The organism is Pigmentiphaga sp. CHJ604 (assembly GCF_036972535.1).
Classification (GTDB): Bacteria; Pseudomonadota; Gammaproteobacteria; order Burkholderiales; family Burkholderiaceae_B; genus Pigmentiphaga; species Pigmentiphaga daeguensis.
The window spans coordinates 4,222,228-4,336,301 of record NZ_CP136998.1; the positions used below are offsets into that span (position 1 = coordinate 4,222,228).

Consider the following 114,074-nt stretch of genomic DNA (forward strand, 5'->3'; position numbering starts at 1 on the left):
CCCACCCCCGCATGCACCAGCGCGCCTTCGTGCTGCGCCCCCTGTCGGACATCGATCCGGACATGGCGCTGCCCCAGGGGCGGGTGGAGGAACTGCTGCGGGCCTGCGCGGACCAGGCGGTCCTGCCGCTGGACTAAGGCCTGCTCACGCCAAAAGAAGGCTCGCACAGGCCGGGAATGGACCCTAGGCGGTCTTGCCCCGCGTATTGCCTTGTTACGCGGCGGCGAGTGCCTCGCGCTATCCTGGAGGCTCGGGCAACCAACCGCCTACCGCCATGAACACGACCCCGCTCTTCCCCCTCGGCCGGGCGCTGTATCCCGAGGGCGTCCTGCACTTGCGCATCTTCGAGATCCGCTACCTGGACATGATCAAGCAGTGCATCGCCGATCAGTCCTCGTTCGGCGTCGTGCCGCTCCTGGCCGGCCACGAGGTCCGCACGCCGGAAGGCAGGGAAGTCCTGGCCGACTTCGGCACCATGGCGAGGATAGAACAGTGGAACGCACCCATGCCGGGCCTGCTGCAACTGCGCTGCGTGGGGACGACGCGCTTTCGCCTGGTGGCGAGCGAACAGCGCAAGTACGGTCTCTGGGTCGGGCAGGTCGAGCCGCTGGCCGACGACCCCGTGGTCCCCATCCCGGCTGCCCTGCAGCCCGCGGCCAATACGCTGGGCCGCCTGATAGCCGAACTCCAGCAGCAGCGCGCGGCCGGCCCCGGCCTTCCCATCGAGCCGCCCTTCCGGCTGGACGAATGCGGATGGGTCGCGAACCGCTGGGCGGAAATGCTGCCGCTGCTGCCGCCGCAACAGCGCCACCTGCTGGCCGACGATGACCCGGAAAGCCGCCTGGACCAGATCCAGGACATCCTGAAGCGGCGCAAGCTCCTGGCCGAATGAGATGAGATTCCCGGGCGGGAGCCCGGCGATGTGCGGCGTGGGCCTGATCGGCGTCGCCTACCGGCGCGACACCATGCTGTCTACCGCCAGCAAGGCCCTGATCCAGGAGATCCGCCACCTGACGGACAACCTGCTGCAGCAGGAAATCACGACCGACATGCGAACAGGGGCCGCCATTGCTCCAGCTTCTGCTCGAAGCTATACATCGCGGCCGCCGGCGACGAAGAAGCCAGCCGGAACACGCGGTAGCCGTAGTCGGCCAGATGATGGCCCAGCTTCCAGGACAGGCCGCCGTTGAAGCCGATGCGTTCGAGCAGCGGCGCATGTTCCTTCAGGTAGGCCGCAAGCGGATTGACCTCGGCCTCGGTCACGGCGGCATCCAGGCTGCCCTGGCGCCGGCAACTGGCGACGACGTCCCAGATGCCCACGCGGTGCCGGATGGCAACGCGCAGTCGTTCCTCGTAGGGCATCAGGTGCAGTGCCTCGACCTCCAGGCAGGCGCCCAGCAGGCGCCAGAACTGGTTGCGCGGATGGGCGTAGTACTGGCCCACGTTCAGCGACGCCACGCCCGGGAAACTGCCCAGCAGCAGCACCGTGGCGTCGGACGCCAGCACCGGCGGAAAGCCGCTGAGCTGGGGCTGCGCCGCGGCGCTCACAACCGCCCCAGCTCCGGCGCCAGCGAACGCGCCCATTTGCGCGCCGGCAGGCCGTAGCGGTTCTCGACCTCCTCGGCGCGCGCCAGCAGCGCCTGCGCGTCGATCCGCAAGGCCGGGCCGGCCAGGGCGATCGCCACCCGGTTGCCTTCCTCGATTTCGGGCAGGACCGCCACGCGCCCCTCGAACGCCTCGTCCAGATTGCGGCGGTTATGTTCGTAGCTGTCGTGCGCGCCGAACAGGTTGACGGTCACGACACCCGCCTGGCTGGCGTTGGCGCTGACCACCCGCCGGCAGCCGCGATAGAACTCGACGGAATCGCGCACCGGGCCGCGCGCGGCATGGTCGTACAAATCCACCATCAAGGCGCGGCAACTGCCGCGATTGGCTATGTCCTCCACCCACGCGCCCGCGTCATCATGGGTGACCATGAATCGCTCGTTGTCGGCGGGCAGGCGGAAATAGGCGCGGCAGGCGGCGGTCACGCTGGGGTTCCATTCCACGACGCGCACCAGGCTGTCGGTGTGCTTCAGGCAGAAGCGCGTCAGGGATCCCGCGCCCAGCCCCAGCGTACCGATGGCCTGCTCGCCGCCGGCCTGCGGCGGATCGAGGAACAGCAGCCACGCCATCATCTGGCGCGTGTACTCCAGCTCCAGCGAAAAAGGGCTGCGTATCCGCATCGCGCCCTGGATCCAGGGGCTACCGAAATGCAGGTAGCGAACGCCCTGCTCTTCCGAGAACGTCGGCTCGTCGAGCTCGCTGGGGCCGGCGGCGCGCCGCCGGTCCGGCCCGGGCCGTTGCGCCTTGCGGCTCAAGAGGACTGGCTCAGCAACAGGCTGTTCATGCTGCGCACGAACGCGGCCGGATCCTCCAGCGGCGCGCCCTCGGCCAATAGGGCCTGGTCCAGCAGCAAGCGGGCCCACTGGCCGAAGTCGGCATCGCCGGCCTGCCGCACGCGCGCAATCAGCGGATGGCCCGGGTTGATCTCCAGGATGGGGCGCGACTCGGGCGCGGCCTGTCCGGCCGCCTTGAGCAGGCGCTGCAAGTGCTGGCTCATGTCCTGCTGGTCCACCACCACGCAGGCGGGGGAATCGACCAGGCGGAAGGTCACGCGCACGTCCTTGACCGCCTCGCCCAGCGCCTCCTTCAGCCGCTCGACCACCGGCTTGAGCTCTTCCGAGACTTCTTCCTGCTGCCTCTTCTCTTCCTCGTCTGCCAGCGCGCCCAGGTCCAGGCCGCCCTTGGCGATGGAGGCCAGCGGCTTGCCGTCGAACTCGTTGACGAAGGACAGCATCCATTCATCGACGCGGTCCGTGAGCAATAGGACCTCGATGCCCTTCTTGCGGAAAATTTCCAGGTGCGGGCTGCTGCTGGCCGCGGCGAAGGTCTCGGCCGTGACGTAGTAGATCTTGTCCTGGCCTTCCTTCATGCGGGCCACGTAGTCGGCCAGCGACACCGTCTGCGCGGGGGTGCCGTCCTGGGTGGAAGCAAAGCGCAGCAGCTTCAGGATGCGCTCCAGGTTGGTCGCGTCCTCGCCCACGCCTTCCTTGAGCACCTGGCCGAACTCGGTCCAGAAGGTCGCGTAATCGTCCTTGCGGTTCTCGGCCAGGTCCTCGAGCAGGCTCAGCACGCGCTTGGCGCTGCCTTCGCGGATGGCGCGCACGTCACGGCTTTCCTGCAGGATCTCGCGCGAGACGTTCAGCGGCAGGTCGGCCGAATCGATGACCCCGCGCACGAAGCGCAGGTAGGCCGGCAACAGCTGTTCCGCGTCGTCCATGATGAAGACACGCTTCACATACAGCTTGACCCCGTGCTTCCTGTTGCGGTCCCACATGTCGAACGGCGCGCGCCGCGGCACGTACAACAGCTGCGTATACTCGCTGCGGCCCTCGACCCGGTTGTGGCTCCACGCCAGCGGCGCCTCGAAGTCATGCGCCACGTGCTTGTAGAACTCGGTGTACTGCTCGTCGGTGACCTCGGACTTGCTGCGCGTCCACAGCGCGCTGGCCTGGTTGACGGTCTCTTCCTCGTCGCGGGTGACCTGCTCGGATTTCTCGGCGTCCCATTCCTCTTTCTTCATCAGGATGGGCACGGAGATGTGGTCCGAATAGCGGCGCAGGATCTCGCGCAGCTTCCACGACGACAGGAAGTCGTCCTCGCCCTCGCGCAGCGTCAGGATGATGTCCGTGCCCCGCCCGGCCTTCTCGGCCGCCGAGATCGTGAACTCGCCGTCGCCGGCCGACTCCCAGCGTATCGCCTGGTCCGCCGGCTGGCCCGCGCGGCGGCTGACGACGGTGACTTTCTGCGCGACGATGAACGACGAATAAAAGCCCACGCCGAACTGGCCGATCAGTTGCGCATCCTTCTGCTTGTCGCCGGTCAGCTGCTGGAAGAACTCCCGCGTGCCCGAGCGGGCGATGGTGCCCAGGTTGGCAATGGCCTCGTCCCGCGTCATGCCTATGCCGTTGTCGGAAATCGTGATGGTCCGCGCGGCCTTGTCGAAGCCCACGCGGATGGCCATCTCGCCCTCGCCTTCCAGCAGTTCCGGCCGGTCGATGGCCTCGAAACGCAGCTTGTCGCAGGCGTCGGACGCATTGGAGACCAGTTCGCGCAGGAAGATTTCCTTGTTGCTGTACAGCGAGTGGATCATCAGGTGCAGCAACTGCTTGACTTCGGTCTGGAAGCCCAGGGTTTCGGAGGTGTTGGTCTGACTCATGGCAATAACAAGGCCCATCCCGGCGCGCACGGTTCAGGCGAGCCAGGCATGGCGGTTGACGAAAGGAAGTTGTCCGGTTGGAGCAAAAAGCTCACGCGGCGTAGATAGGGCCGCGCGCACCTTTTTCAAGCATAACAGCCCCCACCCGCATCGCCCCCCGGGTCCCGGCGCCGGGCCGCCCCAAGGCGGGTCCCGGCCCCCTTTGGGGGGCTGCCGCGTAGCGGCTGGGGGCCCACCATTCTGGGCGCGCGTCAGCGCGTAGGGGAGGGTCCTAATCTGCTGGTGATAGGTACGCCCGCCAGCAGGAACTCCATCTGGTCGGCCAGGATGCGGCGATTGCGCAGGATCATGCCTTCCCAGCGGTTGGGCCGGTACGGCAGGTAGAGCAGCGGCATGCCGGCCTGCTCGGGGGTGCGGTTGCCCTTGCGCTGGTTGCACGAGCGGCAGGCCGTGACCACGTTTTCCCAGGTATTGGCGCCGCCGCGCGACTCGGGGCGGACGTGCTCGATGGTCAGTTCGGACTCGGGGAAACAGCCGCCGCAATAGGCGCAGACGTGCATGTCGCGCGAGAACAGGCGTTCACGGCTGATGCTGATGGAGGCGGAACGGTCGCCGCGGAACTCGCGGCCGCGCACGGCGATGATGCTGGCGGTGCTGACGGTGGACACCTGCCCGGTCAGCCGGTTCGTGCCCCCGCGGTAGGTGACGGTGGTGTCCCCCAGTTCCCATGCCACCCTTCCCGCCACGTGCAGGCAGATGGCTTTTTCGATATCCACCCAGTGCACCGGCGTGCCGGCGACATCGAGCGCGAGAACCAGATGAGCCACAGTTTTCTCCTGAATGGATTGCCTATCGCTATCTTTCACTGGTTTTTTATACAGCGCCTCAATGACCAAATCAAGACAAATGCCGATTCCGCACAACATTCCCCTGCCCACCAAGACAAACAACCCAGGCCCAGGATGCGGTGGATCCGGCTCCGCCGGTCCACCCGCATCGCCTCCTTAAGGGGGTGCCCGAAGGGCGTAGGGGGTGGGCTTCCCTTGCGCGCGTAAGCGCGTAGGGGGGGGTCAATCAGTCGGAGCGCGGATCAGCCAGCGGCCATCGCGCCAGACCCGGCTCTCGCCGTGGTGCATCACGAAGAACTCGTCGGGGGCGACGCCCGCGTAGCGGCGTGCCCGCGCCAGGTCCCGGGGAGGCTGGTCCAGCGCCTCGTCGGTCAGCTCGAACGTGCCCCAGTGGATGGCGACGGAAGCCCTGGCACCCAGGTCGCGATGCGCCTGCACGGCCTCGGTGGGATTCATGTGATGGCCGCGCATGAACCAGCGCGGCGCATAGGCGCCTATCGGCAGCGCCGCCAGGTCGAAAGGCCCCATGCGTTCGCCTATGGCGGCGATGTCCTTGGAATAGCCGAAGTCGCCGCCGAACAGGAAGTTGAACGCGGGCTCGCGCGTCCGGACCGCCCAGGCGCCCCACAACGAAACGTTCCGGTCGAAGGGCGTGCGGGCGCTCCAGTGCTGCACGGGCAGCAGCGTCAGGATGGCATCGCCCACCACCGTCTGGCCCCACCAGTCCAGCGGCCGCAAGTCGGTGGCCTCGGGCACGTTCTGGCGGAACCAGACGTCCACGCCCAGGGGCACCATGAAGACGGGCGGACCGCCGGGCTGCGCCGCCAGCGCCTTGACCGAGGCGAAATCCAGGTGGTCGTAGTGGTTGTGCGAGATCACCACGGCATCGATGTGCGGCAGGTCGGCCAGCGCGACGCCGGGTGGCTGGTGGCGCTTGGGCCCCATGAACCCGAAGGGCGAGGCGCGTTCGGAGAACACCGGATCGGTCAACAGGTTGAAGCGGCCCAGCTGCACCAGCAGCGTGGAATGCCCGACCCAGCTGACCCGCACGTCCGGCGAGGCCTCCTTCAGCCAGGCGGTGTCCGCCACGACCGGCGACAGGGACTCCGTCGGAGGCGGCGGCAGGCCCTGCGCCCACCGGTCGAACTGCCAGCGCCAGAAGTCCAGCGTGCCCGGCTGGGCATACGAATACAGGTTGCGGAATCCATGCGGCGTATGGTGCGGCTGGGCGGCATCGTAGTACGGGTTGACGGGGGAGCACCCCGCCACCGCGCAGGTCGCCAGGACCGCCGCCAGCCCCCGCCGCATCATGGCCTTACAGCACCGGCGACAGCACGGGCTGCTTGGGCTTGGCGTCCAGCAGCCGGCCCTTGCGGGCCCGCTTGCCGACGTAGACCGCCAGTCCGCCGCCGGACAGGATCTCTTCATGCGGCTTGTTGCGGTAGATGCCCGTGATCCGCAGCCCCGCCGGCCCGACCGGCACCACCTGGGCCAGGGTGTCCTTGGGATCGATGTCCATCAGCGCCGTGCCGCGACCGCCCGAGGACAGCGCCTTGACCTCGGCCAGGCCGAACACCAGGAAACGGCCCTTGTCGGTCAGCAGCGCGAGCGAATCGGCGCCGTCGAACACCGGCACGGGCCGCAGCGGGCTGTCGCCCTCGTCCAGCGTCATGAATTGCTTGCCGCCACGCTGGCGCGTGGCCATGTCGCCCAGGCGGGTGACGAAGCCGACGCCGCGCTCGGTGGCCAGCAGCCACCGGCTTTCGGGGGCCGCCGCGATCATGTGCAGGATGCGGGATCCGGCTTCCAGGTCGATCAGCGTGGTCACCGGCACGCCATCGCCGCGCGCCGACGGCAGCGCGCTGACGGCCACCGAATAGACGCGACCGTTGCTGCCCAGCGCGATCAGCGTATCGGTGGTCCGGCATTCGAACGCGCCGTACAGCGCATCGCCCGCCTTGAACGTGAACAGGCTGGCATCGTGGCCGTGGCCCTGGCGGGCCCGCAGCCACCCCTTCTGCGACACGATGACGGTGACCGGCTCGTCGATGACCTTGGCCTCGACGGTGGCGCGCTCGGCCGCTTCGATCAGCGTGCGGCGATCATCGCCGTACTGTTTGGCGTCGGCTTCGATTTCCTTGACGATCAGCCGCTTGAGCGAATTCGGATTGGCCAGCAGTTCCTCGAGCTTGCCCTGCTCGTCCTTCAGGTCCTTCAGTTCCTGCTCGATCTTGAAGCCTTCCAGGCGCGCCAGCTGCCGCAGGCGCATCTCCAGGATGTCCTCGGCCTGGCGCTCGGACAGCTTGAAGGCCTGCATCAGCGCGGGCTTGGGTTCGTCCGACTCGCGGATGACCTTGATCACCGCGTCCACGTTCAAGTAGACCACCATGCGGCCTTCCAGCACATGGATGCGGTCCAGCACCTTGTCCAGGCGATGGCGCGAACGCCGCGTGACGGTCTGGGTGCGGAAGACGAGCCACTCGTCCAGGATCTCGCGCATGGACTTCTGGCGCGGCCGCCCGTCGTTGCCCACCGCCACCAGGTTGATGGGCGCGCTGCTTTCCATGGACGTATGGGCCAGCAGCGTGTTGACGAACTCGTCGCGGTCCACGCGCGAGGTCTTGGGCTCGAATACCAGCCGCACGGCCGCGTCCTTGCCCGACTCGTCGCGCACCGCGTCGAGCAGGCTCAGCAAGGCCGCCTTGGTCTGCTGTTGTTCGTTCGAGAGGCTTTTCTTGCCCGCCTTCACCTTGGGATTGGTGAGTTCCTCGATCTCTTCCAGCACCTTCTGGCCGGAGGTCGACGGCGGCAGTTCGGTGACCACCAGTTGCCACTGGCCGCGCGCCATTTCCTCGAACTTCCAGCGCGCGCGCACCTTGATCGAGCCGCGGCCCGTGCCGAGTATCTGGGCGATCTCGGACCGCGGCGTGATGATCTGGCCGCCGCCGGGATAATCGGGTCCGGGCAGCAGGCCGTAGAGCTCGTCGTCGGCGATCCTGGGATTCTTCAGCAGCGCCACCGCGGCCTGCGCCACTTCGCGCAGGTTGTGCGGCGGGATCTCGGTGGCCATGCCCACCGCGATGCCCGAGGCGCCGTTCAGCAGCACCACGGGCAGGCGCGCCGGCAGTTGCCTGGGCTCCTGGTACGAGCCGTCGTAGTTGGGAATGAAGTCGACCGTGCCTTCGTCCAGCTCGTCCAGCAGCAGCCGGGCGATGGGCGTGAGCCGCGCCTCGGTGTAGCGCATGGCCGCGGCGCCGTCGCCGTCGCGCGAGCCGAAGTTGCCCTGTCCGTCGATGAGCGGATAGCGCAGCGAGAACGACTGCGCCATGCGCACCAGCGCATCATAGGCCGCCTGGTCGCCGTGGGGATGGTACTTGCCCAGCACGTCGCCCACCACGCGGGCCGACTTCACGGGCTTGGCGTTCGCGCCCAGCCCCATGGCCTGCATGGCATACAGGATGCGCCGCTGCACCGGCTTCTGGCCGTCGCTGACGTCCGGCAGCGCCCTGCCCTTGACCACCGATACCGCGTAATCCAGATAAGCCTGTTCCGCATAGCGCGCCAGCGTGATCGCAGCGTCGCCGCCCGGCCGCTCGAACAGGCCGGGTTGTTGTTCGTCCGTCATCAAATATCCACCTCGGCGAGGTCGCCTTTCTCTTCCAGCCACGAGCGCCGCTGCGCGGCCTCACCCTTGCCCATCAGCATGTCGAACATGCGCGTGGTCTCGTCCGCGCCGAGTTCGCCGTAGGTGACCGGCAGCAGGCGGCGGGTGTCGGGGTTCATCGTGGTTTCCCAAAGCTGCTCGGGGCTCATTTCGCCCAGGCCCTTGAAACGGCTGATGCTCCAGGACCCTTCGCGCACGCCTTCCTTGCGCAGCTTGTCCTCGACCGCGGTCAGCTCGCCCTGGTCCAGGCAATAGAGCTTGCGCGGCGGGCGCTTGCCCTGGGCCGGCACATCCACGCGGAACAGCGGCGGGCGCGCCACGTACACGTTCCCGGCCTCGACCAGCTTGGGGAAATGCCGCAGGAACAGCGTCAATAGCAGCACCTGGATGTGCGATCCGTCCACGTCCGCGTCGGACAGGATGCAGACGCGCCCGTAGCGCAGCCCGGACAGGTCGGGATCGTCGCCCGCGCCATGGGGATCGACGCCGATCGCCACCGCGATGTCGTGGATCTCGTTGTTGGCGAACAGGCGGTCGCGCTCGACCTCCCAGGCGTTGAGCACCTTGCCGCGCAGCGGCAGGATGGCCTGGAATTCCTTGTCGCGCCCCATCTTGGCCGAACCGCCCGCCGAGTCGCCCTCGACCAGGAAGACCTCGGTGCGGGAGGCGTCGCTGCTTTCGCAATCGGTCAGCTTGCCGGGCAGCACGGCCACGCCCGAGCTCTTGCGCTTCTCGACCTTCTGCGTGGCCCGCACGCGCGACTGCGCCTGGCGGATGACCAGCTCGGCCAGCTTCTTGCCGTATTCGACGTGGGAGTTCAGCCACAGCTCCAGCGCCGGCTTCGAGAACCCGCCCACCAGGCGCACCGCGTCGCGGCTGTTCAGTCGTTCCTTGATCTGGCCCTGGAACTGCGGGTCGAGCACCTTGGCCGACAGCACGAAGCTGGCGCGCGCGAACACGTCCTCGGGCAGCAGCTTGACGCCCTTGGGACTGAGGTTGTGCAGTTCGACGAAACCCTTGACCGCGTTGAACAGGCCGTCGCGCAGCCCGGCCTCGTGCGTGCCGCCGGCCGGCGTCGGGATCAGGTTGACGTAGGACTCGCGCACGACGTTGCCGTCCTCGGTCCAGGCCACCACCCACTGCGCGCCCTCGCCCTCGGCGAAGTTCTCGTTGTCGCCGCCGGCGTACTGCTCGCCTTCGAACAAGGGAATGAGCAGTTCGGCGCCGGCCAGCGCCTCGGTCAGGTAGCCGCGCAGGCCCTGCTCGTACAGCCAGGTCTGGGTCTCGCCGGTTTTCTCGACCCGCAGCGTGACCTTCACGCCGGGCAGCAGCACGGCCTTGCTGCGCAACAGGCGCGACAGCTCGCCCATGGGGATCGTGCCGCTGTCGAAATACTTGGGGTCCGGCCAGCAGCGCACGCGCGTGCCGCTCTTCTTGCGGGCGGGATCGGACACCTGCGCCAGTTCCTCGACCACGTCGCCGTGCTGGAACACCAGCCGGTGGGCCGCGCCGTCGCGCCAGACCGTGACTTCCATGCGCGACGACAGCGCGTTGGTGACCGAGACGCCGACGCCGTGCAGGCCGCCGGAGAACGAATAGGCGCCGCCGCCCTGCTTGTCGAACTTGCCGCCGGCGTGCAGGCGGGTGAAGACCAGTTCGACGACCGGCGCGTTTTCCTCGGGGTGCAGGCCGACGGGAATGCCGCGGCCCTCGTCCTCGACGGTCACGCTGCCGTCGGCGTGCAGGGTGACCTGCAGATGTTTGCCGTAGCCGGCAAGCGCCTCGTCGGCGCCGTTGTCGATCACCTCCTGCACGATGTGCAGGGGGTTTTCGGTTCGGGTGTACATGCCCGGGCGCTGCTTGACGGGCTCCAGCCCCTTCAGCACCCGGATGGAAGCTTCGTTGTAGCGAGTGGCCAAGTTATCCCCAGCGACTGTGGAAAATGAAGGGTATTTTACGGACGGAGGGCCTGGCCATGCGGGCCGGCGTGGCACGCCCATTTTTTGGGCACCCCTGCCTTGCCCGGCGGGTGGCGGTCACAGGCCGCACAGGGCCATGAGCCCTTCCCATCCGACGACGAGTTGCGGGCGCAAATAGCCCAGGAAGGCTACCGCAAGCACGGTGCCAAGCAAAGCATAGGCAAGGACCGCCCGCCAGGCGCGCCCGCGCCTCCCGGATTGCCCCTGCCGGTTGCGATCGGCCATGGACCTGCCTCCTGTTCCCGGCCGTGTTCATGCCGGCACCAATGCGCGCTCGCGCACGGGCATACACAGCGCCGCCGCGACCAGACCGAGCGCGACCGAAATCCACCAGACCGCATCGTAGCTGCCGGTGGCGACGTACAGCTTGCCGCCTAGCCAGACACCGACGAAGCTGCCGATCTGGTGGCCGAAGAATACGATACCGGTCAGGGTCGACGCATAGCGCATGCCGTAGATATGTCCTACCAGCGCGGTGGTCAACGGCACGGTCCCCAGCCAGACCAGCCCGATCAAGGCCGAGAACGCATACAGCACCGCCGGCGTCAGCGGCAGCAGGATCAGCAGCATGATCGCCGCCGAGCGCGTCGCGTACAGCAGCGCCAGCAGGTGCTTCTTGCTGTGGCGGCCGCCCATCCGGCCGGCCCAGTACGAGCCGAACACGTTGAACAGGCCGATGAGCGCGATGGCCAGCGCGCCGTCCGAGGCCTTCAGGCCGCCGTCCACCACGAAGGCCGGCAGATGCAGCGTGATGAAGGCCGTGTGGAAGCCGCAGACCGCGTAACTCCAGAACAGGAAGTGGTAGGAACCGTGCCCCATGGCCTGGCGTACCGCCGCGCCCAGCGACTGCGCGCCGGCGACATGCGCCGGCTTGCCCGTCAGCCGCGTGGCCAGCGGCAGCGCCAGCAGCATCAGCGCCGACAGCGCCCACAGCGCGCCGGTCCAGTCGAAATGATCGATCAGCAATTGCCCGGCGGGCACGACCACGAACTGCCCCATGGAGCCGCCCGCGCTGGCGATGCCCATCGCGGTGCTGCGGCCCTCGGGCGGCACGGCGCGCGCCACCACCGGCAGCAGCACGGCGAATGTCGTGCCGGCCTGCCCCAGTCCGACCAGCACGCCGGCGCACAGGTACAGCATGGCCTCGGACCCGGCGTAGCGCGTGCCGACCAGGCCCAGCGCGCACAACAGCGCCGATGCGACGATGGTCCGGCCCGACCCCCACTTGTCGGCCACCGATCCCATCAGGATGGCCGAGACGCCCCACACCAGGTTCTGGATGGCGAAGGCGAGCGAGAACACGTCGCGCCCCCAGCCGTGGACCAGCCCCATGGGCTGCATGAACAGGCCGAAGGTCGCGCGCACGCCCATCGCGAACAACAGCACGAGCGACGCGCAGACGACGATGCTTCCTGAGCGGGACGAGGGAGTCGGTGACGAAAGAGGCTGCGGCGGCATGAAGGACTGGATGATGGAAAATCGCGGCGCCGGTGCGTGCGCGACCGGCCACGGCCTGCGCATTGTAGTCGCACCGCTCCCGCTACGCCGGCTCGCGGCCCGGCGCCTGGTCCAGCAGGCGCTCGACGATGGCCAGGATCTGCCCCGCGGCGTCGCCGATGTGGCGCTCCAGCACCGATCGGGCCTCGTCGGCCCGGCGCTCGCGGCACAGCGAGACCAGGGCCAGGTGCTCCTGGTGGGCCTGCTGCCGGATCGGGGCGTTGACCACCTGGAAGCGGAAATAGCGCTCGGACTTCTCGTGCAGGCCGCGCACGATGGCCAGGGCGGCCGGCCGCTGGGCCGCCCGGTACAGGCCTTCGTGCAATTGCCAGTTCAACTGGCCCCACTGATCGGGCCCCGCCGTGTCCATGCGCGCCACGCATTGTTCGGCCCGCGCCAGTTCCTCTTCCGATATCCGCGCGGCCGCCTCGTGGATCAGCCAGGGCTCCAGGCGCAGGCGAATGTCGAACAATTCCTCGACCTCGGCGCGCGACAGCATGGAGACGAAGGCCCCCCGGTGGGGAATGGCGTCCACCAGGCCCTCGGCGCTGAGCTGGCGGATGGCTTCGCGGACCGGAATCCGGCTCACGCCCAATTCGTCGGCCAGCAATTCCTGGCGCAGCGGCGAGCCGGGAGGGATCGCCCCCGACAGGATGCGGTCGCGCAGCGCCTCGGCCACCAGTTCGGACGTGGTCCGGCGCACGAGCCGGTTGCCGGAGGACGGCCGGGCGGGAGGGGAAGACGGGGGCAGGTCGTTTCTGGGCATGGCGAAGGCAGAGATGACGGGGTCCAGGTAAACCCCGACAGACGCGCCACGGACACGGGGGTTTAAATAGAAGTATATTGGATCCACTATCCAACAGCCACCGGTCATCTACCGTTGGCTGATGACGGCCTTCATGGCCGTTTTTCGTAGACTTTCAAATTGGATCCAATATAAAGTAGTCAATATCCTCGAAAGATTCCAAGGAGTGTCCGCATGACCATCCGATGGCAAGGCGTGTTTCCCGCCGTCACGACCAAGCTCAAGCCCGACTATTCACTGGATGCCGACGCCATCCGCGCCGGCCTGGAACGCCTCATCGCCCGCGGCGTGAACGGCGTGCTGATGATGGGCATGGTGGGCGAGAACGCGCAGTTGTCGCCCCGGGAAAAGCAGGAAGTGCTGCGCATCGCGCTGGATACGGTGAAGGGGCGCGTGCCGGTGCTCTCCGGCGTGGCCGAGACCAGCACCGAGCGGGCCGCCGCCTTCGCCCGCGACGCCCACGCGCTGGGCGTGGACGGCCTGATGGTGTTCCCCGGCCTGACCTACAAGTCGGATGCCGACGAGACCGTGGCCTTCTACCGGACGGTGGCGCAGGCCTCGCCCCTGCCCATCCTGCTCTACAACAATCCCCGCGGCTACGGCGTGGATCTCACGCCCGACGTGGTGGCCCGCCTGCTGGAAGAGCCCACCATCGTCGCGCTCAAGGAAGAGTCCTACGACACCACGCGCGTCACCGATCTCATCACCCGCTTCGGCGATCGCCTGGCCGTGGTCTGCGGCGTCGACGACCTGGTGGTCGAAAGCGCCGCGCTGGGCGTCCGGTGCTGGGTGTCGGGCATGGCCAACGCGGTGCCGCGCGAATCCGTGGACCTGCTCGCGCTGGCCGCGGCGGGGGACTTCGACAAGGCCCGCCAGCTGTATCACGTGCTGACGCCGCTCTATCACCTGGATACCGTGGTCAAGCTGGTGCAGCACATCAAGCTGGCCGAGCACCTGATCGACGGCACAGCGGAAACCGTCAAGCCGCCCCGGCTCCCGTTGTCGGGCGCCGAACGGGAACGCACCATCGCCATCGTCCGCGAGACCCAGGCCGGCCTGCGCCGGCTGGGATACGACTACTGACTCCCCCGCCCCCAAGGCGCCTGGCGCCACCGGGGGCTTTCCCACAGCAGAAGGACCGCACCATGAACCTCGCCCGCCTGCTTTGCGCCTCGCTTGCCAGCCTGTCCATGCTGGCTTCGTCCTGGGCCGCCGGCTATCCGACCAAGCCCGTGGAGCTCGTCGTCGCCTACCAACCCGGCGGCGGCAGCGACAACACCGCCCGTGCCATCGCCGACGCGGTGCGCCCCATCTTTCCGCAGTCCGTCTACGTGGTCAACAAGCCCGGCGCCAGCGGCTCTATCGGCTGGTCCTACGTGGCCACCGGCCCGGCCGACGGGTACCGCCTGGTCCTCATGACGCCGGAGATGCTGGTCGTGCCGCTGATGGGCATAGGCAAGACCAGCGTGGACGAATTCCAGCCCATCGCCCGCTTCACCGACGATCCGTCGTCGATCACGGTACGCGCCGACGCGCCGTGGCACACCATCCAGGAGTTCCTGGCCTATGCCAAGGCCAACCCCGGCCGCGTCGCGATCTCGAACGCCGGCAACGGCACGGTGCCGCACATGGCGGCCGCGGCGCTGGGAGAATCGGTGGACATCGCGTTCACGCACGTCCCCTACCAGGGATCGGCGCCGGCCATCATGGGCCTGCTGTCGGGCGACGTGCAGGCCACCACGGTGGCCTACGCGGAACTGCGCCAGCATGTGGAAACCGGCAAGCTGCGCACGCTAGCGGTGATGTCGGAGAAGCGGATCGAGACGCTGAGCCAGGTTCCGACCTTCAAGGAACTGGGCCACGACCTGCTGTTCAGCGTGTGGCGCGGCGTGGGGGTCCCCAAGGGCACCCCCGCCGAGGCGGTGGAGAAATGGCGCGCGGCGGCCCGGACCCTGTCGCAGTCGACCGAGTTCCAGACCACCATGCGCAAGCAGAACCTGACGCCGGCCTACGCCGACCTGTCCGAGTTCTCGTCCGACGTGGCCAGGCAGGGCCAGGCCTTCAAGACCCTGGTGCCCAAGCTCAACCTCAAGCAGTAATGCGCGAAGGGCGGCCCGAAGAACATCCGGGCCGCCCGCGGGCCATCAGTCGATGATGATGTTGGCCTTCTGGATGACCGGCCGCCAGAGCTGGATCTGGTCCTTGATGTACTGGCCGAATTCCTCGGGCGTGTTGTACATCGGCTCCAGCCCTTCCTTGCGGAACTGCTCCAGGGTTTCCGGATTCTTCAGCACCGCCACGATCTCCTTGTTCAAGCGATCCACGATGGGCTTGGGCGTGCCCGCGATGGTCAGGAGGCCATACCACTGGCTGGCCTCGAAACCTTCGAGGCCCTTGGTCTCGCTGATGGTCGGCACGTCGGGCAATTGCGGCAGGCGCTTGGCGGTGGCCACGGCGATGGGGCGCAGGCGGCCGGCCTGGAAGAACGGCGCAAGCGGCGGATAGCCGGTCAGCACCAGCGAAGTCACGCCGCCGACCAGGTCGTTCAGCGCGGGCGCCGTTCCCTTGTAGGGCACGTGCTGGATCTGGATGTTGGCCTTGAGCTTGAAGTATTCGGTGGCCAGGTGGGCCGCGCTGCCGTTGCCGCCCGAGGCGTAGTCGTAGCCGTTGGGCTTGGCGCGCACGGCCTTGATCAGTTCGTCCACCGTGCGCACGTCCAGCTTGGCCGGGTTGACCGCCAGCACGTTGGGCACGCCGGCCACCAGCGAGATCGGGGCGAAATCCTTCACCGGATCGTAGGGCAGGCGGCGATACAGCGTGGCATTGGCGCCGAAGGTGCCGATGGCGCCCATGATCAGGGTGTAGCCATCGGCCGGCTGCGACTTGGCGTACTGCGTGCCCACGATGCCGCCCGCGCCGGGCTTGTTCTCGACCACGATGGGCTGGCCGAGCGCCGCGCCCAGCTGCTTGCTCATGACGCGCGCGATGATGTCGGTGCTGCCGCCCGGCGTGAACGGGACGACCAGGGTGATGGGCCGGGACGGATAGTTGTCGGCCGCATGCAGCGGAGCGGCGAAAGCGGCGCAGACGATGGCCGAGGTGACGACTTGCTTGAACATGACGATGGGTCTCCTGTGTGTATTGATATATGGGCGGCGAGCCCGCCGCCCCGTGGCTCAGGGACGGGCGCCCCGGGCCTCGATGCGCCGCTGGCGCGCGATCAGCCTTCGGGCCCGTTCGATGACCGGAATGTCGATCATCCTGCCGTCCAGCTGGAACGACGCGCGGCCTTCGGCCTGCGCCTGCTCCGCCGCCTCGATGACGCGCGCGGCATGCGCGACGTCCTCGGGCCGCGGCCCGTACTCCTCGTTGACGATGGCGACCTGCCCCGGATGCACGCAGCTCGCGCCGTCGAAACCGAACTGGCGCGAGCGCCTGACCATGGCGCGGAACCGGTCCCAGTCGGAAAAATCGGCCACGGTGCCGATATAGCCCAGCGGCATGACGCCGGCGGCGCGCGCCGCCAGGATCATTCGCTGCTTGGGCATCAGCAGCGCCTCGTCGGTGGGCTCGAAGCCGCCGTTCAGGGCGAAGTCCTCGCCCCCTATGTTGATGGCCGCCACGCGCGGCGAGGCGCGGGCGATGTCGGTCATCTCCTCGAACGCCTCGGGCGTCTCGATCATGACCAGGAAACGGGTGTGTCCCATGGCCAGGCCACGGTCCGCCTCCAGCTCGGTCACCAGTTCGTCCAGCAGCCGCACGTGCGACGGGCCGTCCACCTTGGTGATGGCGATCCCGTCCACGTCCGCGCCCACGCTGGCCTCGACGTCGCGCACGCACAGGCCGAGCGGGCGGTTCACCCGCACCAGCACGTCGGCCCCGCCGCGCCGCACCTGCGCGGCGGCGGCCGCGACCGCTTCGCGCGCCACGGCTTTCTCGGAAGCCGGCACGCTGTCCTCGAGGTCGAGCATGATGGCATCCGCGCCGCGGGTGTGCGCCTTCTCGATGAAGCGCGGCACGTTCGCCGGCACATACAGCAGCGATCGCCAGACCGGCAGCTCGCGCTGCCTGGCTTGTTCGGCCATGCTCGTCATCGTGCCTCCTCCCGCGTGGCGGCGTGATCGACCGTGGCGCCGCTGGCCACCATGGCCTGGATGTCCTCCTCGCCCAGGCCGGCGTCGCGCAACAGTTCGATGCTGTGCTCGCCGATGTGCGGCGCGGGCCACTTGAGAGCCGGCTCGTAGGTCGAGAAACGGACCGGATTGCGCAGGTTGGTGATCGTGCCTTCGGTGGGATGCTCGACCTTCTGGAACAGCCCCGTGTCGGCCAGGTGCGGATCGTCCAGCACCGAATCCAGCGTGTGCAGCGGCATCGCGGGAATGTCGGCGGCCTCCAGGATCTCCAGCCATTCGGCCGTGGTCCGCGTCGCGAACACCTCGTTGCGGATGCGGAACATCTCGCCGATGTTCTCGAAACGGGCGCGTTTCTCGGCAAAGCGCGGATCGGTCCGCAACTCGGGGCGGCCCATCGCCTCGAACATCGCGAAGACTTGCGCGTCGGTATTGGCGGTCACGCAGATATAGCCGTCGGCGGTGCGGACCGGCCGCGAATTGGGGTCCAGCAGGCGCGAGTCGCCGGTGGCGCCCAGCGGCGGATCGAAGGTCTTCAGGAACATGTGCTCGGCCAGCACGAAGGCGGTCATGCTCTCGAACATGGGCACCTCGACCACTTGCGGGCCGCCGTGCCGCAACCGCTGCACCACCGCCATCAGGATGCTGTTGGCCACCATCACCCCCACGGTACGATCGGCGATGACCATGGGCACGAAACGCGGCTGGCCGTCGCCGCCGTTGTTGATGGCAGCCAGGCCCGAGGCGCCCTGGATGATGGAATCGTAGGCGGGCTTGTCGCGGTAGCGACCTTCCTGGCCGAAGCCCACCACGCTGCAATAGATCAGGTCGGGCTTGAGCCGGATCAGGTCCTCGGCCGACAGGCCCAGGCGCGCCGCCGCCGACGGCCGCATGTTGTGCACCACCACGTCGGCCGACGCGATCAGCTTCTTCAGGGCATCGAGCGCGCCGGGTTTCTTCAGGTCCAGCGCCAGGCTCTTCTTGTTGCGGTTCAGGTGCAGGTATTTCGCCGCCATGCCGGGCGTGGGAGAACGCCCGCCTATCCAGCGCGCCAGATCGCCCGAGGGATGCTCGATCTTGATGACCTCGGCGCCGAAGTCCGCCAGGAACTGCGTCGCGTAGGGCCCCACCACCACCTGCGTCAGGTCGACGATGCGCAGGCCTTCCAGCGGCGCGCGGCCCGCCTGCTGCGATACGGATGCCGTCATGCCGACTCCTTCGTGGCCGAGCCTTGCAGCGTGGTCTTGCCCGCTTCGGTCACGACGCGGAACTCGATCGCGCCGGGCGCTTCGCCCGCGCGGCTCTCGACGCGGAAGGGCACGCCCTCGAACAGCGGCGAGGTATTGCGGGTGGTCAGGCTCGACAGGCGCGCGCCGCCCCAGGCCTCGTGCAGGTGCTCGGCGGCGCACAGCGCCCCCAGGCCGCCGTTGACCACCAGGCCGGGATAGCCTTCGACCTGGGTGGCATAGGGCTGGTCGTAGTGGATGCGGTGGCCGTTGAAGCACAGCGCGCTGTAGCGGAAGATCATCACGGCATCGGCCACGATGGTGTCGGACCGGTGCAGGGCCTCGAAGGCGGGCGCGGCGGCAGCCTTGGCCGCGCCGCCGTCCTTGGCCAGGGTGCTGTCGCGGTAGACCACGTCCTGCTCCTCGACCACCACGGTGCCGGCGGCATTGCTGACGACGTGGCGCACGGTAACGAACACCAGCGGTCCGGAACTGCCCTGCTTGGGGGTGATCGAGGCGATGGTGGACACCCGCTCGAGTTCGTCGCCGATGCGGATGGGCGCGACGAACTGGATGCGCTTGCCGGCGAACATGCGCTTGGGCAGCGGCACGGGCGGCAGGAAGTCGCCCAGCGCCGGATGGCCGTCGCGGCCGAGCTGGGAGCGCGGCACGACGCGCGGGAAGAGCACGCTATACCACATCTGCGGGAATTCGGCGCCCCGGGCGAACGCGGCGCCGCGCGAGGACTCGATGGTGGCCGACAGGCGTTCGGCCAGTTGGGGGGTGACGACGTCGGCGTTCGTCTCGCTGCGGCCCACCCAGGCTTGCAACGCGTCGAGTGCCGCGGGCATGGTGTCGGAGGTCACGATGGTGTCTCGCTGGAGTTCTGTAGTACGGCGCCCATCGTAGACCCACCCCTCGTTTCCGAGAAATGATAAATTGCGGATGTCTATTCCATTTTGGAAACGTACTCCTGGAATACCCCATGAAACTCCAGCAAGTGCGCGCCTTCTGCGCCGTCATCGACCATGACATGAGCGTGTCGCGGGCGGCGCGGGCCCTGCACACCACCCAGTCGGCGGTCAGCAAGCAGATCGGCCAGTTGGAGGACAGCCTGGGCGTGGCGCTGCTGATTCGCGCCAAGAGCCGCATCCTGGGGCTGACCGACGTGGGCCGGCAGGTGCTGCAATGCATGCGCGGCATCCTGGCGGCGACCGAGGATATCTCGCTGATCGTGGCCGACCACCGGCGCGAGGCCGGCGGCCGGCTGGCCATCGCCACCACGCACACGCACGCCCGCTACGCGCTGCAGGACATCGTGCCGGGCTTCACCCGGCGCCACCCGGGCGTGGGCCTGCACCTGGTCCAGGCCACGCCGTCCGAGATCGCCGACCTGGTGGCCACCGGCGAAGTCGACCTGGGCCTGTCCACCGCGCCGCAGATCCTGCCGCCTTCGCTGGCCACCATCCCCTGCTACCAGCTCAAGCACGTGCTGATCGGTGAGCGCGGCCATCCCGTGTTCGAGACGTCGCCCTTGACACTGGAGGCCATTGCCCGCCACCCGCTCATCACCTACAGCGAACAGCACGCCATCGGCCGGCGGGTGAACGAAGCCTTCGCCGCCGCCGGCCTGTCGCCCAAGATCGCCATGCGCGGCACCGACGTGGAGATCATGAAAAGCTATGCGGCCACCGGCGTGGGCCTGGCCGTCATCCCGCTGATCGCCTATTCCCGCACGCGCGACCGCAAGCTCGACGCGCGCCCGGTGGACCACCTGTTCCCGACCAGCATCGTCTACGCGCTGGCCCGGCGCGGCGCGTACTGGCCGCGCCACCTGTACGAGTTCGTCGGCAAGCTGGCGCCGGACCTGACGCCCGCCGCGATCGAAGAGGCGTTGCTGAGCACCGAGCCGCCGGCCTGATGCGCATTCCGCATGCAAAAGCGGAAAAATGAAAATGGTTTTTGGAAACGGTTGTTTTCGCGTGGCGGCGATCCTAGAGTGATTTCCGACGGCGGCCATCCCGGGCCGCCCCCCCGGATATCGCCCACGCCATGCGCCGCCGCACCCAGCCGCCCGCCAACGTCACCGCCCTGGAACGCGGATTCGCCGTACTCGACTGCTTCGCGCGCGCCGCGGGCCCGCTGGGCAACGGCGACATCGCCGAAGCCACCGGCATACCCCGCCCCACCGCCTATCGCCTGATCTCCACGCTGGTCGCGCTGGGCCAGCTGCGGCCCTGTCCGGACTCCGACAAGTACGAACTGGCCGCCGGCGTGGTGCGCCTGGCGCAATCCTTCCTCGGCGCGATCGACGCCCGCCGCCTGGTGCGGCCGCACCTCGTGGCGCTGGCCGAGGCATGCGGCGCCTCGGCTTTCCTGGGCCTGCGCGACGGCACCGACATCCTGGTGGTCGAGGCGGCCCGCGCGCGATCGGCCGTGGCCTTCCTGGGCGCCGACGTCGGCACCCGCATGTCGCTGGCCAGTTCGGCGCTGGGACGGGCCTGGCTATCGGGCGTGGATGCGCTGACCTGCGCCACCGTCGGCGCCGATACGCTGGCCGCCGGCAGCACCGTGACCGCCTCGCGCCTGGACGCGGCGCTGCGCAAGGCGCGCCGGCTGGGCTACGCGGCCTCGCAGGGCGAATGGCACGCACAGATCAATGCCGTGGCCACGCCGGTGCGCGCGCCCAGCGGCGAGGTCTTCGCCATCAATTGCGGCGGCCCCTCGTTCCTGATCACGCCCGACAAGCTGCACGACCTCGTCATTCCCCGGCTGCTGCGCGCGGCGGCCGACTTCGCCGACGAAATCGGCGGCATTTCCGGCCCCGCGCTGACCGCGGCCGTGCCGCCCGTTCCCCGCAAACGGATGGCCGCCTCGTCGGCGTAGGGCCATCCGCCCCCCACGACCAGAAAACAGAAGGAGACACCCATGCCCGACTTTCCTCCCCGCCCGGGGCGGCGCACCGCGCTTGCCGCGCTGCTCGCCGCGGCGGCCGCGCCCCGCCTCTCGGCCGCCCAGGACGAGAACTGGCCCAATCGCCCCGTCAAGCTCATCGTGCCCTTCGCGCCCGGCGGGCCGACCGACACGATCGCCCGCATGCTGGCCGAGAAGATGCAGGCCGCCTGGCAGCAACCCGTCGTGGTCGACTACAAGCCGGGCGGCGGCACCATCACCGGCACCAATACGGTCGCCAAGGCGCCGGCCGACGGCTACACGCTGGGCATGGCCATCAGCGCGCTGATGATCAATCCCAGCATGCAGCCCTCGCTGCCCTACGACACGCGCAAGGACCTGGCCGCCGTCTCGCAGGTCGCGCTGACGCACTTCGGCCTGTTCGCGCACCCCTCGCTGCCGGTCGACACCGTGCCCGAACTGATCGCCTATGCCAGGAAGAACCCGGGCAAGCTCAGCTACGCCACGCCGGGCGTGGGCACGGGCACGCACCTGGCCGGCGAACTGCTGGCCCACATGGCGGGCATCGAGCTGGTGCACGTGCCTTACAAGGGCAGCAGCCCGGCGCAGCAGGACGTGGTGGGCGGACGCGTGCCGCTGCTGTTCGACGTGATGTTCTCGGCCATGCCCTACGTCGAGGACAAGCGGCTCAAGCTGATCGCGCTCGCCAGTCCCAAGCGGGCCGCGAGCCATCCCGACATTCCGCTGATCGCCGAGACCGTGCCGGGCTTCTCGGCGATGAGCACGATCGGCATCGTCGAGCCCGCGGGCGTCCCCGCCGCGCTGCGGCGGCGCGTCGGCGCGGACATCGGACGCATCGTGAAGGCACCGGACCTGGCGGCGCGCATGCAGCAGCTGGGCATGGAGCCGGTGGGCTCGACCCCCGAGCAATACGCCGCGCTGATCGACGCCGAAATCGACAAATGGGCCAAGGTGGTCAAGACCGCCGGCATCAAGATCGAATAGATTCCCCACAAGGAGAAATCCATACCATGGCACTTACGCTCACGCCCCTGACGCCCGGCTTCGTCGCCGAAGCCTCGGGACTGGACCTCGCCCGGCCGCTGGATGCGGCCGCCGTCCGCGCCATCGAAAAAGCGATGGACGACTACGCCGTGCTGGTGTTCCGCGACCAGCCGCTGGACCAGGACCAGCAGATCCGCTTCGCCAAGAGCTTCGGTCCGCTGGACCTGGGGCTGCGCAAGGTCAAGGGCGGCGCCCACCGCTTCGACCACGCGGAACTGGCGGACATCTCGAACGTCACCGTCGACGGCTCGGTCGCCGGCCGCGAACACGCCAAGATCGTCGGCAACATCGCCAACCAGCTCTGGCACAGCGACAGCTCGTTCCAGCGCCCGCGGGCCAAGTATTCGATGCTGTCGGCGGTGGTCGTGCCGCAGGACGGCGGCCAGACGGAATTCGCCGACCTGCGCGCCGCCTACGACCATCTGCCGGAGGCCATGAAGGCCGCCATCGGCGACCTCCAGGCCGTGCACTACGCCCTGCACTCGCGCTTCCTGCTGGGCGACACCGACTATACCGAGGCCCAGCGCAATGCCCTGCCTCCGGTGCGCTGGCCGCTGGTGCAGACCGATCCGCGCTCCGGCCGCAAGATCCTGTTCGTGGGCATCCACGCCTGCGAAGTCGTGGGCATGACCGTGGCCGAGGGCCGCATGCTGCTGCTCGACCTGCTCGAACACGCGACCCAGCGCGAGTTCGTCTACCGCCACGCGTGGCGCGTGGGCGACCTGGTCATGTGGGACAACACCGCCACCCTGCATCGCGGCCGGCGCTTCGACTTCGCGCAGCGGCGCGAGCTGCGGCGCGCGACCACCGAGGAAGTGCAGTTGTCGGCCGAGGCGCGCGCGGCGGCCTGACCCTGCCGCTACTTGCCGTGCTCGGCCGCGATCGGCCGGGTCTCGCCGGTCTCCACCAGGCTGCGGGTGGCGTCCGGCGAGCCGTAGATCCACAGGATCTTCATCGGCCGCGTCGCCGACAGGTTGCGGAAGCGGTGCGGCACGCCCGGCGGAATGTAGGTCGCGTCGTGCGCCTTGAGCGGGTGGGACTCGCCGTCGATGTCGAGCACGGCCTCGCCCTCGATCAGCACGACGCTTTCCTCGCAGTTGTGGAAATGAAAGGGAATCTGCGCGCCGGCCTCGAATTCGGTGTAGCCGGTCAGGAAACCCTGGGCGCCGACCTGGCGCCCGACCAGCGGCGTGGTGCGCGCGCCGCCGCCGCGGTCGTGGACGGGCAGTTCGGCGGCCTTGAGCAGGACGGCCCGGGATGGCGTGACGTTCATCGTGGGTTCCTCGGCCTCAGTTGGACTGGATGTTGCCGTCGCGGATCAGTTGCTGGTACAGGTCGAAGTTGCCGCGCGTGGCGGCGCCGAATTCGTCGGGGCCGATGCCGCGCAGGGTCATGCCCAGCGGCGCCAACTGCGCCTTCACGTCGGACGCGGCCAGGGCCTTCACCACGCTCTGGTGCAGGCGGTCGACGATGGGCCGGGGCGTCCCGTGCGGCGCGACGATCGTGGCCCACGAGTCGAAGAAGAACCCGGGCAGGCCGGAGGTGTCCACCGTCGGCACCCCGGGGAACTGCGCCAGCGGCTCCTTCGTGGATACCGCCAGCAGCTTCACCTTGCCGCCCTGGATCAACCCCGCCACCGTTCCCAGCCCCTGGAATCCCGCCTGCACTTCCTTGCCCGCCACCGCCACGGCGCCGGGCGTCGCGCCCTTGTAGGGCACGTGCACGATGTCCAGGCCGGCCTTGCGGGCGAACAGCGCCATCGCGATGTGCTGCGGACTGCCGTTGCCGCCCGAGCTGTAGTTGATGCGGCCGGGGTTGGCGCGCGCATCGGCGATGAAATCGGCCGCGGTCTTGTAGGGGGAGTCGGCCGGCACCACCAGCCCCCACTCGACCGTCGCCACCAGCGACACCGGATCGAAGTCCTTCAGGGGATGCCACGGCATGCTGGGATAGATGTGCGGGATCATGGTGAGGATGCTGTCGTTGAAGCCGCCCAGCGTGTAGCCGTCCGGCGCGGCCTTGGCCACCTTGTCCGCGCCGATCAGCCCGGACGAGCCGGGAATGTTCTCGACCACGAAGGGCTGGCCCAGGTCCTCGGACATCTTCTGGACCACGATCCGGACCGCCTTGTCCACCGCGGAGCCCGCGGCCAGCGGGATCACCATGCGGACGGGCTTGGCGGGATAGGCGTCGGCTGCCCGCGCGGGGGTGCCCGCGCAGACCAGCAGCGCCATGCCCACGCTTGCGATGATGGACTTCATGTCTGTCTCCTCCCCCGTCTGTGCGGGTGGTGTCTGGGAACGAATCTGCGGTCAGCTGGCCAGGAGCGGAATCTCCAGTTCCCTGGCCAGCTGGTCCAGCTCGGCCGCCACGCCGCGGGAAACGGGAATGCCCGTTTCCCGGTAGTGCCGGCGGCGCACGTGGCTCTGTTCGCCGGGCATCCAGATGCGCTCGGTGCCGGGCATGCGGGCGCTGCCGCGCAGGTCTCCCACCAGCCGGTCGACCGCCTCCTTGAAGCCCTGCACCGGGCCGAAGGCGGCCAGGTTCAGGACCAGCATGGCCTGGCCGGTATTGGTCGGCGTGACGTGGTCCTTGTTGAAATCGACGACGTCCCGCCCCATCGCGGCACCGTTCAGCGTGCCGGCCAGCAGGCCAACCATCAGGGCCAGGCCATAGCCCTTGTGGCCGCCTATGGGCATCAGGAAACCCTCGTCCGATCGAGCGGGGTCGAGCAGCGGCCGGCCCTGGCGGTCGATCATCCAACCTTCGGGCATCATTTCGCCGCGCTTGGCCTTGGCCTTGACCTTGCCGTAGGCGGCGACCGTGGTCGCCATGTCCAGCACCACCGGCGGCTCGTCGCCCGCCGGCACGCCGACGGAAATGGGGTTGGTGGACAGCAGCATGTCGGTGCCGCCCCAGGGCGGCAGGTGATTGGCGTTGCCCACCGCGAAATAGATGCCGACCATGTCGTGCCGCAGCGGCATGGCCGAGTACAGCGAGGCCGGGCCGGCATGGTTGCTGCGGCGCGTGCCCACCCAGGCCGCACCCTGGGTCCTGGCCTTGTCGATGGCGATTGCGGTCGCGCGCGACACCACCAGGTGTCCCATGCCGTTGTCGCCGTCCACGACGGCCATGCCCGGCATGTCGGCCACCACCCGGATGTCGGGCCGCACGTTGATGCCGCCCGACCGGATCCGCCTGACGTATTGGGGCAGGCGGATGACGCCGTGGCCGTCCGAGCCCTGCAGGTCGGCCTGGGCCATCAGGCCCGCCACGGTGGCGGCATCGCCCTCGGGCAGCCCCGCCCGCCGCAGCGCCGCGGCAATGAATCGCTCCAGTTGTTCCAGGGAAACCTATATCGAATTGCTATCTACACCCATGTCCGTCCATGCCGCAGCGCGTTGACGGCCAATGCTAGAGAGCGCCAGGGCGGAAATCCAATACAGAATTCGCTCCGGGCCATATCATCCTGATATGGTTTATCGGGGGCAGCCATGAATCTGCGCACCTTGCGGTACTTCGTCGCCATCGTCGACGCCGGCAGCCTGAGCGCGGCCGCGCAGGCCATCTCCATCGCCCAGCCCGCGCTCAGCCGCCAACTGCGCGAGCTGGAACGGGAAATGGGCCAGCCCCTGCTGATACGAGGCGCGCGCGGCGTGCGGCTGACGGCCGCGGGGCTGACGCTGTACGAGTCCGCGCAGCGCATGCTGGCCGAGGCGGCCCGGCTGCGCCGGCAGATGACGCAGCGCCCGGCCAGCGCCGCCACCACGGTCACCATCGGCATCTCGCCCACCCTGGCCGCGGTGCTGGTGCCGGGCCTGTTCGAACAATCGCGGCGGGGCCTGGACGGCATCCGCATCAAGGTGCGCGAGGCCTTCACGCCCTCGCTGCTGGAATGGGTGGAACGTGGAATGGTGGACATGGCCGTGGTCACCAACCCCAGTCCGGGCGGTGCGCTGGCCCTGCAGCCGCTGCTGGGCGAACCCTTCGCGCTGGTCGCCAACGTCGCGCTGGGCCTGGGCCCCGTCATCCCGGCCACGCAGTTGCATCGCATGCCGCTGCTGATGACCTCCTTGCACCGCGACATCGTGGACAGGCAATTGATGCCGCTGGGCGTGGACCTGCGATTGGAGGCCGAGATCGACTCGGTCGACGCCATCCGGGAACTCGTCTGCCGGGGCCGCTGGGCCACCATCATGCCGATCTCGGTGTTCAAGGACCTGGTTGCCGCGGGCCGGGTGACCGGCTCGGAAATCACCGGCGTGCAACTGAACCGCATGCTGGTGCTGGCGCGCCGCATCGAGCGGGACAGCCCGGCGGCCTACGACGCGGTGCAGGACCTGCTGCACGCGGAATTCGCGCGGCTCAATCGCGCCAATGTATTCGGCATATCGAACCTGGGCGGGCCATTCGCTGGCGAACGGGATGCCATGCGGGCAGGAGAGTGACGGGGAAAGGGCGCAGGAACGACGAGGGGCGGCGGGTGGCGTCCCCACCAGGAATCGAACCTGGATCTGATTCTTAGGAGGAACCTGTTCTATCCATTGAACTACAGGGACGCAAGCCCGCTACTGTAACAGCAGAAAGGCCCCCGGGACAAGAATCGCCTTGCGGTGCAAGCCATGTGAGAATGCGGTCAACGGACCGGGCGAGAACGCGCCGACACCACATCCAGCGAGGTGCCCATGGACCTGTTCCGCGTCAAGAGCATAGACAGCATGCTGGCGCAGCGCGAGACGGCGGGCTTGCGCAAAAGCCTGTCCACCTTCGACCTCGTCATGCTGGGCGTGGGCGCGGTCGTCGGCTCGGGCATCTTCATCCTGACCGGCACCGGCAGCCTGATCGCCGGCCCCGCGCTGTCGCTGTCCTTCGTCCTGGCCGCCATCGCCTGCTTTTTCTCGGCGCTGTCCTATGCCGAATTCTCGTCATCGCTGCCCGTATCGGGCTCGGTCTACACCTATGTCTACGCCACGCTGGGTGAACTGCCCGCCTGGCTGATCGGCTGGATCCTGATCCTGGAGTTCGGCCTGGCGGCCTCGGCCGTCGCCGCTGGCTGGTCCGGCTACCTGCAATCGCTGATCGCCGGCTTCGGCCTGCACCTGCCCGAGGCGCTGCGCGCCGCGCCGGGCGCGGTGGCCGGCAGCGCGTCGCTGTTCAACCTGCCGGCCTTCCTCGTCCTGGCCGCCATCACCGCCCTGCTCTCGCTCGGCGTGCGCCAATCCAAGCGCGTCAACAACGCGATGGTGGTGATCAAGATCCTGGTGGTGGTGCTGTTCATCGCCGCCGGCGCCACCCACGTGCGAACCGAGAACTGGACGCCCTTCATGCCCTACGGCATGAGCGGCGTCTATGCCGGCGCCGCGCTGATGTTCTATGCGTTCATCGGCTTCGACGCGGTCGCGTCCTCGGCCGAGGAAGTCAGGAATCCGCAGCGGTCGCTACCCCTCGGCATCCTGGGCTCGCTGCTGATCTGCACCGTGCTGTACGTGCTCGTGACCCTGGTCATGACCGGTATCGTGCCTTACCAGGACTTCACCGCCAATTCCGACCACCCGGTCTCGCTGGCCTTGCAGCGCACCGGGCAACTGGGCCTGGCCGGCGTGGTCGACCTGGGCGCGATCCTGGGCATGACGACGGTCATCCTCGTCATGAGCTACGGCCTGACGCGCATCCTCTACGCCATGGCGCGCGACGGCCTGCTGCCACGGCGGCTGGCCAGCCTGCATCCGCGCCATGCGACGCCCTTCACGTTGACGTGGACCGTCGGACTGGCCTTCGCGCTGATCGCCGGGCTCATCCCCCTGGCGGTGCTGGCCGAGCTGATCAACATCGGCACGCTGACCGCCTTCGCGCTGATCTCGCTGGCGGTCATCGTCCTGCGCAGGACCCATCCGGAACTGCGCCGCGGCTTCCGCTGCCCCGGCGTCCCCTACGTCCCGCTCGCGGCCGTCGTCTGCTGCGTCTTCCTGATCGCGCACCTGGACCGGATCACCTGGCTGGCCTTCTGCGTATGGCTGCTGGCGGGCCTCGCGGTGTATTTCCTGTATTCGCGCCGCAAGGCCGTGCTGGCCGGCGAACCGGTCACGCCGCCTGGACGCTGATCGCCGGCACCTCGAAGGCTTCCACCCGCGGCGCCTCGCCTTCCCACTTGCGGATCTCCACCAGCGCCGACAGCGCGCTGGGCGCCTGCGCCAGGCGCGAGGTACCCGCGTCCAGGGTCAGCACGTTGGGATTGCCATGCCGCTCCAGCGCCGCATCCAGGGGATCGAACCACGCGCCGGTGGACATGATGGCCACGCCGCGCATCACGTCGTCCTGCACGGAGGCCGCCGCGATGCAGGCGCCGCGGTCGTTGTAGACCTTGACGAGGTCGCCGTCCCGGATCCCGCGCGCCGCCGCGTCCTCGGCCGCCATCCGCACGCGCTCGCGCCCGTGCAGCTTGTTGGCGGTGGACACGATGCCGGCGTCCAGCTGCGAGTGCAGCTTGTCGCCCGGCTGCGATGTGACCAGGTGCAGCGGAAAGCGCGCGGCCAGGTCCGCGCCCAGCCATTCGGCCGGCGGCACCCAGGCCGGATGGGGCGGGCAGTCGTCGTAGCCGAAGCCGGCGATGCGCTCGGAATAGATTTCTATGCGGCCCGACGGCGTCTTGAGCGGATGGGCGGCGGGATCGCGGCGGAACTCCTCGAACAGCACGAACTCGCGCGTCGGCTCGGGCAGTTCCAGGTGTCCCGCGCGCCAGAAGTCCTCGAAACCGGGCGCCTCGAATCCCGCCTCGCGCCACCCCGCGGCCATGCCGTCATAGATGTGGCGTATCCACTGGAACTCGTCGCGGCCGCCGGTGAAGGCCTGCTCGTAGCCGCCCATGGCGGCCAGCTCGCGATAGATGTCGAAGTCGTTGCGGCTTTGCGCATGCGGCGCCAGCGCCTGATGCATGGCCAGCACGAAGCGGTCGCGCGAGGAACCGCCGATGTCGTTGCGCTCGAGCGTGGTGGTGGCCGGCAGCACGATGTCGGCGCGGCGCGCGGTGGGCGTCCACCAGCTGTCGTGCACGACGATGGTCTGGGGCTTGCTCCAGGCGCGCACCAGGCGGTTCAGGTCCTGGTGGTGATGGAAGGGATTACCGCCCGCCCAGTAGATCATCTGGATGTCGGGGTAGACGTCCTTGCGGCCGTTGAACTCGAAAGGCTCGCCGGGCTGCAGCAGCATGTCGGCGATGCGCGCCACGGGAATCGAGCGGCCGATGGGGTTCGCTCCCGAGGACATCTCGGGCGAGGCCGCGGCCGGCCGCGGATTGCCCACGCCGTTCATGGAACCGTGGCCGAACGCGAAGCCGCCGCCGGGCAGGCCGATCTGCCCCAGCGCCGCCGCCAGCGCGATCGCCGCCCAATAGGGTTGCTCGCCGCGGTGCGCCCGCTGCAGCGACCAGGTGCAGGTCAGCATGGTGCGCGTGTCGGCCGCGCGCCGCGCCAGGGCGCGTATGTCGGCCGCCGGCACGCCGCACAGCTCCTGCGCCCACTCGGGACTCTTGGCCTGGCCGTCGGCCCTGCCCAGCACGTAGTCGGCGAAGCGGTCGAAGCCGGCGCAATGGGTCTGCACGAAATCGGCGGCGTGCCGGCCCTCGGCCAACAGCACGTGCACCATGGCCAGCATCAGGGCGGCATCCGTGTTGGGCCGGATGGGGATCCAGCGCGCATCGATGCCTTCCGGCACGTCCGCCCGGGTGGGGCTGACGACCACGAATTCGACGCCCGCTTCCCTGGCGCGCGCCAGCCAGCGCGGCGTGGAATGCTCGCCGGCGCCGCCCGAGGTGATCTGGGTATTGCGCAGCGGTATCCCGCCGAAGGCCACGAGCAGCCGCGTGTGCGCGGCCACGCTGTTCCAGTCGGTGACCCGCCCGGTGACCGGCGAATAGGTGCCGATGATGTGCGGCAGCAGGAATTGCGCCGCGCCCCAGCTGTAGTTGCCGGCCTGGTTGACGCAGCCACCGCCCGCGTTCAGGAAACGGTGGGTCTGCGTGCGCGCATGGTGCAGGCGGCCGGCCGAGGACCAGCCGTACGATCCGCCGAAGATCGACGCATCGCCATGCGTGGTCCGGATGCGCGCCAGTTCGTCGGCCACGAGCTTCAGGGCTACGTCCCATTCCACTTCCACGAACCGGTCGCCGCCACGCGCGCTGCGATCGGCGCGTTCGCGGTCGCGCAGCCATCCCTCGCGCACGGCGGGGCGGGCGATGCGCAGGGGCGAGTGGACCATGCCGGGCATGGACCGCAGGATGGGCGACGGGGCCGGATCGAGCGCGAACGGCTCGCAGGCCTGCAGGCGACCGTCGGCGACGACGGCGGTGAAGGCGCCCCAGTGGGACAGGGACGGAAAGCGTTTGACATCTACGGCCATGGCGGTCTCGGCAGGATCAAGCGTAGTCCAACGGCAGCGCCGTCGTGTATTTCAGTTCTTCCATCGCGAAACTCGAGCTGACGTCGAAGAGTTCCACGACCTGTATGAGTTTCTTGTACACCATATCGAAGCCCTGGATGTCCGGAACCACGACCTTGAGCAGGTAATCGATCTCGCCGCTCATCCGGTAGAACTCGACCACCTCGGGCATGTCGCGCACCCCGGCGGCGAATTTCTGCAGCCATTGCAGGTCGTGGTGGTTGGTCTTGACGGCCACGAACACGGTCACTCCCACGCCCAGCTTGCGGTTGTCGAGCAGGCACACCTGCTTGCGGATCACACCCTCCTGCGTCAGACGCTGGATGCGTTTCCAGCACGCGGTGGGGGACAGGCTGACCCGCTCGGCGATCTCGTTGACCGAGAGCGTGGCGTCTTCCTGGAGGATAGAAAGAATATTGCTGTCTTTTTTATCCATGGGGAATCAATCACTATTCTAGAGATTGGAGGATAAATAATTTTCCCATTTTTTGACAAACCGGTGTCAATAAGGAAAAAAATTTAATCCCCTTCCCCCCTACACTTTCTCCATGCCCGACCGTATCGCGGATGGGGTTCGGCGCCGCCGGCGCCGTCTGTGCATTCGAGGACAAACGCAGCAATGAAAGAGAAGACCAGGCTGGTTACCGCCGGCAGGCATCCCGAGCGTTTCGCCGGGCTCGTGAATACCCCGATCTTCCGCGGATCGACCATTCTTCACGGGTCGATGGCCGAATGGGAGGAAAAGAAGAAGCGGCGCGCCGCCGACGAGCCGGGCGCCACCACCTATGGCCGCTTCGGCACGCCCACCCACCACGCGCTGGAAGAAGCCATCGCCGAACTGGAAGGCGGCCACCGTTCGCAGGTGTTCCCGTCGGGGCTGGCGGCCTGCGCCACCGCGCTGACCGCCCTGCTGGCCGCCGGCGACCACGTGCTGCTGACCGACAGCGCCTATTCCCCCACGCGCACCTTCCTGACCCGCGTGCTGGGCCGTTTCGGCGTGGAAGTGACCATCTACGACCCGACCTCGGGCGGCGGCATCGAAGCCAGCATGCGGCCCAACACCCGCGTGGTCTACGTCGAGTCGCCCGGATCCGAGACCTTCGAGATCCAGGACATCCCCGCCATCGCGGCCGTGGCCCATCGCCACGGCGCCAAGGTGGTCATGGACAACACCTGGGGCACGCCGCTGTTCTTCAAGCCCTTCCAGCACGGCGTGGACGTCTCCATCCAGGCCGCGACCAAGTACATCGTCGGCCACTCCGACGCCATGCTGGGCATCGTCACCTGCACCGAGGAAACCTGGCCGCTGATCAAGCGCACCACCCAGGACCTGGGCCAGACCGCCGGCCCCGACGACGTCTATCTCGCGCTGCGCGGCCTGCGCACCATGAACGTGCGCCTGCAGCAGCACTGGAAGTCGGGCGTCGAGGTGGCTTCGTGGCTGGAGACCCGGCCCGAGGTGGAAAAGGTGCTGCACCCCGCGCTGCCCAGCCATCCCGGCCACGCGCTGTGGAAACGCGACTTCCTGGGCGCCGCCGGACTGTTCGCGGTGGTGCTCAAGCCCGCATCGCCGGCCGCGGTGGAAGCCTTCATCGACAGCCTGCAGTTGTTCGGCATCGGCGTATCGTGGGGCGGCTACGAAAGCCTGGTCATCCCCTTCAACCCGTCGGGCGACCGCGTCACCGCCAAGTGGCCGTACACCGGCCAGGCGCTGCGGCTGCACGTCGGGCTGGAGGACCCGGCCGACCTGATCGCCGACCTCGAAGGCGGCTTCGCCGCGCTGGCCGAAATCGATTCGGCCCCCGTCGCGCGCCGGGCCTGACCGAGAAACCCAGGTCTCGCGCGGGGAACGAAGGTTTCCCCGCGGAGTATCATGTAACAGTTATTCAATCGGTGGAATCGCCATGGCTAAGATGAAAATCGAAGGGTCGTTCGTCGCCCTGATCACTCCTTTCAATCAAGACGGCAGCGTCGATTTCGAAGGCTTCCGCACCCTGCTCAAGTTCCATGAGGACAACGGCACCTCCGCCGTGCTGATCATGGGCTCGACGGGCGAAGTCTCGATGCTGTCGCAGCAGGAGCGCCAGCAGATCATCGCCGAGACCGCCAAGATGAAGAACGGCAAGATGAAGTTCTTCTATGGCTGCACCGGCAACAACACCGACACCACCATCGACTACCTGCGCTTCGCCCACGCCAACGGCGCGGACGGCGCCATCCTGGCCGCGCCGGCCTACATCTGCGGTCCCGAGTCCGACATCGAGGATTACTTCCTGGAAGTGGCCGACGCCACCGACCTGCCGCTGGGCATCTACAACAACCCGCCGCGCGTGAAGACCGACCTGCACTGGGACAACCTGCTGCGCATCTTCAAGCATCCCAACTACGTCGTGCACAAGGAATCGACCACCCGCGTGGGCCAGGTCGCCCAAGTGCTGCGCGCCCGCCCCGACGTGGCCGTGATGTGCTGCGACTCGCCCAACCTGGGCCTGGTCGTCCCGACCATGAGCCTGGGCGGCCACGGCACCGCCAACATGACCGGCAACATCGCCCCGGCCGAGATCGCGACGATCTCCAAGCCCTGGAAGACGCCGGAAGTGTCCGAGAGCTTCCGCGACATGTACCTGCACATGCTGCCCATGCTGCACTTCTCGTATTCGGCCATCAATCCGGTGGCGATCAAGTCGCTGATGAAGGCCGTGGGCCTGCCCGCCGGCGACCTGCGCAAGCCGCTCAAGGGCCTGGCCCCCGAGGCGCTGCAGAAGGGCCTGCGCGTGGTGCGCGAGTTGGAGCTCGACAAGAAGTACGGCTGGAGCTCGCCCGAGCTGAAGTCGGCCTGACGGACGGACGCGACTCATGGACCTCGGCATCCAAGGCAGGAGCGCGCTGGTATTCGGCGGCAGCCGCGGCATGGGGCGCGCCTGCGCGCACCAGTTGTCGCAAGAGGGCGTGCTCGTGACCATCGCGGCGCGCACCCAGGCCACGCTCGAGAAGGCGGCGGCGGAGATCACCGCGCAGACCGGCACGCCGGTACGCTACGTGGTCGCCAACATCACCACCGAAGCGGGACGCGACGCGGCGCTGGCCGCCTGCCCCGCTCCGGACATCCTGGTCAACAATGCCGACGGTCCCGAGCCCGGCGATTTCCGCAAGTGGACGCTGGACGACTGGCACCAGGCGCTGGACTCGATGATGCTGGGTCCGATCGAGATGATCCGCCGCACGGTGGATGGCATGGTCGAACGCAAGTTCGGCCGCATCGTCAACATCGTGTCGCGCAGCGTGAAGACGCCGCAGATCGAGCTGGGCCTGTCCAACGGTGCGCGCTCGGGCCTGGTGGGCTTCGTGGCGGGACTGGCGCGCCAGACCGTGCGCCACAACGTCACGATCAACAACCTGCTGCCGGGCGTGTTCGCCACCGACGCCCAGCGCCGCCACATCGAGGGCATGCTGGAGGACACCGGCAAGACCTTCGACCAGTTGTGGGAAGAACGCGGCAGCAACAACCCCGCCGGCCGCTATGGGCGCGCCGAGGAACTGGGTGCGCTGTGCGCCTTCGTGTGCTCGGCGCACACGGGCTACATCACCGGCCAAAGCCTCCTGATCGATGGCGGCGGCTACCCGGGCACGTTCTGACGGGCACCTGGACAGCGATCCGGGAACAAGAAGGAAAACAGGAGAACAACAAGGCGTCCGCGCCGTCCCGCTTGCGGAACGGCCCAGGATGCGCGGGCTCCGGCCCACCCCTTCGGGGGACGGCTGGCGCATTTTCTAATAACCGAAAAATATATAGAAAACGGAGACAATTCTGTTTTTCGAATATGGGGAAATCATGAACCGCACGACCCGCCGCTCTTTCCTGCACACCTCCCTGGCCGTCGCCGGCCTGGCCGGTGCCGCAGCCCTGGCCAGCCCTGCCCATGCGCAGGGCGATTATCCGTCCCGTCCGATCACCATCGTCGTCCCGCACGCCCCTGGCGGCGCGGTCGACAACACGGCGCGCCTGTTCGCCGACAAGCTCAGGGACGAGCTCAAGCAGTCGATCGTGGTCGAGAACCGCGCCGGCGCGTCGGGCATGATCGGCGCCGCCTATGTCGCGCGCGCGGAACCGGACGGCTACACGCTGTACTTCAATGCCTCGATCCACGCCATCAATCCGCTGCTGTACAAGAAGAACATCAAGTTCGACGCGGTCAAGGACTTCGCCCCCGTCAGCATGCTGGCCCAGGGCGCGCTGATCTTCAGCGTCCATCCCTCGGTCCCGGCCCACAACGTGCAGGAGTTCGTCTCCGTCCTGAAGGCCAATCCCACCAAGTACACCTTCGTGACCAGCGGCTTCGGCTCGGCCGGCCACCTCGGCGCCGCGCAGTTCCTGCACGAGGCCCACCTGACGGGCGACATCCCCATCGTGCTGTACAAGGGCGCCGCCCCGGCGCTGCAGGATCTGGTGGGCGGCCAGGTGTCGGCCATGATGGATCCCATGCTGTCGTCGCTGCCGCACGTGAAGGCCGGCAAGCTGCGCGCCCTGGCCGTGACCGGCCGCGAACGCAGCCCGCTGCTGCCCGACGTGCCCACCATGCGCGAATCCGGCTTCAAGGACTTCGAGTTCTACTCCTGGTATGGCCTGTGGGCGCCCGCCAAGGTGCCGGCCCCCATCCTGAAGAAGCTGGACGCCGCCACGGCCAAGATCATGGCGTCGCCCGACATGAAGGAACGCCTGTCGTCGCTGGGCTTCGAATCGGCCTACAAGAATTCGGCCGACTTCGCCAAGTACATCGACTCGGAGATGGCGCGCTACCAGAAGATCATCGACGCGGCCAAGATCACGGTCGAATAAGCGGCAAGGTTCATGAAAGTACTCGTGCTGGGCGCCGGCGTGGTCGGCGTCGCGACCGCCTACTACCTGTGGAAGGACGGTCACGAAGTCACCGTGGTCGAGCGCCAGCCCGGCCCCGGCCGGGAAACGAGCTACGGCAACGCGGGCGGATTGTGTCCCAGCTTCGCCGGCCCCTGGGCCGCGCCGGGCATGATCTCCAAGGTGCTGAAGCTGTCGGTCCAGCGCGATTCCCCCATCCGGTTCTCGCCGCTGCCCGAGCCCCGCAAGGTGGCCTGGGTGCTGCAATGGATGCGCAATTGCAATGCCGAGCGCTTCCGCGTCAACAAGCTGCGCATGCAGCGCGTGGCGCACTACAGCCTGCAATGCCTGCGCGAGATCGCCAGCGGCGAGGACCTGCCCTCGTTCGACTTCCACGAGGGCGGCACGCTGCAGATCTTCCGCACGCCCGCCGAGCTCGACCTGGGCCGCCTGTCGGCCAAGGCGCTGGAGGAATACGGCGTGCCCTGGCGCATCCTGGATGCCGCCGACATCAGCGCCCTCGAACCGGCCATGGCGCATAGCCGCGCCACGGTGGCGGGCGCGCTGCACATGCCGGCCGATGCCTCGGGCGACAGCTACAAGTTCTCGCAAGGGCTGGCCGCCTTCCTGCAGCAGCGCGGCGTGGATTTCCGCTACGGCGTGCGCATCGACGCGCTGGAGCGCGAGGGCGACGCCATCGGCGCCGTCCGCACGTCGCAGGGCCCGCTGCGCGCCGATGCCTACGTCGTCGCGCTGGGCAGCCATGCGCCGTTCCTGGTGCAGCCGCTGGGCCTGAACCTGCCGGTCTATCCGCTCAAGGGCTACTCCATCACCGTGCCCGTGTCCGACCCCGACGCGGTCCCGCGCATGGCGGTCATGGATGAGCACAACAAGATCATGATCTCGCGCCTGGGCAACCGCATACGCGCCGCCGGCATGGCCGAGCTGACCGGTTACGGGCTGGGACTGAACCCCGCGCGCAAGAAGCTGCTGGTCGACGTCGTGGGCGAATTGTTCCCGCGGGGACTGGACTGGGACCAGGTGGAGTTCTGGGCCGGCCTGCGGCCCATGACGCCGGACGGCCCGCCCATCCTGGGCCGCACGCGCTGGAGCAACCTGTTCCTGAACAGCGGCCATGGCTCGAACGGATGGACGCAATCCTGCGGCACCTCCCGCATCGTGGCGGACATCGTGGCCGGCCGGCAACCCGCCATCGACCTGGACGGACTGACGGCGGAACGTTTCCACGCCTAGAACCTAGGGCCGCTTACGTCTTTTACCTCGCGTAGGACACTTGGACGCCCGCTTGTTGCATGCTATGGCCCGGCTCGTAGCGGAAGAAGCAGCATGGCGAACGGACTTTATCGACTTGCCGAAGGCCACCCCTATCCCCTGGGGGCGACATGGGACGGACGGGGCACCAATTTCGCGCTGTTCTCGGCCCATGCCACCAAGGTGGAGCTGTGCCTGTTCGACGCGCACGGCCATGAGACCGAACGGATCGAGCTGCCCGAGTTCACCGACGAGATCTGGCACGGCTACCTGCACGGCCTGCAGCCGGGCACGCTGTACGGCTACCGGGTGCATGGTCCCTATGTCCCCGACGAGGGGCATCGCTTCAATCCCAACAAGCTGCTGCTGGACCCCTACGCCAAGGCCCACGCGGGCCAGTTGAAGTGGTCGCCGGAGGTGTTCGGCTACCGCGTGGGCGATCCGGACGCGGACCTGTCCTTCGACGAACGCGACAGCGCGCCCTTCGTCCCCAAGTGCATCGTGGTCGACTCGACGTCGGGAAGCCGCCCCGAACGGCTGCGCGTGCCCTGGGACATGACCGTCCTGTACGAGATGCATGCGGCGGGCTACACCCGGCTGCACCCGGCCGTGCCGCCCGAACTGCGCGGGACCCTGGCCGGGCTGCAGCATCCCGAAGTCATCTCCTACCTGCGCGGCCTGGGCGTGACGTCGGCGGAACTGCTGCCGGTGCATACCTTCGTCAACGACAACCACCTCCTCGAAAAAGGACTGACCAACTACTGGGGCTACAACACCCTGGGCTTCTTCGCGCCCGACCCGCGCTATTTCGCCGGCGAGGCCGTGCAGGAATTCAAGGGCATGGTGGACCGCTTCCACGATGCCGGCCTGGAAGTCATCCTGGACGTGGTCTACAACCATACGGCCGAAGGCAATGAAATGGGGCCGACGCTGTCCTTCAAGGGCATCGACAACGCCTCGTACTACCGCCTCCTGCCCGACCAGGCCCGCTACTACATCAATGACACGGGCACCGGCAACACCTTGAACCTGAGCCATCCGCGCACGCTGCAAATGGTGACGGACAGCCTGCGCTACTGGGTCGCGGAGATGAAGGTGGACGGCTTCCGCTTCGACCTGGCCACCATACTGGGGCGCGAGACCCATGGCTTCGACGAAGGCGGCGGCTTTCTCGACAGTTGCCGCCAGGATCCGATCCTCTCCAGCGTCAAGCTCATCGCCGAACCCTGGGATTGCGGCCCGGGCGGCTATCAGGTCGGCGGCTTCCCGCCCGGCTGGGCCGAATGGAACGACCGCTTCCGCGACACCGTGCGCGGCTTCTGGAAGGGCGATGCCGGCACGGCCGCCGACTTCGCCACCCGGATCACCGCGTCGGGCGACCGGTTCAACCGCCGCGGACGCAAGCCCTGGGCCAGCGTGAACTTCATCACCGCGCACGACGGATTCACGCTGAACGACCTGGTGTCCTACAACGACAAACACAACGAAGCCAACGGCGAGGACAACCGCGACGGACATTCGGACAACCGATCGTGGAACTGCGGCGCCGAAGGCCCGACCGACGACCCCGACATCCGCGCGCTGCGCGAACGCCAAAAGCGCAACATGCTGGCGACCCTGCTGCTGTCGCAGGGCACGCCCATGATCCTGGCCGGCGACGAGTTCGGCCGCACCCAGCGGGGCAACAACAACGCCTATTGCCAGGACAACGAGATCAGCTGGGTGGATTGGGAAGGGGTGGACGACGACGGCCGCGCGTTGCAGGAGTTCGTGCGCAAGCTCCTGTACCTGCGCCGGCGCCTGCCGGTCCTGCGGCGCAACCGTTTCCTGACGGGAGAGTACAACGAAGCCCTGGACGTCACCGACGTACAGTGGCTCTCGCCCGCCGCGACGCCGCTGACCGGCGAACAATGGGCCGACGAATCCATGCGCTGCTTCGGCATGCTGATCGACGGCCGCGCCCAGGCCTCGGGCATCAAGCGCCCGGCCTCGGATGCGACGCTGCTGCTGGTCTTCAACGCCCATCACGACACGGTCAACTTCACGCTGCCGGACGTCCCCGGCCCCGATGCCTGGACCTGCCTGCTGGACACCAACATGCCGGTGCGCGAAGACCTGCCGGTATTCAACGCAGGGGACGTCTACCAGGTCACCGCGCACTCCCTGCTGCTATTCGCGCTCGAGGCCAAGGGCGCCTCGGCACGCGTGCTGGCCAACATCGAGACCCGCCTGACCGACGCGCCGGAATAGACCAAATTGGTTCTTGCATAGCCGCGCCGATTCCCAGCCCCGGGGGAAGCCGGTACAATCCGGCGCGGCTGCCACAAGTAACCCTTTATTTCAATTGATACCAAGCTCCAATGTCGGCTGACCGAGCAAGCGCCCAGGCAGGCGACGCCGGAGCCGCTGCCCCCGCCCAAGTCCGCCTTCCCGTCCGTGGACGGGGCCTGATATACGGATGCTCCGCGCTGGCCCTGCTGGCCTGCGCGGTCACCGGCGGCCTGCAATGGCCCATCGCCCTGCCGTTGATCTCCACGCTGGTCGCCGGCGTCATCGTGCTACCCCTGCGCGAATCGACGCTGCTGTCGGCGGCCTCGGTGGTCTTCACCTCGCTGCTGGATTTCTGGAACTGGATGATCGGTCCGCTGCCGCTGGTCTGGCGTCTGCCCGACGTCCCGGTCGCGCCGCTGTTCGCCGTGACCACGCTGCTGTCCGTCGCCGTGGTTCACCTCTGCCTGTCGGCATCGCAGGCGGCGGGCCAGCGGCTGGCTGCGCGAGCGGCCCTCGACCGCCCCGCGCGGCCGGCCACACACATGGAGCCGCTGCTGGACCGCCTGCCGCACGCCATGGCGATCGCCGGCGCCGACGGCGCGCTGGCCTATGCCAACGGCCCCTACCTGGCCCTGATCGACAAGCCCGCCGACGTCGCGCTGGGGCGCACCATGCGCGAGCTGTGGCCGCGCCGCGCGGCCTCGCTGTGCGCGCCCCACCTGGAACAGGCCGCCCAGGGCAAGGCCGCGAGTTTCCGGCTGCCCTTCACCACGCCCGACAACGTCAAGCGCGAATTCGACGTCTTCCTCTCGCCCCACGCCGATACGGACGGGGGCACCCAGGCCACACTGATGATGCTGGTGGACGTGACCGACGCGGTACGCGCCAAGCATGGCCTGATCGAACGCGAATCGATGTACAAGGCCGTCATCGAGCATGCTCCCATCGGCATCCTGACCCAGGTCGACGGCCTGCTGATCTATGCCAACCCCGCGGCGCTGCTCATGCTGTCGGCGGACTGGTCGGGCCGCGCCATCGGACGGCCGTTCTCGGACTTCATCGTCGACAAGGACCGCGAAAAGGTCCGCCGGCGCATCGAGGAACTCGCCCAGGCCCCGGGCTTCGCCGAGTTCAGGCCCTATCGGCTGGTGGCGCTGGACGGCCAGAAGCGCGACGTCGAGCTGGCCGCGATCAGCGTCACCCGGGACGGCAGACAGCGGGTCGAATTGTTCTGCGTCGACGTCACGGAACACCGGCTGGCCGAGGACAAGATCCGGCAGTTGAACGAAACCCTGGAGCTGCGCGTGGCCGAGCGGACGGCCGAACTCGAGGCGTTCACCAGTTCCGTCAGCCACGACCTGCGTGCGCCGGCCCGCCAGATCATGTCGGCCGCCGATATCATGCTGCGCAAGGCCGGACAGCCGGGCGGCGACATCAAGCCCATGCTGTCGGCGCTCCTGACCACCGCCGAGCGCATGAACCGCACCATCGACGCGCTGCTGGAGCTGTCACGCCTGGGACGCGCCGGCATCGTGCCCTCGCTGTGGCCGCTGGGCACCATGGTGCAGGAAATCCAGTCGGAAATGGCCGCCAACGTGGCGGACCGCACGGTCTCGTGGCGCATCGACAAACTGCCGCGCGTGTTCGCCGATCCCCACCTGATCCGGCTGGTCATGGTCAATCTGCTGGACAACGCGGTCAAGTTCACCCGCTATACCCCCAACGCGCTGATCGAGGTCTGGGCGGACGAGTACGAGCAGACCATCGCCATCAACGTACGCGACAACGGCGCCGGCTTCGACATGCGTCAGGCCGGCAAACTCTTCACCATGTTCAGCCGGTTGCATTCCAACCGGGATTTCGAAGGCACCGGCGTCGGATTGGCGCATTGCCGCCGCATCGTCGAGCGCCACGGGGGGCGCATCGTCGCCCATGGCGAACCCGGCAAGGGCGCCACGCTCCGGTTCACGCTGCCGCACGAACCCCATTCCGTATAAACCCGGAGGCGCGCCCTTCGGTACCTGTATCCGTATGTAAAACGCCACTGCAACATTACATTGCGGAAATGTTTACAGGATGCAACACCGAAAACATAGAATAAACGGTCCCTATTCCTCGCTTTCGAGGTGCCATGACCACCCTCGCCTACAGTTCGCTCGCGGTTGCCTTCCTGCTGGGCCTGCTCAAGTTCCGCGCGTCGTGGCGCAAGCGGCGCCGGCTGCGGGAGATCGAGTTGCGAGGCGGGTCACTGTGCATGGAATGCGGCCGATACCTGAAGCCGCACGCCCGTTACTGCCCGCATTGCCTGGCCGAACAGCGCGGCTAGGAACGGCGGTCAGGCCGGGCCCACGCGGCTTCGGATCTCTGCCAGCGTTTCGATCTGGCGGCCCTGCCCGTCGAAATTGGCGGGGTCGAGCCATCGCCCATACGCCGCATGCAGGGCCGGATAGTCGCTGTCGATGATCGAATACCATGCCGTATCGCGATTGCGCCCGCGCGTGACCACGGCCTGGCGGAAAATCCCTTCGAAGGTGAAGCCGTAGCGCGAAGCCGCCGCGCGTGACGGGGCGTTCAGCGCGTCGCACTTCCACTCGAAACGGCGATAGCCGAGGTCTTCGAACACATGCCCGAGCAGGAGCGCCATCGTTTCGGTGGCGATGCGCGTGCGCTTCATGCGCGGCGAATAGGTGACACTGCCCACTTCGATCACGCCGTTGGGCGCATCGATGCGCATGAGGGCGATCGTGCCCACCGCCTGTCCGCTGGCGAGGTCGATCACGGCATGATGCATGGGATCGCTCAAGCCCGCGACCGTTTCCAGATAGCGGCGATAGGCATCCAGCGAGTCGAACGGGCCGACGGAAAGATAGGTCCAGTCGCGCCAGTCGGGCGCATCGCGATACGCCTCGTAAAGCTCGGCCGCATGGCGCTCCGGATCGATGCGCTCGATCCTGCAATAGCGCCCCGCGAGCGTTCGGCCATCGGGAAGCCGGGCGCCTTGCCAATCCGGCAGGGCCGCACCGACCGGCTGTTGGAATTCGTTCAATCTGGCCGTCACGTCGTTCCCGCCTCTGCCTGGTGTGCAACGCTCCAAGATAAGCCAAGCCCGGCCTTTCCAAAAGCCCCATGACAAAAGGCCTCCCGGGAAGGAGGCCCTTGCGCGACAGCGGGACTACCGGGGCTTACTTGCCGGCCTTCTGATAACGCTCGATGCTGCCGACGATCTCCTGGCGGGCGGCTTCCGGGCCGTCCCAGCCCTTCACCTTGACCCACTTGCCCTTCTCCAGATCCTTGTAGTGCTCGAAGAAATGCTGGATGCGCAGCAGGTACTCGGGCTGCAGGTCTTCCGGCTTCTGCCAGTGGCGGTAGATGGGCAGGACCTTGTCCACGGGCACGGCCAGCAGCTTGGCGTCGCCGCCCGCTTCGTCGTCCATGTTCAGGATGCCGATGGGACGGCAGCGCACGACGGCGCCGACGGTGACCGGATGCGGGGTGATGACCAGCACGTCGACGGGGTCGCCGTCGTCGGACAGGGTCTGCGGCACGTAGCCGTAATTGCACGGGTAGTGCATGGCCGTCATCATGAAGCGATCGACGAACAAGGCTCCGGTTTCCTTGTCGACTTCGTACTTGATCGGATCCGCGTTCATCGGGATCTCAATGATGACGTTGAATTCTTCCGGCGCCTTTTTGCCGGGACCGACTCGATCGAGATTCATAACTGCCTGGAAGGTTGGAAAAAACAGGTGGACCGGCCCGGGGCCGGCACGACATCGAAAAAAACCGCTGCGCTAGAGGCCGGCCGCGCGATCGGGCGCCACGTCCTCTTCGCTCTCGAACTGGGGCCGCGCGGCGGCGGGGGCGAACAGGACGGCTTCGTCGGCCTTCAGGACCGGCAGGCCGATCACCGCCTCGGTGGCCAGGCGCCAGTGCCGCACGGCCTCGACGGCGCGGTCGGTGCGATCGTACAGGCTGGCCAGCAGCGCATGCGTGCGCGGGTCGTCGCGCTCGCTCAGGCTGCGTTCGAGATATCGCTGCGCCGGCCCCCACAGGCGCCCACACAGGCACAGCGTGCCCAGCGCCTGCAGCAGGTCGGGATCGTTGGGGTGCTGGCGCAGCCAGCTCTCGGCCTTCTCCAGCCGCGGGGGTATCTGTTCGGGGCTGCAACGGGCATAGGCCTGAAGCAGGACGGGACTGAGCTGGGCGTCGAGCGCGGTCTCGAGGATGCGGCGGGTCCGCAGCTCGTCGCCATCGGCCTCGAACACCGCGGCGCCGGCCTGCGCCACTTCCGGCAGGACGCGTTCGTCGTCCTTCAGGTCCTTCCAGATCGCGCGCCGCGTGGCGGCATCGCTGGCCGACCGCAACAGCTCGGCCGCGGCGGTGGCGATCATGCGCGTGGCGGCGGCCGGATGCAGGGCATTGCGCTTGGACAGCGTGCGCGCCAGCTTCAGGACCTCGGCCCAGTGCCCCAGGTCGCGATGGGCGCGCAGGGTGAGCCGCAGCGAATGCATGTGCTTGGGGCCGCCTTCGTGCAGTTGCGACAGCAAGGCCAGCGCTTCCTCTGGCCGCTGCTGGTCCAGCAGCATGTCGGCCTCGACCAGGACGACGGCGGGCTTGAGCCCGGCATCGGCGTCGGCGGCCTCGCGGGCCTGCGCCAGCAGCAGGTCGCGGCGGGCGAACTCCTGCATGGCATGCGCCGCCCGGGCGGCCGACAGGTTGGCCAGGACGCGGCGCGACGGCACGTCGGTCTGTCCGGCCACGCTGCTCATGTCGGCCTCGGCCTTGGCATAGCGGCCTTCCAGAAGGTTGATCCAGCCGCGCTCGAGCAGTTCCTGCTGCTGCGCCAGCGCGCGGCGCGCGCGCCAGCGGCGCACCCGCACGGGCAGGTCCAGGGTCCAGGAGATGGCGCGCAGCGCGGCGTACAGCACCGCGAACAACGCGACCAGGATCAGCGCGGCCAGGCTGGCGGACAGCTCCACCCGGTAGGGCGGCAGCAGCAGCGCGACGTTGCCGGAGTGATAACGCAGCCCGACGGCCAGCCCGACGGCGGCCACCAGCAGCAACAGGGTCCAGAACCAGGTGCGCATGCCTTACCTCTGCGCGCCGGGGACGGCGTTGCGCGGCAGCACCGACCGGACCGCGGCCAGGCTGTCATTGAGATTCGGCAGCTCGATGGAGATGTCGGTCTCGCGGATCTGCCGCAGCAGCGTCTGGGCATTGCGCGTGAGCGGCGCGTTCGCATCGAAATAGGCGGGCAGGGCCTGGCCGACGGCGTCCAGGTCGGCGCGCCAGGCATGCTCCTGCCGGGACAACAGGGCCAGCCGGGCATTGAGCAGCCTGAGCTTGAGATTCTCGCGCACCATGGCGCCCTGCTCGGGGGATACCAGCAGGGCGTCGGGCTTGTCGATGCGGCGGATGCGGATCAGGTCGCGCATGTCGCCCAGGAAACCGTCCCGCAGCGGCCGCCACCACGCGGTGGCGCGCTGCCACCAGGGCGCGTCGCCCGCCGGCGCCTGCGCCGTCTCGGCCGCGGCCGGCGCGGGCTGGCCATCGGCCTCGTGGGCCGGCTGCACGCTGGCCAGCAGCGGCAGGCGGTCGAGCAGGCCGATCAACTGGTCGATCTTGACCACCAGGCCGGACACGTCCACCGACGGCAGTCCGCGCAGCCGCTCGAGGTCCTGCGCGATGGCGCGGCGCACGGCGGTGAACTGGGGCCGGTCGGCGCGCGCCAGCCGGGCGTCGGCCACCTGCAGCGCGGCGATGGAGTTCTGCACGTTGCCGGCCAGTTGCAGCTGCTGGGCGGCGATGGACAGGGCCTGTTCGACCTCGATCAAGGTCCATTCGTCCTCGCCGCGCGACAGTTCCTGATAGAGCTGCTCCAGCGCGGCCTGCTGGCTTTGCGACTCCAGCACCTTGGACTCGAGCACGGCCAGCTTGTCGGTATTGCCCTGGGCGATGGACAGGGCCTGGCGGGCGCGGGCCTGGGCATCGCGGGAGAAGGAGTCGATCTCGTTGAAGCGGCGCGCCGATTCGCGGCCGATGGCATCGACCAGCTGCTGCTGGCGCCACAGCGCGGCAGCCAGCACCACGATCACGATCAGCGCGAAGGCGAGCACCGTTCCGAGCCAGGGGAAGGAGCGGGTGGACGCCCTGCCCTTGGGGGCACGGCCGGCGCGCTCGGTTGCGGAACGGATATCGTTGGGCGCAGGACCCTGCGCGGATGCGGGAGATGCGTTCTCGGATGCAGTCATGACACCGATTCTATCGCGGCCAGGATGTCCTCATCCCGGGGCGCGCAAGTTTGTAACATTGGCGGGTCGCCGCGAGCGGGCAATGCTTCGGCGATCACCGTTATTAAATGCCGGGCGATCCGTGGATGGGTTGCAACGAGACGACAATCGGCCCACCAGTCCAGCAATCCCAGGGCTGCCAGGTGGCCGCGTACCGCGTCCACGCCCTCGGCGCTGGTCAGCAGCCAGGCGGTGGGCGTGCCCGCGCGGGCCAGTTGGCGCAGGCCCTCGGCCTGGTGCGGCGTCCAGGCCGCGGGAACCCGCCTGTACGCGCGGTGCAGGGTGACGGTGGCGCCGGCCTCGCGCAGGCGGCCGGCCAGCCAGTCGCGGCCGGTGCCCTGTTCGCCCCGGCCGCCGCGCACGATCAGCACCCGGGACGGCAGCGGCGCGGCGGACAGGACGGCCCATAGCGCCTCGGAATCGAAATGCGGGCTGTCGGGCGCGGGCTGAACCAGCCGCGGAGCCTGGCCGAAAGCCGGATGTTCGCGCAGCGCCCGTGCGCTGGCCGGCCCGACGACCGCGGCGGCCGTGGCATCGGGCCAGGCGCGGCCCCGGCCGGCGGCCTCGCGCCATGTGTCCAGGAACATCCTCACGGCGTTGCCGCTGACGAACACGACGAGATCGAAATCGGCGGGATCGGGCACCGGGCCGGCCTCGGGGGTCAGCCGCAGCGCCGGCAGGTCCAGCGCCCGCCACCCCCGCGCCTCGAGCGCCCGCGCCAGGCCCCCGTTCTGGCCGGCGGGACGGGTCAGGACGACGGCTCGCGCGCAAGCCGGCGCGGATGGCTGGGCCGGCATCGCGGCTCAGCCCAGCGTATCGAGAATGTCCGCCGCGCCGGCCGCCAGGAGTTCTTCGGCCACGGCCAGGCCCAGGGCCTCGGCGTCCTTCGCGGTGCCGGTGCGCTCGGCGCGGACGATGCGCCCGCCGTCGGGCGTCGCCACCAGGGCACGCAGGCGCAGCGATTCGCCTTGCGCCTGCGCGTAGGCGGCCAGCGGCACCTGGCAGGAGCCGCCCAGGCGCCGCGATACGGCGCGTTCGGCCAGGGCCTCGGCGGTGGTGGCGGCATGGGCCAGCGGCGCCAGCACCGCGCGCAGGTCGTCGCGATCGGCGCGGATCTCGATGCCCAGGGCGCCCTGCCCCGCGGCCGGCAGGCTGTCCTCGGGCGCCAGCAGGGTCCGGATGCGCTCGCCCAGGCCCAGCCGGCGCAGGCCGGCCGCGGCCAGCACGATGGCATCGTATTCGCCGCGATCGAGCTTGCCCAGGCGAGTCTGCAGGTTCCCGCGCAGGGGCCGCACCTGCAGGTGCGGATGGCGCGCCCGGATCTGCGACTCGCGCCGCAGGCTGGAGGTGCCGATGACGGCGCCGGCGGGCATCTCGGCCAGTTCCGCGTAGCGCGCCGACACCAGGGCGTCGCGCGGATCCTCGCGCTCCATGATGGTGGACAGCAGGAACTCCGGCGCCAGGTCCACCGGCACGTCCTTGAGCGAATGCACGGCCAGGTCGGCGCGGCCGTCCTGCAGGGCGGTTTCCAGTTCCTTGACGAACAGGCCCTTGCCGCCGACCTTCGACAGCGTGCGGTCCAGGATGCGGTCGCCGCGGGTGGTCATGCCCAGCAGCTCGACGGAGCACTGCGGATACAGCGCGCGCAGCCGCGCCTGTACATGCTCGGCCTGCCAGAGCGCCAACTGGCTTTCGCGCGTGGCGATGATCAAACGATCGTTTTTCAAATGCGGGGATCTCGATTGCGATGCGAACAGGCTTCCGCTCTCGCGGCGCCCCCCTTCGGGATTATAGAAGTATTCGATATGGGCTCTTTTTTCATGGCATGCTTTCGGGGCGCCCGCACCGCGTTCTTTTGCCTTTCGGGCCCGTCTCCAAGCATTTGCAGCAGCCGACTCCAACGACAACACGCGCGACGCTCCATGACCCCATCGCTTCAAGATCCCGACCTACCTCTTCGCAATGACATCCGACTGCTGGGCCGCCTCCTGGGCGACGTGATCCGCGCCAGCGAAGGCGCGGGCGTCTTCGACACCATCGAGACCGTGCGCCGCACCGCGGTGCGCTTCCGCCGCGACGGCAACGCCACCGACGGCCGCGCGCTGGAGAAGCGCCTAAAGCTGCTGGCGCCCGACGAGACCAACTCCGTGGTCCGCGCCTTCACCTACTATCTGCACCTGGCCAACATCGCCGAGGACCGCGACCAGAACCGGCGCCGCCGCGCCACCCTGCTCCAGCAGGACGCCCCCGCGCGCGGCAGCCTGCAGGACGCCGTCGCCAGGCTGCGGGCGGCAGGCATCGGCAACGCGCGCATGCGCCAGTTGCTGGACGAAACGCTGATCTCGCCGGTCCTGACGGCCCACCCCACCGAGGTGCAGCGCAAGAGCACGCTGGACGTGCACAAGGAAATCGCCCATCTGCTGCAGGAGCGCGACGACCCGCGCACCACGGACGAATCCTTCGAACAGACCCTGGCCCTGCTGGGGCGCATCACCACGCTGTGGCAGACGCGCATGCTGCGCAATTCCCGGCTGACGGTGGCCGACGAGATCGAGAACGCGCTGTCCTATTACCGCAGCACCTTCCTGTCCGTCATCCCGCAGTTGTACGGCCATCTTTCGCGCCTGCTCGGCCGCGAACCGGCCGATCCGTTCGGCCCCCACCCGGCGCCGCTCAAGTCCTTCCTGCGCATGGGCAGCTGGATAGGCGGCGACCGCGACGGCAATCCCAACGTCGACGCCGAGACGCTGAACCTGGCGCTGCTGCGCCAAAGCACCACGGCCTTCGAGTACTACCTGGACGAAACCCACGCGCTCGGCGCCGAGCTGTCCCTGAGCGCGCTGCTGACGCCCGCCTCGCACGCGCTGGCCGCGCTGGCCGAGCAGGGCGGCGACCTTTCCGAGCACCGCCGCGACGAACCCTACCGGCGCGCGCTGGTCGGCATCTATGCCCGCCTGGCGGCATCGGCGCGAGCGCTGACCGGCCGCGACCTGGCCCGCCGCGAGGCCCCGCCCGCCCAGCCCTATGCCGAGCCGGCCGAATTCGCCGCCGACCTGGCGGTGATCGCCGACTCGCTCAACGGCCACCACGCCTCGCCCATCGCCCGGCTGCGCCTGTCGGCGCTGCGCCAGGCGGTGGACGTGTTCGGCTTCCACCTGGCCACCATCGACCTGCGCCAGAGTTCCGACGTGCACGAACGCACGGTGGCCGAGCTGTTCGCGCGCGCCGGGGTGCAAGCCGACTACGCCAGCCTGGACGAAGCCGCCCGCATCGAGCTGCTGCGGCGCGAGTTGCAGGAAGTCCGCCCGCTGGTCTCGCCCTGGCTGCGCTACAGCGAGGAAACCACCCGCGAACTGGACATCTTCCGGGCGGCCGCCAGCGCCCGCCAGCGCTTCGGCGCGCAGGCCGTGCACCACGCCATCGTGTCGCACACGGAAACCGTGAGCGACCTGCTGGAAGTCCTGGTGCTCCAGCAGGAAACCGGGCTCATCGCGCCCGGAGGCGGCTCGGCGAACGGACACGTTCCGGCCGACGGCGAAGGGCTGATGGTGGTGCCGCTGTTCGAGACCATTCCCGACCTGGCCAACGGCCCCGGCATCATGGCGCAGTTCCTCGACCTGCCCGAGGTCAAGGCCCGCGTGCGCCATGCCCAGCGCGGGGTGCAGGAAGTCATGCTGGGCTATTCCGACAGCAACAAGGACGGCGGCTTCCTGACGTCGAACTGGTCCCTGTACCAGGCCGAACGCGCGCTGGTCGAGGTCTTCCGCGCCCGCAAGGTCAGGCTGCGCCTGTTCCATGGCCGCGGCGGCACCGTGGGCCGGGGCGGCGGCTCGAGCTTCGATGCCATCCTCGCCCAGCCGCCCGGCACGGTGGCCGGCCAGATCCGCCTGACCGAACAGGGCGAGGTCATCCAGAGCAAGTACAAGGACGCCGACATCGGCCGCTGGCATCTCGAACTGCTGACCGCCGCCACGCTGGAGGCCAGCCTGGCCGACCACACCGAAAGCGCCTCCGCCGAGGACGCGCTGTTCGCCAGCTACGGGCAGACCATGGACCGCCTGTCGGCCACCGCCATGCGCAGTTACCGCGCCCTGGTCTACGAGACGCCCGGGTTCGCCGACTACTTCTTCGCCTCGACGCCCATTTCCGAGATCGCCGGCCTGAACATCGGTTCGCGTCCGGCCTCGCGCAAATCCACCGGGCGCATCGAGGACCTGCGGGCCATTCCCTGGGGCTTCTCGTGGGGCCAGTGCCGGCTGCTGCTGCCTGGCTGGTACGGCATGGGCGCGGCCATCGACGACTACCTGCGCCATGGCGAAGGCACCCGGCGCGAGCGCATCGAGCACCTGCAGGCCATGGCGCGCGACTGGCCGTTCTTCCGCACGCTGCTGTCCAACATGGAAATGGTGCTGGCCAAGACCGACCTGGTCATCGCCTCGCGCTATGCGCAGCTGGTGCCGGACACCGCGCTGCGCAAACGCATCTTCGGCGCGATCAGCGACGAATGGAAGCGCACCATGAGCGCGCTGAAGCTGATCACCGGCCAGCGCCAGTTGCTGGCCGACAATCCGTCGCTGGCGCGCTCGATCCGCGACCGCATCGCCTACATCGATCCGCTCAACCACGTGCAGATCGAACTGATCCGCCGCTATCGCGCCACCCGTGGCAAGGCGGGCCGCGCCAAGGCGGATCCGGCCGGCCGCACCCAGAACGGCATCCACCTGACCATCAACGGCATCGCCGCGGGCCTGCGCAACACCGGCTGACGCCGGGCCCAGGCGGGCCGCCTGCCGGCCCGCCTGCTTCCCTCCCCTACTGCGCCGGCCTTCGCTCGGCGCCTCCCCCGCTCCCCCCCTTTCCGACGTGCGCCGCTTCCGGTGCGCGCGCTATCGCTTTCGTGGCTTCCCCCTATTGCCTCCATCCTCCGGTAGGCTTTATATTCAAAAAAAGTTTTCCCATACAAAACATCAAGGAAGGAAAGCATGACGGAAGTCGACATCGCGATCGTCGGGGCGGGCATAGGCGGCATGGCCGCGGCCATCGCCCTGCATCGCGCGGGATTCAAGGTGGGGGTCTACGAACAGGCGCCCAGGTTCGGGCGCGTGGGCGCGGGCATCAACCTTACGCCCAACGCGGTCAAGGTGCTGGACGGACTGGGCGTGGGCACGGTGCTGCGCGCCACGGCCTACGAACCCACCTGCCGCATCAGCCGGCTCTGGGACAGCGGCCGGGAAACCTCGCGACTGGAATTGCACGCCCAGGGGGCACGGCGCTACGGGGCGCCCCAACTCACCATCCATCGCGCCGACCTGCTGTCGGCGCTGGAGGCCGCCCTGCCGGCCGGCTCGGTCCGCCTGGGCGCCAAGGTGGCCGGCGTCGGCCAGGACGAGCGCCATGCATGGCTGGAACTGGCCGATGGAACGCGGGTATCGGCGCGCGCCGTGGTCGGCTGCGACGGCATCCATTCGGTGGTCCGCGAAGCCATCGCCGGCCCCGAAGCCCCCCGCTTCACCGGCAAGGTCGCGTTCCGCTCCATCGTGCCCACCGCGCCGCTCGCGCGCTACGACCTGACTCCCACCACCAAGTGGTGGGGTCCGGATGCCTCCAGCCAGATCTTCACCTTCCTGATCGACCGAGGCCAGCGCGAGCTGTTCGTGTTCGCCACCGTGCCCGAGACCGAATGGACGCACGAGTCCTGGTCGATCCAGGGACACAAGGACGAACTGCTGCGCGCGTACGCAGGCTTTCACGAGGAAGCGCTCGCCATCCTGGAAGGCTGCGACGTCGTCCTCAAGACGGCGCTCTACGCGCGCGACCCCATGGTGCGCTGGACCCATGGCCGCGTCACTCTGCTGGGCGACGCCTGCCATGCCATGCTGCCCTTCATGGCCCAGGGCGCCGCCATGGGCCTGGAGGACGCCGCGGTGCTGAGCCGCTGCCTGGGCGAAGCCGGGAACGACGTGCCCGCCGCCCTGCTGCGCTACGAACAGGCCCGGCTGGAACGCGCCAGCCGGATCCAGCGCGGCTCGCTGCAGAACGACTGGCTGCGCTCGGACACGAACGCCGACTGGGTCTATGGCTACGACGCCTGGACCGAACCCCTGCCCGAGCGGGCGCACTGAACCCTTCCCTTTCCAGCGGAGTCCTTGCCATGCACAGACGACATTTCCTCGGCACCATGATCGCGGCGGCGGGCGCCGGCGCGGCCCCGGCCACGCGCGCCCAGTCCGGCTTCCCCTCGCGCCCCATCCGCATGCTGGTGGGCTTCGCGCCCGGCGGCGCCACCGACGTCGCGTTCCGCGTCCTGGCGCAGAACGCGGCCGCCATCCTGAAGCAGCCGGTCGTGGTCGAGAACAAACCGGGCGCCGGGATGGTGATCCCCGCCCAGATGATGCAGACCACCGCCCCCGACGGCTACACGATCGCGCAGATCGCCGTATCGGTGTTCCGCACGCCCTACCTGGTCAAGACCGCCTGGGATCCGCTCAAGGACCTGAAATACATCATCGGCCTGGCGGCCTACCCCTTCGGTCTCGTGGTGCCAGCTTCCTCGCCCATCAAGACGGTGGCCGACTACATCGCCTACGCCAAGGCCAACCCCGGCACGATGACCTACGGCACGCCGGGCACCCTGTCCTCGCCCCACCTGACGATGGAAGACCTGGCCTTCCAGGCCGGCGTGAAATTCAACCACGTGCCCTACAAGGGCGGCGCCGAAGCGCTGGCCGCGCTCCTGGGCGGCCACATCATGTCGCTTGCCGACGGCCCAAGCTGGGCGCAGTACGTCGAGTCGGGGCAACTGCGCCTGCTCGCCACCGGCGGCGAAACGCGCAGCGCGCGCTTCTCGGCGGCGCCCACGCTCAAGGAACTGGGCTACGACATCGTGCAGAACGCCCCTTTCGGGCTGGCGGCCCCGCGCGACACCGATCCGGGCGTGGTCCGCATCCTGCACGACGCCTTCAAGCAATCCATGGACATGGACAACTACCGCGCCGCGCTCAAGCAGTACGACCTCGAGCCCGCCTACCTGAGCAGCGAACAGTTCACCCGCTTCGCGGCGGACACCATGCAGAAGGAAAAGCTGTTGATCGACCGGATAGGGCTGCGCAGACTATAAAATGACCGGGCGCAAGGCGCTCCGCCTTGCGACCCGTCCCATCTGGCCCCTATGACCGAACCCCAGCTGCCGGCTACCGACGACGGCGACGACGCGCCCGACCATGCTTCCGCTCCCCGCAAGGACCCGTACTGGGTCGATGCGCTCGCCCAGGGCCTGTCCGTGCTCGAAGCCTTCGATTGCGAACAGCCCTCGCTCACCCTGACCGAACTCGCGCAGCGGCTGGGCTGGAGCCGCAGCAAGCCGTATCGCTTCGTGCACACGCTGGAGAAACTGGGTTTCCTCGAACGCGAGGAAGTCGGCCGGCGCTACCGCCTGACCGCGCATGCCATGAAGCTCGGCTTCGCCTACCTGAACCGCCTGCCGCTGGTCGAGCTGGCGCAGCCGATCATGAACCGGCTGCGCACCGAGGTCGGCGCCTCGGTGCACATGGCCATCCTGGACCGCGACGAGCTGGTCTACGTGGCGCAGGCCCGCATCCCGCTGCCCACGTCGATCGACATCCACGTCGGGTCCCGCATGCCGCCGCACTCGTCCTCGATCGGACGTATCCTGCTGGCCTACAAGCCCCAGGCGGACATCGCCCGCATCCTGGACGGCGCGCCGATTCCCGCGCTGACCGAAAAATCCACGGTGGACCCCGCCGCGTTCCGCGCGTTGCTGGATACCGCGCGCGAACGCGGCTACGTCTACAACGACGAGGAATTCCACCGCGGCGTGCGGTCGATCGCCGCGCCCGTGCTGAACGCACAGGGGGAAGTGGTGGCGGGACTGAACGCGACCTCGATGATCTACACCTTCACGGACGAGGTCGTGGCCGGGACCGTGATCCCGGCCGTCGTGCGAGCGGCGCGGGAATTGTCGCTGGCACTGGGCTACCGCGAGCGGTAGCCCCGGGCGATTCAGCGCAGGTACGACACCGCGACCGCGATCACCACGCCGACGGCGCCGATCAGCACCAGCATCTGCATCAGCGTCAATCCTTTCTGCAAGCTCTTCATTCCATCCTCTGGCGCCGCCCCGCGGGGCGGCAATAAGAAAACACGCGTCGAAATCCGACGGGGCATTAGGTTAGCCTGTTTCACGCCGCCCGATGGCGCGGGCGCCCCCGGAATGAACATGGTCGCCCACCGAGCGACCAGCCTCCGGTGTGGCGGGTCTATATTTGCAGATTGAGCCCAGTATCCACCCATATCGCTTGCGTCGAATTCAACAATGAAGACCACCCTGGACGAGTTGCAGGCCTTCGTGGCCGTCGTGGACACGGGCTCGATCACGGCGGCCTCGGAAGTGCTCGGGCTAACCATTTCCGCCACCAGCCGCACCCTGGGACGGCTGGAGGAGAAGCTCCAGACCACCCTGCTGCGCCGCACGACCAGGCGGCTGGAGCTGACCGAGGAAGGCTCGACCTTCCTGCGCCATGCGCGCGCCATCCTGGCTTCGGTCGACGAAGCCGAGGAACAGATGGCGGCCCGGCGCCTGCACCCGGCAGGGCGGTTGCGGGTCGATGCCTCCACGCCTTTCATGCTGCACGTCCTGGTGCCGCTGCTGGACGGTTTCCGCGCCCGCTACCCCAAGGTTGAACTGGAGCTCGATTCGAACGAAGGCATCGTCGACCTGATCGAAAAGCGCACCGACGTGGCCTTCCGCATCGGGGCCTTGAAGGATTCCACCCTGCACGCCCGCCCCGTCGGCACCAGCCGCATACGCGTGCTTGCCAGTCCCGGCTACCTGGCGCGCCACGGTTCGCCGGCCGATCCGGAACAGTTCGAATCGCACACGCTGCTGGGTTTCACCCAGCCCGAGACGCTGAACGACTGGCCGGTGCGCGACGCGGACGGAAACACCTTGCGCATCCGGCCCACGATCGCCTCGTCCAGCGGGGAAACGCTGCGGCACATGGCCCTGGCGGGCCAGGGCATCGCCTGCCTGTCGGATTTCATGACCGGCGACGACCGCCGGCAAGGACGCCTGGTGCAATTGTTTCCCGGGCGGACGCTGGACGTGCGCCAGCCGATCAACGCGGTCTACTACCGCAATACCGCCCTGGCCTCGCGCATCACGGCTTTCGTGGACCACGTCGTCCAGGCGCTGGGCAAGCGCCCTTTCGACGCATGATGCGCTCCAGAACGACAACGCCCTGCCGAGGCAGGGCGTGCCGCGCACCGGGCCTGGCGGCCCCGCGCTCCGATCAGGCGTGGCTGGCCTGCGCCGCCTTCTTCCGGCGAGCCAACCACATCCCCACGCCGACGACGACCAGCGCGCCTATGATTTCCGCGGCATAGGTGATCTGCGTGTTGTAGGCCGCCAGCGAGGTCGGCTGGATCACGTGCGACTGGACCGCGACGTCGGTCGCCAGCATGCCGCCGGCAATCCATCCCAGCAGCGCGCCGCCCAGCGTCACCACGATGGGGAAGCGGTCGATCAGCTTCAGGACCAGCGTGCTGCCCCAGATGATGATGGGCACGCTGACCAGCAGGCCGAAGATGACCAGCCCGATCTGGTGGGACTCATCCGCCTGCTGGGCCGCGCCCGCGATGGCGATGACGTTGTCCAGGCTCATGACGAAGTCGGCGACGATGATGGTCTTGATCGCCCCCAGCAGCGTAGCGCCCCCTTCGATGTTGTCGTGCGACTCGTCCTCGGGCACCAGCAGCTTGATGCCGATCCAGAACAGCAGCACGCCGCCCACGACCTTCAGGAAGGGGATCTGCAGCATCGTGACCGCGAAGGCGATGAGCACGACGCGCAGCACGATCGCGCCCGCCGTCCCCCACAGGATCCCCTGCATCCGCCGCTTGGCCGGCAGATTGCGGCAGGCCAGCGCGATGACCACCGCGTTGTCCCCGCCCAGCAGGATGTCGATCAGAATGATTTGAAATACGGCCGCCCAGCTGAGCGTCTGGAGAAATTCAAGCACGTGTAGCTCCCTAAGCCAGATCCGGACGAGCGAATCTTCCTGTGCGGAAGATTGGCTCTTCCCTTTTTTTGAATTCACGACACCTTTCGGAGGAAGCTCCCACACACCCGCATGATGGAAGACTTCCCGCCCCGAAGGCGAAACCGGCCCGGCATCCCATGCCAGGCCGGCGTACTACGATGATGAAGCGTTGCCGGCCGTCAAGCGGGCTGGTCGCCGGAGCGGCGCCGCGACATCAGCACCTTGCCCACGACCAGCACGATCAGGGCCCCGACCACGCCCGCGGCAATCTCGGCGCCATGATGGCTCAACCCCATGGACGCCTCGACGGCCTCGGTATGCAGCGCGGGATCGTTGACGAACAGTTCGCCGGCGATGAACCCCAGCAGCGCGGCACCCAGCCAGACGATCAGCGGGAAGCGCTCGATGACCTTCAGCAGCAGCGTGCTGCCGAAGATCACCAGCGGGATGCTGATGGCCAGGCCCAGGACCAGGAGCACGGTATTGCCCATGGCGGCGGCCGCCACGGCAATCACGTTGTCCAGGCTCATGACCAGGTCGGCGATCAGGATGGTGCGGATGGCGGCCATCAGGCCGTCCTTGGCCAGCTTGCCTTCGTCCTCTTCACCTTCCGGCAGCAACAGCGAAACACCGATGTACAGCAACAGCAGCGAGCCGATCAGTTTCAACCAGGGCAGTTGCAGCAACTGGGCCGCAACCAGCGTCAGGATGATACGCATCACGATGGCGGCCGCAGAGCCGATCACGATTGCTTTCTTTTGTTGATGGGCCGGCAGCGAACGAGCCGCCAGCGCGATGACCACCGCGTTGTCCCCCGACAACAGGATGTTCACCCAGATGATTTGAATGAGAGCCAGTACGAAGGCCGCTGAACCAAATTCCACGCTTCTCTCCTGAAATGGCGACGGGCGCGGTGATCAACCGCGCCCGTCTCTCTTCTGTTTTACAGCACGGACTTGAGCAGTTTGCCCATCTCGGACGGGTTCTTGGTCGTCTTGATGCCGCAAGCTTCCATGATGTCGAGCTTGGCCTGGGCCGTGTCGGCGCCGCCGGAAATCAGCGCGCCGGCGTGGCCCATGCGCTTGCCGGCCGGAGCCGTCACGCCCGCGATGAAGCCGACCACCGGCTTCTTCATGTTGTCCTTGGCCCACTGGGCGGCGTTCACTTCGTCCGGACCGCCGATTTCGCCGATCATGATGACGGCGTCGGTATCGGGATCGTCGTTGAACATCTTCAGCACGTCGATGTGCTTCAGGCCGTTGATGGGGTCGCCACCGATGCCGACGGCGCTCGACTGGCCCAGGCCCAGTTCCGTGACCTGCGCCACGGCTTCATAGGTCAGGGTGCCCGAGCGGCTGACGATGCCGATGCGGCCCTTGCGGTGGATGTGGCCGGGCATGATGCCGATCTTGATTTCGTCGGGGGTGATCAGGCCGGGGCAGTTGGGTCCGAGCAGCAGCGTGCGCTTGTTCTCGGCGCGCATGCGGTTGCGGACTTCCAGCATGTCGCGGACGGGAATGCCCTCGGTGATGCAGATGGCCAGGTCCAGGTCGGCCTCGACGGCTTCCCAGATGGCGGCGGCGGCGCCGGCGGGCGGCACGTAGATGACCGACACGTTGGCGCCGGTGGCGGCCTTGGCTTCGGCGACGTTGGCGTAGATGGGCACGCCTTCGAAGTCCTCACCGGCCTTCTTGGGGTTCACGCCGGCCACGAAGCAGTTCTTGCCGTTGGCGTACTCGCGGCACATGCGGGTGTGGAACTGGCCGGTCTTGCCGGTGATCCCCTGCGTGACGACCTTGGTATCTTTGTTGATCAGAATCGACATTTCGAGTCCTTAATATCCTGTGCTGGGCGCAACGATTACTTCTTGGCGGCGGCCACGACGGCGGTGGCGGCTTCGGCCATCGTGTCGGCGCTGATGATGGGCAGTCCGGAGTCGGCCAGCATCTTCTTGCCGAGCTCTTCGTTGGTGCCCTTCATGCGCACCACCAGCGGCACGCTCAGGCTGACGGCCTTGCACGCGGCGATCACGCCTTCGGCGATGACGTCGCAGCGCATGATGCCGCCGAAGATGTTGACCAGGATGGCCTTCAGGCCCGGGTTCTTCAGCATGATCTTGAAGGCTTCGGTCACCTTCTCCGCCGTGGCGCCACCGCCGACGTCCAGGAAGTTGGCCGGCTCGCCGCCGAACAGCTTGATGGTGTCCATGGTCGCCATGGCCAGGCCGGCGCCGTTCACCAGGCAGCCGATGTTGCCGTCGAGCTGGATGTAGGCCAGGCCGAACTTGCTGGCTTCGATTTCGGCGGGGTCTTCTTCGTCGGTGTCGCGGTAGGCCACGATCTCGGGGTGGCGGAACAGCGCGTTCGAATCGAAGTTGAACTTGGCGTCCAGGGCGATGATCTTGCCCGAGCCGGTGACGATCAGGGGGTTGATCTCGGCCAGGTCGGCGTCGGTCTCGACGTAGCAGGTGTACAGCTTCTGGATCTGGTCGGCCGCGTCGGCGATCGAGCCTTCGGGAACGCCGATGCCGCGGGCCAGTTGCGAGGCTTCCTCGGTGGTCAGGCCCTTGGCGGGATCGACGAACACCTTCAGGATCTTCTCGGGCGTGGCGTGGGCGACCTCTTCGATCTCCATGCCGCCTTCGCTCGAGGCCATCACGCAGACGCGCTGCGAGCTGCGGTCGGTCACGATGCCGACGTACAGTTCCTTCTTGATGTCGGCGCCTTCTTCGATCAGCAGGCGGCGGACCTTCTGGCCTTCCGGGCCGGTCTGGTGCGTGACCAGCTGCATGCCCAGGATCTGGCCGGCCAGCGTACGCACTTCCTCGATGGAGCGGCCCAGCTTGACGCCGCCGCCCTTGCCGCGGCCGCCCGCATGGATCTGGGCCTTGACGACCCACACCGGGCCGCCCAGCTGTTCAGCGGCCTTGACGGCCTCGTCCACCGAGAACACGGGGATGCCGCGCGGAACGGTGACGCCAAATTTCTTCAGAAGCTCTTTGCCCTGATACTCGTGGATTTTCATGCGGAGCCTTCGCTGTCGGGTAGACGTTGAATGTTCGGTTGGAAAAGACCAGCGCCATGACGGGTCATGCGCCTGGATACGGATGGGGATAGCCCAGGCGTAGCCGCGGCCGGGCAAACAAAAGCCCACGGACCTGTGCTCGGGACGAGCAAAGTCGCGGGCTGTCGCATAGCGAGGCGATTGGCGGTTACGGGCATGCGCTAAGGTGCCGATTGCATCGGGGGCGCCGGCAGATTCCGGGCGTGGCCGGGAGGCAATGGGCGGGCGATAAAACCCGGAGAGTATAGCACCCCTGCCCCCGGCTTCCTTCAACCCCCGGCGGGAACGCCCTCCGGCACGCGCGCCGGACGCCAGGCGCGCCCGGGCCCTTGAGCTACTGGACGACGACGGTCAGGGCCGAGCCTGCCGGCACCGCCACGGTTTCCGAGTACGACGCGCCCGACGGCCGGCGCACCACGGGGAAATGGCCCGAGGCCTTGAGCGTGGACGGCGAACTGGACGGTAGCGTGCGCAGCGATGCGTAATCGGGGCCGTTGATGGCGGGCAGGTCGTAGCCGCCCTGCGTGCGGCGCGGATAGCCGAACCCGGCCGGCGGCGATGCGGGCAGCAGGGCCAGCGCCGCGCCCCAGTCCCGCAAGGCGGGCCGCGCGCCCGCTCCGCCCGCCTGCCTGACGGCCTGGTCCAGCAGGGTGAACGAATCGGTGGACGAGGTGCTGCGCAACAGGCTGCGATAGAAATCCGTGCCGTATTGCCGCAGCAGGTAGCCGCCGAAGTTGGCGGCGATGGGATACGAGAAGCAGCTGGAGGACACGCTGGCGTCCCAGCCACGGATGTAGTCGCAGTTCTGGCTCTGGTGCAGCCAGTTGCCGTAGTCCCCGTCGCGCAGCGGGTTGAAGCCCGGCACCACCCGGCCCGAGGCCAGGTCCTCCATCATCAGGGCCGAGGTCTCTTCCAGCCAGACCGCGAAGCGGTTGTCCGGACTCACGCCCGTGCGCGCGGCCCGCTGGTAGAAGTTGACCATGTGGGTCATCTCGTGCGCCAGCGTCGTATAGCCGGTATTCCGGCCCGCCTGGCCGCCCAGGTACATGGTTTCGGTGTCCAGGAACAGCACCACCGCTTCATTGCTGAGCGCCTCGTAGCTTTTCAGGAAGGCATTGGCGCTGAAGAAATAGCCGATCACGCCCCAGGGCTTGCCATCGGGCGTGATGTTGGACAGCACGATGTGCAGGTCCTGGTCGGGACCGATGTAGCCGCTGCCGACGGTGGCGCCCCAAGGCGCGCCCGCGAGATCGGTCACGATGGGATAGACGGAGTCCTGGTTCGACGAGAACCGGCTCTTCAGGCTGTCCAGCAGGGCCTCGCTCACCTTCGCGGCGGACCGCTCGCCGTCCTGCACCCAGATGTTCAGCATGCGCCCGTCGGTGGCTGCCCAGCGGCGGGCCAGGGTGGCCTGGAACCGCGTGCCGCTGCTGTCCTGCCATTCCCGCGTATCGCCTTCGACCGCCGCCCGCACGGCGGTGGCGGGGCCCTGCCGCGTCGATGCCCGGGGCTGGGACGCTCGATCGACCGGCGGCTGGTAGTCGCGGATGTGCGCGGGAATCTGGTTGACGCCCGGCAGGTGATCCGGATCGGCCGGGGCTTCGATTTTCGATGAGGCCGCGGGACGATCCGCCACCGAGGCGCTGATCGAGGCCATGCCCGCATCGCGGTCGGAAACGTTGGTGAAGACCAGCGTGACGGTACGGCCATTGACGCCATTGAGAGCGATCGGCACCGACGTGCCCGAGCTCGAACCGCTATTGTCGTAGCGCCAGATGCCCACGCCGCTGCCGCGGTAGGTCTGCGCATCGGCGGCGCCGCATTGCGCGCCGCTGCATGCCACGGACAATGCCCCCGATCCGGAGACCTCGCCGCCCCCGCCGCCACCACAGGAAGCCAGCAGCGCCGCCAACGCAATCCCGGCCAGTGTCCGGATGGTACCCACGGTATCGCGATTCATCTTGCCCCCGCAGAAGAAGCTTACGCGCAACATACCATGGCGCGCGGACCAGGGCCTGTTCACAGGCCCTATCGGATGGACTGCACCTGCAACTGGGCGGGCATCCCGCCGCCCGCCTCGCCGGCGGCGCGCGCCACCGTGCCGGTGACCGTGACGGTGCGCGATTGCAGGTCCTGCATCTGCTGACGGGTCAGGCCGCGCAGGTCCCATTGCCGGTCGCCCGACTCGAGCACGGCGACGACGAAGGGCTCGTTGCCCTTGAGCACGATGCGTCCTTCCAGCGTGATCACGTCGCCCGCCCGGGGGGCGGGCTGGGCACAGGCCCACAGGCTGGACACACTCAGGCACAGGGCCAGCAACAATGCACGCATGGCAGCCTCGCGGCGAAAGGGGATGCGGAAAGTGTACGGGCGTTCCGGCAAGCGGCCTAGCCCTGGCCGTCGTCCAGGTCATCGAGGTCCACACCTCGCAACACCTGCCTGATGGTGGCCTGGCCGAAGCCCCGGGACATCAGGAAACGCACCTGCTTGGCACGCTGGCTGGCATCGGCCGGCAGCGTGCCGAAGCGCTTGCGCCACACATCGCGCGCCCGGGCCAGTTCGGTGGCTTCCAGCGTGTCCCGCAGTTCGGCGATCTGCGTGTCCGCCACGCCGTGCTGGCGCAGCTCATGCATGATGCGCAAGGTGCCCTGCTTGGCCGCCAGCCGGTGCACCACGCTTTGCGCATAGCGCTGGGTAGACAGCCAGCCTTCCTTCTCCAGGCTGTCGAGCACGGCGCGAACCTCGTCCTCTTCCCCGAAACGGGCCAGCTTGCGGCCCAGTTCCAGGCGGCTGTGTTCGCGCCGGGACAGATAACCCACCGCCCGGGCCTTCAGCGAAGGGCCGGAGGCGGGCTTGCCGTCATCACTCGTCTTCAAGCTCGGCTTCGGTCACTTTGCCGGCGCCGGCCACCCGGGCTGCCACGCCCAGGCTGTCGCGCACGCGGTTCTCGATCTCGATGGCCATTTCCGGGCGTTCCTTCAGGAACTCGCGGGCGTTGTCCTTGCCCTGGCCGATGCGCTCGCCGTTATAGCTGAACCACGAACCGGACTTCTCGACGATGCCCGCCTGCACGCCCAGGTCCAGGATCTCGCCTTCGCGCGAGATGCCGGCGCCGTACATGATGTCGAACTCGGCGCTCTTGAACGGCGGCGACACCTTGTTCTTGACGACCTTGACGCGGGTCTCGTTGCCGATGACCTCGTCGCCCTTCTTGATGGAGCCGGTGCGCCGGATGTCGAGGCGGACCGAGGCGTAGAACTTCAGCGCGTTGCCGCCGGTGGTGGTTTCGGGGTTGCCGAACATGACGCCGATCTTCATCCGGATCTGGTTGATGAAGATGACCATGCAGTTGGTGCGCTTGATCGAGGCGGTCAGCTTGCGTAGCGCCTGGCTCATCAGGCGGGCCTGCAGGCCGGGCAGGGAATCGCCCATCTCGCCTTCGATTTCGGCCTTGGGCACCAGCGCCGCGACCGAGTCGATGACGATCAGGTCGACCGCGCCCGAGCGCACCAGCGCGTCGGTGATTTCCAGGGCCTGCTCGCCGGTGTCGGGCTGCGAGATCAGCAGGTCGGTCAGGTTCACGCCGAGCTTGGAGGCGTACTGGACATCGAGCGCGTGCTCGGCGTCGATGAAGGCGCAGGCGCCGCCCAGCTTCTGCATTTCGGCGACGACCTGCAGCGTGAGCGTGGTCTTGCCCGACGATTCCGGGCCGTAGATCTCGATGACCCGGCCGCGCGGCAGGCCGCCCACGCCCAGGGCGATGTCCAGGCCGAGCGAGCCGGTGGAGACGACCTGGATGTCGTGCTCGACCTCGTTGTCGCCATAGCGCATGACCGAGCCCTTGCCGAACTGCTTTTCGATCTGGGACAGCGCGGCGGCCAGGGCCTTGGTCTTTTCGTTCTGGGCAGCGGCTGCGGCCTTGGAAGCTTTGGTGTCGTCCATTCTGGGATCCTTGGGTTGATGGGCGAATTATGGCACTGCCCGACACTGTATAAAAAAACAGTATGGGACTGCAAGCTCCCAGGCCAAATTAACAACGGAATTCTGGAAAAACGGACGCGGAGGCGTCCGCTCAGTACCCCGCCCTGGCGTAGGGGTTGCTCCCCCGCCGGTACACCATCAGCGCGCGCCGGTAGCGGTTGATCATCTCCCCCCGCTGGTTGCGCGCCTCGGTCAGCACCGTCACCACGCCCTGGTCGGGCCGCGAACCCGACAGCCGCGTGCCCTCGACCGTGGACCGGGCCTCCAGCGTGTCTCCCGGCATCAGGTCGGCGCCGAACTCCACGTCGGTCCATCCCAGGTTGACGGTGACCCGGCCGAAGGTGCGCGTGGACAGCGCCACGGCCACGCCTATCCCCCAGGTCTGCGGCACGACCGGCGCCGCCAGCCCCAGCGCCTGCGCGCAGGCGTGGTCGTGGCTTTGCGGCTGCCACTCCATGGCGCGCAGCGCGTGCAGCGTGGATTCCTCGGCCAGCAGGGTCTTGCGGGGGCTGTGAATGAAGGTTTCCCCCTGCCGCAGGTCCTCGAAGAACAGGCCGGTCTGCTCGACCCAGGCGCCGTCCCCGCGCGCGGCATGCGACAGGAAGCGGGCCTCGTCCGAGGCCGAAGCGCCGGCGATCACGTCGGGCCCGGCCGCGCCGTGCCACAGCTCGGCCACGTAGCGCAGCTCGGCCACCTGCTCGCCGCGCTGGTTGTAGCCGCGCGTGAGCAGGCTGGCGCGCCCCAGGTGCGCATCCACCGGCTCGGTGGCCAGCACCTCGGTCTCGACATACAGGGTGTCGCCGCCGAACATCGGCCGGGTCAGCGCGATATTGGACATGGACACGATGCGGCGCCGCCGGCCGAAGGTCTTGGAGGTCATGCCGATCAGCCGCTGCAGGGTCAGCGTGCTGACCATCAGGGGCCGCTTCCAGTCGGTCAGCCCGGCGTAGCAATCGTCGTAGTGGACCATGGCGGCGTTGATGGAATCCAGGGCCTCGGCCACGTTGTCCTGTTGCGAGAACGTGATGCCCGGCCGATGGACGAAACGCTGCCCGGCGGACAGGTGCTCGAAGCCCAGGCCGAAACGCTCGGCATACAGGCCGTCTCCCAGGTGGTAGTAGGAACTATGCATGATGGTCTCCAGCGGCGGATGGGTTCGGCGCGGCGGCACGCCGCAGGATGCGCAGGGCGCTCTGGTAGACGGGCTCGTCCACCATGGTGGCGCCCACCGCGCAGGCGCGGCGGCCCGCGCGTTCGTAGGCGGCGGCCACTTCGCTCGCCCACGCCAGCCGGCGCGGATCGGGCGCGAAGGCCTGCACGATGATGGGCCACTGGCGCGGATGGATGGCGAGCTTGCCGGAGAAGCCCATGGCGCGCGCCCGCTCGCAATCGGCGCGCAGGTCGGCGTCGTCGTCGATGGCGATGTGCGGCACGTCCAGCATGGGCACGCCGCTGCCGGCGGTCTCGAACACCAGGCGCCCGCGTACGTAGGCCAGCGCGTCCCAGGCGTTGTCCGCGCCGGTCTCGGCGCTGAAGTCCGCGGCGCCGAAGGCCATCGCCGCCAGCCACGGTCCGGCCTGCGCGATGCCGGCCGCGCGGCGCACGCCCTGCGGCGACTCCACCAGCGCCATCAGCCGCAGCGCGGGATTGGCCGCGGCCGCGTGCGTGCGGACCATGCGCAATTCGGAGGCGTCCTCGGCCTTGGGAACGGCCACGAGATCCAGGGCGGGCAAGGCGCCCGCATGGGCCAGCGCATAAAGGTCCTCCAGGCCCGCGGGCGTCTGCGGGGAAGACACCCGCAGCGCCACCATGGGCGCGCCCGGACCGGCCGGGGGCAGCGCCGCCAGCCAGGCCAGGGCGTCGCGCCGGGCGGCGGCCTTGTCGGCCGCCGGCACGGCGTCCTCGAGGTCGATGATGACGCCCGGCGCGCCGCCGCGCAGCGCCTTGTCGTAGCGGTCGGGCCGGTTGCCGGGACAGAACAGGAAGGTGGAAGGAACGACGGGATGGGTCACGCGGGCTCTCCGGGACAAGGTCGCGGCCCGCGCGATCGGATCAGCCGATCGGCTCTCGCCGCATCACGGTGCTGAACAGGTGCCGCCCTTCGGGGAAGAGCCCCACCGAAGCGACGATCAGGTCTTTCTTGGCGCCGTAGTACCAGGTGCGCGTGCGCAGCGTCGGCGTGCTGAAGCGCGTCTGCAGCAGCCCGGCCTGCGCCCGGGTCAGCCGCACGGCATCGATTTCCTGGCGGATTTCGCATACCCGGTCGCCGCGCCGCTCGGCCAGCCATTCGGCCACCGAGGCCCGGTAGCCGTCCAGTTGCTCGAGCGCGTCCGCGTACAGCGGCGGGACGTGGTGTTCGCTGTAGACGACCGGCGGCGCGCCCTCGGCCTGCCGCAGGCCGGTCACCCGGACGAAGCGCTGGCCGGCGGGCAGCCGCAGCGCGCGCGCCGCCCCCTCGTCGCCGTCGACCTCGCGAATGTCCAGGATGTGGAAGCGGAAGCCGCGGGTGAAGCGCAGGATGTCGTCCACCGTGTTGCCCACGTGCACGAAATTGCCCGAGGGCTGCGCCGACTCCACGCGGGTCCCGATGCCGGGCCGGCGGCTGACCAGCCCCTGCACCTCCAGCTCGCGCAAGGCCCCGCGCACGGTGATGCGGCTGACGTTGAACTGCTGTCCCAGTTCGTTCTCGGTGGGCAGCAGGCTGCCGGGCGGATACTCGCCATCGCGGATCCGCCGGATCAAGGTCTGGGCCAACAGCTTGTACTGCGAGCCGGCACTGCGCTGGAACATGAGGCGACACGTCAGAGAACACCAAGGGTCCTTAGTCTACCTTGCTCCTCTTCGCCGATCCCGATGCCGGCCAGCAGCTCGCGGGTATCGGCGCCCATGGCCGGCGCCGGTCCGACGGCGGCCGCCGGCCGCGACGTGCGCAGCGGACTGTCCAGTACCCGCAGCGCGCCGCCGCCCGCCAGGTCGACGCGGCGGATGCGGCCGTCGGCCTGCGCCAGGGGCGCGTCCAGCGCCTGCCCCACGGACCACACGGGCGCGGCGGGCACCGTGCCGGCGAAATGCCGCATCCACTCGGCCGTGGTGCGGGCCGACAGCGCCTCGTCCAGCAGGCGGGTCAGCTCCTCGCGATGCCGGCCCCGGGCGCCGAAGTCGACGAAACGCGCGTCCGCGATCCACTCCTGCCGCCCGATCCGCTCGCACAGGTTGCGCCAGAATTTTTCCTTGTTGCACATCAGGTAGATCCAGCCGTCGCCGGTGCGATAGAGCTGGCACGGCGTGAGCGAGGGATGGCCGGACCGGGGCTGGCGGTCGGTCTCGGCCGCGCCGTTCAGGTACCACGCCGCCACGTAGTTGAGGTTGAACAGCGCGACGTCGTACAGGCTGGTGTCCACGTCGCATCCCTTGCCGCTGCGCGTGGCCTCCAGCATGCCGCTGAGCAGCCCCACCGACATCATCACGCCGGTCATGTAGTCGACCAGCGACAAGCCCATGCGCGAGGGCGCCGTGTCCGGCTCGCCGGTCAGCGAGAAATAGCCCGCCTCGGCCTGCATCAGATAGTCGTAGCCCGGCCAGGCCGCGCGCTCGCCGGTGCGGCCATAGGCCGATATGTGGGCGCAGACCACGGCCGGATTGACGTCCTTCAGGTCTTCGTAGGTCAGGCCCAGCTTGCCCGCGACGTCGCCGCGCAGGTTGTCGACCACGCCATGGGCCGTGGCCGCCAGCTTGCGGAACACCGCCCGCCCCTCGGGGTGGGCGAGGTTCAGCGTGATGCTTTTCTTGCCCTGGTTCAGGCTCTGGAAGAACAGGCTTTGCGCGCTGTCGGGCAGGCCGGCCAGGAAATGCGGCCCGACCTGCCGCGACACGTCGCCGCCCTGCGCGGTCTGCTCGATCTTGATGATTTCGGCCCCCAGCGCGGCCAGCAACTGGGTGCCGAAAGGCGCCGCGCCGTACTGCTCGACGGCAAGAATACGGAACCCGTGAAGTAGCGACATGAAGCTCCCCGGACGGTGTGGGACAAGGACATCTTGAGTTTGTTATAACAATATATCAAAATCCGGAAACAGAAAAGCCGACCGATGGCACTATTCCCGAGGAGACCCTTCCCATGAACAAACTGCTCTTGCTGCTCTGCCTGGCCTTGGGCCTGGCCAGCCAACCCGCCCAAGCCGACCAGGCGTTCCCCAGCAAGCGGGTACGCGTGGTCATCCCCTTCCCGCCCGGACAGGGGTCGGACATCCTGGCCCGCGCCATCGGCGACAAGCTGGCGCAGAAATGGGGGCAGCCCGTGGTGGTGGAGAACCGCGCCGGCGCCAACGGCTCCATCGCGCTGCAGGAAGTGGCGCGGGCCGAGAGCGACGGGTACACGCTGCTGGTCACCTCCAACTCTCCGGTCGTGATCAACCCCAACCTGTACAAGCACCTGCCCTACGACGTGGGACGCGACTTCCAGCCCGTCGCGCTGCTGGCCGGCACCGACATGCTCATGGTGGTGAACGCGCAGTTCCCGGCCACCACGCTATCCGAGGTCATCGCCCAGCTGAAGGCCAATCCCGGCAAGTTCAGCTACGGATCGCCGGGCACGGGCTCCACCAGCCATCTCAGCATGGAAGTCTTCAAGCAACTGGCGGGCGTGGACATCGTGCACGTGCCCTACAAGGGCAGCCCGCCGGCGTTCACCGACCTGATCGGCGGCTCGATCAAGCTGATGATCGACGCCCTGCCCAGCGCCATGCCCCAGGTGAAATCGGGCCGGGTCCGGGCCATCGCCATCACCAGCAGCGACACGCCGTCCACCCTCATGCCGGACGTGCCGCTGGCCAGCAGGGCAGGCCTGACCGGCCTGCCGGGACGCGCCTGGTACGGCATGTTCGCGCCCAAGGCCACGCCCCCCGCCACCATGGCGCGCATCGTCGCCGACGTGCGGGCGGTGCTGCAGACGCCCGATATCGTCGCCAAGCTGCCCCAGCTCGGCCTGGAGGCCGTGGAACCCATGACGCCCCAGGAATTCGGCCGCTTCGTGGACAAGGAAACCGCCTACTGGGCCGACGCGACGCGCCGCACGGGGATGTATCAGATCGAATAGCGATAGTGACGGGGACGCGCGCCTGGGGGACAATGCATCGGGGCCCCTCGACGCATTCCCCCGAAGCTACAATTCCCCCATGCGCATCCTCATCGCCGAAGACGACAACATCCTTGCCGACGGCCTGTCCCGCTCCCTGCGCCAGAACGGCTACGCAGTCGATGCCGTCCACGACGGACTCGAGGCGGACTCCGCGCTGGCGGCGCAACCCTTCGACCTGCTGATCCTGGACATCGGCCTGCCCCGGCTCTCGGGCACCGAAGTCCTGCGCCGCCTGCGGGCGCGCAACTCGCACATGCCGGTCCTGATCCTGACCGCCGCCGACAGCGTGGAGCAGCGCGTCAAGGGGCTGGACCTGGGCGCCGACGACTACATGGCCAAGCCGTTCGCGCTGTCCGAGCTCGAGGCCAGGGTCCGGGCGCTGACGCGGCGCGGCGCGGGCGGCGGCCCGGCGGTGCTGCGCCATGGCCGCCTGGCCTTCGACCAGGTCGGCCGCGTGGTGACCATAGACGAGCAGATCGTGGAGTTGTCCGCGCGCGAAGTCAGCCTGCTGGAAGTCCTGCTGTCCCGCAGCGGCCGCATGGTCAGCAAGAAACAGCTGGTGGACCACCTGTGCGAATGGGGCGAGGAAGTCAGCACCAACGCCATCGAGGTCTACGTGCACCGGCTGCGCAAGAAGCTGGAACCGGGCGGCGTCAAGATCGCCACCGTGCGCGGGCTGGGATACTGCCTGGAACGCGAGCCCGGCGCCCAGCACGGCGCGGCTTAGGACCTGTTCCGGGAGCATGGACGACGACCACAAGGGGCCGCAGCCCATCCCCGCCGTCGAACGGCCGGCGCACTCGCTGTTCGGCGAGATCCTGGACTGGATGCTGGTACCGCTGTTCCTGCTGTGGCCGGTCAGCGTCGCCATCACCTACGTGGTCGCACAGTCCATCTCCGTCGCTCCCTACGACCGCAGCCTGGCCAACAACGTGCTGGCCCTGGCCCAGCAGATCAAGGACGTCAACGGCCGGGCCCGGCTGCAACTGCCGGTCTCAGCGCGCGAGATGCTGCGCGCCGACGAAACCGACAGCGTGTTCTACCTCGTGCTGGGCAGCCGCGGCGAATACCTGGGCGGAGACCGTGAACTGCCGCTGCCGTCGCTCGAGCGCCCGCTGCCCGGCATCGTCCAGTACCGCGACGACGTGATGCGCGGCTTCGCGGTGCGCGTGGCCTATACCTGGGTGTCGCTGCCCACGATCCCGGGCGCGCAGCCGGCGCTGGTGCAGGTGGCCGAGACGCTGGAGAAACGATCGCAACTGGCCAACGAGATCATCAAGGGCGTGGTGCTGCCTCAGTTCGTGGTGCTGCCGCTGGCGGTGGTGCTGGTGTGGTTCGGCCTGTCGCGCGGCATCGCCCCGCTGGGCCGGCTGCAGGCGCGGCTGCGCGCACGGCGGCCGGACGACCTGTCGCCGATCGACGATCGCGAGGTGCCGCAGGAGATCGCGCCGCTGGTCGGCGCCATGAACGAGCTGCTGCAGCGCCTGTCGGCCAACGTCGACGCGCAGAAGCGCTTCGTCGCCGACGCGGCGCACCAGTTGAAGACCCCGCTAGCCGGCATACGCACGCAGGCCGAGCTGGCGCTGCGCAATGCGAGTCCGGAAGACATGGAGGCCAGCCTGCGGCACCTGATCTCGGGCGCCGAACGGGCCACGCGCCTGGTGAACCAGTTGCTGGCGCTGGCGCGCGCCGAGGACAAGGGCAGTCCCGTGGACGTCTCCGCCCGGGTCGACCTGCTGGCCATCGCCAGCGACCAGACGCAGAACTGGGTGCACGAGGCGATGGAGCGCGGGATAGACCTGGGCCTGGAAGGCCCGGAAACGCCGGTCCTGGTGGCCGGCAACGCCCTGCTCCTGGCCGAGCTGGTCAACAACCTGATCGACAACGCGCTGCGCTACACCCCGGGCGGCGGCACCGTCACCGTGCGCGTGGCGGCAGCCGCCACGGGCGCGACGCTGGACGTCGAAGACTCCGGCCCTGGCATCCCGCCCGAGGAACGCGAATTGGTGTTCGACCGCTTCTACCGGATCCTGGGGTCCAACGCCGAAGGCAGCGGGCTGGGGCTGGCCATCGTGCGCGAGATCGCCCAGCGGCACGGTGCCACCCTGGCGATATCGGACAACTCCCAGGACACCGCCTCCGGCATGCCCGGCACGCGCATCAGCGTGAGCTTCCCGCCGGCCTGAAGCCCGCGGCCGCTCAGAAGTCCAGTCCCGCCTCCCGCGCCGCCATGTCATACAACGCGCGGCGCATCAGCAGGCCGGGCTTGTCGGGCGCGAAATTGAGGTCGAACTGCGGTTCGGTGTCGCGCGTCACCACGTCCAGTATCCACTCCAGCGCATCCACGTCCTCGAGATAGGCCTTGGACGAGGCCTCGTGCAGGTAGGCGTCGGCGGCCGGATCGTCGAGGTTGGAGTCGCGGCTGTTGAACCACCAGTAGTGGATGCTGCCGTTGGTCTCGGGCGTGAAGGCGTGGGTGATGTTGAAGCGATAGGTGCGCGGCGCGCCGCCGGCATCGTGGTTGTCGACGATGCGGGCGAAGGCGACGTGCAGGCCGGGCGAGGCGAAGCGGGCCTCGGAATAGCGGTCCACCGGCTTGCCGGTCAGGCCGGTGGGCACGCCGTAGACGTCGGGCGGCGGCGAATGCTTCAGCGCACGGTCGATGATGACCACGTCGCCCTCCTGGCGCACGTCCAGCTTGCTGCGCGCGTACTCCGGCGTGCCGATGGCGCCGGGATGCAAGAAGGGGAAGTGGGTCTGGTCCAGCAGGTTCTCGTGCATGGAAACGTAGTCCGCCTTCATGTGGAAGGACCCGCCCACGCTCTTCCATGCCGGGCTGGCCAGCCAGCTCGTGTCCGGGATCAGGGCCGGGTCGGCATGGTCGGGATCGCCCATCCATATCCACACCAGCGGCGCCCGTTCGACGATCGGAAAGCTGCGCACCTGGGCATGGGTGGGGACCAGCGGCATGGACGGCATCTTCACGCAGCGGCCGGAGGGATCGAAGCGCATGCCGTGATAGCCGCACATCAGCTCGTCGCCGTCCAGGCGGCCCCTGGCCAGCGGAAAGGAACGGTGCGGACAGCGGTTGCGTACCGCCACCGGCTCGCCGGCCTGGGTGCGGTACAGGGCGACGTCCACGCCCAGGAAACGGCGGCTGCTCAGCTCGCGGGTGATCTCGCTGGACAGGCCCGCCACGTACCAGCAGTTGCGCACCAGCGGCGTGGCGTGATCGGCGAAGCCGCCGGGCTCGAAGGAAAAGTCGCTGCGGAGTTCGGGAATGGGGTCGGCGATGCGGTTCATGATGGCGCGCTCCTGAAGGAATGGCTCGGAATGGTCAGGCGTCCAGCACCAGGCGCGTGCCGCGGATGCGCGACACGCAGATGCACAAGGTCTGGCCCGCGGCACGCTCTTCTTCGCCCAGATAGCGATCGCGATGATCGATGGGGCCGTCGGCGGAGACGACGGGCAGCGGGCACAGGCCGCATTCGCCGCGCGCGCAGTCCCACAGCACCGGCACGTCGGCCAGGCGCAGCGCATCCAGGATGCTGGCGTCGGGGCCGACCTGGACGGTCCTGCCCGTGCGGCGCAGTTCGACCTCGAAGGCCGTCTCGTCGCCCGTGGGTCCGGCGGTGAACACTTCGCTGCGCACGCGGCCGGGCTCCCACCCCAGCGCGGCGCCTGCCTGGTGGGTAGCGGCGACCATGGACGCGGGGCCGCACACATACACGCGCACCCCGTCCGGCTGCGAGGCGAGCAGGCCGCGCAGGTCGAACACGCCCGCCTCGTCGCTGTAGTGGAAGCGCACGCGGTCGCCGGCCACCTGTTCCAGCACGTCGCGATAGGCCATGGCCGACGGATCGCGTCCGGCGTACACGACGCTGTAGCGACAGCCCCGGCGGGCCAGGCTGCGCGCCATGGACACGATGGGCGTCACGCCTATGCCGCCGGCGATGAGCAGGGTGCGGGCGTCGCGCCGGTCCAGCGGGAAATCGTTGACCGGCGCGGCGACGCGCAGGCGCGTGCCCGGCGCGAAGGTATCGTGGATGAAGGCCGAGCCGCGCGCCCGGTCCTCCCTTTGCACGGCGATGCGATAGACGTGCCGCGGATCGTCCGGGCCGGCCAGTCCGCCTATCAGCGAGTAGTGCCGCACGATGGGCCCCCGCTCGCGCGACACCATGTGCAGCGCCACGTGCGCCCCCGGCTCGTAGCGCGGCAGCGGCCGGCCATCGGCCGAGGCCAGCAGATATTCCTTGATGCGCGGCGTCAGCGGCCGGGCCCCGGCCACCACCACCTCGAAGTGCTTGCTTGCCACGACTGTGCTCCCGTGCGGCGTCAATCCAGGTGGATATCTGCGCCCTTGATGATCGGTCCCCACTTGGCGATTTCCTCGTCCACCAGCCGCGCCATGTCGCGCGGCGGCATGGCATAGGCCTCGTAGGTGAAGGTGGCCAGTTTCTCCTGCACGTCGGGCGCCTTCAGCGCGGCGGCGATGCCTTCGTTCAGCCGCTGCACGATCCCGGCCGGCGTGCCCTTGGGAACGAACAGGCCGTTCCAGCCGCCGACCTCGAAGCCGGCCGGTCCGCCGGCCTGCGCCACGGTCGGCACCTCGGCATAGCCCGGCAGGCGCTGCGGCGCCGCCACGGCCAGGAAGCGCACCTTCCCGGACTGGTAGACGGGCCCGGCCGACACGGGCGTTCCCAGTGTCCAGTTCACGTCGCCCACGGCCACCGACTGGAACAGCTGGGCCGATTCCTTGTAGGGCACGTGCATCATGCTCGTGCCCGTGGCCGCCTCCAGCAGCAGCCCGCCCAGGTGCGCCGGACTGGCCACGCCCCAGGATCCGTACGAGACACCGCCGGGCCTGGCCTTGGCCGCGGCGACGAGATCGCCCATCGTCCGCCATGTCGAACCGGCGGGTACCACGATGAAGAAGTAGTTGCGGACCAGCGGCGTGACCGGATCGAAATCCTTGCGCACGTCGTAGGGCAGCCTGGCGAACAGGTAGGGCTGGGTGCCCACGTGGTAGCTGTCCATGTGGACCAGCGTGTAGCCATCGGGCGCGGCGCGCCGGCCGGCCTCGAAGGCGAGGAAGCCGCTGGCGCCGGGCCGGTTCTCCACGATCACCTGCTGCCCCAGCGTGGCGGTCAGCTTCTCGGCGACGATGCGCAGCAGCACGTCGGGCCCCTGACCCACGGCGAACGGCGTCACGATCTTGACCGGCCGTGCCGGGTAGCCCGGTCCGGCGGCCCCGGCGGCGGCCGATGCCGCGGCCAGGACGGCGGTGGCCAGCATGCGCAGGATCGGCGATTTTGGCATGGGAGTCTCCTCTTGATGGATACGGGGACGTCGCTTGCGCCCCCATTGTTGGAAGGCATTTTATTAAGGAATAATGGCGAATATTTGTTCAAAAAATAGCTATCAGTAATCTCGATTTGGAATAAATTGGACGCCATCACGCAACTGCGCACCTTCACCACCGTCGTCGCCTGCGGCGGCTTTTCCGAGGCGGCCCGGCAGATGGACGTCGTCCCCTCGGTGGTGGCCAAGCGCATCCGCCAGCTGGAAGCCACCGTGGGCGCCCGGCTGTTCGACCGCACCACCCGCACGGTGCGCCTGACCGAAGCGGGCGAGAAACTGCACGCCCGCGCCGGCGTGCTGGTGGCCAGCTTCGAGGACCTGGTGCAAAGCGTGGAGCGGGATGCCTCCAAGCTGGTGGGACACCTGCGGATCGCGACGCCGACCACGCTGACCACGGTCCGGCTGGGACCGCTCTTCAATGCCTTCCTGGCGCGGCACGATGGCATCACGATGGAGATCTCGCTGGTCGACCATTCCACCAACCCCGCCGAGCGGGACTACGACCTGGCCATCAGCGGCAGGCCCGCCAGCTACGAAGGCGTGGTCGAGATCCCCCTGTGCCCGGTGGACACCATGCTGTGCGCGGCGCCCGGCTATCTGGCGCGCCACGGCCGGCCCCGCCATCCCCAGGCCCTGACCGAACACGCCTGCCTGGTCTTCAAGCCGTCCGGCCGCGCCTGGCATTTCCGCAGCGCCCGCGGCGACATCAGCCTGGACATCCCCCCGCGGCTGGTGGCCGACGACAACCTCACGCTGCGGGACGCCGCCCTGTCGGAACTGGGCATCGCCGCCCTGCCCGCCTACGTCGCCCGCCCGGCGCTGGAGGCGGGCACGCTGGAGACGGTACTGGACGATTTCCCGCTGCAGGAAACCTGGTTCAAGGCCTATGTCCCCCGGCGCAGGCAGCACGTCGCCCGTGTCTCCGCCCTGGTCGACTGGCTGGTCGCCCACCTGCGGCCGGACGTCCCGCCCGCCCGCTGATCCCCGCCCCGCGGCGTCTCGCCGCCGCCACGCCTGGACGCCGCCCGCGCGCCTGCGGGAAACCCCCAGTCACGGCCGCTCCCGCCCCGCCTCCAGGCGCCGCGCGGGCGGCCGGCGCGTCCCGGGCGTGGGCATATCACCAGTTCGTGAAATTCAGTTTTTTGTCAGCAACTTGTCAGTGCCGCGTCAGTAACTGTTTCTACTCTGATTTCAAGCCCGAGGCTCCCGTGGCTGAGGGCCAGTCTGCCGTTCCAACTATTACTCCTTTACAGCAGGCCCACCCAGGAGACATTCCTTCATGAGCACCACCGTCAGCAGTTCAGGGGCGCCGACTCCGGCCGCGCGCCCCATGACCAAGGAAGAGCGGCGCGTGATCTTCGCCTCGTCGCTAGGCACGGTATTCGAGTGGTACGACTTCTATCTTTACGGCTCCCTGGCCGCCATCATCGCCAAGCAGTTCTTCTCGGGGGTCAACGACACGGCGGCCTTCATCTTCGCGCTGCTGGCGTTCGCGGCAGGCTTCGCGGTCCGGCCGTTCGGGGCCCTGGTGTTCGGCCGGCTGGGAGACCTGGTCGGACGCAAGTACACCTTCCTGATCACCATCCTGATCATGGGCCTGTCGACCTTCATCGTCGGGATACTGCCCTCCTACGCCTCCATCGGCATCGCGGCACCCGTCATCCTCATCATCCTGCGGCTGGCGCAAGGCCTGGCGCTGGGCGGCGAGTACGGCGGCGCGGCCACCTACGTGGCCGAGCATGCGCCGCAGGGCAAGCGCGGCGCCTACACCGCCTGGATCCAGACCACGGCCACCCTGGGCCTGTTCCTGTCGCTGCTGGTGATCCTGGGCGTGCGCAACGCCACCGGCGAGGAAGCCTTCGCTTCCTGGGGATGGCGCATCCCGTTCCTGGTCTCCATCTTCCTGCTGGCCATCTCGGTCTGGATCCGGCTCAAGCTGAACGAGTCGCCCACCTTCCAGCGCATGAAGGCCGAGGGCAAGGGATCGAAGGCGCCGCTGACCGAGTCCTTCGGCCAGTGGAGCAACCTGAAGGTCGTCCTGCTGGCGCTGCTGGGCCTGACCGCCGGCCAGGCCGTGGTCTGGTACACGGGGCAGTTCTATTCGCTGTTCTTCCTGACCCAGACCCTGAAGGTGGACGCCACCACGGCCAACATCCTGATCGCCCTGGCCCTGCTGATCGGCACGCCCTTCTTCCTGGTCTTCGGCTCGCTGTCGGACAGGATAGGCCGCAAGCCCATCATCATGGCCGGCTGCCTGATCGCCGCCATCGCCTACTTCCCGCTGTTCAAGGCCATCACGCACTACGCCAATCCGGCGCTGGAGGCGGCGCAGGCCAAGGCGCCGGTGGTCGTCGTGGCCGATCCCAAGACCTGCTCGTTCCAGTTCAACCCCGTGGGCACCGCCAAGTTCGTCAGTTCCTGCGACCAGGTCAAGTCCTTCCTGGCCTCGAACTCGGTCAACTACAGCAACGAGGCGGCCCCGGCCGGGTCCGTGGCCAAGGTCAAGGTGGGCGACACCGTCATCGAGTCCTTCGAAGGCGCGGGCCTGCCGGCGGCCGAGCTCAAGACCCGCGGCGACGAGCTCAAGGCCCGGCTGACGTCGGAAATCCGCAACCACGGCTACCCCGCCAAGGCCGACCCGGCCCAGGTCAACAAGCCCATGCTGGTACTGCTGCTGACGCTGCTGGTGATCCTGGTCACCATGGTCTACGGCCCGATCGCGGCCATGCTGGTGGAAATGTTCCCCACCCGCATCCGCTACACCTCGATGAGCCTGCCCTACCACATCGGCAACGGCTGGTTCGGCGGCTTCCTGCCCACCACCGCCTTCGCCATCGTGGCGGCCACCGGCAATATCTATAACGGGTTGTGGTATCCCATCATCGTCGCCGTGATGAGCCTGGTCATCGGCACCCTGTTCATCAAGGAAACCAAGGACAACCGCCTGGAGGACTGATCCCGGCAGGGGCGCGGCCATGCCGTGCCCCTTCGCTTATGCGGCGCGCATGCAACAATCCGCCCCAGAACGGAGCGTGCCAAGGCTTCCCACCGTCGCAAGTCTTGGGTTATCGTACCAAGCGTTACAATCCCGGCCTTGCCGGGTTTTGTTTTTTCAGCCAGTTGGAGACCTTGCCATGCGGGCGACCGAGCCCCAGGCCACAGGCCGCACATCGGGGAATCCCCCTGGGAGCACACCGAGTCTCGTCGCCGAGTCTCTCAGCAAATCCTTTCTATCCGGTAATGTTCGCGAGCGCATTTTGCGAGATTTGTCGGTTAGCATCATGCCCGGCGAACTGACTTTGATTTCCGGACCATCGGGCTGCGGCAAGAGCACCCTGCTGGCCATACTCAGCGGCATGCTACGTCCGGATGCCGGCATGGTGCGCGCCCTGGGCCAGGATCTTGGCCTGTTGCAGCTGCAAGAGCTTGAACGTTTCCGGCTGATGCATACCGGCTTCGTATTCCAGGGCTTCAACCTGTTTCCCGCGCTGACGGCTGTCGAACAGGTCGTCCTGCCCCTGCGCTACGTGGGCCTGTCCAGGTCGCGGGCCGAAGAACAGGCCTGGGCCGCCCTCGAGGAAGTGGGCATGAGCGGACGAGCGCGCCAGCGGCCCTCGGGCCTGTCGGGCGGCGAACAGCAGCGCGTGGCCATCGCCCGTGCGCTCGCCAAGGAACCCGAACTGCTCTTTGCGGACGAGCCCACCAGTGCGCTGGACGCCGGCAACGGCATGAAAGTCATCGACATCCTGCACCGCATCGCCAAGCGCCACGGCGCCACGGTGCTGTGCGTCAGCCACGATCCGCGCCTGATCAGCCATGCCGACCGCGTCCTGACCATGGAGGATGGACGCATCCTGGACGACAGGCGCACCGATGCGCTGGTCGCCGAAACCTAGGAATTTCCCAGCTCGTGCCTAAGCTTTTCACCTCTTTTCGCCTTGGAATCGTGGCCGCGCTGACCGGCAGCCTGGTGCTGGCCGCGTGTTCCCGCCAACAGCAGGCCGAAGCCCCGGTGGCCGACCAGCCGCCCTACGCCGCCGTCGCGCGCGGGCGCGTCGACGTCGAAGGCGGCCTGGTGCGCGTGGGCGCGGCCGTGGACGGCACCGTCGCACGCGTGGCGGTGCGCGACGGCGACCAGGTCAGGAAGGGCCAGGCGCTGATCGAATTCAATCCTTCGGCGGCCCAGCTGGCCGTCGATGCGGCCGACGCCGAACTGCGCCAGGCGCAAGCCCAGGAACGCGTACTGCGCAGCCGCCTGCCGGGGCTGAAGCAGCGCGCCCAGCGGCTGGCCGAAGCCGCGGCCGGCGGGGCCATCGACGGGCAGGCCGCCGACGACGCGCGCAGCGCCGTGGCGCAGGCCGAGGCCGAGGTCCTGGCGGCCCAGGCGACGGTGGACGTCGCGCGCCAGAAATTGCGTGCTGCGCAATGGACGCTGGAGCGCCAGCAGGTCCGCTCGCCCGTGGACGGCGAGGTCGTGGGCCTGGAGGTGCAGGTCGGCAACGCGGTCACCGCCCAGACGGAAATGCTGCGGGTGCTGCCCAAGCGGCGCCTGATCGTCCGGGCCGAGGTGAACGAAGCCTACGTCGGGGCGCTGAAACCCGGCATGCAGGCCGAGATCGTGGAAGAATCCGCCCCCGGCGGCACCCCGATCCCTGCCCGCCTGGAACGCATAGGCAGCGTGTTCCAGGTCATGTCTCCCAGCGACGATCCCCAGGAGCGGATCAGCCGCCGCAGCGTCGAAAGCCTGCTGTCGATCGAAAACCCCGAAAAGCTGCGTGTCGGCCAGCGCGTGCTGGTCCGTTTCCTTCCCTAAAGGCTTGCCATGTTGCTCAGTCAGTACACCGTCGACGAACGCCCCGGCTCCGAGTGGATCGTGTTGTGCGACTTCGACGGCACCATTTCCAAGCAGGATGTCACCGATACCCTGCTTGAACACTTCGGCCGGCCGGGATGGCAGGAACTGGAAGCCGCGTGGGAACGGGGAGAGATCGGCTCGCGCGAATGCATGGCCAAGCAGATCGCGCTGCTGGACGCCAGCAAGGAAGAGCTGGACGACCTGGTGGCGAGCATCGAGATCGATCCGGCCTTCCCGGGGTTCGTGGCCCAGGCGCGCAGCCTCGGCACGCCGGTGCACATCGTCAGCGACGGGCTGGCCGGCGTGATCACCGCCATCATGGACCGCCACGGACTGGCGGACCTGCCCGTGGTGGCTAACCGCTTCGAACAGGCCGGCCCGCGCGACTGGCGGCTGACCTTCCCCTACGCCGATGCCGCCTGCCGCAAGGCCAGCGGTACCTGCAAGTGCTCCTACGGGTCGGGCGTGCGCGGTCTCCACGAGAAAATCCTGTACGTGGGCGACGGCGCCTCGGACTTCTGCGTGTCCGGCACGGTCGACTTCGTGCTGGCCAAGCACCGCCTGATCGACTACTGCCGCGACCATGGCCTGGTGCACATTCCCATTGCCGGCTTCGACGAGGCCCGCAATGCGCTCGACTTCATCCTGAAAGGCCAGTTGCAAGCCATCGCGCAACCTCCGCGCGGCTTCACCGCCGCGCCGGCGGCAGCCAGCACCGCCTGAGCCCCGCGCGGCCCCATTCTTCACCTCATGATCAAATCCGCGGATTTCTATTTCGAAGGCGGCCGCGCGGGCGTGCTGCTCATCCATGGCCTGACCGGCACTCCCAACGAAATGCGCACCGTGGGCAAGGGCCTGCACCGGGCCGGCTTCACGGTCTACGGCATGCAGTTGGCGGGCCACTGCGGCGACGTCGACGATCTCATCCGCACCGGCTGGAAGGACTGGTACGCCAGCGTGCTGGAGGGCGTGGACCGCCTGCGCCGCGATGTCGACCACTGCTTCGTCGCCGGCCTGTCGATGGGCGCGGTGCTGGCGCTGAAGGCGGCGGCCGACCGGCCCGACGACATCGCCGGCGTCGGCGTCTACGGCGCCACCTTCCGCTACGACGGCTGGAACATTCCCTGGTACTCGCGCCTGTCGTTCCTGCTGCCCTGGTTCAAGCGCTTCAACCTGTTCCAGGACAAGGTCTTCGACGAAGAGCCCCCCTACGGCCTGAAGGACGAACGGCTGCGCGCCGCGGTATCGTCCAGCATGCTGGGCGGCGACAGCGCGGACGCGGGACTGCCCGGGAACCCCTGGCCCTCGCTGGCCGAACTCATCGACCTGTCGGCCACGGTACGCCGCCAGCTGCACCAGGTGCGCGCGCCCTGCCTGGTCATGCACGCCGCCGAGGACGACATGGCCAGCGTCGGCAACGCGCAGCTGGTGATGGAGCGCGTCGGCGGCCCGGCCAAGCTGGTGCTGCTGCACGACAGCTACCATATGATCACGGTGGATCGCGAGCGCCGCGAGGTCATCCGCGAGTCGGCCGAGTTCTTCTCGGAAATCGCCGCGCAGCGCGAAGGCGCCACGCCGCGGGCGGCGGCGCGATGACTCCGCTCGTCGCCCTGCTGTGGACGCTGAACGTGCTGGTCGATACCGGCGGCCAGCTCGCCTTCAAGGCGGCCGCCACCACGCCGGCCGAGGGCAGCGGCCTGCGCTACTGGCGCGAGCTGGCGCGCCGCCCCTGGATCTGGATAGGCATCGCCTGCTATATCCTGGAGTTCGTCGTCTGGCTGGCCTTCCTGTCGCTGGTGCCGCTGTCCGAGGGCGTGCTGCTGGGCTCGATCAACATCGTCGCCATCATGATCGCCGGCCGCTTCCTGTTCAACGAACACCTGACGCCGCTGCGGGTGGCCGGCATCGCGCTGATCGCCGCCGGCGTGGCGGTCGTGGGGATACCGTGATGCGCCGCTTCTACCTGATCGGCTTCGGCCTGCTGATGGCCTTCGACACGCTGGCGCAGATCAGCTTCAAGTACGCCGCCAACCATGCGATGCCGCTGGCCGCCGACCTGGACTGGCTGCTGCGGGTATTCGGCCAGCCGTGGATCTACGGCGCCTTCGTCGGCTACATCGGCGCCTTCTTCACCTGGATGTCGCTGCTCAAGCGCGCGCCCATCGGGCCCGCCTTCGCCGCCTCCCACCTCGAAGTCGTGACGGTCATGCTGGTGTCGGTCTGGCTGTTCGACGAACACATCACCACCAACCAGATGCTGGGCGCGCTGCTGATCATCGGCGGCATCGTCTGCCTGGCCTTCGGCGAGGCCAGCGAATCGCGGCGCCTCCACCCGGAGTCCGGCCGTGCCGACGCCTAGGCTCGCGGCCGGCGCCCACGGGCGCGACATCCCCCCCACGGCGGGCCTGCCGCTGCGGTGGAGCGACCTGTTGCCGGGCGGTCCCGCGGACCTGGAGACCAGCCTGGCAGCCTGGCTGGGCGTCGACGCCTTGCAGCTGGAATGCTCCGGCACCTCCAGCCTGGTCGTCTCGCTGTTGACGCTGGCCCGGCGCAGCTCGCGCAAGACCGTCGTCCTGCCCGCCTACACCTGCCCGCTGGTCGCGCTGGCAGTCCACCACTGCGGGCTGCGGCTGAAGCTGTGCGACCTCGCCCCCGGCCATTTCGATCTCGACCCGGACGCGCTCGAGGCGGCCTGCGACGGCGATACGCTGGCCATCGTGGTCACCCACCTGGCCGGACGCGTGGCCGACACCGATGCCGCGCTGCGCTGCGCCGCCCGCTGCGGCGCGGCCGTCATCGAGGACGCGGCGCAGGCGCTGGGCGCCCGCCGCAACGGACGCAGCGTGGGCCTGGACGGCGACATCGGCTTCTTCAGCCTGGCCGCGGGCAAGGGCCTGAGCATCTACGAGGGCGGCCTGCTGCTGGCGCGCGATCCCGCGCTGCGCGACGAGCTGCGCGCCACCAGCGCGCGCACCGTCGGCCGCCGCCCGGGATGGGAGGCGCGCCGCAGCCTGGAACTCCTGGCCTACGCGCTGCTGTACGGGCCACGCGGCATGCGCCTGGCCTACGGCAACCCGCAGCGCGCGGCCTTGCGGGCCGGCGATCCCGTACGAGCCGCCGGCGACGATTTCCCCCTCGACATCCCCATCCACCGGGTCGGCCGCTGGCGCCGCGGCGTGGGCGCGCGAGCGGCCCGCCGCCTGCCGGCGTTCCTGGACGATGCCCGGGCGCGCGCCCGGCGGCGCCTGGAGCGGCTGCAAGGCCTGCCCGGCGTACGAGTGATGCAGGACACCGCGGGCGGCGACGGCGTCTGGCCGTTCTTCATGCTGCTGCTGCCCGATGCGCAATCCCGGCGGCTCGCGCTGGACCGGCTATGGGGCGCGGGACTGGGCGTGGGCCCCTTGTTCGTGCACACCCTGCCCGACTACGATTACCTGCGCCCCATCGTCGCCGATGCGCCGGTGCCCCACGCCCGCGACTTCGCGGCGCGGACGCTGTCGATCACCAACAGCCACTGGCTGGACGACGAACGATTCGAGGTGATTTGCGCCTCGCTTGCCGCCTCGCTCCCCTCGCCCTGAGCGTCGCGGCGCTTCGGCGCGTCAAAGAAAGCGGTCCAGGATACGGCGGCTGGCCCGGTCCAGGCGCTCCAGGTCGCGGATCAGGAAATGAATGCCGTGGCCGTCCGAGATCAGGAGCTTGGACTGGGAGATGCGCCGGATGTCCTGTTCGCTCTTGAGCCACAGCCGGGCTTCGCCGCGGTTGGTGCGGACGGTCCAGGTCGTGGGCGTGACGTAGCTCGCCACCTGCACGATGCGCTGGATCTCGGGCATGAATTCGCGGTGCCCGAGCTCTTCCCGCACCAGATCCCGCGCCGCGGGCGGCAGGTCCGCCAGGCGCGGGATCCAGGCGACCTCGTGCCCGCCCGGGCCGACCAGCGAGATGTCCTCGGACTCGGTATCGATGGGAAAGGCGCGCACGGGCGTCACTTCCTCGGCCGCGCCGCCATCGGCGGGGGTGCAGATCAGCCGGCCGTAGGCGTTGCGACTCAGCGTATAGGGAAAGGCCTGGCTCATGCTTGTTCCTCGTCGTCGCCGTCCCAGGTGTTGTCGCTGTCGCTGCCGGGAGGATCGAGCTGGCGGGTCTGTGCCTGGTGCAGGCGGTAGTAGGCGCCGCCCTTGGCGATCAGGTCCTCGTGGCGGCCCTGCTCGACGATGCGGCCACGGTCCAGCACCACCAGCCGGTCGGCCCGCCGCAAGGTGCTGAGCCGGTGGGCCACGGCGATGGTGGTGCGCCCCTGCACCAGGTTGTCCAGCGCATTCTGGATCTCCTGTTCGGTCGAGGTGTCGACCGACGACGTGGCCTCGTCCAGGATCAGGATGCGCGGATCGATCAGCAGCGCGCGGGCGATGGAGATGCGCTGGCGCTCGCCTCCCGACAGGGCCTGGCCGCGTTCGCCCACCAGCGAATCATAGCCGTGCGGCAGGCGCAGGATGAACTCGTGCGCGTGGGCCGCGCGCGCAGCGGCCACGATCTCCTCGCGGGTCGCGTCGGGCTTGCCGTAGGCGATGTTCTCGGCCACCGTCCCGAAGAACAGGAAGGGCTCCTGCAGCACCACGCCGATGTTGCGCCGGTACTCGGGAATGGACAACGCGCGGATGTCGACGCCGTCCACCTTGATCGATCCCTGCGCGACGTCGTAGAAACGGCAGATCAGGTTGACCAGCGTGCTCTTGCCCGAGCCGCTGTGCCCCACCAGGCCAATCATCTCGCCCGGCCGGATGTCCAGGTCTATGCCGCGCAGCACGGCGCGCGTGCCGTAGCGGAAGGTCGCCTCGCGGATCTGGATGCTCCCCTCCACCCGGCCGATGGGCACCGGATGGGCCGGTTCGGGCACGCTGGAGACGCGGTCCAGGATGTCGAAGATGCGCTTGGCGCCCGCCGCCGCCTTTTGCGTGACCGAGACGATGCGGCTCATGGAGTCCAGCCGCAGGTAGAAGCGGCTGATGTAGGCCAGGAACGCCGCCAGCACACCCACCGAGATATGGTGGTTGGCGATCTGCCAGATGCCGAATATCCAGACCACCAGCAGGCCGACCTCGGTCAGCAGGATGACCGTGGGCGAGAACATCGACCACGTGGTGTTGACCTTGTCGTTGACCGCGAGGTTGTGGTTGTTGGCCTCGCGAAAGCGCGCCACTTCGCGCTTTTCCTGGGCGAAGGCCTTGACCACCCGGATGCCCGGGATGGTGTCGGCCAGCACGTTGGTGATCTCGGCCCAGTTGCGGTCCACCTTCTCGAACCCGTGGCGCAGCTTGTCGCGCACCAGGTGGATCAGCCAGGCGATGAAGGGCAGCGGCAGCAGCGTGACCAGCGCCAGCCAGGGATCGATGGAGACCAGGATGCCGGCGGTCATCAGGATCATCAGCACGTCGGTGGCGAAGTCCAGCAGGTGCAGCGACAGGAAGACGCAGATGCGGTCGGTCTCGTTGCCGATGCGCGCCATGAGATCGCCCGTGCGCTTGCCGCCGAAGTATTCCAGCGACAGTTGCTGCAGGTGTTCATAGGCGCTGGTGCGCAGGTCGGCGCCGATGCGCTCGCTGACCCACGCCAGGATGTAGGTGCGCGACCAGCCCAGCACCCAGGCCACCAGCGCCGCGCCCAGCAGCCCGGACAGGTACAGCGCGGCCAGCTCGTAGTCGATGGGCTTGCCGTTCTGGAACGGGATCAGCACGTCGTCCATCAGGGGCATGGTCAGGTAGGGCGGAACCAGCGTCGCGGCGGTGGACAGGACAGTCAGGATGAAGCCCAGGAGCAGCCGGCCGCGATAGGGCCGGGCGAAACGGCGCAGCCGCAGCAGGGCCCAGCCCCGGTTCTCGACCGGTGCCTCCGCCTCGCAGGCCGGGCAGTCCTGCTCGCCTTCCGGCAGCGGCGCATGGCAGCGCGGGCAGGCCGGGGCCAGCCGGGCCGCCACGCCGCCCCGCGCCAGCGCGGCCAGCTGGCGGTCGAACTGGTCGGCCAGCCGGACGGCACCGGCGTGGTGCGCCATGGTCGTGCGCCAGAGCGCCAGCCGGGCCTGCGCATCCACCAGCTCGACCGCGACCACGCCCGCGTGGTCCGACAGCGCCAGCCGCATCCCCTCGCGCAGTGGCCAGTCGCGCCATCCCGGCGCATCGGCCGAGGCCGCCAGCAGCCGGGTCTCGGTCAGCACCAGCGCGCCCCGGGCATAGCGCAGTTCGGTATCGAGATCCAGCTCCAGCCAGGCGCAGACGGTTTCGCCGTCGGCCAGCGGCGGGGCGGCCTGGCCACGCCAGGCATCGGGCAGGGAGGACAACGGATAAGACGCGGCAGTCATCGGCGGGCAGTGCCCCAAATAAGCAACATAGTATTTGTAACTATTTATAATTCATGAAAATATGTCAGCCTCACGTAAGTATTATAGTTCCCACCAACTTCCGTTGTTCGAGAAACCGATGCGTTGTAGCGTCGCATCTAGGGGATTCCCTAAACCGTGTATTCCATCTTGCCTGCCAGGCAAGGGGGCAATACATTTCCGCTCATCTACGATTGTCATCGGATTGACTCGAGTACGCCCCGAGAGCGTACACCCAGCTCGCATCGTTCCACCCGGACCCTCGTCCCAACTTCTCAGCCTGTCCGCGCCGCCTGCACGCCCCGGTTTTCCGTTCCGCGCCGCGCGCCCCGCTCCAGACCCATTTTCGTCATGAAACGCAAACACATTGAATTCCTCGATGTGCTGTCCCTGCGCGGACCCAGCATGTGGACTTATCCGCCCGTCCTCGAGGCCTGGGTGGACATCGGGGAGCTCGAGGACTTTCCGTCCAACCTGATCCCGGGCTTCTACGAGCGGCTGGAGGCCTGGCTGCCGACGCTGATCGAGCACCGTTGCAGCTACGACGAACGCGGCGGCTTCCTGCGCCGCGTGCGCGAAGGCACCTGGCCGGGCCACATCCTGGAACACGTCACGCTGGAGCTGCAGAACCTGGCCGGACTGCCGGGCGGCTTCGGCAAGGCGCGCGAGACGTCCACCCGCGGGGTCTACCGCGTCATCGTCAGCGCCTACCAGGAAGAAGTCACGCGCGCCGCGCTCCACACGGCGCGCGATCTGGTCATGGCCGCGATCGAGGACCGCCCCTACGACGTGCCGGCGGCCATCGAGGCCCTGCGCGACCTCGTCAACGAACACTGGCTGGGCCCCAGCACCGCCAGCATCGTGCAGGCCGCCGAGGACCGCCGCATTCCCTACATCCGCCTCAACCAGGGCAACCTGGTGCAGTTCGGCTACGGCGCCGCCCAGCACCGCATCTGGACCGCCGAGACCGACCGCACCAGCGCCGTGGCCGAAGGCATCGCCTGCGACAAGGACCTGACCAAGAGCCTGCTGCAGGCCTGCGGCGTCCCCGTGCCCGAGGGACGCGCCGTGGACAGCAAGGACGACGCGTGGGAAGCCGCGCAGGAAATCGGCCTGCCGGTGGTGGTCAAGCCCAGCGACGGCAACCACGGCCGGGGCGTGTTCCTGGACCTGCGCACGCGCGAAGCCATCGAGACCGCATTCGACGTGGCCAGCGGCGAAGGCAGCGGCGTGATCGTCGAGCGCTGCGTGCCCGGCAACGAACATCGCCTGCTGGTGGTGGGCGACCGCATGGTGGCCGCGGCGCGCGGCAAGACGGCCTCGGTGATCGGCGACGGCCGCTCCACGATCCAGCAGCTGATCGGCAGCCAGCTCAACTCGGACCCGCGCCGCGGCAACACCGAAGAGCATCCGCTGAACCTGGTCGCGCTGGACTCCGCCGCGCGCATCGAACTCGAACGCCAGGGCTATGACGGCGACTCCGTCCCGCCCGCCGGCAAGGAAGTCCTGATCCAGCGCAACGGCAACGTCGCCTTCGACGTGACCGACGAAGTCCACCCCTCGGTCGCGGCGCACGTGCGGCTGGCGGCGCGCATCGTCGGCCTGGACATCGCCGGCGTGGACCTGGTGGCCGAGGACATCTCGCGGCCGCTCGAGGAACAGGGCGGCGCCATCGTCGAGGTCAACGCCGGCCCCGGCCTGCTGATGCACCTGAAGCCGGCCGAGGGCAAGCCCCGTCCCGTGGGCCGCGCCATCGTCGACCACCTGTTTCCCAACGGCGCCGAAGGCCGCATCCCCCTGGTGGGCGTGTCCGGCAGCCACGGCATGACCGGCGTGGTGCACCTGGTCGGGCAATTCCTGCGGCTGTCGGGCCGCCGCGTGGCCACGGCGTCCAGCCAGGGCCTGTACTTCGACCACCGCCAGGTCGATCGCGCCCCCGCCGGCTGGAGCGCCGTGCAGCGCGCGCTGATGAACCCCCTGATGGAAGCGGCCGCGATCGAGAACGGCGCGCGCGCCATCCTGACGCAAGGCCTGGCCTACGACCGCTGCCAGGTCGGCGTGGTGACCAACCTGGACCCCGCGCAGACGCATCCGGACCTGTCCATCGTCGAGCCGCAGCAGATCTTCAACGTGCTGCGCACCCAGGTCGACGTCGTGCTGCCCACCGGCTGCGCCGTGCTGAACGCCGCCGACGAACTGGTGGCCGACATGGCCCGGCTGTGCGACGGCGAGGTGATGTTCTTCGCGCGCGACGGCAAGCTGCCCCGCATCGCCGAGCACCTGGCCGCCGGCAAGCGCGCGGTCTTCGTACGCGCCGGCTCCATCGTGCTCGCCCACGGCGCGGACGAAACCCTCCTGGCCCCGCTTGCCTCCGTGCCCTGCCTGGCCGGACAGCCGGGCCTGCCGATCGAAAGCGTCCTGGCCGCCGTTGCCACGGGCTGGGCGCTGGACCTGCCGCGGGACTGCATCCGCGCCGGGATCGAAACCTACGGCATGCCGGCCCCCGCGGCCGCCGCGGCCTGAAAGCCTGGGAAACGCACAGGAAGAACATCATGGAAGTCTCACGTATCCGCGCGCTGCGCGGCCCCAACCTGTGGAGCCGGCGCACCGCGCTCGAGGCGATCGTCTCGTGCACCGAAGCCGAGCGCGCCATCGCCGGCATCCCCGGCTTCGAGGCGCGCCTGCGCGCCCGCTTTCCCGCCATCGGCCTGTTGCAGCCGGCGGGACAGGAACGCTCCGTGTCCATGGCACGCGCGCTCGGGCTCGCCACGCTGGGGCTGCAATCGCAGGCCGGCTGCCCGGTCACCTTCGTGCGCACCGTCCCCACGCTGGACGCGGGCATCTACCAGGTCGTGGTCGAGTACACCGAGGAAGAAGTCGGCAGGCTGGCCCTGAAATTCGCGCTCGAACTGTGCCAGGCCGCCGAACAGGACACGCCCTTCGACCTGGAGGCCGCGCTGGCCAAGCTGCGCGACCTGGACGAGGACGTCCGCATCGGTCCCAGCACCGGCGCCATCGTGCAGGCGGCGGTCCAGCGCGGCATCCCGTACCGCCGCCTGACCCAGGGCAGCCTGATCCAGTTCGGCTGGGGCAAGAAGCAGCGGCGCATCCAGGCTGCCGAAATGGACCGCAGCAGCGCCATCGCCGAATCGATCGCCCAGGACAAGGAACTGACCAAGACGCTGCTGCATGCCGCCGGCGTCCCGGTGCCCGAGGGCCGCCCCGTCGAGGATGCCGAGGACGCCTGGGCGGCGGCGCAGGAGATAGGCGCCCCCGTGGTCGTCAAGCCACGCGACGGCAACCAGGGCAAGGGCGTCGCGGTCAACATCTCGACGCGCGAGCAGGTCCTGGCGGCCTATGCCGTGGCCGAAAAGTACGGTTCGGCGGTCCTGGTCGAACGCTACATTCCCGGCCACGATTTCCGCCTGCTGGTGGTGGGCAACAACCTGGTCGCGGCCTCGCGGCGGGATCCGCCGCAGGTGTTCGGCGACGCGGTGCACACCATCCGCGAACTGGTGGAAGAAGTGAACAAGGATCCTCGCCGCGGCGAGGGCCACGCCACCAGCCTGACCAAGATCCGCCTGGACGACATCGCCATCGCGACGCTGGCCAAGGCGGGCTACACTCCCGACTCGGTCCCGCCCAAGGGCGCGCTGGTCATCCTGCGCAACAACGCCAACCTGAGCACGGGCGGCACGGCCACCGACGTCACCGACGAAGTCCACCCCGAGTTCGCCGCCCACGCCATCGCGGCGGCGCGCACGGTGGGCCTGGACATCTGCGGCGTGGACGTCGTGGCCGGCACCGTGATCAAGCCGCTGGAAAGCCAGGGCGGGGCCATCGTGGAAGTCAATGCCGCTCCCGGCCTGCGTATGCATCTCGCCCCGTCCTACGGCAAGCCGCGCGCCGTGGGCGAGGCCGTCATCGCCGACATGTTCGCGCCCGAGGACGACGGCCGCATCCCCCTGGTCGCGGTGGCCGGCACCAACGGCAAGACCACGACCGTGCGCCTGATCGCCCATCTGCAGGGCGTCAACGGCCATCTGGTCGGCATGACCAATTCGGACGGCGTCTACATCGGCCAGCAGCGCATCGACGTGGGCGACTGCAGCGGGCCGCGCAGCGCCCGCAACGTGCTGCTGCACCCCGACGTCGACGCGGCCGTGTTCGAGACGGCGCGCGGCGGCATCCTGCGCGAGGGACTGGGCTTCGATCGCTGCGACGTGGCGGTGGTGACCAACATCGGCATGGGCGACCACCTGGGCCTGAACTTCATCAGCACGGTCGAGGATCTCGCGGTGGTCAAGCGGGTGATCGTCGAGAACGTGGCGCCCACCGGCACCGCCGTGCTCAACGCCACCGACCCCAACGTCGCCAACATGGCCGACAGCTGCCCCGGTTCGGTGATCTTCTTCTCCAGCGACCGCCAGCACACGCTGATCACCACCCAGCGCGCCAAGAACCAGCGCGTGGTCTATCGCGACGGGCAAGCCATCGTCGCGGCGCGCGGCGCCGAGGAACAGCGCATCGCGCTGGCCGACATCCCGCTGACCTACGACGGCGCGATCGACTTCCAGGTCGAGAACGCCATGGCGGCCATCGCCGCCGCCTGGGCGCTGGGCCTGGACTGGCAGGTCATCCGCCGCGGCCTGGCCAGCTTCGTGAACGACGCCCAGACCGCGCCCGGCCGTTTCAATCGCTTCGAGTTCCGCGGTGCCACGATCTTCGCCGACTACGGCCACAACCCGGACGCCATCCAGGCGCTGGTGCGCGCGATCGAGCGCATGCCCGCCAAGCGGCGTTCGGTGGTGATCAGCGGCGCCGGCGACCGCCGCGACGTGGACATCCGGCGACAGACCGAAATCCTGGGCACCGCCTTCGACCAGGTCGTGCTGTACGAAGACCAGTGCCAGCGCGGCCGCGAGGATGGCGAAGTGCTGGCCCTGCTGCGCGAGGGCCTGGCGGGCGCGACCCGCGCGCAGGACGTACGCGAGATCCGCGGGGAGTTCCTGGCCATCGACACGGCCATGGACGAACTCGGGGCGGGCGATCTGTGCCTGATCCTGGTGGATCAGGTGGAGGAAGCGCTGGCCCACATCGAGCAGCGCATCGCCGCGGATTGCGCGATCAATGCGGCGATGCGGCAGCCAGCAGGCCAATCAATCGCGCATTGAGCGCGTGCTGCTGGGCCTGCCATTGCGCCAGGAGTTCCGCCGATGGCGCCTCCTGGCCGTCGGCGGCGCTCAGCCACCGCTTCCACCAGGCGCGGTACTCGTAGTGCGAGACCTCGCCCGTGATGTCGCTGCCGATCACGCGGCCCGACAGCGCCTCGAGCGCCCGGGCCACGTGCTCCTCGCGCAGGATGCCCTGGTCCCAGTTGGTGCGCGCCACCTCGGGGTGGAACACGTCCTTGTCGATCGAGACATAGGTCGGCTCGGACGAGGCCGCCAGGACGGGCAGCACCGCATCCATCAGCGCCTGCGGGCCGTCGAAGCTGCGCACGGCGCCGCCCAGGCCCAGCAGCCGGGCCCAGCCGGCATCCACGTTCATGCACCAGTAGCTGAGCTTGCCGCCCGCCAGCGGACGCAGATAGTTTTCCCAGCTGTGCGACCAGCCCACGTCGCCCGACGTGATGCCGATCACATGGACGTGCGACACGAAGGGCAGCGCGGCCACCCTGCGCACCCACGACCCGCAGTGGATGCCGAACAGATAGCGCATGTTGTCCGGATGGTTGTCGAACACCACCACGCGGAACGGCCCTCGCGCGCGCATGCGCTCGATCAGGGGCCAGCTCAGGTGGTGGAAATCGCCGCTGCCCATCAGCACCGTGCCATGCTGCGCGGGCATCGCGCCGTCCAGCTCGCGCCGCAGGGCGCGGAACGTGGCCAGCGAGCACCCGAAGCGCACGGACTCCTGCCAGGACTGCAGCGGCAGCACCGTGGCGCCGGCCACGTGGCCGCAGGCATCGTCGAAATCGAGCACCAGCGGAGCCGCATTCATGACTTGTCGCCCTCGCTCCACGTACGGTCGCCCTCGAAACGCCCGGCGAAGCGCTTGAGCACGGCCCGCAGCAGGGGATTGCGGATGTAGACGGCGTGCCGGGTGAAGGTGAACGACGCCCCCAGGTAGGATTTCACCTCGGGATCGGTCCAGCCGGCGATGTAATGGCGCAAGCCGCGTTCCAGCGCGTATTCGAGGTTGACCATCCAGCTGACGAAATACAGGTTGTTGTCCCGCGCCTCGGGATACCGGAACCCGATGTACTTGTCGACCAGGTTGCCGTCGCACTCGAAGCAGATGTTGTAGCCGATCATCCGGCCTTCGCGCCGGTACACGAAAATGATCCCGCCGCTGTCGCCATCCTGCAGGACCCGCTGGAAGAAGTCTTCCGTCAGCAGGTCGAAATGCATCTCGCTCTGGTCGTAGACGTTGCGGTACAGCGCATAGAACTCGCGCAGCACCTCGGGGCGCGTGAACCGGGCATCGCCCGCCATGACCCGCTCGATGTCCAGCCCCGCGCGCGAGCGCAGCTTGCGGCGGATGTTCTTGCGCCGCGAATAGGACACCCTTTCCAGATAAGCGTCCAGGCTGGTGAAATCCACGGGTACGTAGGCCAGCGCCTGGCCTTCCACCAGCACGAAGCCCTCGGCCTGGCAGGCCTGGGCCAGCGCCGCCGCGTAGTCGTTTTCCTCAGCGCTCAGCAGCGGCGAGTCCTGCGGCAGGTCCTTGACGATCAGGAACGGCTGCTGGCCGCCGTGCTCGGCCTTCAGTTGCGCGGCCAGGCGCACGGGATCCGTGCCCGCGGCCAGCAATGCGTATTCCGAGACGGTCGTGCCGACGAACGCGGTGCGCGGCTGCAGCAGGCCCTTCCAGAAGCGGAAGCCCGGCAGGCGCCGCACGAGGCGCTTGGCACCGTCGTCGGCAGTGGTCAGCAGGTCGAAGCGGGCGCGGAACATCGGGCCGCCGCTGGCGGTCACCCACGCAGAAAAGCCTTGGGGCGGGCAAGCCAGGAAATGGCCTACCAGCCCCTCGGGTTCCAACCTGTTCAGGTACGGCCGCAGGAAGTCCGGGGTCGCCCCCGGACCGGCAACCTCAACCGCCGTTCTTTGCACGAGTCAGCAACTGGTCGAGCAGCGCCAGTCCCTGGTCGATCTCTTCCGGCGTGATGTGCAGCGAAGGCGCGAACGTGATGACGTTCTTGTAGTAGCCGCCGACGTCCAGGACCAGGCCCATCTTCTTGCCCTTGTAGTCCAGGTCGCCGGACAGGCCGATGTCCACCATCCGGTCCAGCAGCGCCTTGTTGGGCGTGAAGCCGTCCTCGGTGCAGATCTCGGCGCGCAGGGCCAGGCCCAGGCCGTCGACGTCGCCGATCTCGCGATGGCGCTTCTGCAGGTCCTTCAGGCCCTCCAGGAAGTGCTTGCCGCTGGCCATCACCATGGCCTCGTAGTCGACCTCGGCCAGCATCTTCATGGTTTCCAGGCCGACGGCGGTGCCGAGCGGGTTGGAAGCGAAGGTGGAGTGGGTCGATCCCGGCGGGAACACCGTGGGGTTGATCAGCTCTTCGCGCGCCCACAGGCCGGCCAGCGGGTTCAGGCCGTTCGTGAGCGCCTTGCCGAAGACCAGCACGTCGGGCTTGACGCCGAAGTGCTCGATGGCCCAGAGCTTGCCGGTACGGTAGAAACCCATCTGGATTTCATCGACCACCAGCAGGATGCCGTATTGGTCCAGCACCTTCTTCAGGCCCTTGAAGAAATCGGGCGGGGGCACGACGTAGCCGCCGGTGCCCTGGATGGCCTCGACGTAGAACGCGGCGTATTCGGCCTGGCCCACCTTCGGGTCCCAGACGCCGTTGTATTCGGTCTCGAACAGGCGGGCGAAACCGGCCACGCAATGTTCGCTGTATTCCTCGGGCGTCATGCCGCGCGGGCGGCGGAACGGATACGGGAACGGCACGAAGTGGGCGCGCTCGCCGAAGTGGCCGTAGCGGCGGCGGTAGCGGTAGCTGGAGGTGATGGCCGAGGCGCCCAGGGTACGGCCGTGGTAGCCGCCCTCGAAGGCGAACATCAGGCTCTTGCCTTCCGTGGCGTTGCGCACCAGCTTGAGCGAGTCCTCGACGGACTGCGAGCCGCCGACGTTGAAGTGCACGCGGCCCTTGTAGCCGAACTTGCGCTCGGCGTCCTGCGCGATGACCTTGGCCAGCTCGATCTTGGTCGGATGCAGGTACTGGCTGGCGACCTGGGGCAGCACGTCCAGCTGCTTCTTGAGCACGTTGTTCAGGCGCTCGTTGCCATAGCCGAAGTTGACGGCCGAATACCACATCTGCAGGTCCAGGTACGGCGTGCCCTGGGCATCGTACATGTAGCTGCCTTCGCAGCGATCGAAGATCTTCGGCGGATTGACGTAATGGACGGTATCACCGAACGAGCAGTATTGCGCTTCGTCGGCAAGCAGTTGGGATTCGGAGCTCATTAAGGGAAACCTCGGGGGAGATCAGTTGCGGCCGCGGGCCTTGTGGGCTGGGCGCCCACCGCTTATCGTTCTGGGAAGTACACGGGAAAGTCCCCGGCGACCTTCCCGACCCTCCGCCGTTGCGCAGTATCGCAGAAAAGCCGTGGACTGCCATCGTCGACACGGCCGGTGGGCTGCGCCTGTTGCAGGAGGCGCATAGGGTAAACGGCCATGGTGGACATTTCCATTACCATTCAGTAAGACGCTCCTGCCGCGGAATTATAGCTGCCCGGCGCCCGATATATCGCGCCGCTCGCGCCCGATGCCCAACAGACAGTAAGATCACGCCTGTCGCGATTTCGCCCCTCGTCGCCGGGGCCGCTTACCGCCTCCACGCCCCACAGCTCCTCTGCGCGCCTGGCCATGCCCTTTTCCCGTATTCCGCAGTGCCCTCCTTTTCGCCCCGGCCTCCGATGGGCGCTGGTCCTGGCGGCCGCCGCCCTGGCCGGCTGCGTGAGCGTTCCGGCCCCGGACCTGCATGCCGACGTCCCCGCGCAATGGAGCAATGCCGCACCGGGCGCGGCCGCACCCGCGCCCGCCGAATGGTGGAAGGCGTTCGGCGACCCGCAGCTCGACGGCCTGGTGGAGCAGGCGCTGGCCGGCAACCTGACCATCGCCGAGGCCCATGCCCGCCTGCAGGCCGCGCGCAAACTGCATGACGCAGCCAACGCGCCCTACCTGCCCAACCTGAATTTCCGCACGCGCGACGCGGTCGCGGCCGACGCCAGCAGTTCGTACTTCCAGGCCGGATTCGACGCCACCTGGGAATTCGGCCTGTTCGGGCGCGGCGAAAGCGCCGAACGGCAGGCCCGCGCCAGCGTGGACGCGGCCGCCGCCACCTTGCAGGGCGCGCGCGTCAGCGTCGCCGCCGAGGTCGTGCGCGCCTGGCGCGAGCTGCGCAGCGCCCAGGCCCGGCAGCGATTGCTGAAGGAAGCGGTCACTCTGCAGGAACGCCAGGTAGAACTTGTCTCGCTACGGGAACGTACGCGCCTCGCGTCGCGCGTGGACGTCGAGCGGACCCAGGCCGCGCTGGAACAGGCCCGGGCCTCGCTGGCCGACCCCGGCATGGCCGTGCGGCAAAGCGCGCTCAAGCTGGCCGTGCTCCTGGGCCGCCACGAGCCCGACCCCGCCTGGACCCGCGAGCCGGCCGTCGCCACGCCCCCTGCCACGCTGGCCGCGATCGCCAGCACGCCCGCCGACATGCTGCGCACCCGTCCCGACGTCCAGATGGCCCAGGCGCGCGTGCTGGATGCCGCGGGCGCGCTAGGCATCGCCCGGGCCGACCTCTACCCCCGGCTGGGCATAGGCGGTTCGCTGACGGTGGCCAGCAACTTCGCCAACAACTTCAACCGGCGCAATACGCCTACCTATACCCAGACGATCTTCTCGCTGGGGCCGCTGATCGACATCCCGCTGTTCGACTGGGGCCAGCGGCAGGCCGCCGCGCACGCCCGCAGCGACGAACTCGATGCCGCCCTGCTGGCCTACCGGCAGGCCGTGCTGGAAGGATTGTCCGAGGCCGAGTCGGCGCTGATCGAACTCGACCACTACCGGCAACGCCGCGAAGCCGAGGAACGCGCGCTGCAAGCGATCGGCCGGGCCGCCGACCACGCCGGGCGGCTGACGGCCTCGAAGCTGTCGAGCGAATTCGACAACGCCGACCTCGCCTCGCGCCGCATCCAGGCCCAGCTGGCGCTGTCGGCCACCACGCTGGCGCGGGACCTCGCGTTCATCTCGCTGCACAAGGCCGTGGGCGGCGCCCCGGCCTGGCGCGGCGAGGAACAATCCTCCGCCGCCGCTTCCCCCCACGATCATTGACATGCTCGCACGCAAGACTCTCATCCACGAATGGCCGCGCTTCCTGCCGGCGGTGGTGGCGGTGGCCTTCTCGGGCCTGCTGCTGCTGGCCCAGGCCAGCCTGGTACTGGGCATCTTCGGCAACGCGGCGGTCTACATCACCGCGTCCGACGCCGACATCTGGATAGGCTCGCCCGGCACGCAAAGCATCGACCAGGGCCTGCCGCTGAACCCCGACATCGAGATGCCCCTGCGCATGGACCGCGGCGTCGCGGCCGTGGAACCCTTCTACCTGCGCTCGGCCGAATGGCGCAGCCCCGAGGTGCATGGCGGGATGAGCGTGGCCGTCTCGGGCGTGGACGTCCGGCCGGGCAGCATGCTTTTCGCGCGCCTGCTGTCGCCCGAGATGCGCGAACGCCTGGCCGAGATCGGCACCATCGTCGTGGACCGCGCCGACCTGCACAAGCTGGGTACGCGGCAAGGCGGACAGGCGACGCTCAACGGCCATCCGGTGCGTGTCATCGGCGTCATCAGCGGCCTGCGCGCCCTGGACGGCGCCAACGTGCTGGCCTCGTCCGACACGGCGCGGCTGATCAGCACCCCGGACGAAGGCGACCTGCCCACCTACTTCGTCGCCAAGGTGCGCAACCTGTCGGAAGCCGAAGCGGTGCGCGAACGGATCGCGAACCAGCGCAGCTTCGGCGCCTACGAGGTCTGGAGCAGCAAGGAGTTTTCCAAGAAGACGCAGCTGTACTGGCTGCTGCAGACGGGCGCCGGCGCCGGCGTGCTGTTCCTGGCCGGCGTGGTGTTCCTGGCGGGCGCAGCCATCACCAGCCAGACCCTGATCGCCGCCATCGCCGGCTCCATGCGTGCCTACGCCACGCTCAAGGCCATGGGCGTCAGCGCTTCGTCGCTGCGCACGGTGGTGCTCAAGCAGGCGTTCGGCGTGGGCGTGACCGGCACCGCGCTGGCCGCCATCCTGTGCGTCGTCCTGCTCACGATCGCGCGCGGGCAGAACGTGCCGGTGCGCATGACGCCCGCGGTGGCAACGGTGTGCGCCATCCTCGTCATGGCGATCGCGCTGATCTCCGGGCTGTTCGCGGTCCGGCGCCTGCATCGCGAGGATCCGGCATCGCTGCTGCGCTGACCAAGCGGTAAGGCCGCCTCAGTCGCGCAGCGGCCGCGCGTCCTGGGGCCAGTCGGGGCGGGTCGAGAACATCGGCAGCAGGCGATCGGGATCGATGCCCATGGGGGCCAGGGCGGGTTGCAACGAACGGGCGCGCGCCGCCACCTCCTCCTGGCCGGGCAGCGCCCCGGCCGAGGCCAGGACCACCCGGTTGGCGCCGCGCAGGTTGTAGAACGGCCCGAACACCTCGGCATACGTCGCCGATTCGCTCGCGTACGAGCCGCTGGACGCGAACGTGTTGGCCGCCAGCACGCCGTCGGGCCGCAGGATGGACCGCACCTCGCGGATGAACTCCACGGTCGACAGGTGCCGGGGAATGTAGGTCTCGTCGAAGGCATCGAGCATGACGATGTCGTAGCGGTCGCCGCGACGGGCCGCCGCCTCTACGAACGCACGTCCGTCGGCCACTTCCACTCGCATGGACGGCCCCGTCCGGAAGCCGAAGAAGCGTTCGGCCACGCGGGCCACGGCGGGATCGATCTCGACCACGTCGATGCGGGCCTTGGGCACGACCCTGGCCAGCGCCATGGGCAGGCTGCCGCCGCCCAGGCCGATCACCAGGATGCGTTGCGGGTCCGGGCGCAGGTACAGCGAGGCCATCATCATCCGGGTGTAGTCGAACAGCAGCTGTTCGGGCCGCGCCGGCAACTGGCAGGTCTGGCGCCCGGGCGCATGCACGCTGCCGAACTTCATGCAGCGCTCGCCCCGGGACTCGTAGACGACGATGTCCTCGAAGGCCGATTTTTCGTTGTGGAGAATGGTCTGCGCCGACAGCGGCGTTGCCGCCGCCAGCGCCAGGACCGCCACGCGCGCCGCGAGGCGCGTATGCCGCATGGACATGGATTCCCGCTCCGATGTCCTCGCGGACAAGGGCCGTCAGTTGTTGAGGATGATGCTGGCAATCACGCCGGAAGCGATCGCGACCAGCAGGTACTCGGAACCCATCTGCACCCACTGGTAGCCCGGACGCGGCCGATAGAGCCGATGGGCATGCCAGTCGTTCACGACATAATAACCGCCGCGATGGTAGTTGGGCAGGCGGTCGCCGCGCGCCCAGCGGTGCGGCGGAGGCGGCGCCCAGCCGCGATGGACGACGCGCGGCGCATCGCGATAACCGTCGCGGTAGCCATGGCGGTAGTCGCGGTCGCGGCGGCGGTCGTCCCAATGGCGATGGCCGCCCCGGTCGTGCTTGTCGTAATGGCCGTGACCGTGGCCGCGATCCCAACGGTCTCCCTTGGCCTGGGCCGCAGCGCCCAGCGCGAGGCCGGCACAGGCCATCGCAATCACCAGCGTCTTCTTGATCATGATGTCGTTTCCTTCTAACCCGGCGCCGCCTGCGCCGCCGCGTACGCAGCGGCGAGCACACTTGGCTTTCGGCAAGCTGACTGTACACCGCGGCAATATTGATACATTGCTACATACGTAATCAAACGTGTGCGCGCGGCGGCCCCGCGGACGGAATCTCCAGGCGCGGCGCGGGCCGGGCGATGTTGCAATAAGCCGGGCGGACCGTCCCGCCGCCGCGACACGCGCCGCTCAGGCCGGGCCGCGCTCCTGCTCGAGCAGTTGCCTCAGGACGCGGCGTATGCGGATCGAGCCCGTATCAGTGGCCAGCAACACCGGCTGGGCGTCGAACAGGTCGGTGCCCCCCAGCAGCCGCTGCTGCGCCTCGATCACCGGCTTGTCCTCCTCGACGAAGACGCGCGTCATCAGCGCATGCCGCAGCCGGGTCATGTCCTCGTCGTCCTGCCGGTACTCGCGCGTCAACCAGTACCAATAGTGGGACGAGGTCCGCGTCTCGGGCGTGACGATATGGGCATTGAAGGTACGCAGGCCCTGCTCGGCGGGCGCGCCCATGGGCGTGACGCTGATATCCAGCTTGAGCAGTCCGGCGGGACTCCAGGTCACGCGATTGACGAAGTCCACGGGCACGCCCGGCTGCGGCAGGAAACGGTCGTAGACCGGCGGCGCCGGCTGTCCCTGGCTGCGCAGTTCGATGACCACCTCGGTGCCCTGCTCGGATACGACAGGACGGTTCTCGACGAAGGCGCCGCCGCCCAGCGTGGTCGCATGCAGATACTCGACATGGCTGAGGTCGGCGACATTGTCGACGATCAATTGGTAATGGCAGGCCGAGGGCATGGCGCCGCGCGACTGCGCGGTGGCAGGCACGCGCGCCATGTGGCCCAGGTCGGGCACGCGGGCGGCGTCGGCGGCCTCAGGCACTCCCATCCAGATCCACAGCACGCCGTCGCGCTCGGCCATCGGAAAGGCCGGTACGCCGGCCTTGGCCGGGATGGCGCCGTGCGGGTTCTCCACGCAGCGCCCGCCGGCATCGAAGCGCAGGCCGTGATAGATGCAGCGCAGCGTATCGCCGGCCAGCGTGCCGCGGCTGAGCGGCGCCACCCGATGCGGGCAGCGGTCCAGCAGGGCGACGGGCGCGCCGTCCCCGCGGCGGAACAGCACCACCGGCTGCTCCAGGAAGGTGCGCGGCAGCAGCGTCCCGGCGGGGAGCTCCTCGCTCCAGCCCGCCATGTACCAGCAATTTCTCAGGAACTCCATGCCATCCTCACGACATGCGGCATTGCGCGTGGAAACTGTCCTTGGCGTCGGACAAGGGCTTGGACACGGTCTTCAGGCTGACCCGCCCCTGAGCATCGCGCGCGGCCACGAACATGTAGAAATCCTGGATCGGGTAGTTGTTGGTGTTGAAGCGGAAATTGCCGCGCACCGACTTGAAATCCGCCGCCCGCAAGGCCTTGCCCAAGGCCTGCTTGTCGTCCACCTTGCCGCCGGTGGCCTTCAGCGCCGAGCCGATCAGCCGCGCGGAATCGTAGGACTGCGCCGCGTACTCGGACGGAATGCGGCCGTACTTGGCCTCGAAGGCTGCGACGAACTGCCGGTTCTCGGCATTGGGCAGGTCGGGCCCCCAGTTGCTGCTGTTGAACACGCCCAGCGCGGCCTCCTTGAGGGCGGGCAGGTTGGTGCCGTCGGCCGCCGCATTGGTCAGCAGCGGGATCTTGCCCAGCAGGCCTGCCTGCCCATAGGCACGCACGAAGGCCACGCCGTTGGCGCCCGGGTAGAACGCATAGACCGCGTCCGGCCGCGCGGCCGCGATGCGGGTGATCTCGGCCGAGAAATCCAGCTGGGCCAGCGGGGTGTAGATCTCGTCGGCCAGCGGCTGGCCGTAGTTGCGCTTGAAACCGGCCACGAAATCCTTGCCGGCCTGGTAGTTGGGCGCGAGCGCGATCACGCGCGCATAGCCCTGCTGCCTGGCATAGGTGCCGCTGGCCTCGGCGAACTGGTCGTTCTGCTTGGCCGCCGAAAAGAAGAAAGGCGAACAGGCGGATCCGGCCGTGGGCGACGGTCCGGCGTTGCCGGACACCATGAACACCTGCGCCGCGGCGAATTTGCGGGTCACCGCCATCGCCACGTTCGAGAACGTCATGCCGGCCACCAGCGCCACTTTCTCGCGCTCGATCAACTCGTCGGCGATCTGCGTCGCGACCTCGGGCTTGAGCTGGCTGTCCCGGCGCACGATGGCCACGGGAATGCCACCCAGCTTCCCGCCTTCCTGTTCCACCGCCAGCATGAAGCCGTCGTACATGTCCTGGCCCAGCATGGCCTGCGGACCGGACAGTTCTCCCATGAAACCGATCCTGACCTGGGCCTGCGCCCCCGAAGCCAGGCACGCCCAGGCCAGCGCCGCGGCCAGCGGATATCTTGCTTGCATGCATCGTCTCCTGTCGGCGCCTGGCGCCTCGTTCTTGGCTGGCCCCCCGGTCGGGGGCCCAGCCAGCAATCTAACGGCGCCAACAGAATTCCAATAGCAAATATTTCTAATATCGACTATTTGATATTCAGATAATATCCGCGACATGAAGACCGACCTGAACCTGCTGCGCGTGCTGGTCGCCATCTACGACACCGGCAGCGTCAGCGCCGCCGCGCAGCGCCTCGCCATGAGCCAGCCGGCCGCCAGCGCCGCGCTGTCGCGCCTGCGCGCATCCCTGGGCGACCAGTTGTTCGTGCGGCGCGGATCCCGCATGGAAGCCACGCCGCGCGCACAGCACATCATTGCCCGCACGCGCGAGGTCATCCAGGTCATCGACCACGAGATCCTGCCCAACCCCGAGTTCTCGCCGTCCCGCTTCGACGGCGAACTCACGCTGTGCATGAGCGAGATCGGCGAGGCGGTCTTCCTGCCCGCCCTCTACCGGCGCATCCGCGCCGAGGCGCCCGGCGCGCGCCTGCGCACCATCGGCCTGCTGCCGGCCGAACTGGAAGGCGCCCTGTACGAAGGCCGCGTCGATTCGGTGCTGGGCTACTTCCCCGACCTGCAATCCCACTTCATCTTCCAGCAGCGGCTGTATTCGCACGACCTGACCTGCCTCGTGCGCCAGGCCCATCCACTGGCCGGCCCGCGCATGACGCTGGACGAATTCCTGGGCATGGACCACGTGCTGGTGCGCGACGACGGGCGCAGCCAGGAAATGTTCGAGCAGGAACTGGCCGCCCGCGGCATCGAGCGCAAGATCGCGCTGCGCACCTCGCACTACATGAGCCTGGGCACGCTGATCAACGACAGCGACCTCATCGTCGTGCTGCCGCGCGCGGTGGCCGAACTGCACGTGCGCAGCGCCAACGCGCGCATCGTCGAACCGCCCTTCCCCATCCGCCGCTACGACCTCAAGCAGTACTGGCACCGGCGCTTCCACGACGACCCCAAGAGTATCTGGCTGCGCACGCTCATCCAGGGCGTCCTGGGAGAACCGGCGCCGGCCATGCCGTGACGGCACCGGCATGCGGCATGTTTCCATCAATTAAATCGCTTGCGATTTAATTTTTCGCTATCTATAATGCCGGCATGAATGCGAAACCCCAAGCCGCCGCCAGGTCCGCGCCGCTGTCGCTGGACAACCAGCTCTGCTTCGCGCTGTACTCCACCAACCTGGCGATGAACAAGCTCTACCGTCAGTTGCTGGGCAAGCTGGAGCTCACCTATCCCCAGTACCTGGCCATGCTGGTGCTATGGGAACGGGACGGCCTGACGGTTTCCGAGCTGGGCCAGCGACTGTTCCTGGATTCCGCCACGTTGACGCCCCTGCTCAAGCGGCTCCAGGCCATGGAATTGATCGCCCGCACGCGCGGCAAGGAAGACGAACGCCAGGTGCTCGTCACGCTGACGCCGAAAGGCCGGGCGCTCAAGGCCAAGGCCGCTTCGGTTCCTTCCGCCGTCCTGTGCGCCAGCGCATGCACCCCTGCCCAGCTCGCCGCCACCAAGCAGCAATTGGAGGCCCTGCGGGACAGCCTGTTGAAGAACGGCTGAGACATGGCGGCCCAACCGGAGATCCGCATGGCGCGTCACGGCATTTAAATAGCACACGATTAAATCGCTAAATACACATGTAGCCGGTCGGGGTGGCGGCCGACTGCATCCCCAACCGCCACCCATGGCTCTGCGAGCCCTTCCAGGAGTTTCATCATGCCCATCGAAAAAGTCCTCTATGTTGCCCACGCGACGGCCACCGGCGGCCGGGACGGCAAGGCCGCCTCTTCCGACAACGCGCTGGACGTGCGCCTGTCCACGCCCAAGGAACTGGGCGGCGCGGGCGGCCCCGGCACGAATCCGGAACAGCTGTTCGCTGCCGGCTACTCGGCATGCTTCCTGGGTGCGCTGAAGTTCGTCGCCGCCAAGGAGAAGGTCGGCCTGCCAGCGGACACGCAGATCGAAGGCGCGGTGGGCATCGGTCCCATTCCGACCGGTTTCGCGATCGAGGTGGAACTCAGGATCTCCCTGCCGGGCCTGGAGCGCGCCACGGCCGAATCGCTGGTGCAGAAGGCCCACGTCGTGTGCCCCTACTCCAACGCGACCCGCGGCAACATCGACGTCACGCTCACGGTGGTCTGACCCGCCGCGCGGCGGCGCGGATCGTTCACTTCGTTGTCACCCGCGGCGGGTAGCCTGCCCGGCGTCTTCCCCACGCGAACACGACGAACATGACCGATACTCTTGCCCGCCGCCGCTTCCTGCGCGGCGTCGCCCTGGGCGGCGCCGGCGCCGCCTCTTCCCTGGCCCTGGCCGCCTGCTGCGGCGGCGACGATGACCATCCCGTCGACGTCGGCTTCACCCATGGCGTGGCCAGCGGCGATCCGCTGGCCGACCGCGTCGTCATCTGGACCCGCGCCGTCCCGGCCGGCGGCGGCGACGTCGACATCAAGTGGGAAATGGCCACCGACGAGGCCTTCAAGAACATCGCCAAGAGCGGAGCGGCCAGCGCCCGCGCCGACCAGGACCACACCGTCAAGGTCGACGTCGCCGGGCTCGCGGCGGGGACGGTCTACTGGTACCGCTTCAAGCACGAGGACAAGGTCTCGCCCATCGGCCGCACCCGTACCCTGCCCACCGGCCCGGTCAAGCAGGCCAAGCTGGTGGTCTTCTCCTGTTCCAACTACCCGGCCGGCTATTTCCACGTCTACGCCGAGGCCGCCAGGCGCGGGGACCTCGACGCCGCCATCCACCTGGGCGACTACATCTACGAATACGGCCGCGACGGCTATGCCTCGGAACAGGCGCAGGCCATGGGCCGGCCGTCCGAACCCGCCAACGAGATCGTCTCGCTGGCGGACTACCGACGCCGCTATGCTCAGTATCGCAGCGACCCCGACCTGCAGGCGGTGCATGCCGCCCTGCCCTTCATCGCCGTGTGGGACGACCACGAGATCGCCAACGACACCTGGGAAAACGGCGCCGAGAACCACCAGCCCGATACCGAGGGCGATTTTGCGCTGCGCAAGGCGGCCGCCGTGCGCGCCTACCACGAGTGGCTGCCCACGCGACCGCAGTCGGCGCCCAACGTCATCTACCGCAGCTTCGACTTCGGCGACCTGCTGTCGCTCCACATGCTCGATACGCGCGTCCTGGCCCGCGCCAGGCAGCTGTCCTACACCCGCTACTTCGGCGCGCTGCTCGGCAATCCCGACCCCGCCGCCGGTCTCGCGCAGTTCGCCGCCGCATTCACCGCCGACGTCGCCGCGCCTGGCCGGCAACTGATGGGGCAGGCGCAGACCACCTGGCTGCGCGACCGCATGGCCGCCTCGAAGGCGACCTGGCAAATCCTGGGCCAGCAGGTGCTGATGGCGCCGGTGCACCTGCCCATGCCGGTCCTGCTGGGCCTGCTGGCCTCGACGGGCCAGTTGGGTGACGTCGAGATTCCCGCCCAGTTCGCGATGGACCCGGCCGCCTACGCCCGGCTGGTGGCTCGCCAGCAAGCCGGCGATCCGACCCTGACCCCGCAGGAACGCGCCATCCTGGCCATGCCCTGCATCCCGTACAACCTCGATTCCTGGGACGGCTATTGGGCCGCGCGCGAGACCGTGCTGGGGATGGCGCGGCAACTGGACAAGAACCTGGTCGTGCTGGCCGGGGACACCCACAACGCATGGGCCAGCGACTTGCGCGACAAGGACGGGAACGCCGTGGGCGTGGAGTTCGCCGCGTCGTCGGTGACCTCTCCCGGCTTCGAGGAATACCTGGGCGACGGCGTGCCTGCGGGCCAGTTGGCGGCCCTGCTGACCGGCCTGGCGAACCTGTCCACCCTGGCCGCGGGCAACAAGTGGGCCGGCAGCCTGAAATACGCCGACACCAGCCTGCGCGGCTACATGATCCTGACCGTCACGCCCGAACGCATCCGCGCCGACTGGCAGTACGTCGACACGGTGCATGCCCGCGACTATCGGGCGTCGCTGGGCAAGAGTCTCGCCACGCTGCCGGGCGCGTCGAACCGCAGGCTGGTCGAGGTCTGATCCCCCAAGCACCACGACAGGGTTCCGGGCGCGCCTTCATGGTGCGCCTTGACCCTTATTTGTGCATCGCAACATTTTTCTGGCGATCCGGTTTTTCAGGCGCTACCATCAAGGCAATCCACCAGGATTACCCGAACTGCGATGCACAACGAAACCCGCTCCACCCTCTTGTCCGCCGCCATTGCCGTCCGGTCCGAACTTCAGTTCCACTACCACGGCGCCACGCGCATAGCCCATCCCCACAGCCTGGGCTCCACCACCGACGGCACGCTGATCGTGATCGCCTGGCAGCTGGACGGCCGCTCGGGCGATCCGCCCGGCTGGCGCCTGTACAACGCCGACAGGATGAATCGCCTGGTCCGCACGGGCCAGCGCTTCGAACCCTTGCCGTCTCCGCCCTACAAGCTGGCCGGACTGATCAGGACGCCGTACGAATCGCCCTTCGACGACGACCGTCCCTTCGACCTGCCGCCGCTGGCCAGCCAGCAGCGCAAGAGCCGCGGCAGGTGGCTGCGGACGATCTGAGTCCGCGGTTGCCGCCCGCGCTCACCCCGCCACGGTCAGCTTGCACGACCTGCCCAGGTTGGCCTGGATGATGGCGCGATCCGCATTATCGGTCTTGCCATCGTGGTTGAGGTCGTACCAGCTGGATTGGGCCACGCCCTCGTGCAGGTTCAGCCGGCTGAGCTCCATCCAGTTGTCCAGGTCCTTCTGGTCGACCACGCCGTCGCGGTTGCCGTCGCCCGGACAGTTGAGCGAATCGTAGCTGTAGTTGTAGGCCGCCACGCGGTCCCGCAGGTCCATCTCGGCCTTCAAGGTGGCATAGGCCTGCTGCGCCTGGGCATCCAGCGCGGCGGTGATGGTGGGCGAGCCCGTGGCGATGGCGCTGCCGCTCCGGTCCAGCGTGGGATCGGGAACGGCCATGTCGATCCGGTAGAGTTCGTCGGTGTTCCGGTTTTCCACATATGCCGAGTTGACCGGATTGGCGGTGTCCACCGTATAGGTCTTGCGGTTCAGGCGCACCAGCTTGTAGCTGCCGTCGCTGACGGCTTTCTGTGAATCCGGCAGGACGTCCACCGCGTCGTCCGCGTCCAGCGCCTTGCGGTATGACAACACCTGTCCGCATTGGCTGAAACCTTCCGCGGGCACGCCCGCCAGCCCGGAGCCCGCCCCGTACCAGACGCCGCTCTGGTCCTCGCACAAGGCCTTGTTCGGAAAAATGGTGAAGCAGGCATTGGCCGCTTCCACGACGCAGGGCTGGGGCGTGATGTCGCTGGCAGGATTGGTGAAATTCGTACCCATTTCGGAGAAATTCAGGCTGCGGATGGCGCCTTGGCCGGGGTTGGTCAAGTAGGCCAGCATGGGCAGGGCGTCCACCGGGCGGTTGGCGGGCACGCCTGCCTTGACATCGGCCCCGGCGATTTCCGCGAACAACTGGTACAGGTCGGGCGAGCTGACCTGGTGCGCCACCTCCCGGCCCGGCTCCTTCACGATCGGGCCGGCCACCAGCAACGGCACCGATACGCCGGTCTGGTAGGGGAAGCCCTTGGCGCGCGTGGGGTCGAAGCGGCCCGGCGCGGTGAACTTCACGCTGTTGACGTAGGTGCCGTTGTCGCCCATGACGACCACCACGGTGTTGGTTTTCTCCGGCTGGTAGTTCAGCGTGCCGTCGCCGTTCCAGGTGGCAAGACCCAGTTCCACCAACAGGCGGCCGATCTCCTTGTCCATGGCCTCGACCATCAGGTTGGTGACGATGTGGTCATCGATCAGCGCCGTGATCCGGCCCGGCGCGCCTTCGATGTCGCTGGCCGGCGAGCAGAGCAGGTTGTCGTTGCGGCCCGGGGTCGATTCCGACACCAGCGACAGGGGCGGCACTTGCAGCGGCGCGTGGATGGCGGAATAGCCGACCGACATCATCCAGGGCGTGTCCGTGGACTGCCCACGGGCCCAGGCCACGGCACGGTCGGTCTCCATGGTGCTGCGATAGCCGCGCGCGGACGGATCGGTGGCCGTGACCTTGCGCGAGGTGCCGTCGGCCCAGCTCTGGATGAACTCGCCGGTGTAGTAGCCGTTCTGCGCGCTGAAGTCGATGTAGCCGGGCCGGGCGCCCTGGCAGGACTGGCCGGGGTCGAAGATCCCGCCGCGTTCCATGCAGCTGCGGCCCGGCGTGACGATGTCGCTGCTGCGGGTGATGGACTCGCAGCTGCCCGTCGCGAAATAGCACGCGCCGCCGTCGGCGCCGTTGACGGGGTCCATCGTCGTGTTCGACACGAAGCCGCATTTGTAGGTACCTTCGGCCACGGTGGCCAGGCCCGCACGCGTGTCGATCGGATAGGGGGCGCCGTCCAGATAGCCGTCGAAGTAGTCCCAGCCCAGCTTCCACATGGTCTGGTGGCCGTACGGCAGGTTGGCGGCGGTGCCCAGGTCGGAGCCGGTCAGGTGCATCTTGCCGATCAGCGCGCTGGTATAGCCCTGGGTGCGCAGGAGCTTGGGCAGCGTGACCTCGTAGGGCGAGATCTCGGAATTGGCCAGGTCGGTGGACACCACCGCGTTCAGGATGTTGGTGCTGGACGGGTAGCGGCCGGTGAAGAAGGTGGCGCGGGTCGGCGTGCAGGTGGGCATGGCCCAGGCATTGCGGAACTGCAGGCCGGCCTTGGCGATGGCCGTCAGGTTGGGCGTCCTGGGCGGCACGGCGCCGCCGTAGCCATACGAGGTCAGTTGATCCAGGCCGAAATCGTCGATCACGATGAACAGGATGTTGGGCTTCTGCTGCGCCTGCGGCGAGGGCTTGGCGCCGCTATCGTCCGAGCAGCTCGACAGCAGCAGCGCGGATGCGGCCGCGGCCGCCGCGCACAGGATGATCGGCTTGGCGCACGGTATCGTTTTCATGCTTGCTCTCCCTTTCAAGTCCTGACCAGCCGGAATCCCAGGTGGGACATGGGGCTGTAGGGGTCGGAGCCGCGCCGGGCGCTGGGCCGGTACGACAGGCAATAGTCTTCGTTGCACAGGAACGAGCCGCCGCGGATGACCCGCTTGGGCGCATCGAACGGAACGCCGGGCTCGCCGGGGTCATAGGAGCCGGCCGGCCCCTGGGGGTTGTCGATGGGATGGGCCGGCAGCCTGGCCTGCTGCGCGAAGTAGTCGGCGCGGTACCAGTCAGCCACCCACTGCCAGGCGTTGCCGGTCATGTCCAGCAGGCCATAGCCATTGGGCGGAAAGGTGCCCGCCTCGACCGTGCCGGCCGCCCCGCCCGCGCGCGGACTGACCACGGGAAAGCGGCGCTCGCGCACGTCCCAGTAGTTGGCCTGGCGCGCGCCGTCCACCAGCGGTTCGTCGCCCCAGCCATAGGTAGCCTGCTCCAGGCCGCCACGCGCGGCGAACTCCCATTCGGCCTCGGTGGGCAGGCGCTTGCCCGCCCACTTGGCATAGGCCAGCGCGTCGGGATGGCTGACCTGGACCACCGGGTGGCCGCCCTTGCCCTCGATGGAACTGCCCGGCCCCTGGGGATGGCGCCAGTCCGCACCCGGAACGTAGCGCCACCAGCGGGAATAGTCGTCCAGGCGCACGGGCCGGTCGGTGCCGACGAACACCATGGCCCCGGGCACCAGCACGTCGTCGGGCGGGCGCGGCGTGCCGGGCGGCAGTTGCACGCGCACGGTCTCCCAGTCCGGCTTCCGTTCGGCGGTGGTGACGTAGCCTGTTTCCCGGACGAAGCGAGCGAACTGGTCGTTGGTGACGTGCGTGACATCCATCCAGAAGCCCGGGACGCGCACCTGGTGCGTGGGGCGTTCGTTGGGATAGGCCAGCCGGTGATCGCTGCCCATTAGGAACACGCCGCCCGGCACCCAGGCCATGCCCTGGGGCGTACGGACGCCGTCGCCGAGCACGACGCGCGGCCTTTGCGCGGGTCGGCTGCGCCACGCCTGCCACCCGAGGACACCGCCGGCGGCGGCGCCCGCGGCCGCCAGGGCCACTCCGCCCACCAGCAGGCGCCGGCGGCCATTCTTGGGGTCAGTAGATGCCATGGCTCTTGGGGCAGGTCTTGCCCAGGTTGTTCCGGACGATCTGGCCGTCGGCGTCGTTGGTGCGCCCGTCGAGCACACTGCCGATCACGAAGTCATAGACGCTGGACAGGCCCCAGTCGCGGGCCAGCCGGCTCCAGTTGGACAGGTCCTGCGCATCGACCACGCCGTCGCGGTTGCCGTCGCCCGGGCAGTCGGGATCGGCGGCCAGCATCTCGTCGAGCCTGGCGCGCAGGTCGACGTAGGCGGCATTGACCTCGGCGGAAGGGGAAGCCGCCAGCAGATCGCGGTCGGGCGTATCGAGCAGCGGCGTGGGCGTGGCCTGGTCGACCTCGTACAGCTCCTCGGTGACCACCGTGGTGCCGCTGTCGCTCGCGGCATCGTAGGCCTGGCGGGTGTTGCGGACCAGCTTGTAACGGTCGTTGCGGATCGCGGCCGAGATCTCGGGCAGGATATCGAGCTGATCGCGGCCGGCCTTGTACAGCGCCTGGTTCACGCTCCAGCACGAACCGTAGCCGGCGCCGCCATCGGGCACCACCGACGGATCGTCATGGCCGGCTCCCCACCAGGTACCCTGGTTGTCCTCGCACACGCTCTTGGACACCGGGATCTGGGTGCAGCTCGTATTGATCACGCAGGCGCCGTTGCGCCCGCCATCGGCCTGCTGGTTGTAGCCCCCGATGGTGAAGTTGATGGTGCGCAGGCTGGGCTGGTCGGGGTGGGTCAGGTAGGGCAGGATGGCCACCGAGTCGATCGTGCGCGGTACCGCCGCGTGCGCGTCGATGCCGGCCACCTCGCCGAAGAACTGGAACAGGTCCACCATGTTGACCATGTGATCGACCTCGCGGTCGGGTTGAGCGACCAGCGGCCCGGCGATGATGAGCGGATCCCAGACACCGGTCTGGTAGGCCGTGCCCTTGGCCCGCGAGCCGCTGAACGGCAGCTTGACCGCCGACCCCAGCGTGCCGTTGTCGCCCACGATCACGATCACCGTGTTGGCGGCCTTCGGGTCGTACTGCAGCCGGCCGTCGTCGCCGCGCCGCGCCAGCCCCGTCTCCACCAGCAGGCGGCCGAACTCGGTGTCCATGGCCTCGGTCATCTGGTCCTGGATCAGGCGGCCGGTCAGCGTGCCATTGCAGTCCCAGCCGTCGGACAGCGCGTTGCCGCTGACCGGCACCAGGCTGCGCGGCGGCTGCTGCCAGGGCGTATGGGCGGCGCTATAGCTGACGGTGGCCATCCACGGGCGCGAGGACGGACGCGACTTGATCCAGTCGATGGCGGCATCGGTCTCGATGCGCGTGCGATAGCCGCGCGCACGCGCGTCCGTCAGCGGAACTTCGGTGACCTTGCCGCCATCGATGATCACCAGCGGCGAGACGTAATAGGCATTCTCGCGCTCGAAATCCAGCGTGGCCGGCACCTTGCCGCAGCTCTGGCCGGGCACGAAGATGCCCCCCGCCGACAGGCATTGCAGACCGGCCGCATCCTGCAGGGGCGAGGTGCGGCTGACGGTCGTGCAGCTGTAGTCGGCCCGGTAGCAGGCTCCCGAGTCCGCGCCCCCCGCGGCCTTGCCCGGCACGAAACCGCAGGCATAGGTCTTCTCGGCCGCGATGCCGCCCGCGGTCGAGTCGATCGACGCCGGCAGCCCGCCTATCCAGCCGTAGAAATGGTCCCAGCCCAGCACGCTGGGCGTGGCGTTGCCGGCCTCGTTGTTCTCGGGGCCGGCCAGGTGGAACTTGCCGAACATCGCGCTTTCGTAGTTGGCCCGCTTGAGCAGCTTGGGCACCGTCGTCTCGTACGGCGACACCTGGGAATTCGCCAGATCGTTGGGACCGATGGCCTGGTAGATGCGGGTGCGGGTCGGGTAGCGGCCCAGGAAAAAGGCCGCCCGTCCCGGCGAGCATTCCGGCATCGACCAGGTATTGCGAAAACGCACGCCGGCCGCGGCGACCGCATTGATGTTGGGCATGCTGGGCGCGGTGGCGCCGCCATAGCCGAAGGCGGACATCTGGTCGATGCCCACGTCGTCCATCACGACGAACAGGATATTGGGCGGCCTCGTGCCCGGCCCCTCGGCCTGCCCGTCCCCGCCGCCGGACGATCCGCCGCCGCAGGCGGCCAGTAGCGTGATGGCGACGGCTCCCATCGCCGCCATGCGGATGTATCTTCTCATTGGTATTCCCCCGGACCCGCGCGGTCGATCGCCCGCGATGGGCGCATCTTAGTCACGCCTGGGCCGGCGGCTGAATACCATGTACATGGTATGGCCGGCGCGGCGGCCTCTGCGATACTTGCTCAATGGAGAAATGCGCGCTCGCGCCAGGCCCGCGGGACGGCCGCGGCCGCAGCGCGGCCAGGAGAACTGCAATGACGAAGGGTCCGCTCAGGATTCTGCTGACCGAAGACGACGGGCCCATACGCGAGCGCCTCGCCCGCATCATCGGCGAATGGCCCGAAGCGAACCTGTGCGCGGCTTGCGCCAACCTCGAGGAAACCCTGATCGCCATCGGGGCCAACGAGATCGATCTCCTGATCACCGATCTCAACCTGCCCGACGGCAGCGGCATCGATGCCATCCGTTTCCTGGCCAAGCGACAGCCCAAGGCCGAGGCGATGGTCATCTCCATCCTGGCCGATGAGCGCTCGGTCCTCGATGCCATCGAGGCGGGCGCCGCCGGCTACCTGCTCAAGGACGCCGACTCCATCGACCTGCTCGACGCGATCCGGGACGTCATGGCCGGCCGTTCGCCCATCTCCTCGCGCATCGCCCGCGTCCTGGTCCGTCGCCTGGCCGAACAGGGACACGCTGCCGGCAACGCCGGGAAGACCGCGGACAAACCCATCCTGACCGAACGCGAGATGGACATCCTGTGGGGCATCGCCAAGGGCTTCACCTATGGCGAACTGGCCGACAAGCTCGCCATTTCCCGGCAGACCGTTCCGGTCCATATCCGCAACATCTATCGCAAGCTGCAAGCCACCAACCGCTCCGAGGCCGTGTTCGAGGCTTCGCGGCTCGGGCTCATCAGGCTGTGATGGAAGCGCGCGCCGGCCTGTCGCACGACCGTGGCAAGCTGATCGCCTGGATTCTGCTGATCGCCGCCACGATCGCGATCGGCGCCCTGCCCCACCTCGTTGACACCTCGCCCCCGCCTGGCGCCCTGGCGATCGCCGAAGCGCGCTTCATCCAGGAAGGAGAAGGCCCGGCGCAGCAGGTTTCCCTGCCGCACCACTGGCTGCCCGAGACGCTCTACGAACTGACGACCGGCAGCTATCGCCTTTCCTTCCACGCCACCGACGTACCGGGCGAGTCGATGTTCCTGTTCATCCCCGCCGTCCGCCATCACGTCCAAGCCTGGGTCAACGGCCGCAGGGCGGACACCGCGCCGGATACCGTGTGGTCGACGCCCACCAGCGGCTATGCCTTCCTGGCGCGGATTCCCGACGGCGCGATCCACCCGGGCCACAACGAAATCCTGCTGCGGCAGACCCGCAAGATCGGATGGCTGCCGGGCCGTCTTTCCCAGGTCAGCGTGGGAACCGCCGCCGTGGTCATGCCCGCGTACCAGTTGTCGAACTTCCTGATCGAGGAAGTCCGCGCCATGACCTTCGCCCTGCACATCGCCCTGGCGATAGGCATCGCCAGCATCTGGACCGCCCGCCGGCACGACCCGGTCTTTGGATGGCTGGCCGCCATGTCGATCACCAGCATCCTGGTCGTCGTGGCCCAGTCCCCGCACGCCACGCTGGGCACCTTGGAGCAACTCCAGTCGATCTCGCTCATGTCCGCCGTCGGCCTGATGGCGATCGGCATGGCATTGGCCATTGCGGGACGGCGCCGCCCCAGGCAACTGCTGCCGGCCGTCATCGCCGTTCCGGCATGTCTCCTGGCCCTGGGGCTGACCGGGCTGGTTCCGTTCCCGATGATCGGACTCCTGAGCGCCTGCATCACGCTGACCGCCTATGTCGCCGCCGCCGGCATCCTGGCGCATCAATTCGCGCAGGACAAGAATTGGGATGCCGCCATCATGGTGGGGCCCTGCGCGCTGACGGTCTGGTTCGGCGTGCACGACGTCCTGGTGGTGACCGGACGATACGACGACCCCTTCCTGCTTGCCTCGTACGCCCGTACCCTGATGCTGCTGGCCATCATGGTCATCCTGATGGGCCGGCTGGCCCGCAGCCTGAACAGCCTGGACCATGCCAACGACACGCTGCGGCAGAAACTGGCGGCGCGGGAGTCCGAACTGGGGCTGCTGCACGAGAAGGAAAAAATCCACGCCGGCCAGATGGTGCGCGAACAGGAACGCCAGCGCCTGATGCGGGACCTGCACGACGGGATGAGCGGCCACCTCGTCGCCATCATCGCTCTTTCCGAACGCCACCCGGAGGGCGGCCAGGCCATCGAGCGCGCGGCCCGGGCCGCGCTCGACGACCTGCGGCTGGTGGTCCATTCCCTGGACCTGGGCGACGGCGACCTGGGCGTGGCCCTGGCGGCCTTCCGCGAACGGCTCGAGCCGCAACTGCGGCGCCTGGGCATCGCATTCCACTGGTCCACCGAGAAACTGCCCGCGGTCACCGGCGTCACGCCGCAGAACGCCCTGTCCGTGCTGCGCATTTTGCAGGAGGCCGTCACCAACGCCATCCGGCACGGGCCGGCGCGTCGACTGGCCATCGAAGGCGGGACGACCGAGGACGGGATGGCGACGCTATCGGTGTCCAATGATGGGGGCCGGCCGCTCCAGGCCGGCACGGGGAACGGGCTGCGCAACATGCAACGCCGGGCCCGCGAGCTGGGCGGGCGCGTGGCGTTCACGATGGGAGACGATGGTGCGAGGCTGTTGCTGGTGTTTCCGGCGCGGTTGCCGGAGTGAAGGCGTGGCTGCCACCGGCCGCTGAAAACAAAACGGCCCGCATCGCTGCGGGCCGCATGAATTCTGGTGGCGCATCCCTGATTCGAACAGGGGACCTGCGGATTATGATTCCGTCGCTCTAACCGGCTGAGCTAATGCGCCAAAAAATCTAAGACCGCGATTATATACAGTCCGGAAACGGGACGCAAATGGGCGTCCGGCCCAGGCCAATACCCCGGAATCACCCAAAAAAATGGCCCGACAGTAAACTGTCGGGCCAATAGGGAGCACACAATGCCGCGCCTCAATATGCTCGCGGGGGAAGCGCGGTATCGGTGTCGGACAACAACCCTGCCAGGCGCTGGGGATCTGCGGATTCCGCCGGCGCCCTTAGCGGCAAAGCAATCATCTGAGGCTCCAGTCTAGACCGGGGGGACTGACAGAGACCTGAACACGGCGCCGGCGTGGCGTCCGTCCAACCCCGCCCCCTCTGTTAAAATGGCGTGTTCCGCCTTCCTGCCCCCGGGCTATAACCCCGTCACGGCAATCGACATGAGCAATCCCACTCCCCGCAAGCTGTACATCCGCACCTTCGGCTGCCAGATGAACGAGTACGACTCGGACAAGATGGTGGACGTCCTGAACGCCGACCAGCCGCTGGAAATCACCGATCGTCCCGAAGACGCGGACATCATCCTCTTCAACACCTGTTCGGTGCGCGAGAAGGCGCAGGAAAAGGTCTTCTCCGACCTGGGCCGCGCCAAGATGCTCAAGCGCGAGAAGCCGGACCTGGTCATAGGCGTGGGCGGCTGCGTGGCAAGCCAGGAAGGCGAGGCCATCGTGGCGCGCGCGCCCTATGTCGACGTGGTGTTCGGTCCGCAGACGCTGCACCGGCTGCCCGAGCTGATCGCCAGGCGGCGCGCCTCGGGCGTGTCGCAGGTGGACATCAGCTTCCCGGAAATCGAGAAGTTCGATCACCTGCCGCCGGCCCGGGTGGAAGGCGCCACGGCCTTCGTGTCGATCATGGAAGGCTGCAGCAAGTATTGCAGCTTCTGCGTCGTGCCCTACACCCGCGGCGAGGAAGTGTCGCGCCCGTTCGAGGACGTGCTGACCGAGATCGCCGACCTGGCGGACCAGGGCGTCAAGGAAGTGACGCTGCTGGGGCAGAACGTCAACGCCTATCGCGGCAGGATGGGCGACTCGGCCGAGATCGCCGATTTCGCGCTGCTGCTGGAATACGTGCACGACATCCCCGGCATCGAGCGCATCCGCTACACGACCTCGCATCCCAAGGAAATGACGCCGCGGCTGATCGAGGCCTATGCGCGCCTGCCCAAGCTGGTGTCCTTCCTGCACCTGCCGGTGCAGGCGGGCAGCGACCGCGTGCTGGCGGCGATGAAGCGCGGCTACACGGCGCTGGAGTTCAAGTCCATCGTGCGCAAGCTGCGCGCCGCCCGGCCCGGGCTGTCGCTGTCGTCGGACTTCATCGTGGGCTTCCCCGGGGAAACCGAAGAAGACTTCGAGAAGACCATGCGGCTGATCGACGAGGTCGGCTTCGACACCTC

At 68.4% G+C, this 114,074-nt stretch carries 98 protein-coding genes, 2 tRNA genes and 1 pseudogene (2 of these 101 only partly in view); 47 read left to right on the forward strand and 54 right to left on the reverse strand.

What is annotated here, in order from left to right:
* Both folK and R4823_RS20335 read left to right on the forward strand, forming a co-directional pair.
* Positions 1-137, forward strand: partial view of a 2-amino-4-hydroxy-6-hydroxymethyldihydropteridine diphosphokinase gene (gene folK, locus R4823_RS20330; RefSeq protein WP_338615934.1) — the 3' portion only. It extends 352 nt beyond the left edge of the window; only the last 137 of its 489 coding nucleotides appear in the window; its start codon lies off the left edge, out of view; its stop codon occupies positions 135-137.
* Positions 138-274: 137 nt separating this feature from the next.
* Positions 275-892: an LON peptidase substrate-binding domain-containing protein gene (locus R4823_RS20335; protein ID WP_338615935.1), complete on the forward strand. Its 618-nt coding sequence runs from the start codon at positions 275-277 to the stop codon at positions 890-892.
* Positions 893-1,038: 146 nt separating this feature from the next.
* Here R4823_RS20335 and R4823_RS20340 read toward each other — a convergent pair whose 3' ends face one another.
* From R4823_RS20340 to R4823_RS20385, 10 genes are all read right to left on the reverse strand, one after another.
* Entirely contained in the window at positions 1,039-1,548 is a 510-nt protein-coding gene (locus tag R4823_RS20340) for a DNA-deoxyinosine glycosylase (RefSeq protein ID WP_338615936.1), read from the reverse strand.
* Positions 1,545-2,360, reverse strand: coding sequence for a spermidine synthase (locus R4823_RS20345; protein ID WP_087836884.1), 816 nt, complete (start codon positions 2,358-2,360; stop codon positions 1,545-1,547). Before R4823_RS20345 ends, R4823_RS20340 begins: the two co-directional genes overlap by 4 nt.
* Positions 2,357-4,261, reverse strand: coding sequence for a molecular chaperone HtpG (htpG, locus tag R4823_RS20350; RefSeq protein WP_338615937.1), 1,905 nt, complete (start codon positions 4,259-4,261; stop codon positions 2,357-2,359). Before htpG ends, R4823_RS20345 begins: the two co-directional genes overlap by 4 nt.
* A 251-nt stretch (positions 4,262-4,512) precedes the next feature.
* The gene (locus R4823_RS20355; RefSeq protein ID WP_243724467.1) at positions 4,513-5,079 is read right to left on the reverse strand and encodes an HNH endonuclease; all 567 of its coding nucleotides are present in this window, start codon (positions 5,077-5,079) and stop codon (positions 4,513-4,515) included.
* 252 nt (positions 5,080-5,331) lie between these two features.
* Entirely contained in the window at positions 5,332-6,420 is a 1,089-nt protein-coding gene (locus R4823_RS20360) for an MBL fold metallo-hydrolase (RefSeq protein WP_132979405.1), read from the reverse strand.
* A gap of 4 nt (positions 6,421-6,424) precedes the next feature.
* Positions 6,425-8,734: a DNA topoisomerase IV subunit A gene (gene parC / locus R4823_RS20365; RefSeq protein ID WP_132979406.1), complete on the reverse strand. Its 2,310-nt coding sequence runs from the start codon at positions 8,732-8,734 to the stop codon at positions 6,425-6,427.
* Positions 8,734-10,692 (reverse strand): DNA topoisomerase IV subunit B, encoded by a 1,959-nt coding sequence (gene parE, locus R4823_RS20370; RefSeq protein ID WP_243724451.1) that lies wholly within the window; start codon positions 10,690-10,692, stop codon positions 8,734-8,736. Before parE ends, parC begins: the two co-directional genes overlap by 1 nt.
* Positions 10,693-10,809: 117 nt before the next feature.
* Positions 10,810-10,977, reverse strand: a complete 168-nt coding sequence (locus R4823_RS20375) for a hypothetical protein (RefSeq protein WP_165963071.1) — start codon at positions 10,975-10,977, stop codon at positions 10,810-10,812.
* Between the two features lie 27 nt (positions 10,978-11,004).
* On the reverse strand, positions 11,005-12,210 hold the full coding sequence (locus tag R4823_RS20380) for an MFS transporter (RefSeq protein WP_132979408.1): 1,206 nt from the start codon (positions 12,208-12,210) through the stop codon (positions 11,005-11,007).
* 82 nt (positions 12,211-12,292) lie between these two features.
* Positions 12,293-13,015 carry a GntR family transcriptional regulator gene (locus tag R4823_RS20385; protein WP_132979409.1) on the reverse strand — a complete coding sequence of 241 codons (723 nt, stop codon included), beginning with the start codon at positions 13,013-13,015 and terminating at the stop codon, positions 12,293-12,295.
* Between the two features lie 213 nt (positions 13,016-13,228).
* Here R4823_RS20385 and R4823_RS20390 point away from each other — a divergent pair, with 213 nt between their 5' ends.
* Positions 13,229-14,137 (forward strand): dihydrodipicolinate synthase family protein, encoded by a 909-nt coding sequence (locus R4823_RS20390; RefSeq protein ID WP_087836891.1) that lies wholly within the window; start codon positions 13,229-13,231, stop codon positions 14,135-14,137.
* Between the two features lie 62 nt (positions 14,138-14,199).
* Complete coding sequence (locus R4823_RS20395) at positions 14,200-15,153, forward strand: tripartite tricarboxylate transporter substrate binding protein (RefSeq protein ID WP_087836892.1); 954 nt, start codon at positions 14,200-14,202, stop codon at positions 15,151-15,153.
* Between the two features lie 45 nt (positions 15,154-15,198).
* On the opposite strand, the gene R4823_RS20400 is transcribed toward R4823_RS20395, so the two are convergent.
* The 4 genes from R4823_RS20400 to R4823_RS20415 are packed head-to-tail and all read right to left on the reverse strand — an operon-like array spanning position 15,199 to position 19,276.
* On the reverse strand, positions 15,199-16,173 hold the full coding sequence (locus R4823_RS20400; RefSeq protein ID WP_087836893.1) for a tripartite tricarboxylate transporter substrate binding protein: 975 nt from the start codon (positions 16,171-16,173) through the stop codon (positions 15,199-15,201).
* Positions 16,174-16,230: 57 nt separating this feature from the next.
* Positions 16,231-17,148 carry a CoA ester lyase gene (locus R4823_RS20405; RefSeq protein WP_243724452.1) on the reverse strand — a complete coding sequence of 306 codons (918 nt, stop codon included), beginning with the start codon at positions 17,146-17,148 and terminating at the stop codon, positions 16,231-16,233.
* Positions 17,145-18,392 carry a CoA transferase gene (locus R4823_RS20410; RefSeq protein WP_087836894.1) on the reverse strand — a complete coding sequence of 416 codons (1,248 nt, stop codon included), beginning with the start codon at positions 18,390-18,392 and terminating at the stop codon, positions 17,145-17,147. Before R4823_RS20410 ends, R4823_RS20405 begins: the two co-directional genes overlap by 4 nt.
* On the reverse strand, positions 18,389-19,276 hold the full coding sequence (locus R4823_RS20415) for a MaoC family dehydratase N-terminal domain-containing protein (protein WP_132979410.1): 888 nt from the start codon (positions 19,274-19,276) through the stop codon (positions 18,389-18,391). The genes R4823_RS20410 and R4823_RS20415 overlap by 4 nt, the downstream gene beginning before the upstream one ends.
* A gap of 119 nt (positions 19,277-19,395) precedes the next feature.
* On the opposite strand from R4823_RS20415, the gene R4823_RS20420 reads away from it, so the two are divergent.
* The 4 genes from R4823_RS20420 to R4823_RS20435 all read left to right on the forward strand — a co-directional run bounded on the left by R4823_RS20420 (position 19,396) and on the right by R4823_RS20435 (position 23,239).
* Positions 19,396-20,331, forward strand: a complete 936-nt coding sequence (locus tag R4823_RS20420) for a LysR substrate-binding domain-containing protein (protein ID WP_087836896.1) — start codon at positions 19,396-19,398, stop codon at positions 20,329-20,331.
* Between the two features lie 131 nt (positions 20,332-20,462).
* Positions 20,463-21,296 carry an IclR family transcriptional regulator gene (locus R4823_RS20425; RefSeq protein WP_087836897.1) on the forward strand — a complete coding sequence of 278 codons (834 nt, stop codon included), beginning with the start codon at positions 20,463-20,465 and terminating at the stop codon, positions 21,294-21,296.
* Between the two features lie 42 nt (positions 21,297-21,338).
* Positions 21,339-22,328, forward strand: a complete 990-nt coding sequence (locus R4823_RS20430; protein WP_087836898.1) for a tripartite tricarboxylate transporter substrate binding protein — start codon at positions 21,339-21,341, stop codon at positions 22,326-22,328.
* 26 nt (positions 22,329-22,354) lie between these two features.
* Entirely contained in the window at positions 22,355-23,239 is an 885-nt protein-coding gene (locus tag R4823_RS20435) for a TauD/TfdA family dioxygenase (protein ID WP_087836899.1), read from the forward strand.
* An 8-nt stretch (positions 23,240-23,247) separates the two neighbouring features.
* On the opposite strand, the gene R4823_RS20440 is transcribed toward R4823_RS20435, so the two are convergent.
* Genes R4823_RS20440 through R4823_RS20450 form a run of 3 tightly spaced genes read right to left on the reverse strand, consistent with a single transcriptional unit; the run spans position 23,248 to position 25,735 of the window.
* Entirely contained in the window at positions 23,248-23,661 is a 414-nt protein-coding gene (locus R4823_RS20440; RefSeq protein WP_087836900.1) for a cupin domain-containing protein, read from the reverse strand.
* A gap of 16 nt (positions 23,662-23,677) precedes the next feature.
* Positions 23,678-24,649: a tripartite tricarboxylate transporter substrate binding protein gene (locus R4823_RS20445; RefSeq protein WP_087836901.1), complete on the reverse strand. Its 972-nt coding sequence runs from the start codon at positions 24,647-24,649 to the stop codon at positions 23,678-23,680.
* A 51-nt stretch (positions 24,650-24,700) separates the two neighbouring features.
* Complete coding sequence (locus tag R4823_RS20450; RefSeq protein ID WP_132979412.1) at positions 24,701-25,735, reverse strand: Ldh family oxidoreductase; 1,035 nt, start codon at positions 25,733-25,735, stop codon at positions 24,701-24,703.
* 147 nt (positions 25,736-25,882) lie between these two features.
* Between R4823_RS20450 and R4823_RS20455 the strand changes: the two genes are divergently transcribed.
* Positions 25,883-26,836 (forward strand): LysR substrate-binding domain-containing protein, encoded by a 954-nt coding sequence (locus tag R4823_RS20455; protein ID WP_132979413.1) that lies wholly within the window; start codon positions 25,883-25,885, stop codon positions 26,834-26,836.
* A 36-nt stretch (positions 26,837-26,872) separates the two neighbouring features.
* Here R4823_RS20455 and R4823_RS20460 read toward each other — a convergent pair.
* Positions 26,873-26,947: transfer RNA gene (locus R4823_RS20460), tRNA-Arg, on the reverse strand.
* A 126-nt stretch (positions 26,948-27,073) separates the two neighbouring features.
* Here R4823_RS20460 and R4823_RS20465 point away from each other — a divergent pair.
* Positions 27,074-28,489: an amino acid permease gene (locus tag R4823_RS20465; RefSeq protein ID WP_087836904.1), complete on the forward strand. Its 1,416-nt coding sequence runs from the start codon at positions 27,074-27,076 to the stop codon at positions 28,487-28,489.
* On the opposite strand, the gene R4823_RS20470 is transcribed toward R4823_RS20465, so the two are convergent.
* Together R4823_RS20470 and R4823_RS20475 are read right to left on the reverse strand one after the other, a co-directional pair.
* Positions 28,470-30,782 (reverse strand): molybdopterin guanine dinucleotide-containing S/N-oxide reductase, encoded by a 2,313-nt coding sequence (locus tag R4823_RS20470; RefSeq protein ID WP_132979414.1) that lies wholly within the window; start codon positions 30,780-30,782, stop codon positions 28,470-28,472. The two genes, R4823_RS20465 and R4823_RS20470, sit on opposite strands and share 20 nt — an antisense overlap.
* Positions 30,783-30,798: 16 nt before the next feature.
* Positions 30,799-31,257, reverse strand: coding sequence for an Lrp/AsnC family transcriptional regulator (locus R4823_RS20475; RefSeq protein WP_087781515.1), 459 nt, complete (start codon positions 31,255-31,257; stop codon positions 30,799-30,801).
* 183 nt (positions 31,258-31,440) lie between these two features.
* Between R4823_RS20475 and metC the strand changes: the two genes are divergently transcribed.
* The 8 genes from metC to R4823_RS20515 all read left to right on the forward strand — a co-directional run bounded on the left by metC (position 31,441) and on the right by R4823_RS20515 (position 41,545).
* Complete coding sequence (gene metC / locus R4823_RS20480) at positions 31,441-32,643, forward strand: cystathionine beta-lyase (protein ID WP_087836906.1); 1,203 nt, start codon at positions 31,441-31,443, stop codon at positions 32,641-32,643.
* 82 nt (positions 32,644-32,725) lie between these two features.
* Positions 32,726-33,661, forward strand: coding sequence for a 4-hydroxy-tetrahydrodipicolinate synthase (locus R4823_RS20485; RefSeq protein WP_132979415.1), 936 nt, complete (start codon positions 32,726-32,728; stop codon positions 33,659-33,661).
* Positions 33,662-33,677: 16 nt separating this feature from the next.
* Positions 33,678-34,457: an SDR family oxidoreductase gene (locus R4823_RS20490; RefSeq protein WP_087836908.1), complete on the forward strand. Its 780-nt coding sequence runs from the start codon at positions 33,678-33,680 to the stop codon at positions 34,455-34,457.
* 196 nt (positions 34,458-34,653) lie between these two features.
* On the forward strand, positions 34,654-35,658 hold the full coding sequence (locus R4823_RS20495) for a tripartite tricarboxylate transporter substrate binding protein (protein WP_087836909.1): 1,005 nt from the start codon (positions 34,654-34,656) through the stop codon (positions 35,656-35,658).
* Positions 35,659-35,670: 12 nt separating this feature from the next.
* Positions 35,671-36,930, forward strand: coding sequence for a D-amino acid dehydrogenase (locus R4823_RS20500; RefSeq protein WP_132979416.1), 1,260 nt, complete (start codon positions 35,671-35,673; stop codon positions 36,928-36,930).
* Between the two features lie 93 nt (positions 36,931-37,023).
* Positions 37,024-39,198 carry a glycogen debranching protein GlgX gene (gene glgX / locus R4823_RS20505; protein ID WP_132979417.1) on the forward strand — a complete coding sequence of 725 codons (2,175 nt, stop codon included), beginning with the start codon at positions 37,024-37,026 and terminating at the stop codon, positions 39,196-39,198.
* 110 nt (positions 39,199-39,308) lie between these two features.
* Positions 39,309-41,216, forward strand: coding sequence for an ATP-binding protein (locus R4823_RS20510; protein ID WP_087836912.1), 1,908 nt, complete (start codon positions 39,309-39,311; stop codon positions 41,214-41,216).
* A gap of 134 nt (positions 41,217-41,350) precedes the next feature.
* Positions 41,351-41,545, forward strand: a complete 195-nt coding sequence (locus R4823_RS20515; RefSeq protein WP_087836913.1) for a hypothetical protein — start codon at positions 41,351-41,353, stop codon at positions 41,543-41,545.
* Positions 41,546-41,554: 9 nt separating this feature from the next.
* On the opposite strand, the gene R4823_RS20520 is transcribed toward R4823_RS20515, so the two are convergent.
* The 6 genes from R4823_RS20520 to hemC form a co-directional block, all read right to left on the reverse strand.
* Entirely contained in the window at positions 41,555-42,277 is a 723-nt protein-coding gene (locus R4823_RS20520) for a GNAT family protein (protein WP_132979418.1), read from the reverse strand.
* Between the two features lie 124 nt (positions 42,278-42,401).
* Positions 42,402-42,938, reverse strand: coding sequence for an inorganic diphosphatase (gene ppa, locus R4823_RS20525; RefSeq protein WP_132979419.1), 537 nt, complete (start codon positions 42,936-42,938; stop codon positions 42,402-42,404).
* Positions 42,939-43,010: 72 nt separating this feature from the next.
* Complete coding sequence (locus R4823_RS20530; RefSeq protein ID WP_087836924.1) at positions 43,011-44,306, reverse strand: heme biosynthesis HemY N-terminal domain-containing protein; 1,296 nt, start codon at positions 44,304-44,306, stop codon at positions 43,011-43,013.
* A gap of 3 nt (positions 44,307-44,309) precedes the next feature.
* Complete coding sequence (locus R4823_RS20535) at positions 44,310-45,470, reverse strand: uroporphyrinogen-III C-methyltransferase (protein WP_132979420.1); 1,161 nt, start codon at positions 45,468-45,470, stop codon at positions 44,310-44,312.
* On the reverse strand, positions 45,467-46,306 hold the full coding sequence (locus R4823_RS20540; protein WP_132979421.1) for a uroporphyrinogen-III synthase: 840 nt from the start codon (positions 46,304-46,306) through the stop codon (positions 45,467-45,469). Before R4823_RS20540 ends, R4823_RS20535 begins: the two co-directional genes overlap by 4 nt.
* Positions 46,307-46,312: 6 nt before the next feature.
* Positions 46,313-47,236 carry a hydroxymethylbilane synthase gene (gene hemC / locus R4823_RS20545; RefSeq protein ID WP_243724453.1) on the reverse strand — a complete coding sequence of 308 codons (924 nt, stop codon included), beginning with the start codon at positions 47,234-47,236 and terminating at the stop codon, positions 46,313-46,315.
* A gap of 195 nt (positions 47,237-47,431) precedes the next feature.
* Between hemC and ppc the strand changes: the two genes are divergently transcribed.
* From ppc to R4823_RS20570, 5 genes are all read left to right on the forward strand, one after another.
* Entirely contained in the window at positions 47,432-50,275 is a 2,844-nt protein-coding gene (ppc, locus tag R4823_RS20550; RefSeq protein WP_165963094.1) for a phosphoenolpyruvate carboxylase, read from the forward strand.
* Positions 50,276-50,491: 216 nt separating this feature from the next.
* Positions 50,492-51,631: an FAD-dependent monooxygenase gene (locus R4823_RS20555; protein WP_087837297.1), complete on the forward strand. Its 1,140-nt coding sequence runs from the start codon at positions 50,492-50,494 to the stop codon at positions 51,629-51,631.
* A gap of 56 nt (positions 51,632-51,687) precedes the next feature.
* Positions 51,688-52,626, forward strand: a complete 939-nt coding sequence (locus tag R4823_RS20560) for a tripartite tricarboxylate transporter substrate binding protein (RefSeq protein ID WP_243724470.1) — start codon at positions 51,688-51,690, stop codon at positions 52,624-52,626.
* Positions 52,627-52,677: 51 nt separating this feature from the next.
* Positions 52,678-53,517: an IclR family transcriptional regulator C-terminal domain-containing protein gene (locus tag R4823_RS20565; protein ID WP_087837299.1), complete on the forward strand. Its 840-nt coding sequence runs from the start codon at positions 52,678-52,680 to the stop codon at positions 53,515-53,517.
* 324 nt (positions 53,518-53,841) lie between these two features.
* On the forward strand, positions 53,842-54,744 hold the full coding sequence (locus tag R4823_RS20570; protein ID WP_087837300.1) for a LysR family transcriptional regulator: 903 nt from the start codon (positions 53,842-53,844) through the stop codon (positions 54,742-54,744).
* A 73-nt stretch (positions 54,745-54,817) separates the two neighbouring features.
* Here the strand turns inward: R4823_RS20570 and R4823_RS20575 are convergent, their stop codons facing one another.
* The 12 genes from R4823_RS20575 to R4823_RS20630 form a co-directional block, all read right to left on the reverse strand.
* Positions 54,818-55,546 (reverse strand): TerC family protein, encoded by a 729-nt coding sequence (locus R4823_RS20575; RefSeq protein ID WP_087837301.1) that lies wholly within the window; start codon positions 55,544-55,546, stop codon positions 54,818-54,820.
* A 200-nt stretch (positions 55,547-55,746) separates the two neighbouring features.
* Positions 55,747-56,451 (reverse strand): TerC family protein, encoded by a 705-nt coding sequence (locus R4823_RS20580; RefSeq protein WP_087837302.1) that lies wholly within the window; start codon positions 56,449-56,451, stop codon positions 55,747-55,749.
* Positions 56,452-56,510: 59 nt separating this feature from the next.
* Complete coding sequence (sucD, locus tag R4823_RS20585) at positions 56,511-57,392, reverse strand: succinate--CoA ligase subunit alpha (RefSeq protein ID WP_087837303.1); 882 nt, start codon at positions 57,390-57,392, stop codon at positions 56,511-56,513.
* A gap of 35 nt (positions 57,393-57,427) precedes the next feature.
* A complete protein-coding gene (gene sucC, locus R4823_RS20590) occupies positions 57,428-58,591 on the reverse strand; it encodes an ADP-forming succinate--CoA ligase subunit beta (protein ID WP_087837304.1) in 1,164 nt (387 codons plus the stop codon).
* A 373-nt stretch (positions 58,592-58,964) separates the two neighbouring features.
* The gene (locus R4823_RS20595) at positions 58,965-60,590 is read right to left on the reverse strand and encodes a hemagglutinin (RefSeq protein WP_338615948.1); all 1,626 of its coding nucleotides are present in this window, start codon (positions 60,588-60,590) and stop codon (positions 58,965-58,967) included.
* Between the two features lie 68 nt (positions 60,591-60,658).
* The gene (locus R4823_RS20600) at positions 60,659-60,961 is read right to left on the reverse strand and encodes a hypothetical protein (protein WP_165963096.1); all 303 of its coding nucleotides are present in this window, start codon (positions 60,959-60,961) and stop codon (positions 60,659-60,661) included.
* A gap of 56 nt (positions 60,962-61,017) precedes the next feature.
* Positions 61,018-61,506, reverse strand: a complete 489-nt coding sequence (gene recX, locus R4823_RS20605; protein WP_338615949.1) for a recombination regulator RecX — start codon at positions 61,504-61,506, stop codon at positions 61,018-61,020.
* Complete coding sequence (gene recA, locus R4823_RS20610) at positions 61,493-62,572, reverse strand: recombinase RecA (RefSeq protein ID WP_087837307.1); 1,080 nt, start codon at positions 62,570-62,572, stop codon at positions 61,493-61,495. The genes recX and recA overlap by 14 nt, the downstream gene beginning before the upstream one ends.
* 130 nt (positions 62,573-62,702) lie before the next feature.
* Positions 62,703-63,743 (reverse strand): MaoC/PaaZ C-terminal domain-containing protein, encoded by a 1,041-nt coding sequence (locus R4823_RS20615; protein ID WP_279819780.1) that lies wholly within the window; start codon positions 63,741-63,743, stop codon positions 62,703-62,705.
* Positions 63,736-64,623, reverse strand: a complete 888-nt coding sequence (locus R4823_RS20620; protein WP_165963097.1) for a CoA ester lyase — start codon at positions 64,621-64,623, stop codon at positions 63,736-63,738. The genes R4823_RS20615 and R4823_RS20620 overlap by 8 nt, the downstream gene beginning before the upstream one ends.
* A gap of 40 nt (positions 64,624-64,663) precedes the next feature.
* Positions 64,664-65,401 (reverse strand): GntR family transcriptional regulator, encoded by a 738-nt coding sequence (locus R4823_RS20625; protein WP_087837310.1) that lies wholly within the window; start codon positions 65,399-65,401, stop codon positions 64,664-64,666.
* A gap of 11 nt (positions 65,402-65,412) precedes the next feature.
* Positions 65,413-66,612, reverse strand: a complete 1,200-nt coding sequence (locus R4823_RS20630; RefSeq protein ID WP_338615952.1) for a CoA transferase — start codon at positions 66,610-66,612, stop codon at positions 65,413-65,415.
* A 113-nt stretch (positions 66,613-66,725) separates the two neighbouring features.
* Between R4823_RS20630 and R4823_RS20635 the strand changes: the two genes are divergently transcribed.
* The 3 genes from R4823_RS20635 to R4823_RS20645 all read left to right on the forward strand — a co-directional run bounded on the left by R4823_RS20635 (position 66,726) and on the right by R4823_RS20645 (position 69,931).
* The gene (locus R4823_RS20635; protein WP_338615953.1) at positions 66,726-67,703 is read left to right on the forward strand and encodes a tripartite tricarboxylate transporter substrate binding protein; all 978 of its coding nucleotides are present in this window, start codon (positions 66,726-66,728) and stop codon (positions 67,701-67,703) included.
* A 79-nt stretch (positions 67,704-67,782) separates the two neighbouring features.
* Complete coding sequence (locus R4823_RS20640) at positions 67,783-68,472, forward strand: response regulator transcription factor (RefSeq protein ID WP_087837313.1); 690 nt, start codon at positions 67,783-67,785, stop codon at positions 68,470-68,472.
* 16 nt (positions 68,473-68,488) lie between these two features.
* A complete protein-coding gene (locus R4823_RS20645) occupies positions 68,489-69,931 on the forward strand; it encodes a sensor histidine kinase (RefSeq protein ID WP_279819788.1) in 1,443 nt (480 codons plus the stop codon).
* A 13-nt stretch (positions 69,932-69,944) separates the two neighbouring features.
* On the opposite strand, the gene R4823_RS20650 is transcribed toward R4823_RS20645, so the two are convergent.
* From R4823_RS20650 to R4823_RS20660, 3 genes are read right to left on the reverse strand one after another with little or no spacing between them, the layout of a single operon-like run.
* Positions 69,945-71,048 carry an aromatic ring-hydroxylating dioxygenase subunit alpha gene (locus R4823_RS20650; protein WP_132979427.1) on the reverse strand — a complete coding sequence of 368 codons (1,104 nt, stop codon included), beginning with the start codon at positions 71,046-71,048 and terminating at the stop codon, positions 69,945-69,947.
* A gap of 34 nt (positions 71,049-71,082) precedes the next feature.
* The gene (locus R4823_RS20655; RefSeq protein WP_132979428.1) at positions 71,083-72,060 is read right to left on the reverse strand and encodes a PDR/VanB family oxidoreductase; all 978 of its coding nucleotides are present in this window, start codon (positions 72,058-72,060) and stop codon (positions 71,083-71,085) included.
* Positions 72,061-72,080: 20 nt separating this feature from the next.
* On the reverse strand, positions 72,081-73,064 hold the full coding sequence (locus tag R4823_RS20660) for a tripartite tricarboxylate transporter substrate binding protein (protein WP_338615958.1): 984 nt from the start codon (positions 73,062-73,064) through the stop codon (positions 72,081-72,083).
* A gap of 126 nt (positions 73,065-73,190) precedes the next feature.
* On the opposite strand from R4823_RS20660, the gene R4823_RS20665 reads away from it, so the two are divergent.
* The 9 genes from R4823_RS20665 to R4823_RS20705 all read left to right on the forward strand — a co-directional run bounded on the left by R4823_RS20665 (position 73,191) and on the right by R4823_RS20705 (position 81,542).
* Positions 73,191-74,087, forward strand: coding sequence for a LysR family transcriptional regulator (locus R4823_RS20665; RefSeq protein WP_132979429.1), 897 nt, complete (start codon positions 73,191-73,193; stop codon positions 74,085-74,087).
* Between the two features lie 349 nt (positions 74,088-74,436).
* Positions 74,437-76,062, forward strand: a complete 1,626-nt coding sequence (locus R4823_RS20670) for an MFS transporter (protein WP_165963107.1) — start codon at positions 74,437-74,439, stop codon at positions 76,060-76,062.
* Between the two features lie 178 nt (positions 76,063-76,240).
* Complete coding sequence (locus R4823_RS20675) at positions 76,241-77,002, forward strand: ABC transporter ATP-binding protein (protein ID WP_087837319.1); 762 nt, start codon at positions 76,241-76,243, stop codon at positions 77,000-77,002.
* A gap of 14 nt (positions 77,003-77,016) precedes the next feature.
* The gene (locus R4823_RS20680; protein WP_176400656.1) at positions 77,017-77,919 is read left to right on the forward strand and encodes an efflux RND transporter periplasmic adaptor subunit; all 903 of its coding nucleotides are present in this window, start codon (positions 77,017-77,019) and stop codon (positions 77,917-77,919) included.
* Positions 77,920-77,928: 9 nt separating this feature from the next.
* Positions 77,929-78,684, forward strand: coding sequence for an MtnX-like HAD-IB family phosphatase (locus tag R4823_RS20685; RefSeq protein ID WP_087837321.1), 756 nt, complete (start codon positions 77,929-77,931; stop codon positions 78,682-78,684).
* Between the two features lie 27 nt (positions 78,685-78,711).
* Positions 78,712-79,557 (forward strand): alpha/beta fold hydrolase, encoded by an 846-nt coding sequence (locus tag R4823_RS20690; protein ID WP_087837322.1) that lies wholly within the window; start codon positions 78,712-78,714, stop codon positions 79,555-79,557.
* The gene (locus tag R4823_RS20695; protein ID WP_087837323.1) at positions 79,554-79,910 is read left to right on the forward strand and encodes an EamA family transporter; all 357 of its coding nucleotides are present in this window, start codon (positions 79,554-79,556) and stop codon (positions 79,908-79,910) included. Before R4823_RS20690 ends, R4823_RS20695 begins: the two co-directional genes overlap by 4 nt.
* On the forward strand, positions 79,910-80,320 hold the full coding sequence (locus R4823_RS20700) for an EamA family transporter (RefSeq protein ID WP_087837324.1): 411 nt from the start codon (positions 79,910-79,912) through the stop codon (positions 80,318-80,320). The genes R4823_RS20695 and R4823_RS20700 overlap by 1 nt, the downstream gene beginning before the upstream one ends.
* Complete coding sequence (locus tag R4823_RS20705) at positions 80,307-81,542, forward strand: DegT/DnrJ/EryC1/StrS family aminotransferase (RefSeq protein WP_087837325.1); 1,236 nt, start codon at positions 80,307-80,309, stop codon at positions 81,540-81,542. Before R4823_RS20700 ends, R4823_RS20705 begins: the two co-directional genes overlap by 14 nt.
* A gap of 21 nt (positions 81,543-81,563) precedes the next feature.
* On the opposite strand, the gene R4823_RS20710 is transcribed toward R4823_RS20705, so the two are convergent.
* On the reverse strand, positions 81,564-82,037 hold the full coding sequence (locus R4823_RS20710; RefSeq protein ID WP_087837326.1) for a DUF1854 domain-containing protein: 474 nt from the start codon (positions 82,035-82,037) through the stop codon (positions 81,564-81,566).
* Positions 82,034-84,316: an ABC transporter ATP-binding protein gene (locus R4823_RS20715; protein ID WP_338615962.1), complete on the reverse strand. Its 2,283-nt coding sequence runs from the start codon at positions 84,314-84,316 to the stop codon at positions 82,034-82,036. The genes R4823_RS20710 and R4823_RS20715 overlap by 4 nt, the downstream gene beginning before the upstream one ends.
* 369 nt (positions 84,317-84,685) lie before the next feature.
* Between R4823_RS20715 and cphA (R4823_RS20720) the strand changes: the two are divergent.
* Positions 84,686-86,830 (forward strand): annotated as a pseudogene (gene cphA / locus R4823_RS20720) (cyanophycin synthetase); the annotation flags it as partial.
* Positions 86,831-86,886: 56 nt separating this feature from the next.
* Complete coding sequence (gene cphA, locus R4823_RS20725) at positions 86,887-89,508, forward strand: cyanophycin synthetase (RefSeq protein ID WP_132979433.1); 2,622 nt, start codon at positions 86,887-86,889, stop codon at positions 89,506-89,508.
* On the opposite strand, the gene R4823_RS20730 is transcribed toward cphA (R4823_RS20725), so the two are convergent.
* The 3 genes from R4823_RS20730 to R4823_RS20740 form a co-directional block, all read right to left on the reverse strand.
* A complete protein-coding gene (locus tag R4823_RS20730; RefSeq protein ID WP_087837330.1) occupies positions 89,462-90,337 on the reverse strand; it encodes an arginase family protein in 876 nt (291 codons plus the stop codon). The genes cphA (R4823_RS20725) and R4823_RS20730 overlap by 47 nt on opposite strands.
* Positions 90,334-91,293, reverse strand: a complete 960-nt coding sequence (locus tag R4823_RS20735) for a GNAT family N-acetyltransferase (protein ID WP_207958612.1) — start codon at positions 91,291-91,293, stop codon at positions 90,334-90,336. The genes R4823_RS20730 and R4823_RS20735 overlap by 4 nt, the downstream gene beginning before the upstream one ends.
* A gap of 136 nt (positions 91,294-91,429) precedes the next feature.
* A complete protein-coding gene (locus R4823_RS20740; protein WP_087837331.1) occupies positions 91,430-92,806 on the reverse strand; it encodes an aminotransferase class III-fold pyridoxal phosphate-dependent enzyme in 1,377 nt (458 codons plus the stop codon).
* Between the two features lie 492 nt (positions 92,807-93,298).
* On the opposite strand from R4823_RS20740, the gene R4823_RS20745 reads away from it, so the two are divergent.
* Complete coding sequence (locus R4823_RS20745) at positions 93,299-94,663, forward strand: TolC family protein (protein WP_165963099.1); 1,365 nt, start codon at positions 93,299-93,301, stop codon at positions 94,661-94,663.
* A 1-nt stretch (position 94,664) separates the two neighbouring features.
* Positions 94,665-95,789: an ABC transporter permease gene (locus R4823_RS20750; protein WP_243724456.1), complete on the forward strand. Its 1,125-nt coding sequence runs from the start codon at positions 94,665-94,667 to the stop codon at positions 95,787-95,789.
* 18 nt (positions 95,790-95,807) lie between these two features.
* On the opposite strand, the gene R4823_RS20755 is transcribed toward R4823_RS20750, so the two are convergent.
* From R4823_RS20755 to R4823_RS20770, 4 genes are all read right to left on the reverse strand, one after another.
* Complete coding sequence (locus tag R4823_RS20755) at positions 95,808-96,668, reverse strand: fused MFS/spermidine synthase (RefSeq protein WP_243724457.1); 861 nt, start codon at positions 96,666-96,668, stop codon at positions 95,808-95,810.
* 36 nt (positions 96,669-96,704) lie between these two features.
* Positions 96,705-97,133, reverse strand: a complete 429-nt coding sequence (locus R4823_RS20760; RefSeq protein ID WP_207958613.1) for an RcnB family protein — start codon at positions 97,131-97,133, stop codon at positions 96,705-96,707.
* A gap of 231 nt (positions 97,134-97,364) precedes the next feature.
* Positions 97,365-98,390, reverse strand: a complete 1,026-nt coding sequence (locus R4823_RS20765; protein WP_087837334.1) for an aromatic ring-hydroxylating dioxygenase subunit alpha — start codon at positions 98,388-98,390, stop codon at positions 97,365-97,367.
* Positions 98,391-98,397: 7 nt separating this feature from the next.
* On the reverse strand, positions 98,398-99,561 hold the full coding sequence (locus tag R4823_RS20770) for an ABC transporter substrate-binding protein (protein WP_130360867.1): 1,164 nt from the start codon (positions 99,559-99,561) through the stop codon (positions 98,398-98,400).
* 145 nt (positions 99,562-99,706) lie between these two features.
* Here R4823_RS20770 and R4823_RS20775 point away from each other — a divergent pair, with 145 nt between their 5' ends.
* The 5 genes from R4823_RS20775 (at position 99,707) to R4823_RS20795 (ending at position 104,159) form a co-directional block, all read left to right on the forward strand.
* Positions 99,707-100,621: a LysR family transcriptional regulator gene (locus R4823_RS20775; protein ID WP_087837336.1), complete on the forward strand. Its 915-nt coding sequence runs from the start codon at positions 99,707-99,709 to the stop codon at positions 100,619-100,621.
* 74 nt (positions 100,622-100,695) lie between these two features.
* A complete protein-coding gene (locus R4823_RS20780) occupies positions 100,696-101,157 on the forward strand; it encodes a MarR family transcriptional regulator (RefSeq protein ID WP_087837337.1) in 462 nt (153 codons plus the stop codon).
* A 156-nt stretch (positions 101,158-101,313) separates the two neighbouring features.
* A complete protein-coding gene (locus tag R4823_RS20785; RefSeq protein WP_087837338.1) occupies positions 101,314-101,739 on the forward strand; it encodes an organic hydroperoxide resistance protein in 426 nt (141 codons plus the stop codon).
* 89 nt (positions 101,740-101,828) lie between these two features.
* Positions 101,829-103,634, forward strand: a complete 1,806-nt coding sequence (locus R4823_RS20790) for an alkaline phosphatase D family protein (RefSeq protein WP_338615971.1) — start codon at positions 101,829-101,831, stop codon at positions 103,632-103,634.
* 141 nt (positions 103,635-103,775) lie between these two features.
* Positions 103,776-104,159, forward strand: coding sequence for a WYL domain-containing protein (locus tag R4823_RS20795; protein WP_087837340.1), 384 nt, complete (start codon positions 103,776-103,778; stop codon positions 104,157-104,159).
* A gap of 21 nt (positions 104,160-104,180) precedes the next feature.
* Here the strand turns inward: R4823_RS20795 and R4823_RS20800 are convergent, their stop codons facing one another.
* From R4823_RS20800 to R4823_RS20810, 3 genes are read right to left on the reverse strand one after another with little or no spacing between them, the layout of a single operon-like run.
* The gene (locus tag R4823_RS20800; RefSeq protein WP_338615972.1) at positions 104,181-106,523 is read right to left on the reverse strand and encodes a sulfatase-like hydrolase/transferase; all 2,343 of its coding nucleotides are present in this window, start codon (positions 106,521-106,523) and stop codon (positions 104,181-104,183) included.
* A 14-nt stretch (positions 106,524-106,537) separates the two neighbouring features.
* Entirely contained in the window at positions 106,538-107,659 is a 1,122-nt protein-coding gene (locus R4823_RS20805) for a formylglycine-generating enzyme family protein (RefSeq protein WP_338615973.1), read from the reverse strand.
* Positions 107,646-109,829, reverse strand: a complete 2,184-nt coding sequence (locus R4823_RS20810; protein WP_338615974.1) for a sulfatase-like hydrolase/transferase — start codon at positions 109,827-109,829, stop codon at positions 107,646-107,648. Before R4823_RS20810 ends, R4823_RS20805 begins: the two co-directional genes overlap by 14 nt.
* Positions 109,830-110,023: 194 nt before the next feature.
* On the opposite strand from R4823_RS20810, the gene R4823_RS20815 reads away from it, so the two are divergent.
* Positions 110,024-110,692, forward strand: a complete 669-nt coding sequence (locus R4823_RS20815; RefSeq protein WP_087837343.1) for a response regulator transcription factor — start codon at positions 110,024-110,026, stop codon at positions 110,690-110,692.
* Positions 110,692-112,530 carry a hypothetical protein gene (locus R4823_RS20820; protein WP_338615975.1) on the forward strand — a complete coding sequence of 613 codons (1,839 nt, stop codon included), beginning with the start codon at positions 110,692-110,694 and terminating at the stop codon, positions 112,528-112,530. Before R4823_RS20815 ends, R4823_RS20820 begins: the two co-directional genes overlap by 1 nt.
* Positions 112,531-112,594: 64 nt before the next feature.
* On the opposite strand, the gene R4823_RS20825 is transcribed toward R4823_RS20820, so the two are convergent.
* A tRNA-Met gene (locus tag R4823_RS20825) sits at positions 112,595-112,671 on the reverse strand.
* 390 nt (positions 112,672-113,061) lie between these two features.
* On the opposite strand from R4823_RS20825, the gene miaB reads away from it, so the two are divergent.
* Positions 113,062-114,074: the 5' portion of a tRNA (N6-isopentenyl adenosine(37)-C2)-methylthiotransferase MiaB gene (miaB, locus tag R4823_RS20830; RefSeq protein WP_243724459.1), read on the forward strand. It continues 355 nt past the right edge of the window; 1,013 of the gene's 1,368 nt are visible here — the first part of the coding sequence; it begins with the start codon at positions 113,062-113,064; its stop codon lies off the right edge, out of view.

What these genes read in the sequence shown, in the direction of transcription:
- R4823_RS20335 (WP_338615935.1), top strand. Translation starts at nt 275, where the DNA reads ATGAACACGACCCCGCTCTTCCCCCTCGGCCGGGCGCTGTATCCCGAG.
- htpG (WP_338615937.1), bottom strand. Translation starts at nt 4,261, where the DNA reads ATGAGTCAGACCAACACCTCCGAAACCCTGGGCTTCCAGACCGAAGTC.
- R4823_RS20360 (WP_132979405.1), bottom strand. Translation starts at nt 6,420, where the DNA reads ATGATGCGGCGGGGGCTGGCGGCGGTCCTGGCGACCTGCGCGGTGGCG.
- parC (WP_132979406.1), bottom strand. Translation starts at nt 8,734, where the DNA reads ATGACGGACGAACAACAACCCGGCCTGTTCGAGCGGCCGGGCGGCGAC.
- R4823_RS20375 (WP_165963071.1), bottom strand. Translation starts at nt 10,977, where the DNA reads ATGGCCGATCGCAACCGGCAGGGGCAATCCGGGAGGCGCGGGCGCGCC.
- R4823_RS20380 (WP_132979408.1), bottom strand. Translation starts at nt 12,210, where the DNA reads ATGCCGCCGCAGCCTCTTTCGTCACCGACTCCCTCGTCCCGCTCAGGA.
- R4823_RS20385 (WP_132979409.1), bottom strand. Translation starts at nt 13,015, where the DNA reads ATGCCCAGAAACGACCTGCCCCCGTCTTCCCCTCCCGCCCGGCCGTCC.
- R4823_RS20390 (WP_087836891.1), top strand. Translation starts at nt 13,229, where the DNA reads ATGACCATCCGATGGCAAGGCGTGTTTCCCGCCGTCACGACCAAGCTC.
- R4823_RS20395 (WP_087836892.1), top strand. Translation starts at nt 14,200, where the DNA reads ATGAACCTCGCCCGCCTGCTTTGCGCCTCGCTTGCCAGCCTGTCCATG.
- R4823_RS20400 (WP_087836893.1), bottom strand. Translation starts at nt 16,173, where the DNA reads ATGTTCAAGCAAGTCGTCACCTCGGCCATCGTCTGCGCCGCTTTCGCC.
- R4823_RS20405 (WP_243724452.1), bottom strand. Translation starts at nt 17,148, where the DNA reads ATGACGAGCATGGCCGAACAAGCCAGGCAGCGCGAGCTGCCGGTCTGG.
- R4823_RS20410 (WP_087836894.1), bottom strand. Translation starts at nt 18,392, where the DNA reads ATGACGGCATCCGTATCGCAGCAGGCGGGCCGCGCGCCGCTGGAAGGC.
- R4823_RS20420 (WP_087836896.1), top strand. Translation starts at nt 19,396, where the DNA reads ATGAAACTCCAGCAAGTGCGCGCCTTCTGCGCCGTCATCGACCATGAC.
- R4823_RS20425 (WP_087836897.1), top strand. Translation starts at nt 20,463, where the DNA reads ATGCGCCGCCGCACCCAGCCGCCCGCCAACGTCACCGCCCTGGAACGC.
- R4823_RS20430 (WP_087836898.1), top strand. Translation starts at nt 21,339, where the DNA reads ATGCCCGACTTTCCTCCCCGCCCGGGGCGGCGCACCGCGCTTGCCGCG.
- R4823_RS20435 (WP_087836899.1), top strand. Translation starts at nt 22,355, where the DNA reads ATGGCACTTACGCTCACGCCCCTGACGCCCGGCTTCGTCGCCGAAGCC.
- R4823_RS20440 (WP_087836900.1), bottom strand. Translation starts at nt 23,661, where the DNA reads ATGAACGTCACGCCATCCCGGGCCGTCCTGCTCAAGGCCGCCGAACTG.
- R4823_RS20445 (WP_087836901.1), bottom strand. Translation starts at nt 24,649, where the DNA reads ATGAAGTCCATCATCGCAAGCGTGGGCATGGCGCTGCTGGTCTGCGCG.
- R4823_RS20455 (WP_132979413.1), top strand. Translation starts at nt 25,883, where the DNA reads ATGAATCTGCGCACCTTGCGGTACTTCGTCGCCATCGTCGACGCCGGC.
- R4823_RS20465 (WP_087836904.1), top strand. Translation starts at nt 27,074, where the DNA reads ATGGACCTGTTCCGCGTCAAGAGCATAGACAGCATGCTGGCGCAGCGC.
- R4823_RS20470 (WP_132979414.1), bottom strand. Translation starts at nt 30,782, where the DNA reads ATGGCCGTAGATGTCAAACGCTTTCCGTCCCTGTCCCACTGGGGCGCC.
- R4823_RS20475 (WP_087781515.1), bottom strand. Translation starts at nt 31,257, where the DNA reads ATGGATAAAAAAGACAGCAATATTCTTTCTATCCTCCAGGAAGACGCC.
- metC (WP_087836906.1), top strand. Translation starts at nt 31,441, where the DNA reads ATGAAAGAGAAGACCAGGCTGGTTACCGCCGGCAGGCATCCCGAGCGT.
- R4823_RS20485 (WP_132979415.1), top strand. Translation starts at nt 32,726, where the DNA reads ATGGCTAAGATGAAAATCGAAGGGTCGTTCGTCGCCCTGATCACTCCT.
- R4823_RS20490 (WP_087836908.1), top strand. Translation starts at nt 33,678, where the DNA reads ATGGACCTCGGCATCCAAGGCAGGAGCGCGCTGGTATTCGGCGGCAGC.
- R4823_RS20495 (WP_087836909.1), top strand. Translation starts at nt 34,654, where the DNA reads ATGAACCGCACGACCCGCCGCTCTTTCCTGCACACCTCCCTGGCCGTC.
- R4823_RS20500 (WP_132979416.1), top strand. Translation starts at nt 35,671, where the DNA reads ATGAAAGTACTCGTGCTGGGCGCCGGCGTGGTCGGCGTCGCGACCGCC.
- glgX (WP_132979417.1), top strand. Translation starts at nt 37,024, where the DNA reads ATGGCGAACGGACTTTATCGACTTGCCGAAGGCCACCCCTATCCCCTG.
- R4823_RS20510 (WP_087836912.1), top strand. Translation starts at nt 39,309, where the DNA reads ATGTCGGCTGACCGAGCAAGCGCCCAGGCAGGCGACGCCGGAGCCGCT.
- R4823_RS20515 (WP_087836913.1), top strand. Translation starts at nt 41,351, where the DNA reads ATGACCACCCTCGCCTACAGTTCGCTCGCGGTTGCCTTCCTGCTGGGC.
- ppa (WP_132979419.1), bottom strand. Translation starts at nt 42,938, where the DNA reads ATGAATCTCGATCGAGTCGGTCCCGGCAAAAAGGCGCCGGAAGAATTC.
- R4823_RS20530 (WP_087836924.1), bottom strand. Translation starts at nt 44,306, where the DNA reads ATGCGCACCTGGTTCTGGACCCTGTTGCTGCTGGTGGCCGCCGTCGGG.
- R4823_RS20535 (WP_132979420.1), bottom strand. Translation starts at nt 45,470, where the DNA reads ATGACTGCATCCGAGAACGCATCTCCCGCATCCGCGCAGGGTCCTGCG.
- R4823_RS20540 (WP_132979421.1), bottom strand. Translation starts at nt 46,306, where the DNA reads ATGCCGGCCCAGCCATCCGCGCCGGCTTGCGCGCGAGCCGTCGTCCTG.
- ppc (WP_165963094.1), top strand. Translation starts at nt 47,432, where the DNA reads ATGACCCCATCGCTTCAAGATCCCGACCTACCTCTTCGCAATGACATC.
- R4823_RS20555 (WP_087837297.1), top strand. Translation starts at nt 50,492, where the DNA reads ATGACGGAAGTCGACATCGCGATCGTCGGGGCGGGCATAGGCGGCATG.
- R4823_RS20560 (WP_243724470.1), top strand. Translation starts at nt 51,688, where the DNA reads ATGATCGCGGCGGCGGGCGCCGGCGCGGCCCCGGCCACGCGCGCCCAG.
- R4823_RS20565 (WP_087837299.1), top strand. Translation starts at nt 52,678, where the DNA reads ATGACCGAACCCCAGCTGCCGGCTACCGACGACGGCGACGACGCGCCC.
- R4823_RS20570 (WP_087837300.1), top strand. Translation starts at nt 53,842, where the DNA reads ATGAAGACCACCCTGGACGAGTTGCAGGCCTTCGTGGCCGTCGTGGAC.
- sucD (WP_087837303.1), bottom strand. Translation starts at nt 57,392, where the DNA reads ATGTCGATTCTGATCAACAAAGATACCAAGGTCGTCACGCAGGGGATC.
- sucC (WP_087837304.1), bottom strand. Translation starts at nt 58,591, where the DNA reads ATGAAAATCCACGAGTATCAGGGCAAAGAGCTTCTGAAGAAATTTGGC.
- R4823_RS20595 (WP_338615948.1), bottom strand. Translation starts at nt 60,590, where the DNA reads ATGAATCGCGATACCGTGGGTACCATCCGGACACTGGCCGGGATTGCG.
- R4823_RS20600 (WP_165963096.1), bottom strand. Translation starts at nt 60,961, where the DNA reads ATGCGTGCATTGTTGCTGGCCCTGTGCCTGAGTGTGTCCAGCCTGTGG.
- recA (WP_087837307.1), bottom strand. Translation starts at nt 62,572, where the DNA reads ATGGACGACACCAAAGCTTCCAAGGCCGCAGCCGCTGCCCAGAACGAA.
- R4823_RS20615 (WP_279819780.1), bottom strand. Translation starts at nt 63,743, where the DNA reads ATGCATAGTTCCTACTACCACCTGGGAGACGGCCTGTATGCCGAGCGT.
- R4823_RS20625 (WP_087837310.1), bottom strand. Translation starts at nt 65,401, where the DNA reads ATGTTCCAGCGCAGTGCCGGCTCGCAGTACAAGCTGTTGGCCCAGACC.
- R4823_RS20630 (WP_338615952.1), bottom strand. Translation starts at nt 66,612, where the DNA reads ATGTCGCTACTTCACGGGTTCCGTATTCTTGCCGTCGAGCAGTACGGC.
- R4823_RS20635 (WP_338615953.1), top strand. Translation starts at nt 66,726, where the DNA reads ATGAACAAACTGCTCTTGCTGCTCTGCCTGGCCTTGGGCCTGGCCAGC.
- R4823_RS20640 (WP_087837313.1), top strand. Translation starts at nt 67,783, where the DNA reads ATGCGCATCCTCATCGCCGAAGACGACAACATCCTTGCCGACGGCCTG.
- R4823_RS20645 (WP_279819788.1), top strand. Translation starts at nt 68,489, where the DNA reads ATGGACGACGACCACAAGGGGCCGCAGCCCATCCCCGCCGTCGAACGG.
- R4823_RS20650 (WP_132979427.1), bottom strand. Translation starts at nt 71,048, where the DNA reads ATGAACCGCATCGCCGACCCCATTCCCGAACTCCGCAGCGACTTTTCC.
- R4823_RS20660 (WP_338615958.1), bottom strand. Translation starts at nt 73,064, where the DNA reads ATGCCAAAATCGCCGATCCTGCGCATGCTGGCCACCGCCGTCCTGGCC.
- R4823_RS20670 (WP_165963107.1), top strand. Translation starts at nt 74,437, where the DNA reads ATGACCAAGGAAGAGCGGCGCGTGATCTTCGCCTCGTCGCTAGGCACG.
- R4823_RS20675 (WP_087837319.1), top strand. Translation starts at nt 76,241, where the DNA reads ATGCGGGCGACCGAGCCCCAGGCCACAGGCCGCACATCGGGGAATCCC.
- R4823_RS20685 (WP_087837321.1), top strand. Translation starts at nt 77,929, where the DNA reads ATGTTGCTCAGTCAGTACACCGTCGACGAACGCCCCGGCTCCGAGTGG.
- R4823_RS20690 (WP_087837322.1), top strand. Translation starts at nt 78,712, where the DNA reads ATGATCAAATCCGCGGATTTCTATTTCGAAGGCGGCCGCGCGGGCGTG.
- R4823_RS20695 (WP_087837323.1), top strand. Translation starts at nt 79,554, where the DNA reads ATGACTCCGCTCGTCGCCCTGCTGTGGACGCTGAACGTGCTGGTCGAT.
- R4823_RS20700 (WP_087837324.1), top strand. Translation starts at nt 79,910, where the DNA reads ATGCGCCGCTTCTACCTGATCGGCTTCGGCCTGCTGATGGCCTTCGAC.
- R4823_RS20710 (WP_087837326.1), bottom strand. Translation starts at nt 82,037, where the DNA reads ATGAGCCAGGCCTTTCCCTATACGCTGAGTCGCAACGCCTACGGCCGG.
- R4823_RS20715 (WP_338615962.1), bottom strand. Translation starts at nt 84,316, where the DNA reads ATGACTGCCGCGTCTTATCCGTTGTCCTCCCTGCCCGATGCCTGGCGT.
- cphA (WP_132979433.1), top strand. Translation starts at nt 86,887, where the DNA reads ATGGAAGTCTCACGTATCCGCGCGCTGCGCGGCCCCAACCTGTGGAGC.
- R4823_RS20730 (WP_087837330.1), bottom strand. Translation starts at nt 90,337, where the DNA reads ATGAATGCGGCTCCGCTGGTGCTCGATTTCGACGATGCCTGCGGCCAC.
- R4823_RS20735 (WP_207958612.1), bottom strand. Translation starts at nt 91,293, where the DNA reads ATGTTCCGCGCCCGCTTCGACCTGCTGACCACTGCCGACGACGGTGCC.
- R4823_RS20740 (WP_087837331.1), bottom strand. Translation starts at nt 92,806, where the DNA reads ATGAGCTCCGAATCCCAACTGCTTGCCGACGAAGCGCAATACTGCTCG.
- R4823_RS20750 (WP_243724456.1), top strand. Translation starts at nt 94,665, where the DNA reads ATGCTCGCACGCAAGACTCTCATCCACGAATGGCCGCGCTTCCTGCCG.
- R4823_RS20755 (WP_243724457.1), bottom strand. Translation starts at nt 96,668, where the DNA reads ATGTCCATGCGGCATACGCGCCTCGCGGCGCGCGTGGCGGTCCTGGCG.
- R4823_RS20760 (WP_207958613.1), bottom strand. Translation starts at nt 97,133, where the DNA reads ATGATCAAGAAGACGCTGGTGATTGCGATGGCCTGTGCCGGCCTCGCG.
- R4823_RS20765 (WP_087837334.1), bottom strand. Translation starts at nt 98,390, where the DNA reads ATGGAGTTCCTGAGAAATTGCTGGTACATGGCGGGCTGGAGCGAGGAG.
- R4823_RS20770 (WP_130360867.1), bottom strand. Translation starts at nt 99,561, where the DNA reads ATGCAAGCAAGATATCCGCTGGCCGCGGCGCTGGCCTGGGCGTGCCTG.
- R4823_RS20775 (WP_087837336.1), top strand. Translation starts at nt 99,707, where the DNA reads ATGAAGACCGACCTGAACCTGCTGCGCGTGCTGGTCGCCATCTACGAC.
- R4823_RS20780 (WP_087837337.1), top strand. Translation starts at nt 100,696, where the DNA reads ATGAATGCGAAACCCCAAGCCGCCGCCAGGTCCGCGCCGCTGTCGCTG.
- R4823_RS20785 (WP_087837338.1), top strand. Translation starts at nt 101,314, where the DNA reads ATGCCCATCGAAAAAGTCCTCTATGTTGCCCACGCGACGGCCACCGGC.
- R4823_RS20790 (WP_338615971.1), top strand. Translation starts at nt 101,829, where the DNA reads ATGACCGATACTCTTGCCCGCCGCCGCTTCCTGCGCGGCGTCGCCCTG.
- R4823_RS20795 (WP_087837340.1), top strand. Translation starts at nt 103,776, where the DNA reads ATGCACAACGAAACCCGCTCCACCCTCTTGTCCGCCGCCATTGCCGTC.
- R4823_RS20800 (WP_338615972.1), bottom strand. Translation starts at nt 106,523, where the DNA reads ATGAAAACGATACCGTGCGCCAAGCCGATCATCCTGTGCGCGGCGGCC.
- R4823_RS20805 (WP_338615973.1), bottom strand. Translation starts at nt 107,659, where the DNA reads ATGGCATCTACTGACCCCAAGAATGGCCGCCGGCGCCTGCTGGTGGGC.
- R4823_RS20810 (WP_338615974.1), bottom strand. Translation starts at nt 109,829, where the DNA reads ATGAGAAGATACATCCGCATGGCGGCGATGGGAGCCGTCGCCATCACG.
- R4823_RS20815 (WP_087837343.1), top strand. Translation starts at nt 110,024, where the DNA reads ATGACGAAGGGTCCGCTCAGGATTCTGCTGACCGAAGACGACGGGCCC.
- R4823_RS20820 (WP_338615975.1), top strand. Translation starts at nt 110,692, where the DNA reads ATGGAAGCGCGCGCCGGCCTGTCGCACGACCGTGGCAAGCTGATCGCC.